Below are 81,614 nucleotides of genomic sequence, written 5' to 3'. Positions count from 1 at the left end.
CGTCCTGCGACGGCCCGCCCGGGACCGACCCTCCGTCCGACCAGAGGCCCGTCACCCACGGTGACGGGCCTCGCTCCTCGGAGGGGGAGACCGCGCGGCCCTGCCCCCTGCGGGTGAGGGCACCCGCGCAGCCCTCCCGGCGGCCCCGCCGGCCCGGCGATGCTGCTGGGCAGCCACGACGCCGCGCACCCGTGCCGGCGTCCCCCGACCGGTCCCGGTCGCAGAACCACGGAGGCCCCCGGGTGGACCACTCCAGCGCCGCACTCGTCGTCCCGCGCCCGGGACGGCCCGGCGGCGAGAGCCTGCGCGCGACGCTGCGCCGGCTGTCCTCCGCGCAGAAGGGGGCGGCCGGCGCGCCGGCCTACTCGCGCTTCGTCAACCGCCCGCTGGGCCGGGTGTTCGCCGCCCTGGCGTTCCACGCCGGGCTCACCCCGAACGCCGTCACCGCGGTCAGCGGGGCGACCACCGCCACCGGCATCGTCCTGCTCGCGCTCGCGCCGCCGTCGGTGCCGACGGCGCTGGCGGTCGCCGCCTGCCTCGTCCTCGGCTACGCGCTCGACGCCGCCGACGGGCAGCTCGCCCGCCTGCGCGGCGGCGGCTCGCCGGCGGGGGAGTGGCTCGACCACATGGTCGACGCCGCCAAGGCCTCCGGCCTCCACCTGGCCGTGCTGGTCGGGCTGTACCGGTCCACCGACGTCGACCCGGTGCTGCTCCTGGTCCCGCTCGGCTACTGCGTCGTCGACGCGGTCACCTACTTCGGCACGATGCTCAACGAGGCGCTGCGCGCGCAGCACGGCGTCGCCACCCGCGCCCAGCCCACCGCCCAGCGGGTGGGCGTCGGCCGCTCCCTGCTGACGCTGCCGACCGACTACGGCCTGCTGGCCTGCACCTTCGTGCTCTACGGGTGGACCGCGGTGTTCGTGCCGGTCTACACGGTCCTCTTCCTCGCCGCGGCCGGGTTCCTCGCGCTGGCCTCGGTGAAGTGGTTCCGGGAGATGGGCCGGCTGCCGCGATGAGCCGCCCGCGGCTGCTCGTGGCGCACCCCGGCGCGGAGCTCTACGGGGCCGACCGGATGCTGGTGGAGTCGGCGACCGCGCTGGCCACCCGCTTCGACGTCACCGTCGCCCTGCCCGGGCCCGGCCCGCTGGTCGCCGAGCTGGAGGCCCGCGGGCTGCGGGTCGAGCTGTGCCCGATGCCGGTGCTGCGCAACTCCGCGCTGCGCCCGCGCGGGTTCCTGCGGCTGGTCGCCGACGCCGTCCGGGGCGCGCTGCCCGCGCTGAGGCTGCTGCGCGCGCACCCCGCCGGCGTGTACGTCAGCACGCTGACCCTGCCGTCGTGGCCGCTGCTGGCGCGGCTGGCCGGCCGGCGCTCGGTGGACCACGTGCACGAGGCCGAGCGCTCGGCGCCGCGGCTGCTGCGGCGGGGGATGGCGCTGTGCCCGGCCCTGTCCGACCGCGTGGTCGCCAACAGCCGGTTCACCCTGGACACGCTGGCCGAGGTGTCCCCGCGGCCGGCCCGGCGCGGCGCGGTCGTGCACAACGCCGTCCGCGCGCCGGAGGAGGTCGTGCCCCCGCGGGTGGCCCTCGACGGCCCGGTGCGGCTGCTCTACGTCGGCCGGCTGTCGCCGCGCAAGGGCCCGCAGGTCGCCGTCGCCGCGCTGCGGGACCTGCTCGACCGCGGCGTCGACGCCTCCCTGACGCTGCTCGGTTCGGTGTTCCCCGGCTACGAGTGGTTCGAGGCGGAGCTGCGGACGACCGTGGCCGGGGCCGGGCTGGAGGAGCGGGTCACCTTCGCCGGCTTCCGCGCCGACGTGTGGCCGCACCTGGCCGACGCCGACGTCGTCCTCGTGCCGTCGGTGGGGGACGAGTCCTTCGGCAACACGGCCGTGGAGGCCGTGCTCGCCGCCCGCCCGCTCGTGGTGAGCGCGCACAGCGGGTTGCGGGAGGCGGTCGACGGCTACCCCGGCGTGCAGGCCGTCGTCCCCGGCCGGCCGGAGGCGTGGGCCGACGCCGTCGCCCGGGTGGCGGCCGACTGGCCCGCCGCCCGCGCGGCCGCGCTGGCCGGCGCCGCCGCGGCCCGCCGCCGGCACACCCCCGAGCGGTTCACCGCCGAGCTGCTGGCCGCGGTCGGCGTGCCCGCCGCGGCGGTCCCGGTGCCGGTGGCCGCCCCTCCCTTCGGGTGACGGGACCCGCACGGGTGATGACGGTCGGTCAGCCCGCGCTGTGCACTCGCCGGGCAGAGAACGTCACCAGGGGGATCTCGCCATGACAGTGATCGGCTACGCGCCGGGCGCCTACGACCTGTTCCATATCGGGCACCTGAACATCCTCAGGCACGCCGCGGCGCACTGTGACCGGCTGATCGCGGGCGTGGTGTCCGACGAGATGCTGTTGCTCACCAAGGGCCGGCTGCCGGTGGTGCCGCTGCCCGAGCGCCTGGAGATCGTGCGCAACCTGCGCTGTGTCGACGACGTGCACGCCGAGGTCGTCCCGGACAAGATCGACACCTGGCGCGAGGTCGGGTTCGACGTCATCTTCAAGGGCGACGACTGGCGCGGCACCCCCAAGGGCGACCGGCTCGAGCGCGACTTCTCCGCCGTCGGGGTGGAGGTCCGCTACTTCCCGTACACGATGCACACCTCGAGCACGGTGCTGCGGCGCGCGCTCGCGGCCCTCGACGCCCAGACGGCGGTCGACGGCGGCGTCCTCCGGTGACCGGCGGCCGCTCCCGGCTGCCGCTGCCGCCGGTCCTCATGTACCACTCGATCAGCCCGTCGGCCGAGCCCGACCCGCACGCCCTGCGCGTCCACCCCGCGCGGCTGGACCGGCACCTGGGCCTCCTGCGGCGGCTGGGCCTGCGCGGCGTCCCGCTCACCGAGCTGGTGCGGGCCGCCGAGCGGGGCGCGGCCGCCGGCCTGGTCGGCCTCACCTTCGACGACGGCTACACCGACTTCCTCGACCACGCCGTCCCGGTGCTGCGGCGGCACGGCATGGCCGGCACCGTCTACGCGGTCGCGGGGCTGCTGGGCGGCACCAACGACTGGGACACCGGCCCGCGGTTCCGGATCATGGACGCCGGGCAGCTCCGCGCGGTGGCCGCGGCCGGCCAGGAGGTCGGCAGCCACACCCTCACCCACGCCCGGCTCGCCGGGGCCGACCCCGCGGTGCTCGCCGCCGAGGTGGGGGAGAGCCGGCGGGTGCTCGAGGACGTCCTGCAGGCCGAGGTGCCGGGGTTCTGCTACCCCTACGGCTCCTACGACGACGCCGCGGCCGACGCCGTCCGGGCCGCGGGCTACGACAACGCCTGCGTCACCGGCGACTACGAGCCCGGCGACCGCGTCACCCTGCCGCGCTGCTACGTGTCCCCGCGGGACACCCGGGCGCACCTCGTCGCCCGCCTGGTCCGGCACTCGGTGCGGCTGCGCCGCGCCGTCGCCCGCGACGCCGCGCGCCCGGCCGCCCCGGTCGCGGGGGCCGGCCGGTGACCCTCACCGCCGAGCGGCCCACCGGGCAGCAGCCGCGGGAGGAGCGCCCGGCGGCGTCGCCGCACCGCTTCCGCGCCGACGTCGAGGGCCTGCGCGCCGTCGCCGTCGGCCTGGTGCTGCTCGACCACGTCCTCGGCCGGCCCTCCGGCGGGTTCATCGGGGTCGACGTCTTCTTCGTCATCTCCGGCTTCCTCATCACCGGGCTGCTGGTCCGGGAGCGCGAGCGGACCGGGCGGATCTCCTTCCGCGCCTTCTACGTGCGGCGCGCCCGCCGGCTGCTGCCGGCCGCGGTGGCGACCCTCGCGGCGACGTCGCTGGCGGCCTGGCTGCTGTTCCTCGGCGGCCGCCTCCAGGAGACCCTGACCGACGCGGCCTGGGCGCTGGCGTTCGGCGCCAACGTGCACTTCGCGCAGCAGGGCACCGACTACTTCCAGCAGACGGCGGCCCCCTCGCCGGTCCAGCACTTCTGGTCGCTGGCGGTCGAGGAGCAGTTCTACCTGGTCTGGCCGCTGCTGATCCTGCTCGTGGTGGCCGTCGCCGGACGGGGGCGCTCCGCGCGGCCGCTGCTGGCCGTGGCCTTCCTCGCCGTCGTCGCCGCGTCGTTCCTGTGGTCGGTGCACGCCAGCGCCGTCTCGCCGACGACCGCGTACTTCTCCACGTTCACCCGCGCCTGGGAGCTCGGGGCCGGCGCCCTGGTCGCCGTCACGGCGACGCAGCTGCGCCGGCTGCCCGGCGTGCTCCGCGCCGCGCTGGCCTGGGCGGGGCTGCTCGGCGTCCTGGCGTCGGCGGCCGTGATCACCTCGGCCGACCCCTTCCCGGGCTCCGTCGCCGCCCTGCCGGTCCTCTCGGCCGTCCTGCTCGTGGCGTTCGGCGACGCCCCCGGCGGGCCGGGCACCCGCTGGGTGCTGGGCAGCGCGCCGGCCCGGTTCCTCGGCCGGATCTCGTACTCGCTCTACCTGTGGCACTGGCCGGTCGTGGTCCTCACCGCCGCCGTCCTCGGCGCCGGGACGCCGACCACCGCGGTCGTCGCGATCGTCGTGTCCCTGGTCCTCGCCACGGTCTCGTACGCGGCGATCGAGCAGCCGGTCCTGCACTCGGGCTGGCTGCTGCCCGGCGGGCGGCCGCCGGGGGCGCAGCACCGGGCCGCCGCCGTGCGCCGCCGGGGACGGCTCGTCGCCGCCGCGACGGCGACCGTGCTCGTCGTCGGCGGCGCCGGGCTGACCGTCGCCTTCCCGCCCGGCCGGCTGGACGCGCAGGCGGTGGCCGCGGCCGGCGCGGCGGCGCAGGCGGCCACCGAGGGCGACCCGCTGACCCGCGAGCTCCGGGCGTCGGCCGCCCTCGTGGCCTGGCCCGCGGACCTGCAGCCGGCCCTCGACGAGCTCCCCGGCTACCTCGAGGAGCAGTGGAGCGGCGGGTGCTTCGACGTCGGTGACTGGAACGCCGACCGGTGCGTGTTCGGCGACCCCGGCGCGCCGCACTCCGCGGTGCTGCTCGGCGACTCGGTCGCCGGCGCCTGGCTGCCCGCGCTCCGGGCGGCCGTGGAGCCGCAGGGCTGGTCGATCCGGACGCTGACCATGGGCCAGTGCCCGAACGTGGACGCGGTGACCCTCTACCAGGGCCGGCCGTTCACCGAGTGCGCCGAGCACCGCGAGTGGGCCCTGGACCTCATCGACCGCACGCGGCCCGAGCTCGTCGTCCTCAGCCACACCTACGACACCCGGCTCGCCGACCCGGACGCCGACAAGGCGGCCGTCTGGGAGCAGGGGATGACCTCGGTGGTGCAGCGGGTCCAGCGGTCCGGCGCGCGCGTCGTCGTGCTGACCGGCCCGCCCTCGGGCGCGAACCTGCAGACCTGCGCGACCACGGTCAGCACCCCGGCGGACTGCGTGCAGGAGCCGCCGCGGCGCTTCCTGCAGCAGGTGGCCGTCGAGGAGGACGTGGCGGAGGCGACCGGGGCCACGTTCGTCGACCCCGAGCGCTGGTTCTGCGTCGACGACCTGTGCCCGGCCGTCGTCGGGTCCACCCCGGTCTACGCCGACGGCCTGCACATGACCGCCGAGTACGCCGAGCGGATCGCCCCCGAGGTGGGGGCGGCCGTCCTCGGGACCGCGTAGGTGGCCGGCGTGGGACCGCGCGGCCGGGCCGCCGGGGCCCTCGTGGGACAGGGCACCCAGGCGCTGGCCGGCCTCGTCCTGCAGGTCGCGGCCGCCCGCGAGCTGGGTGCCGCGGGGCTGGCGGTCTTCTCGCTCGCCTACGGCGCGCTCGTCCTGGCCACCGCCGTGTCCAGCGGCCTGGTCGGCGACTCGCTCACCGTGCTGGACCGGCACGACCCCGGGATCCGCGCGGGCCTGCACGTGGGCGCGGTGCTCGTCGCGGGCGCCGCCGGCGCGGCCGGGTGCCTGCTCGCCGTCGTCAGCGGGGCCCTGCCGCTGTGGGCGGCGCTGCTCGCCGGGCCCGCCGTCGTCGCCTTCGTCGTCGAGGACGCGCTCCGCCGGCTGCTCATGGCCGCGGGCCGGTTCTGGTCGCTGCCGGCCGTCGACGTCACCGCCCTCGTCCTGTCGCTGGCCACCCTCGTGCTCGCCCGGTCCGCCGGGGAGCTCACCCTCGCGTCCTTCGTCGCCGCCCTGCTCGCCGGGCAGGCCGGCGCGGCGCTGCTCGCCTGGGCGCTGCTCCCGGCCGGGGAGCGGCCGCACGGTCCGTGGCGGCGCCCGGCGCTCGGGGCCGTCGCCGCCTTCGGCGTCTGGCGGGCGGCGGCGCAGACGATCCGCCCGGCGCAGCTCACGCTGCTCCGGCTGCTCGTCGTCGGGGTGGCCGGCGCCGCGGCCTACGGCCCGCTGGAGGCCGCGCGGGTCTACACCGCCCCGGCGATGGTCCTCGTCGCCGGGCTCGGGTCCTTCCTGCTGCCGCACTTCGTCGCGCTGCGCCCGCGGGGTGCGCGCGCCGGCCTGGACGCCGCCGACCGCGCCGCCGCCGGCCTCGCGGTCCTGGTCGGCCTGCTGGGCGTGCTCGCCGTCGTCGCGCTGCCGTGGGCGGGACCGCTGCTGACCGGCGGGGGGTACGACGTGCCGGTGGGCGCGGTGGCCGCCTGGAGCGTCCACGCCGCGGCCGCGGCCGCGCTGCTCCCGTACGCGAGCCTGGCGTCGGTCCACGGGCGGCAGCGGCGGGTGCTCGCGCTGCGCGCGGTCGAGCTCGGGTCGCTGGCCGCCGTCGCGCTGCTGGTGACGACCGCTGACGGCGCCGTGCCGTGGAGCCCCCTGGCCCTGGCGCTCGGGCCGGTGCTGGCCGCCGTCGCCGTGCGCCGGACGCTGCTCGTGCCGCAGGTCCGCGCGGAACGCGCCGCCTCTGCGGAGCCGCGGGCCGCAGCCGGGGCGGTCGCCCGGTGACCGCGGTCGTCCCCGCGCCGGTCCGGCCCGACCACCGGCCGCCCGCGGTCCCGCCGCGCACCCGGTCACGGTCCCTGGTGACCCTCGCCGCGCTGCTCGTGGTCGTCGGCAGCGTCGGGTGGCGCCGCGGCGAGTACTTCACCGGCTCGCTGGACCCCGTCGTCGTCGCGAAGGCGTGCGTCAGCGTCCTGGCCCTGGCCCTGGCCTTCCTCCTCGCCCAGGCAGGTCCGCGCCGGCGGGTGGGGACCGGGACGGTGTGGTGGCTGGGCCTGCTGCTGGCCTGCACGGTCCTGGGCGCGCTCACCGCGGGCCACCTGGTCGCCGGGGGAGTCGTGGCGGTCCGCGTCGCCCTGCTGGGCGCCACCGTCCTCCTCCTGCTGCGGGCGGTGTCCGCGGTGGCCGTGCTGACGGCGGTCGTGCGGGCGTGCGTGGCGGTGGCGCTGGTCGCCGCCGTCACCGGGCTGCCCTCGTACGCCGACGGGCGGCTGGCCGGCGGCGTGCCCGCCATCGACCCCAACGAGCTGGCGCTGCTGGCCTCGACCGGGGTCCTGTACGTCGCCTGGCGCACGGTCGTCTGCCGGGCGGGGGTGCGGGCCGCCCTCACCGCGGCGGTCCTGTCCGGCGTCGTGTGGGCGACCGGCTCGCGCACGGCCCTGCTCATGCTCGTGCTCGGGGTGGCCGCCATGGCGCTCCACATCCGGCGCCCCCGGGTCGGCCTCGTCGTCGGCGGCCTGGTGCTGGCCGGGGCCGCGGCCGTCACGGTGGTCTCCACCGGGGCCGTGGCCGGGTTCGTCTCCCGTGGCGGCGACGGCACCAGCACCCTCGGCTCGCGGTTCATCGCCTGGCGGGCCGCGCTGGACTGGGCCGACTCCCAGTGGCAGACCGCCGTCGGCGGCGGCCTCGCGGTCAAGATCATCCGCGTCCAGGGGCAGTACTGGGACACCCAGCCGCTGGACAGCAGCTGGGTCTCGCTGCTCGTGCAGGCCGGCTGGGTCGGCGTCCTCCTCGGCGGCGGCTGGGTGCTCTGGAGCCTGCGCGGGCTGCTCGAGGCGCCGCGCGCGCACCGCGTCCTGTTCCTCGGCCTGCTGGTCTTCCTGCTCGGCCGCAGCGTGCTGGAGAGCGGGCTGTTCGACGCGAGCGTGGCGTTCCTGCTGTTCACGGCGGTCTCGCTGCTGGCGGAGGGCGGCTCCCGGGATCGGCTGCGCGCCGAGGAGCCCGAGGTCACCGCGGACGTCCCGGCCCGCTGCTGACGCCCCTCCGCCGGTCCCCGGACCGCCTGCCCCATCCCCTCCGATGGGGTGAGCAGGGACCGCCGGCCGGGTCCCGTGGAGTCCGGTGCGCCCTAGCCTCGACCGGAGCCACTCCGGGGAGGCCGGGACGGCGCGCGGGGCCGAGGGCCCACGGGGTGCGTCGGTGGGGCTCCAGGGGGTGGGCGAGATGGAACTCCGGGACTACGGGACGGCCCTGCGCCGGTACTGGGCGACGTGGGCGGCGATCGCGCTCACCGGGCTGTTCGTCGCCCTCGTCGTCGTGCTCGCCGTCCGGCCGACGTACACGACCACCGCGCAGGTGTTCGTGGCCAGCTCGGGCGACGGGACGAGCGGTTCGCAGTTCGTCAGCCAGCGGGTGACGACCTACCCCGACGTCGCCCGCAGCCAGACCGTGCTCGGCCCGGTCGTCGAGGAGCTCTCGCTCGACGAGTCCGTCACCGACCTCCGGGCGCGGGTCGCCGCGGTGAACCCACCCGACACCTCGCAGGTCGACGTCTCGGTCACCGACGAGGACCCCGCCCGCGCCGCCGCGGTCGCCAACGCCGTCGCCGAGCGCTTCAGCACGGCGGTCGAGGACCTCGAGGAGCGGCAGGACGGCGTCTCGCCGGTGGACCTGACCGTGACCGACCCGGCCACCGTCCCCTCGTCGCCCGTCTTCCCCGTCCCCGGACTGGTGCTGGGCCTCGGCCTGTTCGTCGGCCTCACCCTGGGCGCCGCCGTCGCCGTGCTGCGCAGCCGCGCGGACACCCGGCTGCACACCGTGGACGACGTCCGCACCGCCTGGGGCGCCGGCGGGGACGAGCTGACCGTCCACGCCGTCGCCGCCCGGCGCAGCCGGCGCCGGCGCGGGACCGGCAGGCCCGTGGCGATGCTCGCCCGCCAGCTGGAGCCGGTGGACGACGACGGTCTCGTGCGGGCCGTCGTCCTCGCGGCCTCGCCCGACGAGTCGCAGGCCGCACACGACCTGGTCACCGCGCTGGCGACCGAGCTCGTCGACGCGGGCACCCCGGTGGTGGTGGCCGAGCCGGCCGAGGACCCGGCGCCCGTCCTGCCGGCCGGTGCCCGCCTGACCGTCGCGTCCGCCTCGGCCCCGGCCCGCGAGTGGCGGCGCCTGGCGCGGGAGAACGACGGCGCCGTGCTGGTCGTCACCGCCGGCCGGACGGAGGCCGCCGACCTGCGCGAGGCGCGGTCGCTGCTCGCCGCCGTGGGTGCGGGCCTCTTCTCGGTCGTCGTCCTCCCGTCCCGCCGGGCGGGACGGCCGGCCTCCGGCGACACCGTGCCGGCCCGGCCGGCCGTCCCGGCTGCGGGCGAGCGGGTCCCCGCCGGCTCCTGACCGGCCCGCCACGGCGGAGGCCCGGCCTCCGGGTCGCGGCCCGGACGCCTGCGGCCGTCCCCGGGGAGGACGGCGGGGTCGGTCGCGCGGGATTAACCTGGGAGTCGAGGCCCCCCGCGTATCCGGCGCGGTGTGTGCGGCCACCGGACCCCAGGAGTTGACCCTCGTGTCGTTGCGCGGCGTGCTCGACGTCGTCCTCACCGATCCCGGCGTCGCGCGCGTGGTGGCCGCGGCCGGGTCCGCCGAGCTCGCCGTGACCGCGCCGCCGCCGGTGCAGCCGCTCGTCGCCGCCGCCCTGGCCGCGCGGGAGCCGGGTGCCGGCGTCCCGGTGCTGCTGGTCACCGCCGGCGAGCGGGACGCCGACGCCGCCGCGGACGTGCTGCGCTGCTTCCTGCCCGACCGCCGCGTGGAGACCTTCCCGTCCTGGGAGACGCTGCCGCACGAGCGGCTGTCCCCGCGGGCGGACACCGTCGGCCGCCGGCTGGCCGTGCTGCGCGAGCTGACCCACCCCGGCGACTCGGGCATCGACGTGCTGGTCGCACCGGTGCGCAGCGTGCTGCAGCCGCTGGCCCCCGGCCTCGGCGACCTCGTGCCGGTCGAGCTGAAGGCCGGCGGCACCGCCGAGCTCGACGACGTCGCCCGCGCGCTGTCCGACGCCGCCTACACCCGCGTGGAGCTGGTCGAGAAGCGCGGCGAGTTCGCCGTCCGCGGCGGCCTGCTCGACGTCTTCCCGCCCACCGAGCCGCACCCGGTCCGCGTGGAGTTCTGGGGCGACGAGGTCGACGAGCTGCGCTACTTCTCCGCCGCCGACCAGCGCTCCCTCGACGAGCGGCCCGAGCGGCTGTGGGCGCCGCCGTGCCGCGAGCTGCTGCTCACCGACGCCGTCCGCGCCCGCGCCGCCGAGCTCGCCGCGCAGCACCCGGGCCTGGCCGAGCTGCTCGGCAAGCTCGCCGAGGGCATCGCCGTCGAGGGCATGGAGTCGCTGACCCCCGCGCTGGTCGAGGGGCAGCTGCAGCTGCTCACCGACCAGCTGCCCGCCGGCACCCACGTGCTCGTCGCCGACCCCGAGCGGGTCCGCAGCCGGGCCGCCGACCTGGTGCGCACCGCCGAGGAGTTCCTCGCCGCGTCCTGGGCCACCGCCGCCGAGGCCGGTGAGGCGCCGCTGGACCTGGGCGCGTCGTCGTTCCGCGAGCTGGCCGACGTCGAGGCCGCCGCCCGGGGCCGCGGCCTGCCGTGGTGGACCACCGGCGCGTTCACGCTGGACGTCGACGACGAGTCGTCGGTGACCCTGCAGGCGGGCACCGTCGAGCGCTTCTCCGGCGACCTCGACCGCGCCGTCGAGACGCTGCGCGGCTGGACCCGCGACGGCTGGCGGGTCGTCGTCACCTTCGCCGGCCCCGGCCCCGCGCAGCGCGCCGCCGACCAGTTCGGCGCCGCCGACCTCGGCGTGCGGCTGGTGCCCGGCATCGAGTCCGCGCCCGAGGCGAGCCTGACCTCGATCACCCAGGGCAGCCTGGAGTCCGGCTTCGCGCTGCCCGGCGTGGGGCTGGCGCTGGTCACCGAGCACGACCTCACCGGCCAGCGCGGCACCACCATGCGCGACGCGGTGAAGATGCCCGCGCGCCGCCGCAACGCCGTCGACCTGGTGCAGCTGCAGCCCGGCGACCTCGTCGTCCACGAGCAGCACGGCATCGGCCGCTACGTCGAGATGGTCAGCCGCACCGTGCACGGCGGCCAGCGCGACTACCTGATCGTCGAGTACGCGCCCGGCAAGCGGAACCAGCCGCCGGACCGGCTGTTCGTGCCCACCGACTCCCTCGACCAGCTCACCCGCTACGTCGGCGGCGAGCAGCCGGCGCTGTCCAAGCTCGGCGGCGCCGACTGGGCGAAGACCAAGGGCCAGGCCCGCCGGGCGGTCAAGCAGATCGCCGCCGAGCTCATCCGGCTCTACTCCGCCCGGATGGCGACCTCGGGGCACGCCTTCGGCCCCGACACGGTCTGGCAGCGCGAGCTCGAGGACGCCTTCCCGTTCCAGGAGACCCCCGACCAGCTCGCCGCGATCGACGAGGTCAAGGCGGACATGCAGAACCCGGTCCCGATGGACCGGATCATCTGCGGCGACGTCGGCTACGGGAAGACCGAGATCGCCGTCCGCGCCGCGTTCAAGGCGGTGCAGGACGGCAAGCAGGTCGCCGTCCTGGTGCCGACGACGCTGCTGGCCAACCAGCACTTCAAGACCTTCTCCGAGCGGTTCGCCCAGTTCCCGGTGACGGTGAAGGTGCTGTCCCGCTTCCAGTCCGACGCCGAGACCCGGCAGATCCTCGAGGAGCTGGCCCGCGGCGAGGTGGACGTGCTCGTCGGCACCCACCGGCTGCTGCAGCCGACCACCCGCTGGAAGGACCTCGGGCTGGTCGTCGTCGACGAGGAGCAGCGCTTCGGCGTCGAGCACAAGGAGTACCTGAAGACGATGCGGACGGCGGTCGACGTCCTGTCGATGTCGGCCACCCCGATCCCGCGCACGCTGGAGATGAGCCTGACCGGCATCCGCGAGATGTCGACGATCCTCACGCCCCCGGAGGAGCGGCACCCGGTGCTCACCTACGTGGGCGCGTGGGACGACAAGCAGATGGCCGCCGCGATCCGCCGCGAGCTGCTGCGCGACGGCCAGGTGTTCGTCATCCACAACCGGGTGCAGTCGATCGACAAGGCCGCGGCGAAGATCCGCCGGCTGGTGCCCGAGGCCCGCGTCGCCGTCGGCCACGGCCAGATGAAGGAGCACGAGCTCGAGCGGATCATGGTCGGCTTCTGGGAGAAGGAGTACGACGTCCTGGTCGCGACGACGATCGTCGAGTCCGGCCTGGACATCCCCAACGCCAACACCCTGATCGTCGACCGCGCCGACACCTTCGGCCTCTCCCAGCTGCACCAGATCCGCGGCCGGGTGGGGCGTGGCCGCGAGCGTGCGTACGCCTACTTCACCTACGACCCGTCGCGGCCGCTGACCGAGACCTCGGTCGACCGGCTGACCACCATCGCGCACAACACCGACCTCGGCGCCGGCATGGCCGTGGCGATGAAGGACCTGGAGATCCGCGGCGCGGGCAACCTGCTCGGCGGCGAGCAGTCCGGGCACATCGCCGGGGTCGGCTTCGACCTCTACGTGCGGCTGGTCGGCGAGGCGGTGGCCGACTACAAGGCGCAGGTCGGCGGCGAGGAGGCGCCGGCCGAGCCGCTCGAGGTGCGGGTGGACCTGCCGGTCGACGCCCACCTGCCGCACGACTACGTGCCCGGTGAGCGGCTGCGGATGGAGGCCTACCGCAAGGTCGCCTCGGTGCAGGACGACGACCAGGCGCAGGCGGTGCTCGACGAGCTCACCGACCGGTACGGCGCCCCCCCGGCGCCGGTGCTCAACCTGCTCGCGGTCGCCCGCTTCCGCGCGGCGATGCGGGCGCTGGGCATCACCGAGGTGTCGCTGCAGGGCCGCGCCATCCGGGTCTCGCCGGTGCCGCTGCGGGAGTCGCAGCAGATGCGGCTGGCCCGGCTGGCCGACGGCGCCACCTACAAGTCCGCCGTCCAGACGGTGTCGCTCAAGGTCCCGGTCGGCCCCGACCGGCGCACCCCGCTCCGCGACGTCGCGCTGCTCGAGCACCTGCACTCGCTGCTGAAGGCGGTCGTCGAGCAGCCGGTCGCCGCCTGAGGCGCCGCCTGCGACGACCGTCACACCCCATGTGGCAGCCTGCCCGGGTGCGCACCCGCCGTCCCGCCGCCGTCGTCCTCGGGCTCGTGGCCGCCGCCGTCACGGTGACCGGCTGCCGGACCTCGCCCAACGTCGCCGCCTACGTCGGGGACCAGCAGGTGACCGTGGCCGAGCTGCAGGCCGCCGTCGACGAGCGGCTGGCCGACCCCGCGATCGCCGAGGCCGTCGGGGGCGGCGGCACCGACTACACCCGCCAGGTGCTCACCCTGCTCGTGCGCCAGGAGCTCTACGCCGAGGCGGCCCGGCGCAGCGACGTCGAGGTCGGCGACGCCGAGGTCGGCGCGTTCATCGAGACCGCGCTGGCCGGCCGCGATGTGGAGGAGCTCTACGCGCAGGCCGCCTCGCAGGGCTACTCGCGCGAGGACATCCGGGAGAGCGCCCGCCAGCAGCTGCTGCGCCGGGAGCTCGGCGTCGCCGCCGGTGAGGACCCCGGGACCGACGAGGCCGCGCTGCGCGCCCGGTACGAGGAGGTCCGCGCCGGCCTGGAGCAGGTGGAGCTCGGCTACTTCGCCGTCCCCGACCAGGCCACCGCCGACGCCGTCGTCGCCGAGCTGGCCGCCGCGCCCGCCTCGTACCCGGCGGTCGCGGCGCGGTACCCGGGCGAGATCACCCTACCCGCGCTGCAGCCGACCGGCACCGCCGACGTCCCCGCGCCGCTGGCCGAGGGCGTGGCCGCCGCCCCGCCGAACACCGGCTTCAGCGTCACCGTCGGCGACGTGCCCGGCGTGGTGGTCGCCTTCGTCGGGCAGCGGACGACGCCGTCGTTCGAGGAGGTCCGCCCGCAGCTGGAGGACGAGGCCGCGCAGGGCGCCGAGGAGGCCGGGGCGGCGGTGGTCGACGAGGTCCGCGACGACGTCGGGGTCACCGTCAACCCGCGCTACGGCGAGTTCGGTGACCAGGACGTGGTGCAGGAGGCGGAGGGCGGCGTGGTCGACCTGCTCGACGACGCCGGTGCCGCGGCCCCCACCACCGGCGAGGGCTGACCCGGTGCCCCCGGCCGTCGTCGTCACGGTCAGCCCGCGGCTGCCCGGCCTGCTCGGCCCGGCCGGCTGGGCCGCGCTGGCCGGGCGCCGGATCGCCGCGCTGCCCGGTGCCGCGGCCACCGCGGACGTGCTGCGCGCCGCCGGGTGGCAGGTCGCCGACGCCGCCGACGCGGCCGGCCTGGACTGCGACGTCGCCTGCCTCGCGGCCTTGGGGGAGGACGTGGCCGGGCGGCCGGTCGTCGACGGCGCCCCCGAGCCGCCCGGCGCCCACCTGCTCGACGTCGTCGCGGTGATGGACCGGCTGCGCTCGCCCGGCGGCTGCCCCTGGGACGCCGAGCAGACCCACTCCTCACTGCGCGGCTACCTCCTCGAGGAGGCGCACGAGGCCTACGACGCCCTCGTCGACGACGACCCGGTCGCGATGCGCGAGGAGCTCGGCGACGTGCTGCTGCAGGTCGTCTTCCACGCCCGCGTCGCCGCCGAGGCCGGCCCGGAACGGCGCTTCGACGTCGACGACGTGGCCCGCGACCTGGTCGAGAAGCTGGTCCGCCGGCACCCGCACGTGTTCGGCGACGCCGGCCCCCGCGACGTGGCCGGCGTCGAGGCGGGCTGGGAGGAGATCAAGAAGGCGGAGAAGCAGCGGCGCTCGCCCACCGAGGGCGTCTCGCGCTCGCAGCCGGCCACCGCGTGGGGGACGGCGCTGGTGCGGCGGGCCGCCCGGGCCGGGTTCCCGACGCCGGAGCCGGCCGAGCTCGGCTCGACGTCGCCGGAGGAGCTCGGGGAACGGCTGCTGGCCGTGGTCGCCGCGGCCGCGCAGCGCGGCTGGGACGCCGAGGACGCGCTGCGCGAGGCGGTCCGCCGCTACGCCGGCGAGCTCGACGCCGAGGCCCGCCGCCGCGGCTAGCCGACGGGGAGGCGCTCGGCCGGCGCGGTGGTGACCCGTGGCGCGGTGAGCATGGCCTTCAGCGCGCCGAGCACGCCCAGCCCGGCGACCGCGGCGGCGCACCAGACGCCCGGCCCGAGCCGGTGGACGTCCCAGCCGGCGTCCACCAGGCGTGCGACGACCGCGGCGGCCACGGCCAGCGCGACCCCCAGCGCCAGCACCCCGGACACCCGGTGGCCGCGCGCGGGGCGGAGCAGCAGGAGCCCGAGGACGACGAGCACCGCACCGCCGAGCGCCACCGCCGCCGGCTGCCACAGGCCGGTGCGCCCGAGCTCGCCGACCCCCTCCCGGGCCGCGTCGACGGCACGCACCACCAGGTGCAGACCGGTGGTCTCCCCGCCCCGTTCCCACGGCAGCCACACGCTGGCCCCGTCGGCCACGCCGGCCAGCAGCAGGAGCACCCCGCCGACGACGTCGGGGCGCCGCACGTAGGCCAGCCGGCCGGGGCCGGCCGCCACCCCGGCCACCGTCGTGCCGTCCGGGACCGGCTCGACGTCCTCGTCGTCGTCCTCGGCGGGGTCCGGCGCGAACCCGAGGACGGAGGGAGCCGCCTCCGCGGCCACGTCCACGGGGGGTGGTGGCGGCGCGGCTCCGGCGCCGTACCCGGAGGGTCGCTGCTGCTGGCGCTCGGTCATCGGGTCCTCCGACGGCGCAGACGTGGGGAAGACGCCCGCCACGACGAGGTTATCGCCGGATCGGTTCCGTCGAGGCCGCACCGTGACCGCTCCGTTACCGGAGTCCCGGGACCACACGTCCCGGGTGCACCCCGCCCGCCTCGCTAGGCTGCTCACCGTGCCGAGCATCGATGCCGTAGGCGCGCGGGAGATCCTGGACTCGCGCGGTAACCCCACCGTGGAGGTCGAGGTCGCCCTCGACGACGGGACGATCGCGCGAGCCGCGGTCCCGAGCGGCGCCTCCACCGGCGCCTTCGAGGCGGTGGAGCTGCGCGACGGGGGCGACCGCTACGGCGGCAAGGGCGTCACCAAGGCCGTCGACGGCGTCCTCGACGTCATCGGCCCCGAGCTGGTCGGCTACGAGGCCACCGAGCAGCGGCTGGTCGACCAGCGCCTGCTCGACCTCGACGGCACCCCGGACAAGTCGCGGCTGGGCGCCAACGCGATCCTCGGCGTCAGCCTCGCCGTCGCCCGCGCCGCCGCCGAGTCCACCGGCCTGCCGCTGTTCCGCTACGTCGGCGGGCCGTCGTCGCACCTGCTGCCGGTGCCGATGATGAACATCCTCAACGGCGGCGCCCACGCCGACAGCAACGTCGACGTGCAGGAGTTCATGATCGCCCCGATCGGGGCGGCGACCTTCGCCGAGGCGCTGGCCGTGGGCACCGAGACCTACCACGCGCTCAAGTCGGTGCTGAAGGGCCGCGGGCTGTCCACCGGCCTCGGCGACGAGGGCGGCTTCGCGCCCGACCTGCCGACCAACCGGGCCGCGCTCGACCTCATCGCCGAGGCCGTCGAGAAGGCCGGCTACTCCCTGGGCACCGACATCGCCTTCGCCCTCGACGTCGCCGCCACCGAGTTCCACGGCGAGGGCGGCTACGACTTCGAGGGGCAGACCCGCTCGGCGGAGTACCTCGTCGACTACTACCGCGAGCTCGTCGACGCCTACCCGGTGGTCTCCATCGAGGACCCGCTGTCGGAGGAGGACTGGGACGGCTGGGTCGCCATGACCGCCGCCCTCGGTGACCGCGTGCAGATCGTCGGCGACGACCTGTTCGTCACCAACCCGGCCCGCCTCGCCGACGGGATCGAGCGCGGGGCCGCGAACGCGCTGCTGGTGAAGGTCAACCAGATCGGCACGCTGACCGAGACCCTCGACGCGGTGAACCTGGCGCACCGCAACGGCTACCGCTGCATGATGAGCCACCGCTCGGGCGAGACCGAGGACACCACGATCGCCGACCTCGCCGTCGCCACCGACTGCGGGCAGATCAAGACCGGTGCCCCGGCGCGCAGCGAGCGGGTGGCGAAGTACAACCAGCTGCTGCGCATCGAGGAGGAGCTCGACGACGCCGCGCGCTACGCCGGCGCGGCGGCCTTCCCGCGCCTGCGGACCTCCTGACCCGGTGAGCGCCGGTTCGGGGCGGCGGCGCTCGACCGGCCGCCCGCTGTCGCACGCGGCGTCCCGGCCGGTCCCGGCCGGGACGCGGTCGGGCGCCGGCAGCCGTCCCGAGGCCCGCCGCCCCGGCCGGCGCACGCCGCCACGGACGCCCGCGCGTCCCGCGGCGGCGCGCCGGCCGCTGTTCACCGGCCGCACCGTGGTGTTCGTCGGGCTGCTCCTGCTGCTGTCGCTCACGCTGGCCGGGCCGGTGCGGCAGTGGCTGGACGGCCGTGCCGAGATCGCCCGGCTGGCCGCGGAGAGCACCGCCTACGACGAGCGCATCGCCGACCTGCAGGCCGAGCTCGAGCGGCAGGCCGACCCGGCGTGGACCGCCCGCGAGGCCCGCGAGCGGCTGGCCTACGTGCTGCCCGGCGACCGGCTCGTCGTCGTGGTCGACGGCGAGGCGGCCGAGGGCGACGCCGGCACGCTGCCCGACGCCGTCGACGCCGCGCCGCGGCCCTGGTACGAGGAGCTGCTCGGCTCGGTGGCCGACGCCGACGGCTGAGGGGCGCTGTCGGGCCCGTCGAGCCGCTGCCGCAGACTTCCCTGGTGACCACCCCGACCACCCCGGGACGCCGGGTGCACGAGCCGATCACGCCGGAGGAGCGCGAGGTCGTCGCCCGGCAGCTGGGCCGGCCGCCGCGCGCCGTGCGGGCGGTCGCGCACCGCTGCCCGTGCGGCCAGCCCGACGTCGTCCAGACCTCGCCGCGGCTGGAGGACGGCACGCCGTTCCCCACGCTGTACTACCTGACCTGCCCGCGGGCGTCGGCGGCCGCCAGCCGGCTGGAGTCCACCGGGCGCATGCGCGAGTGGCAGGCCGACCTCGGCACCGACGCCGACCTCGCCGCGGCCTACCGGGCGGCGCACGAGGCCTACCTGGCCGAGCGCGACGCCCTCGGCGAGCTGCCCACCCGCAACACCGCCGGCGGCATGCCCGACCGGGTCAAGTGCCTGCACGCCCTGGCCGGCCACGCGCTGGCCGCGGGGCCCGGCGTCAACCCGATCGGCGACCGCGCGGTGGCCGGGATGGGGGAGTGGTGGGCCGCCGGCCCCTGCGCGCAGCCGGAGGAGCGGCCGTGACCCGGGTGGCCGCGATCGACTGCGGCACCAACTCCATCCGCCTGCTCGTCGCCGACGTGCCGCCCGAGGGCGCGCACACCGACCTGCTGCGCCGCATGGAGGTCGTGCGGCTGGGTCAGGGCGTGGACGCCACCGGCCGGCTCGCCCCCGAGGCGATCGAGCGCACCCGGGTGGTGCTCGCCGAGTACGCCGCGCAGGCCCGCGACCTCGGCGCCACCGCGGTGCGGATGGTGGCCACCAGCGCCACCCGCGACGCCGCCAACCGCGCGGACTTCGAGGCGATGGTGCTGGCCACGCTCGGCCGTCCGCCGGACGTCGTCCCGGGCGACGAGGAGGCGCGGCTGTCCTTCCTCGGCGCCACCGCCTCCCTCGCCGCCGCGGCCGCCGCGCACGGCGGCCCGCCGCCGCGCCCGCCCTACCTGGTGGTCGACATCGGCGGCGGGTCGACCGAGTTCGTCCTCGGCGACGCCTCCGGGGTGCGCGCCGCCCGCTCCGTCGACGTCGGCTGCGTGCGGCTGACCGAGCGGCACCTGCACGGCGACCCGCCGACGGCGGACGAGATCGGCGCCAGCGAGGCCGACATCCGCGCGGCGCTGGCCGAGGTGGCCGCGGCGGTGCCGGTGGAGGAGGCGGTCACGCTGGTCGGCCTGGCCGGCTCGGTGACCACGGTGGCCGCCCTCGCGCTGCGGCTGCCCGCCTACGACGCCGAGGCCATCCACGGCTCGCGCGTCCCGGTCTCGGCGGTCCGCTCGGTCACCGCCGGGCTGCTGACCGCCACCCGCGAACGCCGGGCCGCGTACCCGGTCATGCACCCCGGGCGGGTCGACGTCATCGGCGCCGGCGCGCTGGTGCTGCGGGTGGTCATGGACGCGTTCTCGCTCGACGAGGTCGTCGTCAGCGAGCACGACATCCTCGACGGCATCGCGCTGCGGCTCGCCCGGGGGTGAGCGTCAGCCGGCCTCGTTGAGGCCGGGCGGCAGCTTGCCGGTCAGCTGCTGGTAGGCCGTGGCCGCGCCGCGGGCGGCCAGCAGCCGGCCGGCCGCGACCGCCAGCCCGGAGAACGCGGCCCAGGCGAGCGCGTCCGGCCAGGAGACACCGGGCGCGGCCGGGTTCTTCGGCGGGGTCGTGCCGCGGGCCGCGTACCAGGCGGCGTCGGTGAGCTTGCGGACGGCGATGCCCGACACGGTGGCCGTCCCCGTGCCGAGGAGCTTCCAGGTCAGCGGCGCCTTCTGCTTGCGGGCCATGGGGTGATCATGCCTGGCGCCCCCGCGCTCCGCGCGCCCCCGGGCGGGTGGTCCACTGGGCGGGTGGCGGTCGACGCGCAGGGGTTCCCGGTCACGCGGACGCCGGCGGGGGTGGCCCGGTCGGCGCGCGCGGCCCGCGACCTCGCCGTCCTGGACGCCCGGATCTCGGGCTGCCGGGCCTGCCCGCGCCTGGTGACCTGGCGCGAGGAGGTCGCCCGGGTCAAGCGCGCGTCCTTCCGCGGCCAGGACTACTGGGGCCGCCCGGTGCCCGGCCTGGGCCCGGCCGACGCGCGGATCGCCGTCGTCGGGCTGGCGCCGGCCGCGCACGGCGGCAACCGCACCGGGCGGGTCTTCACCGGCGACCGCAGCGGCGACTGGATCTTCGCCGCGCTGTGGCGGGCGGGCCTGGCCAGCCAGCCGACGTCGACGCACGTCGGGGACGGCCTCGAGCTCACCGGCGTGCGGGTGGCCGCCGCGGTCCGCTGCGCGCCCCCGGACAACGCGCCGGCGCCGGCCGAACGCGACACCTGCTCGCCGTGGCTGGCCCGCGAGCTGGCGCTGCTGCCCGACCTGCGGGTGGTCGTCGTCCTCGGCGGGTTCGGCTGGACGGCCCTGTGGCCGGTCCTCGCCGGGGCGGGGTACGCCCTGCCCCGCCCGCGGCCGGCGTTCGGCCACGGCGTGGAGGTGGCGCTGGAGGGGCCGCGCGGGCCGCTGACCCTGCTCGGCAGCTACCACGTCAGCCAGCAGAACACGTTCACCGGCCGGCTGACCGAGCCGATGCTGGACGCCGTCCTGTCCCGGGCCACGGAGCTCGCTGGGACCGGTTGAGCCGGAGCGCGGCCGGAGGGCCGCCCTAGGCTGGGCGGCACCGGGCAGCCGTCCGCAGCGCGCCCGCCCCCGTGGCCCAATCGGCAGAGGCAGGCCCCTTAAAAGGGTCGCAGTGTGGGTTCGAGTCCCACCGGGGGCACCGGTCCGCACCCGCAGTTCTTCCGGCCCATAGCGCATGCAGGTGAGGAAATCCAGGGGTTGACGTCCCCCGTGACCGTCTTGACAAGGTGACCCTGAGCAACGGAGCTCACACCCTACGTTCGAGGGGACGTCGTCCATGACCCAGGTCCACCCGTCCCGCCGGTCGCGGCTCACCGTGATCGGCAGTGCCGGCGCCATCGCGCTGGCCGGGAGCGTGGTCGCCGCGCTGCCCGCCGGTGCCGCCGGCGGCTGCGAGACCCGCACCAACAACACCGTCGCCAAGCTGACCGAGTGCGTCACGCTCGAGGGCGTCACGGAGCACCTCGAGGCGTTCCAGGCGATCGCCGACGATAACGGCGGCAACCGCGCCTCGGGCACCGCGGGCTACGACGCCTCGGTCGACTACGTGGAGGAGCGGCTGGAGGCGGTCGGCTACACCGTCCACGTCCAGGGGTTCGAGTTCCCGTTCTTCCGGCTGGGTGAGAGCTCGTTCAGCCGCGTCGCGCCCACGGCGACGACGTACACGGTGGGCACCGACTACGCGCCGATGACCTACACCGGCCCGGGCACGGTCGACGACGGCGTCGTCGCCCCGGTCGACCTCGCCGGCGCGGGTCTGGGCAGCGGCTGCGAGGCCGCTGACTTCGCCGGCCTCGCAGCCGAGTCGGTGGCCCTCGTCCAGCGGGGCGGCTGCGCCTTCGCCGTCAAGGCGCAGAACGCCGAGGCCGCCGGGGCTTCCGCGGTCATCGTCTTCAACAACACGGCCGGCCCGCTCAACGGCACCCTGGGCGCTCCCGGGATCACCATCCCGGTCATCGGCGTCCCCACGGCCCTGGGCCAGGAGCTCGCCGCCGCGGGCACGACCGTCGACCTGGCCGTCGACGCGGAGAGCGAGATCCGCGACACCTACAACGTCGTCGCCGAACTGCCCGGCCGCACCTCGGACAACGTGGTCATGGCCGGTGCGCACCTCGACTCCGTGCTCGCGGGCCCGGGCATCAACGACAACGGCTCCGGCAGCGCGGCGATCCTCGAGGTCGCCGAGAACATCACCAAGCTCAAGCCGGAGAACACCATCCGGTTCGCCTGGTGGGGCGCCGAGGAGCTCGGCCTGCTCGGCTCCGAGCACTACGTCTCGCAGCTGAGCGACCAGCAGAAGGCCGACATCGGGCTGTACCTGAACTTCGACATGGTCGGCTCGCCGAACTTCGCCCGGTTCGTCTACGACGGCGACCAGTCGGACTTCCGGGCGCCGGTGACGGTCCCCGAGGGCTCGGCCCAGATCGAGTACGTCCTCGAGGACTACTTCGAGGCGCAGGGCCTGTGGTACGAGGGCAGCGAGTTCAGCGGCCGCAGCGACTACCAGGCGTTCATCGAGAACGGCATCCCCTCCGGGGGCCTGTTCACCGGCGCCGAGGTCCTCAAGCAGGCGTACCAGGTGCCGCTGTACGGCGGTACCGCCGGGGTCGCCTACGACCCGAACTACCACCAGGCCGGGGACACGATCGACAACGTCGACCCGAAGGCACTCGAAACGAACTCCGACGCCATCGCCTACTCGGTGCTGACCCTGGGCTACGACACGTCCCGGGTGAACGGCGTGGCCGGCCGGCCGGTGCCGGGTGGCACGTTCGAGGAGGACCCGACCGACCGCCAGTTCCGGGTGACCCCGGAGCAGAAGGCCGGCGGTGGCGGCCTCTCGCCGGACCACGACCACGACCACGACCACGGCGGGGTCGAGGCCTGACCTCCACCTCCCCGCACGACCCGGGGGCGCGGCACCGCACGGTGTCGCGCCCCCGGCGCGTCTTCCCACCCGGTCGGGGGTACTGGCAGGGTCAGGAACGCGCAGGCCACCTGCGGCGTTGTAGGAACCGAGTGGGGTGCGAGGTAGCAGCCCACCGACCGACCAGTCACCTCGAGGAGATGACGATGCCCAGCTCCAACCCGGTCTTCGGCCGGGGCTTCGCCAACGCCGCGTCCGGCGGTGGCCAGCCGTACGGCCAGGGCTACGGCGCTCCCGGCTACGGCCAGCAGTACGGCCAGCAGGGCTACGCCGCTCCCGGTCAGCAGCAGTACGGCCAGCCCCACGGCCAGCAGTACGGCGCGCCCCAGGGCTACGGCGCCCCGCAGGGCTACGGCGCGCCCCAGGGCTACGGCGCCCCGGCCCCCGCCGGGCCGTACGGGCCGCCGGCCACCCGCTACATGACGATGGACGACGTCGTCCAGAAGACGGGTCTGTCGTTCCTCGTCACCGTCCTGGCCGCCGCCGCCGTCTGGGCGCTGCCCGGCCAGGCCGCGTGGGGCCTGGCGCTGCCCGCGGTGCTCGTGGCCTTCGTCCTGGGCCTGGTGATCAGCTTCAAGCAGATCGCCAACCCGGCGGCGACGCTGGCCTACGGCGCGCTCTACGGTGTCGCGCTCGGCGCCATCAGCGAGGCCTTCAACACGGTCTACCCCGGGATCGTGATCCAGGCGGTGATCGGCACCTTCGGTGTCTTCGCCGGCATGCTCGTCGTCTACAAGACCGGCGCCATCCGGGTCACCCCCAAGCTGACCCGCTGGATCGTCGGCGCCCTGTTCGGCGTCCTGGCCCTGGTCCTGGTCAACCTGCTCGTGTCGTTCTTCGTCCCGGGCGGCCTGGGCCTGCGTGACGGCGGCCCGCTGGCCATCGTCTTCAGCCTCGTCGTGATCGGTGTGGCGGCCTTCTCGCTGCTGCTCGACTTCGACATGGCCGACCAGGCGATCCGCCGCGGCGCCCCGGCCAAGTTCGCCTGGTACATCGCCTTCGGCCTGCTCGTCACGGTCGTCTGGCTGTACCTGGAGATCCTGCGGCTGCTGTCCTACTTCCAGGACAACTGACCCGCAGCACGTCCCGGTGGCCCGGTTCCCCTCGGGGGCCGGGCCACCGGCGTCTGCCGGGCCGGACGACGCCGGATCGTCCGCCACGGACGATGCGGGGGCGGCCGGACGGTGCTGGGGTGGGGAGGGCCCGCGAGCGGGTCCACCCCCAGCCCGCGCCAGGAGGCCCGGATGTCCGCTCCCACCGACCCGACCACCGTCTCCGTCCCCGGGGCCGTGCCCCCGCCGCGGACCGCCGCCGGAGCCGACCCCACCGCCATCCGCCCGTTCCGGATCGCCGTCCCCGAGGCGGACCTGCTCGACCTGCGCCGGCGCGTCGCCGCGACGCGGTGGCCCTCCGCGGAGCTGGTCGCGGACCGGTCGCAGGGCGTGCAGCTGGCGACGGTGCAGGCCCTCGTGCGCCACTGGCTCACCGACTACGACTGGCGCGCGTGCGAGGCGCGGATCAACGCGCTGCCGCAGGCCACCACCGAGATCGACGGGGTGGAGGTCCACTTCCTGCACGTGCGCTCGCGGCACGAGGACGCGCTGCCGCTAGTCATGACGCACGGCTGGCCGGGCTCGGTCGTCGAGCTGCTCGAGACCGTCGGCCCGCTCACCGACCCGACCGCGCACGGCGGCCGCGCCGAGGACGCCTTCCACCTCGTGCTGCCGTCCCTGCCCGGCTACGGCTTCTCCGCCGAGCCGCGGGAGCTGGGCTGGGACGTCGCCCGCGTCGGGCGCGCCTGGGCCGAGCTGATGCGCCGCCTCGGCTACACCCGCTACGTGGCCCAGGGCGGCGACGTGGGCGCCGGAGTCACCGACGCGATGGGCCGGCAGGCGCCCGAGGGGCTGCTCGGCATCCACCTCAACCTGCTCGTGACCGCCCTGGGCGGTCCTCTGCCGGGCGACACCGAGCAGGAGCAGGCGGCTCTCGCCGCGATCGCCACCTTCCGGTCGAGCGGCTTCGCCTACTTCCTCGAGCAGGCCACCCGGCCGCAGACCATCGGTTACGGGCTGCTCGACTCACCCGTCGCCCTGGCCGCCTGGATGCTCGACCACGACACCGACTCCTACTACAAGATGGCCCGCGCCTTCACCGACGGGCAGCCCACCGGCAACCTCACCCGGGACCACGTGCTGGACAACATCACGACGTACTGGCTGACCGGCACCGGCACCTCGGCCGCCCGGTCCTACTGGGAGAGCTACGGCCCCGACGCCCCCGCCGCGGCCGCGGTCGGTCAGGCGCCCCCGGAGGTCTCGGTCCCGGTCGGCTTCACCACGTTCCCGGGCGAGATCTGGCGGACCCCGCGCAGCTGGGCCGAGCGGTCCTACCCCACCCTCACCTACTTCAACGAGGTCGAGCGCGGCGGGCACTTCGCCGCCTGGGAGGAGCCCGAGCTGTTCGCGACCGAGGTCCGCGCGGCCTTCCGGCCGCTGCGCGGCTGATCCCGCACCCGGGACGACGGCGGCCCGGCCCCCGAGGGGACCGGGCCGCCGTGGCGTGCCGGGAGCGGCTCAGGAGAGGCGCTCCAGCACCATCGCCATGCCCATGCCGCCGCCGACGCACATGGTCTCCAGGCCGAAGGTGCCGTCCGTGGTCTGCAGGCCGTTGAGCAGCGTGCCGGTGATGCGGGCGCCGGTCATGCCGAAGGGGTGACCGACGGCGATCGCGCCGCCGTGCACGTTCAGCTTGTCGATGTCGATGCCCAGGTCCCGGTAGCTCGGGATGACCTGCGCGGCGAAGGCCTCGTTGATCTCGACGAGGTCCATGTCGTCGATGGTCATGCCCGCCCGCTGCAGCGCGAGCCTCGAGGCGTCGACCGGGCCGTAGCCCATGATCTCCGGCGACAGGCCGGTCACCGCGGTGGAGACGATGCGGGCCAGCGGGGTGAGGCCGAGGTCGCGGGCCTTGGTGTCGCTCATGACCACGACCGCGGCGGCGCCGTCGTTGAGCGGGCAGGCGTTGCCGGCGGTGACCCGGCCGTCGGGGCGGAAGACCGGCTTGAGGCCGGAGATGCCCTCGAGGGTGGTGCCGGGACGCGGGCCGTCGTCCTTGCTGACGACGGTGCCGTCGGGGGTGGTGACCGGGGTGATCTCCCGCTCCCAGAAGCCCTCGGCGATGGCCTTCTCGGCCAGGTTCTGGCTGCGGACGGCGAACTCGTCCATCTCCTGGCGGGAGACGTCCTTGAGCAGCGCCAGGTTCTCGGCGGTCTGCCCCATGGCGATGTAGATGTCGGGGATCTCGCCGTTCTCCCGCGGGTCGGTCCACGAGTCGGCGCCGCTCTCGGCGGTCTTGGCCACGCGCGCCTCGGCGTCGGTGAAGACCGGGTTGTGGGTGTCGGGCAGCGAGTCGCTGTTGCCCTTCACGAAGCGGGAGACCATCTCGACGCCCGCGGAGATGAAGACGTCGCCCTCACCGGCCTTGATCGCGTGCATGGCCATGCGGGTCGTCTGCAGCGACGACGAGCAGTAGCGGGTGATCGTGGTGCCCGGCAGGTGGTCCATGCCGAGGAGCACGCTGACGACGCGGCCCATGTTGTGGCCCTGCTCGCCGCCGGGCAGGCCGCAGCCGAGGATCAGGTCGTCGATGTCGGTCGGGTCCAGGGCGGGGACCTTGTCCAGCGCCGCGCGGACGATGGTGGCGGTCAGGTCGTCGGGGCGCAGGTCCTTGAGCGACCCCTTGAACGCGCGCCCGATGGGGGAGCGCGCGGTCGCGACGATGACGGCTTCGGGCATGGGGTCCTCCACGGTGAGGGGCTCCCGGCCGGGGGTGCCGGGTGTCGGGTCACCCCGGAAACTACCCCCGGGTGCGCGACCGGTCGCGGGTGTACCGGGAACAGAGCGTCGCTGTGTTGCAGGTCACGCGGCGCTCACCCGACCGACGCCTCCCTGGCCTGGCCGGCCTCCTCGGGCGTGGGCAGCTCGGTGGGCCGGCGGCGCAGCAGCCGCGCCCAGGGGCCCAGCGGTCCGGTGCCCGAGCCGCGGACCTCGGTGGCCCGCACCTCGGTGCCCGGGCGCCCGGCGGCCCGCGCCGCCGCCTGGGCCACCGGGCGCACCGAGGTGCGGCGCAGCCGGCCGCGCTCGGCCCGGGCGGGCCAGACGCCGATGGCGTCGGCGAGCGCGGGGAGGATGACCGCGGCGGCCTGCGCGTAGCCGGCCGCGCTGGGGTGGAACTCGTCGACGCTGAATAGCGAGCGGTCCTGGGCGAAGCTCGGCCCGAGCACCGAGCCGAGCGAGACCGTCCGCCCGCCGGCCTCCACGACGGCGATCGTCTGCGCCGCGGCCAGCTGGCGGCTCCACCGCCGGGCCAGCAGCCGCAGCGGCTGCCCGATCGGCCGGATCGTCCCGAGGTCGGGGCAGGTGCCGACGACGACCTGCGCGCCCGCCTCGCGCAGCCGCCGCACCGCGTCGGCCAGGTGGCGCACCGACACCGACGGCCGGGTGCGGGTGGTGACGTCGTTGGCGCCGATCATGATCAGCGCGACGTCGGGCCGCTGGGCCAGCGCGGCCTCGACCTGCGGGTCCAGCTCGCAGGACTCGGCGCCGGAGACGGCCAGCCGGACCAGCCGCACGGGGCGCTCGGCGAGCTCGGTCAGCGCGGCGGCGAGCAGCACGCCGGGCGTCTCCGTGGCGCGCGTGACGCCCAGGCCGACGGCGCTGGAGTCGCCGAGCACGGTGAACACGATCGGCTTGCCGCGGCCCCGGCCGTAGACGCCGTCGCCGGAGGGCGGGTCCTGCTTCGACGTCCGCGCCTCCACCCGACGGCGGGCCGCGAGGGCCTGGAGGCGGAGCAGCCCGAGCAGCCCGGCCCCGGCCAGGCCCAGCCCGGTGCCGCCGTAGGCGGCGCCGGCCGCCAGCCGTCGCGCCCTGCTCGCCCTCGTCACCGCCACCCCGCCCGTCGCGCCGCGCAACCGTCTGTCCTGCAGGCTAGTCGGCCCCTACGGTGCGCCCCGTGTCCGAATCCCCCCGACGGGTGGCCCCCGATCGAACTCCCGGTGACCGCTCGCAGCTGATCGTCGACGTCCTGGTCGAGGCCTTCTCCGAGCTGATGGCCGTCGACGCCGACGCCTTCCGCACCAAGTTCCGCAAGATGGCCGCCGACCCCTTCGCGTTCTACCGAGGCAGCGCCTGCCTCTTCTACGCCGACATGGACCGCCTCGAGGACCCCTGGTGCGACGAGCGGACCAGCCGGGTGTGGATCCAGGGCGACCTGCACGCGGAGAACTTCGGCACCTACATGGACGGCGCCGGGCGGATCGTGTTCGACGTCAACGACTTCGACGAGGCCTACGTCGGCTCGGTCACCTGGGACCTGCGCCGGTTCGCCGCCAGCTTCGCGCTGCTGGCGTGGCGCAAGGCCCTGGGCGACGACGTGATCGGGGAGCTGGTCGGCACCTACCTCGGCGCCTACCTGGACCAGGTGGAGGCGTTCCGCCGCTCCGACGACGACCGCTCGTTCGCGCTGACCGCCGCGAACACCGAGGGGGCCGTCCGCGAGGCGATCCTCGAGACGACCACCCGCACGCGGGCCGCGCTGCTCGACCGCACGACCGTCGTCGAGACCTACCAGCGGCGGTTCGCCGACGGCGGCCGCACCCGCCGGCTCGAGGACGCCGAGCGCGACCGGGTGCTCGCCGCGCTGGACCGCTGGCGGGAAACCGTCGTCCCGCCGGTGCGCCGCCGCGACGTCGCCTACGACGTCAAGGACGTCATCGGCACGGGCGGGTTCGGCATCGGCAGCGCCGGCCTGCCCGCCTACAACGTGCTGCTCGAGGGCTACGACCAGGCGCTGGAGAACGACGTCGTCCTGTCGCTCAAGCAGGGCAACGTGGCCGCGCCCAGCCGGATCGTCCGCGACGAGCGGATCCGCTCCTACTTCGAGCACCACGGGCACCGCACCGCGGTCAGCCAGCGGGCGCTGCAGGCCAACGCCTCGCAGTTCCTCGGCCACACCGAGATCGACGGCGTCGGGTTCGTCGTCCAGGAGCTCTCGCCCTACGAGGTGGACCTGGACTGGGAGGACCTCACCGAGCCCGAGGAGATCGCCCCGGTCGTGGCCCAGCTGGGCCGGGCGACGGCGAAGATGCACTGCGTCGGGGACGTCGACAGCGACCACACGCTGGTCGACTTCCAGACCGAGGACGCTGTGTCGGCGATGGTCGGCGGCCGGCGCGAGGAGTTCGTCGCCGACCTGGTCGACTTCGCGCACTCCTACGCGCGGCAGACGCAGGAGGACCACCGGCTGTTCGTCGACGCCTTCCGCGCCGGACGCATCCCCGGGATCAGCTCGAGCGGCGCCCACCCGCTCCGAGTGGGGTGAGCATGCCGACGTGCGGGCCGATGCCCGCGACGTCGAACGGCGCGGTCACCACGCGGAAGCCCATCCGCTCGTAGAAGCCGGCCGCGGGGACGCGGGCGTCGCACCACAGCAGGTCCGCGTCCCGCGCGGCGAGCAGCTCCCGGCCGGCCGCGACCAGCGCGCGGCCGGCCCCGGTGCCCCGCACGGCGGGGTCGGTGGCCATGCCGCGCAGCTGCCACGGCGCCCGGGCCGGCTGCCACGGGCAGGGAGCGGGCGACAGCCGGACGACGCCGACCACCCGCCCGTCGGCGGTCCGGGCCGCGAGGTGCACGGTCGCGGGGTCGTCGTCGCCGGGCATCGCGGCCGGCCCGCCGTCGCGCAGGACGGCGCTGCGCAGCGGCAGGACGACGTCGACGCCGACCTCCTCGACCGTGACGGTCACCTCGTGGGCGCGGCCCCGGAGCCGCAGTTCCGGTCGTGGTGGGCCCCGACGCGCGACAGCGCCGGTCCGGCCGCCGAGCCCTCGACGGCGGTGACGGCGCCGTCCACCCGCCCGTCGGCGCCCGGGCTGTCCGGGTCGATGGCGCCGACCTGGGCGCGCAGCCGCGCGAGCCCGTCGCGGACCGCCTGCCGGTCGGCGGCGACCTCCCCGGGGGCGGTCACGCCGTCGAACGCGGTGACGGCCTGGTCGAGCAGGGGCGGCAGGGCCGCGACGCCCCGGGTCTCGGTCGCCTCGAGGGCGGCGCTCAGCTGCGTCACGACCGGGGTGGCCTCGACGCCGCGGAGGAGTCGTCCCCGCCGCCTCCGCAGCCGGCGATCAGCAGGGCGCCGGCCGCGGTGAGCAGGCCGGCGCGGAGGAGCCGGGTCGATCGGGACACGGCGCCACGCTATCGGGCGAGCACCGAGCGTGGACCGCGGCCGGGAGGGGCCGGCGCCCGGTCACCGGCTGCCCGGCGCAACGCGGCGCCCCGGACCCACGCACGTGCGCCGCCGACGAGCAGCCGACCGACCGCGGCCGCCCCCGGCGCCCAGCGGCCCAGCCCCGTCCGGGCCAGGACCGATGAGTTCCTCCGCCGCGGGGCGTCCACCCCTGGGCGCCCGTGACCCGGCACCCTGACCAGCCGGACGAGAGAAGGGGACGAGATGGCGGAGAGCCTGCACGAGGTGGACGCGCACGACCTCCGGTCCTGGGTGGGGCAGACGTACGACGGCCTGGCGGACCTGCTGGCCTCCGGGCCGGCCGGCACCTGGGACGCCCCCTCGCTGTGCGCGGGCTGGCAGGTCCGGCACGTGGTGGCGCACGTGACGATGCCCGCGCGGCTGTCGGCCGAGCAGTTCGGGGCCGAGATGGCGGCCGCGGGCGGGGACTTCGCCCGGCTCTCCGACACCGTGGCGGACCGCGACGCCTCCCTGCCGGCAGCCGAGCTGCTGGACGCCCTGCGCTCGCCGGTCCTGCACGGGTGGCAGCCGCCGGGCGGTGGCGCGGCCGGGGCCCTGAGCCACGCCGTCATCCACTCCCTGGACGTGACCGTCGCGCTCGGGCGGCCGCCGGTCGCACCGGCCGGGGCCGTGGTCGCCGTCCTCGACCGGCTCGCCGCCGCGGACGGCGCCGTCTTCGGGCTCGACCTGACCGGTGTCCGCCTCGAGGCCGCCGACACCGCGTGGAGCCGGGGCGACGGTGAGGTCGTCCGCGCGGACAGCGGCCCGCTGGTCGCGCTCCTGAGCGGTCGCACCCTCCCCGACGGCCGGGTGCTGCGCCGCCGCTGAGGGCCGGTGGCCGCCCGCCGGTCCGGGTAGGGCCGCCGCGGGCCCGGGGCTCGCGGCGACCCCTCCCCTCAGCGGGCCCGGCGTCCCCGACGGGTGCGCAGGTAGTCCGCGACGACGTACTCGCCGAGCCGCTCGCTGTCGGGCGTGAAGACCCGGCCGCCGGCGCGCGCGGTGATGTCGTGGACGAAGTGCACCAGCCCCGGCTCGGGGTCGAGCGCGAACACGTTGAGCGTCGCGCCGGACCGGGCCACCCGCTCCACCTCGGCGACGGTCCGGGCGATCGTCTCGGGCATCGGCGGCCAGCAGAAGTACGGCGTGCCGTCCTCCTCCAGGTGCGCCGTCGGCTCGCCGTCGGTGACCACGAGGACCACCGGCTCCGCGTCCCGGTGCCGGGCCAGGAACCGGCGGGCGAGGATCAGCCCGTGCTGCAGGTTGGTGCCCTGCAGCGTGTCGACGCTCAGCTCGGCCAGCGTCTCGGGCTTGAGCACCTGCGCGGTCGACGAGAACCCGATGATCTGGATCGCGTCCTGCGGGAAGCGGGTGGTCACCAGCGAGTGCAGCGCCATCGCCGTCGACTTGGCCGCCCCCCACGTGCCGCGCAGCGCCATCGAGTAGGACAGGTCGACCAGCAGCGCGACCGCGGCGCCGGTGCGCCGCTCGGTCTCCACGACCTCGAAGTCCTCGACGGCGATGCGGACCCGGCGGTCGCCGTCCCCGTGCGGGTCGCCGGCGGTGCGCAGCACGGCGTTGCGGACCGTGCGGACGACGTCGAGCGGCTGCTCGTCGCCGAACTGCCACTCCCGCGAGCTGCCGGTGAGCTCCCCGGCGGCGCCGGCGTCGGCGACGTCGTGCTCGCCGCGGCCGGTGGCGTCGAGCTTGGCGAACACCCGCCGCAGCGCGGTGGCGCCCAGCCGGCGCACCGCCTTCGGCGAGAGCTCCAGCTTGCCGTCGGAGCGGTTGAGGTAGCCCTGCCGCTCCAGCTCGCGCTCCATCTGCCGCAGCGCCGCGAGGTCGTCGACGGCCTCGCGGCCCAGCGCCTGCTCCAGCAGCTCCTCGTCGACGTCGGCCAGCGAGGCGCCGGCGTAGCCCTGCGAGAGCTGGTTGGACAGCGCCTCGAGGTCGGCCAGCTCCGCGACGGCGCTGGTGGCGTCGCCGAGGCCCAGGCCCTGCTCGCCGTCGGGCACCTGGCCGCGCTGGCCCCAGGGCAGGTCGGGACGGGCCTGGCGCAGCGCGTCCTGCAGGTGGGCCATCTCGCTGGCCAGCCCCAGGTCGGACATGGTCTGCGCCATCAGGTCGGCCAGCTCCGCCCGCTGCTCGGGCGACAGGCCGGCCATCATCCGCTCCTGCGCGGCGGCCCGGCGGGCGAGGGAGTCGATCAGCTCGTCCACCGACTGGGGGTCGTCGGGGAAGAACTGCCCGTGCTTCTCCATGAACTCGCGGAAGCGCTCCTCGGTGTCCTCACCGCGGTTGTGCGCGTCCACCAGCTGCGACAGGTCGGCGACCATGTCCTTGACCGCCTGCACGTCCTGCTCGGTGGCGTTCTGCAGCGCCTGCTTCATGTTGGCGAAGGAGCTGTCGAGCACCTCCCGCCGCAGCAGGTCCTGGATCTGGTCGTAGGTCTGCCGGGCCTCGGCCGAGGCCCAGTCGTACTCCTTGAGCGCCCGGACCGCGCCCGCGGTGTCCTGCGGCAGCGCGTCGAGCTCGGCCTCCTTGAGCCGGGCCAGGTCGTCGGGGTCGGGGAACAGCTCCCGGCGCTCGGCCGCGAGCGCCCGGTCGAGCAGCTCGCGGACCTCCTGCAGCGTGCCGTCCATCCGGCCCGCGGTGCGGGCCTGCCGCAGCCGCTCCCGCACCGAGCGGCGCAGCTCGTCGAGCCCGCGCCGGCCGTCCATGCCGCGGCGCAGCAGCTCCCGCAGCGCCTCGCGGACGCCGCTCCCGCCGAGCACCGAGTCGCCGATCTCGTCGACGGCGCTGCCCAGGTCGTAGGGCGGGGCCAGCGGGTCGGGCCCGCCCCGCCAGCGGCCGTACCGGTACCCCCTGCCGGGGCGTGGGCGCGCCACCGTCAGGCCCCGTACACCGTGCGGGTGCCGTCGGTGTCCTTGGCCAGCCGGCGGGTGAGGTAGAGCCCCTCGAGGGCGAACTCGACCGCGGCGGCCGCCTGCTCGGCGGACTCCTCGCCCTCCGGGACGCCGAGGCGGCCCAGCAGCTCGGCCAGCCGCGGGATGGTGCCCAGCTGGCCCAGCAGCGCCGCGCCCGGCACCAGCTCGCCGGACTCGACGGTCTCGCCGCCGGTGAAGTGCTCCTGCAGGCCGGTCAGGTCCAGCCCGCCGCACCGGGCCCGGAAGGTCTGCGCGGTCGCCTGCCGCAGCAGGTGCTCCAGCACCTCCACCTCCCGGTCGTCGTCGGGGTCGCTGCCGGCGTCGGCGAACTCGACCTTGCCGCGGCTGGCCGGGACGACCCCCGGCAGGTCGACCACCCGGGCCACCGGCCGGGTCTCCCCGGCGATCGCGGCACGGCGGACGGCGGAGGCGGCCACCGTCTCCAGCCCGGCGATCGCGAACCGGGCGCTGACGCCGGATCGCTGGTCGACGTGGCTGGACTCGCGGACCAGCCGGGTGAACCGGGCGACGATCTCGACCAGGTGCTGGGGGACGACGGGGGCGTCGAACGCGTCATGCCCGCTGGGGGCGCCGAGGCCGCTGGTCCGTGCCTCCTGGTCCAGCAGGCGGATCTCGTCGGCGAGCTCGAGCGGGTAGTGGGTGCGCACCTCGGCGCCGAAGCGGTCCTTGAGCGGGGTGATGATCCGCCCGCGGTTGGTGTAGTCCTCCGGGTTGGCGCTGGCCACGAGCAGCAGGTCCAGCGGCAGCCGCACGCGGTAGCCGCGGATCTGGATGTCGCGCTCCTCGAGCACGTTGAGCAGCGCGACCTGGATCCGCTCGGCGAGGTCGGGCAGCTCGTTGACGCTGAAGATGCCGCGGTTGGTGCGCGGGACCAGGCCGTAGTGGACCGTCTCGGGGTCGCCCAGCGTGCGGCCCTCGGCCACCTTGATCGGGTCGACGTCGCCGATGAGGTCGCCCACGCTGGTGTCGGGGGTGGCCAGCTTCTCGCCGAAGCGCTCACTGCGGTGCAGCCAGCCGACCGGGGTGTCGTCGCCGTGCTCGGCGATCTGACGGTGCGCCCACACGCTGATCGGCTGCAGCGGGTGCTCGTTGAGCTCGCTGCCGGCGAGGACCGGCGTCCACTCGTCGAGCAGGCCGACGAGGGTGCGGATGAGGCGGGTCTTGCCCTGGCCGCGCTCGCCCAGCAGGACGAGGTCGTGGCCGGCGATGAGGGCCCGCTCGACCTCGGGGACGACGGTGTCCTCGAAGCCGACGATGCCCGGGAGGGTGGGCTCGCCGGCGCCCAGGCGGGCGAGCAGGTTGGCGCGGATCTCGGCCTTGACCGGCCGGGCGACGGCTCCGCTGGCACGGAGCTCGCCGAGGGTCGTGGGTGCGGGTGGGGTCTGCGCTGGGGCGACGTCCGTCACCTCAGCCACGGTACGACGACCAGGCACGATGCGGGAGCCGCTGCGTCGGCCGGGTCGGGATCGCGCTCCCTGCGAGGATCGGGGCATGGGAGCGGAGCTGGTCACCGGAGCCGACGTCGTCGCCGCCGCCGGGCTGCTCGACGGGGTCGCCCGGCGCACGCCGCTGGAGCACTCGCGGGCGCTGGCCGAGCGGGTCGGCGGTCCGGTGCACCTCAAGTGCGAGAACCTGCAGCACACCGGCTCGTTCAAGTTCCGCGGCGCCTACGTGCGGCTGTCCCGGCTGACCGCGGAGGAGCGGGCCCGCGGGGTCGTCGCGGCCAGCGCCGGCAACCACGCGCAGGGGGTGGCGCTGGCCGCCCGGATGCTCGGTGTCCGCGCCACGGTGTTCATGCCCGAGTCCGCGCCGCTGCCGAAGGTCGCCGCCACCCGTGGCTACGGCGCCGACGCGCGCCTGGTCGGGGTCGACCTGACCGCGGCGCTGGCGGCCGCCGTCGAGCACGCCGGGGCGACCGGGGCGGTGTTCATCCACCCCTTCGACCACCCCGACGTCATCGCCGGGCAGGGGACGGTCGGGCTGGAGCTGCTCGAGCAGTGCCCCGACGTCGCCACCGTCGTCGTCTGCACCGGCGGCGGCGGGCTGGTGTCCGGGGTGGCCGCCGCGGTGCGGGCACGGCGGCCCGAGGCGCGGGTCGTGGCGGTGCAGGCGGCCGGGGCCGCCGCCTTCCCCGGGTCGCTGGCCGCCGGGCGGCCGGTGGCGCTGACCGGGGTGTCCACGATGGCCGACGGGATCGCCGTCGGCGCGCCCAGCGACCTCACCCTCGCGCACGTCCGCGACCTGGTCGACGACGTGCGCACGGTGGGGGAGGAGGACCTCTCCCGCGCGCTGCTGTTCTGCCTGGAGCGGGCCAAGCTCGTCGTCGAGCCGGCCGGGGTGGCCGCGGTCGCGGCCGTGATGGCCGAGCCGGAGGTGTTCCGGCCGCCGGTGGTCGCCGTGGTGTCCGGCGGCAACGTCGACCCGGTGCTGATGATGAAGGTGGTCCAGCACGGCATGGCCGCCGCCGGCCGGTACCTGCGGCTGCGCCTGGCCGTCCCCGACCGGCCGGGGTCGCTGGCCGCGGTGCTCGCCGTCCTGGCCGAGGCCGGCGCGAACGTCCTCGAGGTCGAGCACGAGCGGACGGCGACGCGCCTGGACCTCGGGCAGGTCGAGGTGTTCGTCGTCCTCGAGACCCGCGGCCCGGACCACGCGCGGACCGTCGCCGGCGCGCTCGAGCAGGCCGGCTTCGCCGTCTCGGAGGCCTAGCGCTCACTTCTCCCGCGTCCGTCGGTCTGCCCTCCGGGACCGTCGGACAGGGAGAGGTGTCGTGGGGGAGAACAGCAGGCGTCGGGTCGTTCGCGGGTCGCGAAAAGGACTCGGGAAGTGTCGGTGCTCACACCTAGTTTCCCTGTCATGAACGACGCGATCCTCGTCGAGGGACTGCAGAAGCGCTTCGGGTCGAACACGGCGCTGGCGGGGGTGGACCTCGCCGTTCCCGAGGGCACGGTGCTCGGCCTGCTCGGGCCCAACGGCGCGGGCAAGACGACCGTCGTCCGCATCCTGACCACGCTGCTGCAGCCCGACGGCGGGCGCGCGCAGGTGGCCGGCGTCGACGTCGTCCGGGAGCCGGACCGGGTGCGCTCGGTCATCGGGCTGACCGGGCAGTACGCCGCGGTCGACGAGTACCTGACCGGCTTCGAGAACCTGGAGATGGTGGGCCGGCTGTACCGGCTGGGGAAGCGGGAGTCGCGGGCCCGGGCGGGGGAGCTGCTCGAGCGGTTCGACCTCACCGACGCCGCGAACCGGCCGGCGAAGACCTACTCCGGCGGCATGCGCCGGCGGCTGGACATCGCCGCCTCGCTCATCGCCCGGCCGCGGGTGCTCTTCCTCGACGAGCCCACCACCGGGCTGGACCCGCGCAGCCGGCTGGCGATGTGGGAGTTCATCGCCGACCTCGCCGACGGCGGGACGACGATCCTGCTCACCACCCAGTACCTGGAGGAGGCCGACCGGCTGGCCGACGGGATGGTGGTCATCGACCGCGGCCGGGCGATCGCGCGCGGCACGGCCGACGAGCTCAAGGCGCAGGTCGGCGGGCAGCGGCTGGAGTTCGCGGTCACCGACGCCGGCGCCCTGCCGGAGATGGTCGCGCGGCTGCGGCCGCTGGCGGTGGACGAGCCGCACGTCGACGAGCAGGCGCGCCGGCTGAGCATCCCGGTCAGCGGCGGCGCGGAGGTCCTGGCCGACGCGCTGCGCCGGCTCGACGGCCACACCGCCGACATCTTCGACGTCGGGCTGCGCCGCCCCGACCTCGACGACGTGTTCCTGGCGCTGACCGGCCACGCCGCCGAGGGCGGGGACGCCGGCGCCACCGACGAGACCCCGGCCGAGCCGGTCCCCACGGGAGGCGTGCGATGACCTCGCTGGCCGCGACGCTGTCCGACAGCGTCGTCATCACCAAGCGCAACCTGATCAAGGTCAAGCGGGTGCCCGACCTGATCGTGTTCGCGACGCTGTCGCCGATCATGTTCGTGGTGCTGTTCCGCTACGTGTTCGGCGGCGCCATCGGCGGGCTGCCGCCGGGCATCAGCTACGCGGAGTTCCTGCTGCCGGGCATCTTCGCGCAGACCGTCGTCTTCGGGTCGACCGTCACCGGCGCGAGCATCGCCGAGGACCTGCAGAAGGGGCTGATCGACCGGTTCCGGTCGCTGCCGATGTCCCGGTCGGCGGTGCTGGTCGGGCGCACGATCGCCGACTCCGGGCTCAACGTCATCTCGATCACGGTGATGGCGCTGACCGGCCTGGTGGTCGGGTGGCGGATCAACTCCTCGATCGGCGAGGCGGTGGGCGGGTTCCTCGTGCTGCTCGTGTTCGCCTACGCGATCTCGTGGCTGATGGCGGTGGTGGGGCTGCTGGTCCGCACGCCGGAGGTGGTGAACAACGCCAGCTTCATCGTGATCTTCCCGCTGACGTTCATCGCCAACACCTTCGTGCCGCTGGAGACCTTCCCGGCGGTGCTGCGCACCTTCGCCGAGTGGAACCCCGTCTCCTCGGTGACGCTGGCCGCGCGGGAGCTGTTCGGCAACGTGCCCGCCGGCTACCCGGTGCCCGACGCGTGGCCGCTGCAGAACCCGGTGCTGTACACGCTGATCTGGACGGCGGTCATCCTCGCGGTGTTCGTGCCGCTGTCGGTCCGCCTCTACCAGCGCACCGCCAGCCGCTGATCCGCGCGCTCGTCCCGGCGGCGGAGCCGCCGTCGCCGGGACGCGTGGGGGCCGGAGGCCTCCGCGAGGAGCGGCGGGTCCGGCTCGGCGGCAGCCGGGACGGCACGTGGTCGCGGTGCGGTCCGGGAGGACCGCGGTGTCATGCCTGGACACGGGTGACCCGGGACCTCGCCGGTTCCGGGCCACCCGTGTCCGACGCTCCGGGGCGGCGCAGGATGGACGGCGATGAGCGCCGAGTCCGCCCCCGCCGTGTCCGCTGACAACCCGCTGTTCGCCGAGTCGCCGCTGCCGTACGGGCTGCCGCCGTTCGCCGACATCACCCTCGAGCACTGCCGCGAGGCGGTCCTGGCCGGGATGGCCGAGCAGCGCGCGGAGATCGCCGCGATCACCGGCTCGGCCGAGCCGCCGACCTTCGCGAACACGATCGAGGCCCTCGAGCGCTCCGGCGCGCTGCTGCGCCGGGCCGAGGCGGTGTTCGGCAACCTGTCCTCGTCGCTGTCCTCGCCGCGGCTGCGGGAGATCGAGCGCGAGCTCGCGCCGCTGGAGGCCGCGCACGTCGACGCGCTGCGGCTGGACCCTGCGCTGTTCGCCCGCGTCGACGCCGTCCACGCCGACCGGCACTCCGCGGACCTGGACCCCGAGGCGGTCCGGCTGGTGGAGCGGCACCACCTCGACCGGGTGCTGGCCGGCGCCCGGCTAGACGAGGCCGGCCGCGCCCGGCTGTCGGGGCTGAACCGGGAGCTGTCGGAGCTGTCCACGCAGTTCGGGCAGAACCTGCAGCTGGCCACCGAGGCCGCCGCCGTCCGGGTCGCGGATGCCGCCGAGCTCGACGGGCTGTCCGAGGAGGAGGTCGCCGCCGCCGCCCGCGCCGCCGCCGACCGCGGCCTGGACGGGTACGTGCTGCCGCTGCTGCTGCCCACCGGACAGCCGGTGCTGGCCAAGCTGCGGGACCGGGAGCTGCGCCGCCGCGTGTTCGAGGCGTCGGTGACCCGCGCGTCGTCCGGAGAGCACGACAACGGGCCGGTGGCCGTCCGGATCGCCCGGGTGCGGGCCGAGCGCGCCCGGCTGCTCGGCTTCGCCACCCACGCCGACCTGGTCCTCGCCGACCAGACCGCCGGCAGCACCGCCGCCGTCGACGCGATGCTCACCCCGATGGTCGGCCCGTCGACGGCGAACGCGCGGGCGGAGGCCGCGGTGCTGGCCGAGGTCGCCGCCCGCGACGGCGTCGCGGAGCTCGCGCCCTGGGACTGGGCCTTCTACAGCGAGCGGGTGCGCGCGGAGCGGTACTCGGTCGACACCGCCGCGCTGCGGTCGTGGTTCGAGCTGGACCGGGTGCTCGTCGACGGCGTCTTCCGCGCCGCGGAGCTGCTCTACGGCTTCCGGTTCACCCCCCGCCCGGACCTCGCCGGCTACCACCCCGACGTCCGCGTGTGGGAGGTCAGCGGTCCCGACGGCGAGGCGGTCGGCCTCTACCTCGGCGACTTCACCGCGCGCGAGGGCAAGCGCGGCGGCGCGTGGATGAGCTCGTTCGTCCCCCAGTCGCGGCTGCTGGGCACCCGGCCGGTCGTCGTCAACAACCTCAACGTGGCCCGCGCGCCCGAGGGGCGGCCGACGCTGCTGACCCTCGACGAGGTCGACACGCTGTTCCACGAGTTCGGCCACGCGCTGCACGGGCTGAGCTCCGCCGTGACCTACCCGCGCTTCGCCGGGACCGCGGTGCCGCGGGACTTCGTCGAGTTCCCGAGCCAGGTCAACGAGGTGTGGGCGCTGTGGCCGGAGGTGCTCGCGCACTACGCGCGGCACGTCGAGACGGGGGAGCCGCTGCCGTCGTCCGCCGTCGAGGCGCTCGACGCCGCCCGGCTGTGGGGCGAGGGGTTCGCGACGCTGGAGTACCTCGCCGCGACGCTGCTGGACCAGGCCTGGCACCGGATCACCCCGGAGACCGAGATCGGCGACCCGGCGGAGTTCGAGCGGCGGGCGCTCGAGGCGGCCGGCGTCGCCTCCGACCTGGTGCCGCCGCGCTACCGGACGACGTACTTCCAGCACGTCTTCGCCGGCGGCTACGCGGCGGGTTACTACTCCTACATCTGGTCGGAGGTGCTCGACGCCGACACCGTCGAGTGGTTCCGGGAGAACGGGGGCCTGCGGCGGGAGAACGGCGACGTCTTCCGCGAGCGGCTGCTGTCCCGCGGCGGGTCGGTGGATCCGCTGGAGGCCTTCCGCGCCGTCCGCGGACGCGACGCCGACCCGGCACCCCTGCTCCGCCGCCGCGGGCTGGCGCCCGCCTGAGCGCGTCCGCTCCCGGGGCGTTCCTCGTCCTCCGGGGGTCCTGCAGCACCGCCGGACCGCGAGGAACGCCCCGGGAGCGGCGGCCTACAACCAGGGGAGCGAGAGGACCAGGTCCAGGTCGTCGGGGGCGTCGCCGTCGCGGACGAGCCGGTTGGGCTGGCGGTGACCGCACGCCGTGCAGCGGTGCACCACCTGCCAGCCCTTGCCGGACTTCTCCACCAGGCCGATCGGCTGCATCGGCTGCCGGCAGTCGCTGGCGCGGTCGCCGGGCAGGTCGTCGACGTGCAGCGACCACAGGCACACCGGGCAGTGGTTGCGGTAGTGCCCGTCGGTGTTCGCGGGGACGTCGGCGGCGCAGTGCACGCAGACGAAGCCGGTGTTCTCCGCCCGCCGGGAGCGGGCCACGACGCGGGGCCGGGTCAGGGGACGAACGGCTCGACGGCGACGACCTCGACGGTGATGTCGCGGCCGTTGGGCGCCTGGTAGGTGACCGAGGTGCCCGGCTTCGCGCCGAGGATCGCCGAGCCCATCGCCGACTCCGGCGAGTAGACGGCGAGGTCCGTGGTGCCCGCGATCTCGCGGGAGCCGAGCAGGAACTTCTCGGTCTCGTCGTCGCCCTGGAAGCGGATGGTGATGACGGTGCCGAGCTCGGCGGTGGTGGCCGTCGTCGGCGGCTCGCCCACGCGCGCCTTGCGGAGCAGGTCGGTCAGCTGCCGGATCCGGCCCTCCTGCTTGCCCTGCTCCTCCTTGGCGGCGTGGTAGCCACCGTTCTCCTTGAGGTCGCCCTCCTCGCGGCGGGCGTTGATCTCGGCGGCCATGGCGGGCCGGCCGGCCACCAACTGGTCGAGCTCGGCCTTCAGCCGGTCGTGGGCCTCCTGGGTCAGCCAGATGCCCTGCTCGTTCTCAGTGGGGGTGGTCACGCGGGGTACTCCTGCACAGCTCGGGAGCCGCGTCCCGGTCGGGAGGCGGCGACGTCGATCCGGCCAAGCTAACACCGGCCGGGCGGCCCGTGCAGGGACGCGATCCGCTCCCTGCCGGGGAGCGGACGGTACCGGAGCATCCCGTGACAGGCGCCACATCCAGCCCTCCGGGGGACCCGTCGGCGGCGTTCCGTCGGCGCGTCGGGGGACACTGGGGAGGTGACCGACGCCGACCAGTTGCGCCTGCTCGCCGTGCACGCCCACCCCGACGACGAGTCGAGCAAGGGCGCGGCGACGATGGCGAAGTACGTCGCCGAGGGCGTCGAGGTGATGGTGGCGACCTGCACCGGCGGTGAGCGCGGCTCGGTGCTGAACCCCTCGCTGGACCGCCCGGAGATCTGGGAGCGCCTGCCGCAGCTGCGCGTCGAGGAGATGGCCCGGGCCCGGGAGATCCTCGGCGTCCAGCAGGAGTTCCTCGGGTTCGTCGACTCCGGCCTGCCCGAGGGCGACCCGCTGCCGCCGCTGCCCGAGGGCTGCTTCGCGCTGGTCCCCACCGAGGAGGCGGCCGCGCCGCTGGTGGCGCTGATCCGCCGGTTCCGCCCGCAGGTCGTGCTCACCTACGACGAGCGCGGTGGCTACCCGCACCCCGACCACATCAAGACCCACGAGGTCTCGGTGCACGCCTTCGAGGCGGCCGGTGACCCGGAGCGCTACCCCGAGCTGGGCGAGCCCTGGCAGCCGAGCAAGCTCTACTACCACATGGGCTTCACGCTGACCCGGACGCGGGCGCTGCACGAGGCGATGCTCGAGACCGGAGCCGAGTCGCCCTACGCCGAGTGGCTGGCGAACTGGGACCCGGAGCGCGACATGAGCCACCGCGTCACCACCCGCGTCCCGTGCGCCGAGTACTTCCCGGTGCGGGACGCCGCGCTGATCGCGCACGCCACCCAGATCGACCCGAACGGCCGCTGGTTCGCCTGCCCGATGGACCTGCAGCAGCGGGTGTGGCCGACCGAGGACTACGAGCTGGCCCGCTCGCTGGTGGACTCGACGCTGCCGGAGGACGACCTGTTCGCCGGCATCCGCAGCGAGGTGCCGGTCCCGTGACCACCGGGCTGGTGAGCGGCGCGCTGGCCGGGGCGGTCCTGGCCGCCGAGGAGCAGCTGCCCGAGGACGTCGGCAAGTCCGGCCCGTTCGGGCTGTTCCTCACCCTGGTCCTGCTGCTCGCCGTGTTCGTGCTGGTCCGGTCGATGAACCGGCACCTCAAGCGGATCCCGCGCAGCTTCGAGCCGGAGGACGACCACCCGCAGGTCGTCGTCCCCGACACCCCGGCGGAGCTGGTCGACCCGCCGCGCCGGCCCGGTCAGGACCTGCTCGACGACCTGCGCCGCGCGCCCCGCGCCATCGAGGGACCGAAGCGGAGCGCCCCCGGGCGCGACGACCGGACGGACCCGCCGGCGCGCTGACGCCGGCGGGCCGACCGGGCCGGGGGTGGTCCCGGCCCGGTCGTGGTGCTCACCAGGTGTGCGCGACGTCGACGACGAGGCGCGAGCCGTCGCCGGGACCGTCGAGGACCAGCACGCGGAACGGCAGGCGGGCGCGGACGCCGAGTCCGACGGTGCTGCTGCCCTCGAACGAGCCGGCGTAGGCGACCTGCCGGAAGGTGCGGTAGCCGCCGACGGCGACGGCCTCGGCGTCGGTGCGCGGGTCGTAGGTCGCCGCCCCGGCGTCGGTGTGCCCGGGGGTGTGCACGACGACCTGCAGGTCGGCCGCCCCGCGCAGGGGCACGGGCCGGCCCGAGCCGTCCTGCACGACCTGGGGCACGTACCGGACGTCGTAGCCCACGTCGGCGGCGTCGATCCCGTCGAGGTCCAGGACCAGCCGGTCGTAGCAGTCGTGGCGGCCGGCGCGGACGTCGTCGAGGGTGCCGCCGCCGCCGTCGGAGACGGCCTCCGGCTGGGAGCCCCACGCCGTGCTGCACGAGGCGGCGGAGGCGGAGGGCAGGGCGAGGCCGAGGGCGGCCGTGGCGGCGGCCAGGACGACGGCGGTGCGGGTGCGGGTGGTGCTCATGGTGGGCTCCCGGGGTCAGGGGGATGCGGACGCGGGGAGGATGCGCCGACGGCGGCGCAGATGCCATGGCTCTGATCGCCCACGGGCGTCGATCCGGGACACCGTCCGATGTGGAGAAGTGACAGGAAACGGCGTCCCGGGCGCGACACGACGTGGCACATCGCCTTCCCGTTGCCGCCGGGTGACGATGGGTATCCCCGGACCGTGCCGAACCGCCTCGCCGCCGCGACCAGCCCCTACCTGCTGCAGCACGCGGACAACCCGGTCGACTGGCGCGAGTGGGGCGAGGAGGCCTTCGCCGAGGCGCGCGAGCGGGACGTCCCGGTGCTGGTGAGCGTCGGGTACGCCGCCTGCCACTGGTGCCACGTGATGGCGCACGAGTCGTTCGAGGACGAGGCGACCGCGGCGCAGATGAACGCCGGGTTCGTGTGCGTCAAGGTCGACCGGGAGGAGCGGCCCGACGTCGACAGCGTCTACATGACCGCCACCCAGGCGCTCACCGGCTCCGGCGGCTGGCCGATGACGGTCTTCACCACCCCCGACGGGCGGCCGTTCTACTGCGGCACCTACTACCCGCCGCGCCCCGCCGGCGGCGTGCCGGCGTTCCGGCAGGTGCTCACCGCCGTCTCCGAGGCCTGGACGCAGCGCCGCGACCAGCTCGAGGAGGCCGGCACCCGGATCGCGGAGGGCATCTCCCGCCGCCTGGACCTCGGGCCGCCCACGCCGCTGTCGGCCGCCGACCTCGACGGCGCCGCGGCCGCGGTCGCCGCCGACCACGACGACCGGCATGGCGGGTTCGGCGGCGCCCCGAAGTTCCCGCCGTCGATGCTGCTGGAGTTCCTGCTGCGGCACGCCGCCCGCAGCGGGGACGCGCGCTCGCTGGAGGTGGCCCGCCGCACGCTGGAGGCGATGGCCCGCGGCGGCATCCACGACCAGCTGGCCGGCGGCTTCGCCCGCTACTCGGTCGACGAGCGCTGGGTGGTGCCGCACTTCGAGAAGATGCTCTACGACAACGCCCTGCTCCTGCGCGTCTACCTGCACCTGTGGCGGGCCACCGGCGAGGAGTGGGCGCGGCGCGTGGCCGACGCGACCGCCGCCTTCCTCGTCCGCGACCTCGGCACGCCCGAGGGCGGCTTCGCCAGCGCGCTGGACGCCGACACCGACGGCGTCGAGGGCCTGACCTACGTGTGGACGCCGGCCCAGCTCACCGAGGTGCTCGGCGACGACGACGGCCGCTGGGCCGCAGAGCTGTTCGCGGTGACCGGGCGCGGCACGTTCGAGCACGGCACCTCCACGCTGCAGCTGCCTCGTGATCCCGATGACCCCGCCCGCTTCGCCTCCGTGCGCGAGCGGCTGCTCGCCGCCCGCGCCCGGCGCCCGCAGCCCGCCCGCGACGACAAGGTGGTCACCGCCTGGAACGGGCTGGCCGTCGCCGCGCTGGCCGAGCACGGCGTCCTCACCGGCACCCCCGCGTCGGTGGACGCCGCCCGCCGCCCGGCGGAGCTCCTCGCGGACGTCCACTGGGTGGGCGGGCGGCTGCGGCGGGCCTCGCGGGACGGCGTCGCCGGGACGCCGGCCGGGGTGCTCGAGGACCACGGCGACCTCGCCGAGGGGTTGCTCGCGCTGCACCAGGCGACCGGGGAGGGCCGGTGGCTGGACTGGGCCGGTGACCTGCTCGACGTCGTCGCGGAGCAGTTCCTCGACGCCGACGGGTGGCACGACACCGCCGCCGACGCCGAGGCGCTGGTGCACCGCCCGTTCGACCCTGCCGACGGGCCGACGCCGGCCGGGGTCGCCGCGGCCGCCGGTGCGTTCGTCACCTACGCGGCGCTGGCCGGGTCGCCGCGGCACCGCGAGCTCGGCGAGGCCGCGACCGGGCAGCTCGGCGTGCTGGTGCGCCGGGCGCCGCGGGCGGCGGGCTGGGCCGCGGCGGTGGGGGAGGCACTGCTGGCCGGGCCGCTCGAGGTCGCCGTCAGCGGCCCGGCCGGGCCCGAGCGGGACGCGCTCGCCGCGGCCGCGCGGGGCTCGGCCAGCCCGGGCGCCGTCGTCGTGGTGGGGGAGCCGGACACCCCCGGGGTGCCGCTGCTGGCCGACCGGCCGCCCGTCGGCGGGCGCCCCGCCGCATACGTGTGCCGGGGCTTCGTCTGCTCCGCGCCGGTCACGGACGTGTCCGCTCTCAGCGCAGCGATGGCCCCTTCCTGACCCCGCCCGGCGGTCTTACCGTGTAATCACGTAAGCACCTCACTGGAGGAGGCCGTCGTGCACGGACACCACCACCGCTTCGCCGACTCACCCTTCGCCCGCATGGGCGCCCCCGGCTGGCGCCGCCGCGGCCCGGGCGGCCGCGGGGGCGACACCCCGCCGGTCGACCGCGCCGAGGTCGCCGGCTGGTTCGCCGGGCGGCTGCCCGACGGCTGGTTCACCGGGCCGGCCGAGATCACCGTCGACCGGGACGAGATCACCGTCGTCGGCCCGCTCGCCGAGCCCGACGCCGGCGAGGGCGACCCCACCGCCGCCCGCGCCGGCCGCATCGCCCGCTTCCGCGAGGACACCCGCGGCCAGCGGATGGCCATCGCCGACGCCGCCCAGGAGCGCTACGGCCGCTCGGTGGCCTGGGGCGCCTCGTGCGGCGACGTCCGCGAGGTGTTCACCAACGCCTCGGTGCCGGTGATGACCCGGCTCCGCCAGCCCGAGCGGCTGGTGCTCGACACGCTCGTCGACGCCGGCGTCGCCCGCTCCCGCTCGGAGGCGCTGGTCTGGGCCGTGCGCCTGGTCGGGCAGCACGCCGACGCCTGGCTGACCGAGCTGCGCGACGCCATGGCCTCGGTGGAGGAGGTCCGGGCGCGCGGCCCGGAGCTGTGAGCCCTGCCAGGCTGGTGGGGCGAGCCCGCGGGAGCTGCTGCACACGGCGTACGAGGACCTCACCCGGGTGCTGCTCACGCTCACCCGTGCCGAGCGGTGGGCGCCGACCGGCTGCACCGGCCGGGCGGTGGTCGACTGACCCACCACCTGCCGCAGGACGCCCGCCGGGCGCGGGTCGCGCGGGCGACCCCGGGGGCCGGCCCGCCGGGGTCGACCGCGGTGGACCACTGGCGCTCGTGGCGCCCGCCGGCGCCCGACGACGAGGACGGCCCGTGGGCCACCCGCGCGGCGGCCGGCCTGCACGGCGGCTCCGCGGCGGTGCAGCGCGGCCACGCCGAGGCCGCCGCGGCGGTGCTCGTGGCCGCCGGCCGGGGGCCGCTGTCCGACGCCGACCGCGCCGCGCTGGGGACCGCCGCCGCCCGGGTTCCCCCTGTTCGGTTGGAGGGCCTCCCTGCCCCCCGCCCCTCGCGAGCTCGCGGCGGGACCCGGCAGGGAGGCCGGCGCGGAGCAGGGACACTGGAGGGCGTGCCAGCAGCTGCCGCCGTCCCCGCCGCGACCGACGTCCTCGTGGTGGGGGCCGGGCCGGCGGGCTCGGCGGCGGCCGCGTGGGCCGCGCGCGCCGGTCACGACGTGCTGCTCGCCGACGCCGCCGTCTTCCCGCGCGACAAGACCTGCGGCGACGGGCTGACCCCCCGCGCCATCGCCGAGCTCGACCACCTCGGCCTCGGCGACTGGGTGCGCGGACACGCCCGCAACCGCGGCCTGCGCGCCGCCGGGTTCGGGCAGGTGTGGGAGCTGCCCTGGCCGGGTGGCGCCTTCCCCGACCACGGCGGCGCGGTGCCGCGCACCGAGCTCGACGCCCGGATCCGGGAGGTGGCGCTCGGCTCGGGGGCGGTCCCGGTCGACGGTGCGCGGGCGGTCGACGTGGAGCGCGAGGGCGACCGGGTCCGCGCGGTGGTGTTCGAGCTCGCCGACGACAGCCGGGTGAGCGTCGCCTGCCGCCGGCTGGTCGTCGCCGACGGCGTGCGCTCGCCGCTGGGCCGGGTGCTCGGCCGGGAGTGGCACCGCGACACCGCCTACGGCGTCGCCGCACGCAGCTACGTCCGCTCCGGCCGCAGCGACGACGAGTGGATCTCCTCCCACCTCGAGCTGCGCGGCGAGGAGGGCGAGCTGCTGTCCGGGTACGGCTGGGTCTTCCCGCTGGGTGCCGCCGCCGGTGAGGTCAACCTCGGCGTCGGGACCCTGGCGACGGCGCGGCGGCCCGCCGGGGTGCAGCTGAAGTCGCTGCTGGAGTTCTACGCCGGGTCACGGCGCGAGGAGTGGCAGCTCGACGGGCCGGTCCGCGACGTCGCGTCCGCGCTGCTGCCCATGGGCGGCGCCGTCTCCGGTGTCGCCGGCCGGAACTGGGCGCTGGTCGGTGACGCCGCCGGCTGCGTGAACCCGCTCAACGGCGAGGGCATCGACTACGGCCTCGAGACCGGGCGCGCCGTCGTCGACCTGCTGGCCGAGGACGACTGGTCGTGCGCCTGGCCGGCGACGCTGCGCCGTCACTACGGCGAGGCCTTCTCGATCGCCCGGCGGCTCGCCGGGCTGCTCACGGTGCCCCGCTTCCTGCCCTCGGCGGGCCCGGTCGGGATGCGGTCCCGGTCGCTGATGACCGTGGCGCTGCGGGTGATGGGCAACCTGGTCACCGAGGCCGACCGCGACGTCGTCGCCCGCGCCTGGCGCGCGGCGGGCCGGGCCTCGACCCGGTGGGACGGGCGGCCGCCGTTCAGCTGACCGGCGCTCAGACGAAGGGGCTGTTGTACATCGCGAAGTAGACGGCGATGTAGTGGCAGATCGCGGCCACGACGGTCATCGCGTGGAAGACCTCGTGGTAGCCGAAGACGCCCGGCCACGGGTTCGGCTTCTTGATCGCGTAGGCGACGCCGCCGACGGTGTAGAGCACGCCGCCGGCCGCCAGCAGCACCAGCGAGGTCACGCCCGCGATGTGCAGGATGTCGGTGAGGATGAAGACGGCGACCCAGCCCAGGCCCACGTAGAGCGGCACGCCCACCCAGCGCGGTGCCGTCGGCCAGGTGAGCTTGAGGCAGACGCCGGCCAGCGCGCCGGCCCAGACGCCGCCGAGGACCCAGTAGCCCAGCGGCTGGTCGACGGCGAGCAGCGAGAACGGCGTGTACGTGCCCGCGATGAACAGGAAGATCATCGAGTGGTCGAGCCGCTTCATGACCTTCCAGCCGCGCGGTGACCAGCGCCGGCGGTGGTAGAGCGCGCTGATGCCGAACAGGCCGCAGATGGTCAGGCAGTAGACGGCGACCGAGAAGCCGGCGCGGGCGCCGAGCACCGAGCCCAGCGGCACGAGGACGGCGCCGGCGACGATCGCGCCGAAGAAGGCGAACAGGTGCAGCCACCCGCGCATCCGCGGTCGCGTGTCGGGGTGCTCCCAGTCGCCGTCGGCGAAGTCCGCGGCGGTCCAGGTCCGCTCGACCCGCTCGTCCTCCTCGAGGACGGTGGCGAGGGCGGGGCCGCGCGGGGCCTCGATCTCGGCCCCGTCGGCCACCACCCGGACCGGCTCGAGTTCGTCGGGAGCAGAGGTCACACACCCGAGGTTACGGAGGCGTAGGTGGGGCCGCAGCGCCAGCGACCTGTGAGTTCCCCGGCAGCGCCCCGGAGGGGCGGCGCGCGGGCGGGAGGCAGCGGAACGGCGGCGTCCCCGGGCGCCTAGGGTGTGGCCCCGTGGGGGCGCGTCAGTGGGTCCGCGACGTCCTGACGCAGATGTACGAGCGTCGCCTGGCCCGGCAGCTGGTGGGCGCCGACGTCCCCCGGCACGTGGGCGCGATCATCGACGGCAACCGCCGCTGGGCGCGCGCCACCGGGCTGCTCGACCCGAACGCCGGCCACCGCCGCGGCGCCGACCGCATCGCCTCGTTCCTCGCCTGGTGCGACGAGGCCGGCGTGGAGGTGGTCACCCTCTTCCTGCTCTCCACCGACAACCTGTCCCGGCCCGAGCCCGAGCTCACGCCGCTGCTGCGGATCATCGAGGGCGTCGTCGAGGACCTGTCGGCGCCCGACCGCCGGTGGCAGCTGCACCCGGTCGGCGCGCTGGGACTGTTGCCGCCGGAGACGGTCACCGTCCTCAAGGAGGCCGAGGAGACCACCCGCGACCGGCCGGGCGCGACGGTGAACCTCGCCGTCGGCTACGGCGGCCGCCGGGAGATCGCCGACGCCGTCCGCTCGCTGCTGGCCGAGCACGCGAGCCGGGGGACGTCGCTGGACGAGCTGGTCGAGGTGCTCGACGTCGAGCACATCGCCGAGCACCTCTACACCCGCGGTCAGCCCGACCCGGACCTGGTCATCCGCACCAGCGGCGAGCAGCGGCTGTCGGGCTTCCTGCTCTGGCAGACGGCGCACTCGGAGTTCTACTTCACCGACGTCTACTGGCCCGACTTCCGGCGGGTGGACTTCCTGCGGGCGCTGCGGGCCTACGCGGCGCGGCACCGCCGTTTCGGTGGGTGACAGACTCGGGCCCATGGCACTCGGCGCGGTCGACGTCCCCCTCGAGTACGTGCGGCTGGGGCTGCGGTTCGACCGGTTGGAGTCCGGGTTCGTCGACGCCTACACCGGCGAGAAGCGGATCCGCGCCGAGGTCGAGAGCGAGCCGGCCCCGACGCCGCAGGGGCTGCGCGCCCAGGCCCGGGCGCTGCTGCAGGAGCTGGACTCGACCGTGCTCCCGGCCGACCGCGCCGCGTTCCTGCGCGGCCAGCTCACCGGCCTGGAGTGCAGCGCCCGGAAGATGAGCGGGGAGCCGGTGGGCTTCCTCGACGAGGTCCGCGGCTACTTCCAGGTCGACCTCACCCTCGGCGACCCGGCCGCCTACGCCGCCGCGCACGCCGAGCTGGACGCGCTGCTGCCCGGCGAGGGGTCGCTGGCCGAGCGCTACGCCGCGCACCGCCGTCGCGAGGAGTGCCCGCCGCAGCGGCTGGAGGCCGCGGTGCACGCGCTGTCCAGCGCGCTGCGCGACCGGGTGCGCGGCCGCTACGGGCTGCCCGAGGCCGAGACGGTGCGCTACGAGGTGGTCACCGACAAGCCGTGGTCGGGCTTCAACTACTACGAGGGCGACTACCGCTCCCGGGTGGCGATCAACGCCGACCTGCCGCACCGGCTCAGCCAGCTGGTGCACCTGGTGGCGCACGAGTCCTACCCCGGCCACCACACCGAGCACTGCCGCAAGGAGCGCGGGCTGGTCGAGCGGGCCGGCCACCTCGAGCACACGGTGTTCCTCGTCAACACCCCCGAGTGCCTGATGGCCGAGGGGCTGGCCGACCTGGGCGTCGACGCCGCCGTCGGCGACGGCTGGGGGCCGTGGTCGGCCGAGGTGCTCGGCGACCTGGGGCTGCGCTTCGACGGGCACCTCGCCGAGCGGATCGCCGCGGCCGCCGCGCCGCTGAACCGGGTGCGCCAGGACGCCGCCGTGCTCCTGCACGACCGCGGGGCCGACGCCGACGAGGTCGCCGCCTACATCCAGCGCTGGTCGCTGGTCAGCCCCGACCGGGCCCGCCAGCAGCTGCGGTTCCTCACCCACCCGCTGTGGCGGGCGTACATCACCACCTACGTCGAGGGCTACGACCTGCTGCACCGCTGGCTCGGCGCCCGCCCGGCCGGCCAGGACGTCGCCGACCGCTTCGTGCGCCTGCTCGACGAGCCGCTGACCCCCACCGTCGTCACCGCCGAGCTCTCGGACGCCTGACCGGTGTCCCGCCGCGACCCCCGGGAGGCCCGCGCCCTCGGCCTGTGGACGGCGGGATGGCTGTTCGCGCTCCTGCTCGCGGGCCTGCTGTGGATCGGCGACCTCGCCGTCCAGTGGCCGGTCCTGCTGGTGCCGGCGCTGTGGGCGGCAGCGGCTGCGCGGCCGCGGCGGGGACGGCGGCCGGAGACCTGGGAGGCGCCGGAGCGCGGCGGGCCGCCGCCCACGTGGGAGCTCCCGGCGTCGCGCCCGCTGCCCCGGCCGCCGGACGCGCGGGGACGCGAGCAGTACTGAGCCGTGCGCGCCCGGCCGTCGCCGGGACGGGCGGTACGGGTGGGACCCCATCGGGTGAACAGTGCGTTTCGGCGCGCTGTGACCGCGCGCTCCTGTCGGTCCGTGCCTCTAGCGTCCGGGGTGGACGACGGGCCCGCCCCGCCGTCCACGGGAGGCCCGGTTGGTGCTGACGTTCTCGTCGACCAGGGGGGCCGGTGCCCGGCCCCTGCGCCGGGGCCCGGCCACCTTCGAGGCGGGGCGCGGTCTCGCGCCCCAGGGGAGACGACCCGTGACCACTCGCCGCACGTACGTCCTCGACACCTCCGTCCTGCTGTCCGACCCCCGCGCGCTGCTGCGCTTCGGCGACGCCGACGTGGTGCTCCCGCTGGTCGTCATCGGGGAGCTCGAGGACAAGCGGCACCACCCGGAGCTCGGCTGGTTCGCCCGCCAGGCGCTGCGGCTGCTCGACGACCTGCGGGTCACCCACGGCCGGCTCGACGCGCCGGTGCCGGTGGGGGAGGACGGCGGCACGCTGCACGTCGAGCTCAACCACAGCGACGCCGCGGTGCTCCCCGCCGGCTTCCGCAACGACAGCAACGACAGCCGGATCATGGTGGTCGCGCTGAACCTGCGGGCCGAGGGCCGCGACGTCTGCCTGGTCACCAAGGACGTGCCGCTGCGGGTCAAGGCGGCCGCCGTCGGCCTGGAGACCGACGAGTACCGCGCGCTGGACTCCGTCGACGAGGGCTGGACCGGCATGGCCGAGCTGTCGCTGGACGACGCCGAGCTGTCGGGCCTCTACGACACCGGCGAGGTGTACGTGCCGGCGGCCGCGGAGCTGCCCGCGCACACCGGGCTGGTGCTGCTGAGCTCGCGCGGGTCGGCGCTGGGACGGGTGACCCCGGACAAGCAGGTGCGGCTGGTGCGCGGTGACCGCGAGGCGTTCGGGCTGCACGGGCGCTCGGCCGAGCAGCGGGTGGCACTGGACCTGCTGCTGGACCCCGAGATCGGCATCGTCTCGCTCGGCGGGCGGGCGGGCACCGGCAAGTCGGCGCTGGCGCTGTGCGCGGGGCTGGAGTCGGTGATGGAGCGGCGGGCGCACAGGAAGGTCGTGATCTTCCGGCCGCTGTACGCCGTCGGCGGGCAGGAGCTCGGGTACCTGCCCGGCAGCGAGGGCGAGAAGATGTCGCCCTGGGCGCAGGCGGTCTACGACACCCTCGGCGCGCTGGTGTCCACGGACGTCCTCGACGAGATCGCCGCGCGCGACCTCATCGAGGTGCTGCCGCTGACCCACATCCGCGGCCGCTCACTGCACGACTCGTTCGTGATCGTCGACGAGGCGCAGTCGCTCGAGCGCGGCGTGCTGCTCACCGTGCTGTCGCGGCTGGGCAGCGGGTCGCGGGTGGTGCTCACCCACGACGTCGCGCAGCGGGACAACCTGCGGGTCGGCCGGCACGACGGCGTCGCCGCGGTGGTCGAGCAGCTGAAGGGGCACCCGCTGTTCGCCCACGTGACGCTGACCCGGTCCGAGCGCTCGCCGATCGCCGCCCTGGTCACCGAGATGCTGGAGGACCTCGAGCTCTGACCGCGCGGCCCTCCTGGGGCGTTCCTCGTCCTCCTGGGGTCCTGCAGCACCCCTCGAGCGCGAAGAACACCCCAGGAGGGCTCACCTTCCGCCGCGGACTAGTGCTCGCCGGACCCGTGCCCCCAGGAGGATCCGGTCCTGCACGTCGTCCCAGGTCCAGCGGACCACTCCCCAGCCCTCGCCGCGGATGGCGTCCTCCCGGCGCTTCTCCTCGAACACGGCGTCGCCCGGGTGCTGGCCCGGCCGGAGCAGCCGCCCGTACTTGACCTGCCCGTCGAACTCGCCGACCACGCGGCGGTCCTCCCACACGAAGTCGGTGCGGCCGAGCAGGACGTCCTCCGCCGTCCGCACCGGGAACTGCAGGCCGCTGGGGTCCAGACCCAGTGCGTGCAGGACCACCCGGCTGCGGCTCTCCCCGACGCTCTCGCTGCGGCCGTCGGCGAACCGGACGGCGCGGCCGGCCGACCGGGCGCCCGGCCGCCCGCGGCACCGTCCCAGGGCGTCGGTCAGTGTGGCCTCGGTGCAGAGTCCGGCGTGCAGTGCTGCGTCGAGCACGACGACGGCCGGCTCGAACGGCACCGCACGAGCGAGGTCGACGGCGGTCCGGGCCGGCGAGGTGACGGCAACGCCGCCGACCTCCACGACCTCGTCGTCGTCCAGGCCTCCGACGTGGACGAACAGGACGCGGCCGGCGTCGTTCCACGCGGGCGGTCGCCGGGTGACGTGCACCCGGCCCAGCGGTACACCCCAGAGCGGCATGCCGAGCAGGACCGCCGCCGACTGGTGGCTGACGACGGCCGGCCGCCGGAGCTGGCCGAGTGTCGCCGTCACCAGGAGGCGGTGGCGGGCGGCCGCGGCGTCCGGTGCGGCGCCGTCGAGGTAGGCGCCTCGGCGCAGGCGGGTCCACTCCCGGCGCCGGGCCAGGCGGCCCAGCTCGTCGTCGGTGAAGCCCTCGTCGAGCGCGTCGCGGCGGAGGAGGAGGCGGGGCGGTACGTCGGTCACCGGGCGACCGTGGCGTCCTCACTCGTCCGGCAGGGCTCACCGGACCCGGTCGTGGACGACGCCCTACCTGTGGACGGCCGCTCCTGGGGTGGTCCTCGCGGTACCGGGGTGCTGCAGGGCCCCAGTGGTCCGGACAACGTCCCAGGAGCGGGGTCAGGCGGCGGGGGTGGGGTCCTCGTCCGGGAGTGCCGGCGTCCGGGACGCGCGCTGCGGGGCCGGGCGGGTCCGCGGCGTCGCGGCGTAGCGCAGCAGCGCGACGGCGCCCCAGCCGGCGAGCAGGCACCAGGGCAGCCGGGTGGCGACGTCGTCGAGCGTGAAGTCGCCGCGCAGGTACAGCGCGAGCACCGGCAGGGCCAGCACGAACCCCGCCGTGAGGACGTCCCAGCGCAGCGGGCTCATGCCTCAGCGGTCTCCAGCCGCTCGCACAGCAGCGACGCCCAGCGGTGCGCGGTCGCCCGCACGCCGTCGAGGAGGGCCACCGGCACCGTCGTCCGGCCCAGCACGGCGGCGGGGTCGGCGGTCAGGTCGGAGTCCTGGACGACGAGCGCGTCGACGCGGGGCAGGGCGTCCAGCCACGGGCCGACGTCCTCGGGCTTGCGGGTCGCCTCGACGACGGCCCAGACGGCGACCGGCGAGAAGATCGCCATGACCTGCTCGAGCCACGTCCGGCCCCCGGCGCGCATCGGGGCGTCCACCGCGACGACGGTCGGCGTCCCCGCGGCGGCGGCCTCCTGCTTGCGCGCGATCGCGGTGTCGACCGAGGTGATCCGGCTGGACTCGGGCGCGAGCGCGGCGAGGTCGCCGCGGGTGGCCCACTGCAGCCGGTCGCCGTCGAGCCGCATGCCGGCGGCCAGCGAGCGCGCGGCGGCGAGGGTCTCGACGCCGGGGCCGACGACCAGCAGCACCTCCCCGGCACCGGCCGGGGCCGACGGCGCCGCGGGCAGCGCCGCGCCGAGCGCCCGGGTCAGCGCCGCGTAGGTGCCGGACCGCGCGACCTCGGCGGGGAAGCCCCCGCCGAGCAGATCCACCGGCACGCCGAGCGCGCGCAGGCGGGCGACCGTGCCGGCGGCCTCGACCATCCGCGGGTCGACCCAGCCGCGGCCCGGCGCCACCGCACCGGCCTCGCGCACCGACGGCACGACGACGCGGGCCGGCGTCCACCCGCGGGCGGCGCGGGCGTCGACGGGCAGGCGGGTCACGGTCGCCAGGCCCAGCGCCGGGGCGGCGACGCGGGCGACGGCCTGACCGGGCACCGGCGGCAGGCGGCGCGCCGGCGGCACCGGCGGGCGCCCGAGCAGCCGCGGCACGGCCAGCTCGGCACCGGGGGTGGGCGGCGGCAGCAGCGACAGCGGGGGCAGGACGGCGGTGGAGTCGAGCGGCAGCGGGGCGGGGTCGCTGGCGGTCGGCGCGAGCACCGCCTCGTCGGCCTCCCACTCGTCGGACTCGGCCGAGGCGTCGACCCAGCCCGGCTCCTGGTCCACGCGCTGCGAGGGCGCGGGGACCGGCGGGCGGCCGCGGTGCGCGCCGCCCTGGGTGGAGGCGCTGGCGAGCACGCCGCGGAGGATGTCGGTGAGCGCGTCGTCCGGGGTGTCGTGGGCCAGGGCCGCGCGGAGCACCTCGGCGATGGCCTCCTCGCGCCCGGTGACCGGGCCGGTGAGGTCCGGGTCGGCCCAGGCGGCCACCGGCTGGGGCGCCGGCACCTCGATCGGCTCCGCGACGACGGCCGGCAGCACGTCGGTGACCGGCTCGTCCTCCGGCACCGGCGCGACGGCGGTCGGCGCCTCGGCGGCGGTGTCCTCGGTGGCCGTGTCCTCGGTGGCCGTGTCCTCGACGGCGGACTCGACGGCGACGGGGTCCTCGGCGGCGGTCTCGTCCGCCTCCGGGCCGAGCAGCTCGGTGAGCAGGGACTCCTCGGCGTCCTCGGGGTCCTCGTCGGCCGGAGGCCCCTCGACGTCGGGCTCCTCGACGACCGGCTCCTCGACGACGGGCTCCTCGACGACGGGCTCGGCGACGGCGACGGGGCGGGACACGGGCACGGGGTCGGCCCACATGTCCACACCGGGTCCGGACTCCTCGGCGGACCCGGGGACCGCGGGAGCGTCCAGGGTCTCGGGCAGCGGCTCCTCGGCGACGGGCTCCTCGACGACGGGCTCCTCGACGACGGGGGCCTCGACGACGGGCTCGGCGACGACGGGGACCTCGACGACGGGCGCGACCGGCTCCGGCACCGGCGCGGGAGCCGGAGCTGCCGGGGCAGGGGCGGCGGCGCGGGCGGGCGCGGCCATGGCGGCGGCGAGGGCGGCGGCCAGCGGCATCGCGGGCGCGGCCGGAGCGGGCTCCGGGGTCCGCAGCACCGACGGGGGCGCGAGCTCCTCGTCCGTGGCCTCGGCGGTCGCGGCGGCGACCGCCTGGACCGCCCGCAGCGCCTCGGCGGCGGACACCGCGGCGGCCGAGCGCACGGCGTCGTCGACCGCCTCGCGGACCTCGCGGTCACCGGCGACGACCTGCGCCAGCGCGGCGGTGAACGGCGAGGGACCGGCGGGCCCGGCCGGCGGGCGGACCGCCGCCCGGGCGGGCCGGCGGGCAGCCGAGGGCGCGGCGGCGGACGGGCCGGCGGCCGCGCGGGGGGCAGCGGTGCGGACGGCGGCGGCCGGGCGGAAGGCGGCGGTCCCGGCGGCGGGCCGGCGGGTGGCGCCCACGGACGCCCGGGAGTACAGGTCGACGCCGGGGTCGCCGTCGCCGGACCCGAGCAGGCCGGCCAGCTCGGACACCGGGTCCGGCAGCTCGGTCGGGATGGTCGGGCGCTCGGTGGGGACGGTCGGGCGCGCGGTGGGCCGGGCCGCCGCGGGCCGGCTGCGGTGCAGCTCGGTGGCGCGCAGGAACGCGCCGGTGTCGGCGAGCGGGCCGGGGTCGCGGCTGAGCGCGGCCTCGATCCGGCGGGCCGACTCGGACTTCGGCGCGGGGCCGCGCCGGGCCGGCTCGACGTCCTCCACCTCGGCGACGAACCGCTCGGTGGCGAAGAAGCCCAGCACGCCGCCGGACCGGATGCGGCGCACGCCGGTGATCCGCACCGCGTTGCCGTACCGCTCGCGGGCCGCGGCGACGGCGGCCTCGGGCGTGGGCGCCTCAACGGATGGCAACGGCACCGTTCACCACTCCCAGTGACTCGATCTGGGCCGTCCGGGAGACCTCCGAGTAGGAGATCACCGGCAGGCGGGGGAGGACCTGACGCACCAGGCGGGACAGCGCGGCCCGCACCTGGGGGGAGCAGACGAGGACGGGGGACAGGCCGTGCTGCTCGGCGTCCTCGAGCAGCCCGCTGCACCCGGTGACCAGCGCGTCGACCGAGCCGGCGTCCAGGGCCAGCACCTGGCCGCCGTCGCCCTGCCGCACCGCCTCCAGCAGCCGCTGCTCGAAGGCGGGGTCGAGGGTGAGCACGTGCAGCCGCTCGTCGGGGGTGACGTAGGGGTGGCTGATCGCCGCGCCGAGCGCCGCGCGCACCGCCTCGACCAGCCCGTCCAGGTCGGTGGAGGTCTTCGCGCGCAGCGACAGCGCCTCGAAGATGCGCACCAGGTCGCGGATGGAGACGTTCTCGGCCAGCAGCGCGTGCAGCACCCGCTGGATCTCGCCGAGGGTGAGCAGCCCCGGGGTGAGCTCCTCGACGACGACCGGGTGGGTCCGCTTGACCATCTCGACCAGCAGCCGCACGTCCTCGCGGCCGAGCAGCTCGGCGGCGTTCTGGCGGACGACCTCGGCCAGGTGGGTGGTGATGACCGAGGAGCGGTCGACGACGGTCGCGCCGGCCATCTCGGCCTGCCGCTGCAGCTCCACCGGCACCCACTTGGCGGGCAGGCCGAACACCGGCTCGCGGGTGGGCCGGCCGGGCAGGCCGTCGAGGGCGTCCCCGATGGCCAGCACGGTGCCGGCGGGGGAGGTGCCCTTGGCCGCCGGGACGCCGTTGAGCCAGATGACGTACTGCGACGAGGGCAGGTCGAGGTTGTCGCGGGTGCGGACCAGCGGGATGACCAGGCCGGTCTCCATCGCGACCTTCCGGCGCAGCGCCTTGACCCGGTCGAGCAGGTCGCCGCCGCGGGAGGAGTCGACGAGGTCGACCAGGTCGAAGGCCACCTCGAGCTCCAGCGGGTCGACCCGCATGCGCTCGGCGATCGCCTCGGGGGAGTCCGGCGCGGGCTCCTCGGCGGCGGTGAGCGCGGGCGTGCCGTCGTCCTCGGCCGGGGCCTCCGTCATCCGCGCGGCCATGACCAGGAACAGCCCGCCGATGAGGAGGAACGGCAGCTTCGGCAGACCGGGGATCAGGCACAGCGCCAGCGCCCCGCCGCCGGCGATGCGCACCGGCTGGCGGAAGCGGCCGAGCTGGGCGAGCAGGTCGCTGCCCATGTCGCCGTCGCTCGCCGAGCGGGTGACGATGATGCCGGTCGCGGTCGACAGCAGCAGCGCGGGGATCTGCGAGACCAGGCCGTCGCCGACGGTCAGCAGCGAGAAGGTGGAGACGGCGTCGCCGGGCGCCATGCCGCGCTGCATGACGCCGACGGCGAACCCGCCGACGAGGTTGATCAGCGTGATGATGATGGCGGCGATGGCGTCGCCCTTGACGAACTTCGAGGCGCCGTCCATCGAGCCGTAGAAGTCGGCCTCGGCGGTGACCTCGGTGCGCCGCTTGCGCGCCTGCTGCTCGTTGATCAGGCCGGCGTTGAGGTCGGCGTCGATGGCCATCTGCTTGCCGGGCATCGCGTCGAGGGTGAAGCGGGCGCCCACCTCGGCCACGCGGCCGGCGCCGTTGGTGATGACGACGAACTGGATGATCGTGAGGATCACGAAGATCACCAGGCCGACGACGAGCGAGCCGCCGATCACGAAGTGCCCGAAGGCCTCGATGACCTTGCCGGCGTAGCCGTCGGTGAGCACCAGCCGCGTCGAGGAGACGTTGAGGGCGAGCCGGAACAGCGTCGCGACGAGGATCAGCGACGGGAAGACCGCGAAGTCCAGCGGCCGCCTGATCTGCATCGCGACGAGCAGGATCAGCAGCGACGCGGTGATGTTCAGGCCCAGCAGCAGGTCCAGCACCGCGGCGGGCAGCGGCACGACCAGCATGAGGACGATGGCCACCACGCCGATCGGCACGGCGGCCTTGGTCATCCCTCGCACGGGCACTCCATCGGCAGCCGGGGGTGCCCGGCCGACCGCTGACGGCGCACGAGTCACAGCCGTCCCAGGGTCAGGAGGCGACCGGGGTCCTCCGGCGGCCGGCCCGCGGCAGGCCGGCGACGTCGGGCGCCTCGAACCCGGGCCGGTGGAAGCCGCCGCGCACGCCGCGGGCGCCGAGCTGCATGACGAAGGCCAGCACTCGGGCGACGGCGGTGAACAGCTGCGGCGGCACCTCCTGGCCGAGCTCGCAGGAGGCGTGCAGCGCCCGGGCCAGCGGCACGTCCTGCACCATCGGCACCCGCGCCTCGGCGGCCCGCTCGCGCAGCCTCGCGGCGATCTCGTCGGCGCCCTTGGCCACCACCCGCGGCGCGCCCTTCTCCGGCTCGTACCGCAGCGCGACGGCGACGTGCGTCGGGTTGACCAGCAGCACGTCGGCGGTGGCGACCTCGGCCATCATCCGGTTGCGCGACAGGGCCAGCTGCATCGACCGGCGCTGGCCCTTCACGTGGGGATCGCCCTCGGACTGCTTGTGCTCCTGCTGGATCTCGTACTTGGTCATCTTCAGCCTGGTCATCGTCTGCTTGCGCACCACGACGTAGTCGGCGATCGCGATGACCAGGCCGGTGATCGCCACGACGCGGAACATGAGCACGGCGGAGGAGGCGAACGTCGCCACCACCGCCGACAGCGGCAGCGCTCCTGACGCCGCCACCAGCGCCTGCGCCCTTCCGCTGGTCACGACGACGACGGTCCCGAGCGCCGCCGTCTTGACGACCGCCTTGACCGCCTCCCACAGGCCGTGGGTGCCGAACATCCGCTTCATCCCGGGGAACGGGTTGAGCTTCTTGAGCGTCGGCTTCATGCCCTTGGTGGCCAGCGCGACCCCGCCCTGCGCGGCCGAGGCGAGCACCCCGACGAGCATGAGCGCGAGCGCCATCGGCAGCACCGTCTCGAGGAAGGTCGTCAGCGCCTCCCCGAGCAGCGCGCCGACGGCGTCGGGCTCCGGGTGCTCGACCACCGACCCGAACCGCACGAACAACCGGCCCACGGCGTCGAAGGCGTTCGCGACGAGCACCGGCAGGAACACGCTCGCCGCCGCCACGCCCGCCCAGGTGCCGAGCTCCTGGGTCCGCGGGATCTGCCCCTCCTTGCGCGCCTCCTTGAGGCGCTTGGGAGTGGGCTTCTCGGTCTTCTCACCGCCCGGTCCGTCCTTGGCCACCCGGCCTCACCCGCTCCGGAAGCCGACGATCGCGCGGGTGGCCTGCTCCACCAGCGCGTCCAGCGCCGGCGGCAGCAGCGGGAAGGTCAGCCCGAGCAGCGCGAGGGTCAGCATGATCTTGACGGGGAAGCCGATGGCGAAGATGTTCAGCGCCGGGGCGGCCCGGGACAGCAGGGCGAGGGCGACGTCGGCCAGCAGCAGCACGGCCACCATCGGGCCGGCGATCTGCAGCGCGGCGAGGAACATCATCGAGAACGCCGTCAGCACGACCTGGCCGACGTCCCCGGCCGGGAACCCGCCGCTGACCGGCAGCCCCTCGTAGGAGGTGGCGAACCCGCGCACGATCACCAGGTGCCCGCCGCTGGTGAACAGCAGCGTCGTCGCGAGCAGGTAGTGCAGCTTGCCGATGACCGAGTTGGTGGTCATCGCCAGCGGGTCGTAGGCCGGCTGCAGGGAGAAGCCGCCGGTGAGGTCGATGAGCTCGCCGGCGAACTGCACCGCGGTGAAGAACAGCTGGACGACGAAGCCCAGCGCCGCGCCGATGGCCACCTCGCTGACGGCGGTGACGACGAGGAACCCGGTGGTCGGCTCGGGCAGGCCCGGCGCCACGCGGTCGACCAGGGCGACCGCCAGCGCCAGGGCCAGCGCCCCCTTGACCGGCGCCGGGATGGTGCGGGTGGTGAACGGCGGGGCGAGCAGGACGAAGCCGGCCGCCCGGGCGGTGGCCAGCAGCAGGGCCGCGAGGGTGACCGCCGGGACCTCGAGGTCCATGACGGTCAGGTCCGCCCGAGCAGGCGCGGCAGCTGGTCGAAGAGGGTGTGGGTGAAGTCGACCAGCTCGGAGAGCACCCAGTTGCCGGTGACCAGCAGGGCGATGCTCACCGCGATCATCTTGGGGACGAACGACAGCGTCGGTTCCTGGATCTGGGTCGCCGCCTGGAACAGCGAGATGAGGAAACCGACCAGCAGGGCCGTGAGCAGGACCGGGGCGGCGACCTTCGCGGCCACCATCATGGTCTGGACGGCGATGTCGGTGACGTCTGCGTCGGTCATCCGTACGACCCCACGAGGGACGTGGTGATCATCGCCCAGCCGTCGACGACCACGAAGAACAGCAGCTTGAACGGCAGCGACACGATCGACGGCGGCACCATCATCATGCCCATCGACATGAGCGCGGCGCTGACCAGCATGTCCATCACCAGGAACGGGATGAACACGACCAGCCCGATGATGAAGGCGCTCTTGAGCTCGGAGAGGACGAACGCCGGGACCAGCGTCGTCATGCTCACCGCGGCGCGGTCCTCGGGCTGCTCCTCCCCGGACAGGCCGACCATGAGCTGCAGCTCGTCGTCGCGGGTGTTGTCGAGCAGGAACTCCTTGAGCGGCACGACGCCGGCGTCGTAGGCCTGGGAGACCGTCATCGCGCCGTCCACGTACGGCTGCACGGCGACGTCGTTGACGTCGGACAGCACCGGCCCCATGACGAACAGCGTCAGGAACAGCGCGATGCCGGTGAGCACGGAGTTCGGCGGCGAGGACTGCAGGCCCAGCGCGTTCCGGGTCAGCGACAGGACGACGACGATCTTGGTGAACGACGTGCACAGCAGCAGCACCGCCGGCGCCACCGACAGCACGGTGACCGCGAGGATCAGCGTGATCGAGGTGCTCGGGCTGCCGTTGCCGACCGAGATGTCGACCCCGCCGTCGACCGCCGGCACGGTCGGTGCCGTGGGGGCGGTCGGCGCGGTGGGCGCCGCCGCGGCCGGACCCGCGAGCAGCACGCCGGCGAGCGCGCAGCCGAGCAGGGTCAGCAGCAGGGTGGCGGCCCGGCGCGCGAGGGCGCGCGCGGGGGCGGTGGCGGTCATCAGCGGCGGACCGTCCGCTCGCGCAGCTGGGTGACGAAGCCCTGCCAGCCCGACCGGTCGAAGACCGAGCCGGCCAGCGCGCCGCCGACGCGGGGCGCCGGGACGGCCGGGCCGCCCGCGGCCGTCGGCGCGGCGGCGGCGCGCTCCGCGAGCGTGGCCTCCACGGCGTCGCCGTCGAGCTCGGCGAGCAGGGTGACCTGCTCCTCGGTGGCGCCGACGACGAGCACCCGGTCGGCGATGCGCAACACGTTGACCGTGCTGGCGCGGCCCATGCGCTGGCGTGCCACGACCTCGACGAGGCCGCCGCTGGAGCCCAGCCCGCGCTTCTTCGCCAGGCGCGCGGCGAACCACAGCACCCCGCCGACGAAGGCCAGCGACAGCACCAGCCGGATCAGCATCCACGTCATGCCTGCGCGGCCCCCAGCTCGGCGGCGGCGTCGCTGACGATCTCGCTGATCCGCAGGCCGAAGTCCTCGTCGACGACGACGACTTCGCCGCGCGCGATGAGGGTGCCGTTGACCAGCAGGTCGGCGGGGGCGCTGGCGGCGCGGTCGAGCTCGACCACCTCGCCCGGGTGCAGCGAGAGCAGCTCGCCCACGGTCATCCGGGTGCGGCCGATCTCGACGGTGACCTCCATGGCCACGTGCCGCAGCAGGTCCAGGCTGTTGCGCGGGGTGCGCGGCGCCGTCGGCAGGGTGACCTGCAGCGCGAGCGTCGCGATGTGGTCAGCGGAGGGGTGCCCCGCGCCGGCGACCAGCGGCACGGCGACGAACATGCCCTTGTCGCGCAGCCCGTCGAGCGCGGTCACCGGGTCCTCGGTGCGCTCGGCGTCGACCCGGACCCGGCCCAGGGTGGCCGCGGCGGCCTCGAGCGCGGGGCGCAGCGCGGTCGCGACGTCCATCGGGCCGACGGGGGAGTTGTCGAGCGCCTCGACCACCTCCGCCGACAGCACCAGGACGACGTCGCCGGTGATCTCGCCGGAGAGCCGGGCGCCGACCGCGGCGGCCGCGGCCGGCGGGACCGGGACGGCGTCGGGGTCGGTGACCGCGGGCCCCGGGACCAGCTCGGCGCCGGAGGGGACGAGCGCGGCCGCGGCGCGGGCGGCGGCCACCACGACGGCGGTGATGGTCTCTGCAGCGGCGTGAGTGGCGGCCTGGGTGGTGTCGAGCGTGGCGGTCATGCGGGGTCCTTCACGGCGGACGGGGCGGGGACGATGGCGGCGGCCAGCCGGCGCCGGTGGTTGCTGGCGATCGCGTGGGCGAAGACGGCGTCGTTGGTGGTGACCTCGAGCGGCGCGTCCCGCGGGTGGCGCAGCAGCAGCACGTCGCCGACGGTGAGGGAGAGCAGGTCCTCCGAGGACACCTCGAGCGGGCTGAACCGGACGCTGACGTCGACCGGCACCAGCTCCAGGCGGGCGGCGAGCAGCTCGGCGGCGCGCTGCCGGGTGCGCTGGGCCGACTCCGACAGCTGCGGGGAGGCGGCGCTGTCGAGGGCCTGCTGGAAGGAGCTGAAGGGCAGCACGAGCGACGCGGCGCCCTCGCGGCTGCCGATCGACATCGTGTAGCGGGCCACCATCACGGTGTCCGAGCCGGCCGCGGCCTGGGCGAGGGCGGGGTTGTACTCGATGCCGTCGATGGCCGGCTGCAGCTCGGTGACGTGCGCGAAGGAGGCGGCGAACTCCTGCAGCAGCCGGGTGAGCAGCGACGTGGTGATGGTGGTCTCCATCGCCGTCATCGGCCGCTCGGGCTGGTGGGCGGCGCCGGAGCCGCCGAGCATGTGGTCGACGCCGGCCATCGCCATGTCCAGCGGGTAGGCCAGCAGGCCCTTGCCGCCGAGCGGCTCGATGGTGAACGTCGTCAGGAAGCAGGGGTCGGGCAGCGTGGCGAGGAAGTCGTCGTAGGAGTGCTGCTCGATGCCGTGCAGCTCCATCCGGGCGCCGGTGCGCAGCATCGTGGTGAGGACCGTCGTCGCCTGGCGGGCGAAGGCCTCCTGGGCGATCTGCAGCACGCGGACGTGCTCGCGGGAGAGCTTGGTGGGGCGGCGGAAGTCGTAGGTGCGGGGCGCACCGCGCCGGCTGCGGCCGCCACCGGCCGGCGCCTGCGGCCCGGGCCCTGCGGGCGCGGTCGCGGTGTCGGGGCGGGTCACGGTCCCCTCATCGGCGGGGCCCGGACGCGAACTGACCGGCGGCGCGGGGCGCCGCCGGTCAGCCGGGGAGTGTGGGACGAGTGGGACTGGTGCGTCACTGGGTGACGTACTCCGTGAGGTAGACGTGCATGACCATCGGGACGCCGTCCTCGGTGTAGGCCTCGACGATCTGGTGCTCCAGGGACTCCTTGAGGGCCTCGCGGGCGCCGGTCACGTCGGCCGGCTGGGCCTGGGAGTAGGTGGAGATGAGGATGTCGAGGGCCTTGGAGCCGTCGACGCCGCCGCTGCCGTGCCCGCCGGAGGCGGCGGCCGCGGTGTACTCCAGGGTGATGCCGATCTTGAGGTAGCCGCCGCCGGCCAGGTTGACCGCGATGGGCTCCAGCGCGGTGTAGCCGCCGTGCTCGGGTTCCTCGGCCTCGGCCTCGCCGCCGGCGAACAGGAAGAGGTACGCCGCGGCGCCGAGGACGACCAGCAGGACGGCGGCGACGACGAGCAGCTTCTTCCTGCCGCCGCCCTTCGCCTCCTCGCCCTCGGCCGGGGCGTCCTTCTCCTTCTCCTTGGCCTTGCTCTTGGTGCTCACTCGTGGGTGCCTTCCTGGGCAGGGGCGGCGGCCGGTGCAGGCGCGGCCTGTGCGGGGGCGTCGAGGCCGGGCAGGAGCTGCCGGGCCTCGGCGGAGGCGTCGGACAGCACGACGACGTCGACGCGGCGGTTGAGGGACAGGGCGTCCGGGTCGCTCGCCGGCACCACCGGGCGGGTGTCGGAGTAGCCGGTCCCGGACATCCGGTCCTGCGGGACGCCGGCGGCGGCCAGGTGTCGCACCACCGTGGTGGCCCGGTAGGCCGACAGCTCCCAGTTGGAGGGCCACGGCCCGCCCGGGGTCACCGGCAGCGAGTTGGCGTGCCCCTCGATCGCGAGGTCGTTGGGCAGCGCGGCCAGGGTCGGGGCGACGGCGTCGAGGATGGTGCGGCCCTGGGGCTGCAGCGTGGCCTCCTCGGGGCCGAACAGCACCGGGTCGGACACGATGTGCACGGTCAGGCCGCGCTCGTCGATCTCGTACCGCGCCGTCCCGGCGTGACCGGCCGCCGCGAGGGCGGCGTCGATGGCGTCGCGCGCGGCGGCGAGCTGGTCGTACTCGGCCCGCGCCTCGGCCGCGACGTTCGCGGCCTCCTGGGCGGCGGCCTGCGCGGCGGCGGCGTCGACGTCGGACTCCGCGGCGGGGGCCGGCGGGATCTGCACGTCGACGGCGGCGTCGAGGGAGTCGAGGACCGAGGCGTCGGAGTTCGTGCCCGCGCTGCTCAGCGCGCTCACCGGGGCGCCGAACGCCTCCGACAGGCCGCTGGCCAGCGCGGCGAACTTCTCCTTGTCCACCTGGCTCATCGCGAAGAGGACCACGAAGAGCACCAGGAGCAGCGTCATCATGTCCGCGTAGGACACCAGCCACCGCTCGTGGTTCTCGTGCTCCTCGTGCTCGGGGTGCTTCCTGCCGCGGCGCTTGCCGCCGCCGTGGCCGCCGGCGCTCACGCGCCGCCCCCGGGGGTGGTCACGCCGCCTCCTTGGCGGCCTCGCTCGGCGGGATCAGGGCGCTGAGCTTGAGCCGGACGGCGCGCGGGCTGGTGCCGGCCTGGATTTCGGCGATGCCCTCGACGAGCAGCTCCATCTGAGCGGCCTGCAGCTCGCTGACCCGCAGGATCTTCGCGCCCATGGGCAGGAACCAGAAGTTGGCCGCCATGACGCCCCACAGGGTCGCGACGAACGCCGAGGCGATCATCGGGCCGAGGGCCTCGGGGTTGCTGAGGCTCCCCATGACGTTCATCAGGCCGACGATGCAGCCGACGATGCCGATGGTCGGGGCGTAGCCGCCCATCGTCGTCATGAACTTGGCGGCGACCTTGTCCTCGGCCTTCTTGGCGGCGATCTCGCTCTCGAGGACGGCGCGCAACTCCTCGGGGTCGGTGCCGTCGATGCCCATCTGCAGACCGCGCTTGAGGAACGGGTCCTCGATCTGCTTGACCTGCGCCTCCAGCGCGAGCAGGCCCTCCTTGCGGGCCTTCTCGGCGAGGGTGACCAGGGTCTGGATCTGCTCGGAGGCCGCCGGGACCTTGGCCGGCATCAGGCCGGCCTTGAACCAGCCGCCCATCTTCTTGAGGTCGCCCATCGTCTGGCCGGACATCGCCGCGCCGAAGGTGGCGACGATGACCAGCACGATGGCCGGGAGGAAGATCAGCGACGTCGGGTCGGCGCCCTCCATGACCATGAAGACCAGGAGCGCGACGAGCGAGATGACGAAGCCGATCAGGGTCGACGGGTCCACGGGTCAGCGCTCCTCACGGGCCGGGAAGGGGACGACCGACGCGCGGCGGGTGTCGCCGGCCGGGTCGGTCGCCGGGGCGCCCGGGCCGGCGGTCGTGCTGGAGCGGTAGGTGCCGCGGTCCATGGCGTAGGCGGTCGCGAGGATGCTGGCCCGGTACTCGCGGATCTCGTCGAGCACCTCGTCGACGTCCTCGCTGACGACGTACTTGGTGCCGTCGACGAGGAAGACGACCGTGTCGGGGTGGCCCTCGACCCGCTCGATCAGGTCGGGGTTGAGCGCGAAGTGCTCCCCGTTCAGGCGCGTCACTCGGATCACGGGTGGGTCCTCTGGCTCGTTCGGGAAGGGGGAGGGCCGCGACGGCGCGGCGCCGGCTACAGGGACCATCGGTCCCGCGCGGGGACTGCTTGAGCCGAACCCGGCCCGCCGCACCACCCCCGGGGGTGAGCCCGGCACCGCGTTCCCGCACGTCACACGCGCACCGGGGCACGACGCGGCGCGGCCCGGCACCCCGGGGAACGGGTGCCGGGCCGCGGCCTGGTGGGGGAGGTCCTCGCTCAGCGCTTGAGGTTGACCAGGTCCTGCAGGATCTCGTCGGAGCTGGTGATCACGCGGCTGTTCGCCTGGAAGCCGCGCTGGGCGACGATCAGGCCGGTGAACTCCTCGGCGAGGTCGACGTTGGACATCTCCAGCGCGCCGGCGGTCAGCGAGCCTCGCCCGCCGGTGCCGGCCTCGCCGATGACGGCCTGGCCGGAGTTGTCGCCCACCCGGTAGCTGGAGTTGCCGGCCTTGGACAGGCCGCCGGGGTTGGCGAAGGTGGCCAGCGCCAGCTTGCCGATCGGCTCGCGCAGGCTGTTCGAGTAGACGCCCATGATCGTGCCGTCGTTGCTCAGCGAGATCGACTGCAGCGTGCCCATGGCGTTGCCGTTCACGCCGCTGGGGGTGAGCGAGGTCTTCCCGCCGTACTCGGTCAGCCCCCCGAGGCGGATGCCCACGCTCTGACCCGCGACCGTGAAGGAGAACGTCGTGTCCGGGGGGAGCTCGCCCGTCGCCGGGTCGAAGGACAGGACCTGCGAGGCGAGGGGAGCCGACTCGCCCTCCTGCGCGGACACGGTCCACCGGTTGGCGGCGTCCTTCGTGAAGGTGAGGGCGATCTCGTGCGCCGTCCCGACCGAGTCGTAGACGGTGACCTGCGTCTCGACCTCGCCGTCGACCGCGGTCGACGTCGACAGGTTGCCGGCGAGCGTCCCGCCGGTCGTCGCCGTCGGTGCCATGACCTGGCCGAAGGGGATGCGCAGCGGGCCGATGGGGCCGTTGGCGTCGACGGTGCCGTCCGCGCCGACCGTCCAGCCCTGCAGCTGGGCGCCGTCGGGGGTGACCAGGTTGCCGGCGCCGTCGTAGTCAAAGGACCCGGCGCGGGTGAACAGGTTCTCGTTGCCGGCGCGGGTCACGAAGAAGCCGTCGCCGCTGATCATGAAGTCGGTGGCGCGGCCGGTGTTCTGGGTGGAGCCCTGCCCGAAGTTGGTGGTGACGCCGGCGACCCGGACGCCGAGGCCGACCTGCGCCGGGTTCGTGCCGCCGGTCTCGGCGGTCGGCGCGGAGCCGTTGCGGATCACCTGGGACAGGGTGTCCTCGAAGACGGTCTGGCTGCTCTTGAAGCCGACCGTGTTGACGTTGGCGATGTTGTTGCCGGTCACGTCGAGCTTGGTCTGGTGCGCGCGCAGGCCGGAGATGGCCGAGAACATCGAGCGGAGCACGGGGAGGTCCTCTCAGGAGGGGGGGAGCGTGGGCTAGGCGGGGAGGGAGATCTCGCTGAGGCGGCCGAGGGGCACCTCGGTGCCCCCGACGACGGCGGTCGGCCCGTCGCCGCCGAAGCGGACCGACGACACCGTCCCGGTCCGCGTGGTGCCGTCCTCGGCGGTCCAGCTGACGCTGTGGCCGACCAGCGCGCCGGCCGAGAGCGAGCGCTGCAGGGCCAGCAGCTCGGCGTTCTGCGCGGCGATCTCCTCGAGCTTCTCGACCTGGGTGAACGTCGCCGTCTGCGACATGAACTCGGTCGTGCTCGTCGGGCTGTTCGGGTCCTGGTACCGCATCTGCGCGACCAGCAGCTGCAGGAACGTGTCCTTGCCCATCTGGTCGCTGCGGTCCACCGCGGTGGTGGCCGTGTACGTGGCCGGGCTGCCGCCCACGCCGCCCACGGGCTCGGTCATCGTCGGCTCCTCTCAGGCCCGGACGTCGAGGACGCTCGACGTGGGGTGGTCGGCGGCGGCAGCCGGGCGGCTCCCGTCGGTGTCGGGGGTGCGCAGCCACGGCCGGCCGCGGTCGTCGGCGGCGCCACGACCCTGGGCACCGCCCTGCGCGGACCCGCGGCCGTGCTCGCCGGCCTGCTGCTGGGCCTGCTGCCAGCCGGCCTGCGCCTGCGACGAGCCGGAGCCGGCCGCGTCGCGGTCCACCTGCAGCCGCGAGCAGGTCAGGCCCGAGGCCTCCAGGTCGCGGCGCAGGTCGGGCAGGGCGTCGAGGAGGGCGGCGCGGCCGGCGTCGGAGGCGCCGCGCAGGCTGAGCTCGACCGTGCCGGAGTGGACGGTCACCCGGACCTCGACCGGGCCGAGCGTCTCGGGGGTGAGCACCAGCGTCATGGTGTGGGTGCCGTCGGGGCCCGCGGCCAGCGTGGCGACGGTGGGGGCGACCTGGGCGGCCACCGGCGGCTGGGGCACGTCGGGCCGGGCCGGGGCCGCGGCCGGGGTCGCCGATGCGGGAGCCGGTACCGGGGCGGGCGCCGGGACCGCCGACAGCGGGGTCCCACCGGAGGTGCCGGGGTCGCGCTCCTGCGCGCCCGGGTCCGCGGCCGCAGGGACCGGTGCGGCGGCCGGTGCGGCCGGCGCCTCGGCGGGGACGGGCAGGGCGGCCGCCGGGACCGGCGCCGGCTGCGGGTCGGCCGCGACGACGACGAGCCCCGCGGGCAGCGCCGCCGCGGCGGGAGCCGCGGGCGGAGGGGTCGCGGGGGCCGGGACGGCGGTGCCGGGCAGCGCGGCGGGCGCGGTCGGCACGCCGGCGCCCGCGGGGACCGGCGCCGGGGCGGGCCGGGGGAGGCCGGCGGCGACGCCCGGCACCGCGACGGCCCCGGCGGGGACGGCGCCGTGCGCGGCGGCCGCACCGGGGGCCGCGGCGTCGGTGCCGCCGGGGGTGCCGCCAGGGGTGGTCGTGCCGGTGCCGGGGACGGCGGTGCCGAGGGCGAGGGCCAGCGCCCAGCCGACCGGCAGCGCGCCGGGCGGCACGGGGGTGTCGCCCGCGGGGCGGGCGTCGGCCGGGGCTGCGTCGTCGGCGCTGCCGGCCGGGGTGTCGGCGGTGGCCCCTGGGCGGCCGGGGTCGCCGTCGCGGCCCACGGCGCGGCCGGGACGGTCGCCGTCGCGGCCGACGCCGCGGTCGGCGCGCGGACGCCCGGCGGCGGCGTCGTCGAGGACGTCGTCGAGGGCGGACGCGAAGCCGGCGGCCGAGCCCGGGTCGGAGCCGCCGGCCGGGGAGGCAGGGGCGGGCGCGGCCGCGGCGGCGGTCAGGACGGGAGCTGTCACGAGTAGGCCTCCGCGGCGCTGGTGACCTTGCGGACGTAGGACCGGGTCTCGGCGTACGGCGGGATGCCGCCGTGGCGGGCGACCGTGCCGGGACCGGCGTTGTAGGCGGCCAGCGCGAGGTCGGTCGAGCCGAACCGGTCGGTGAGCTGGCGCAGGTAGCGGGCGGCGCCGTCGATCGACGACGCCGGGTCGCCGGCGTCGACGCCGAGGCCCTGGGCGGTGGCCGGCATGAACTGCATGAGGCCGGTGGCGCCCGCGGGCGAGACGGCGGAGGAGTCGAAGCCGGACTCGACCTTCGCCACCGCGGCGAGCAGCGCCGGGTCGACGCCGTGCCTGGCGCCGGCGGCGGTGAACAGGTCGGCGTAGGGGACGCCCGCCAGGCCGGCGCCGGGGGCGGCCACCGCCGTGGAGGCGGGGGCGGAGGCGGGCAGCGCCCGGCGGATGACGGTCGGGGTGCCGACGTCCTGCACCCGGACGACGTCGCCCTCCTGCGGCGCGGCGATCATCTTCCCGTCGCCGACGTAGATGCCGACGTGGTCGATGCCCGGGCGCGACGGGGAGTTGTCGAAGAACACGAGGTCGCCGGGGCGGGCCTCGGCCAGGCTCGCGACCGGGGTGCCCGCGGTGGCCTGCTGGGAGCTGGTGCGGGGCAGGTCGATGCCCAGGTCGGCGAACACCCGCTGCACCAGGCCGGAGCAGTCCAGGCCCACGGACGGGTCGGTGCCGCCCCAGGCGTAGGGCACGCCGAGGTAGCGCCGCGCCGCGGCGACCGCCTGGTCCTCCAGGCCGCTGCCGGCGGTCGCCGCCGCGCCGGTCGCCGTCGCGCCGGTCGCCGTCGTGGCCGCGGTGCCGGTGAGCCCGGCGGCGGACGCGGCGCTGGCCCAGGCAGCCGACGTCGAGGCGGCCGACGTCGAGGTGGCCGACGTCGAGGCGAAGGTGAGGATCCGGTTCTGGATCTCGGCGATGCGGCTGTGCACCGCGGTCAGTCCCTCCACGGGTCCTCCTCTCCCTCGGGTCCGGTCCCGGCGTGCCGGGCGGTGACCAGGTCGTCGACCGCGCGCTCCTCGGCGCTGAGCTCGGCGGTCCGCAGCGCGAGGAGGTGCCGCTCGCGCAGCTTCTCCAGCGCCCTGGTCCGCTGGGCGGCGGCGGTCCACCGCGCGCGCAGCAGCCCGGCCTGCTCGGCCGAGGCCTGCGCCGTCGCCCGTGCAGCTGTCACATCGGCAGCCGCGGCGGCCGATGCGACCATCGCGGCGACGAAGACCTGCGCCGGCGCGGACGCGGGCGGGACCCGCGCGGCCAGCGCGGCGGCCTGCGCCTCGGCGCGGCGCTCCGCCTCGCGGGCCGCGGCGGCCGCCTCGGCGGCGGCCCGCTCGGCGGCCTGCTCGGCGGCGCGGCGGACCCGCAGCACCGGCTCGAGGCGGAAGGCGGCCGGCTTCGCCACCTCAGCCGGCCGTCACGAGCCGGTGCAGCATCGCCCAGGCGTCGTCGGGGGAGGTGCTGTCCTCCAGCGGCTGGCGCAGGAAGGCGTCGATGGCGGGGGACAGTGCGCGGGCGCGGTCGACCAGCGGGTCGCTGCCGGCCTGGTAGGCGCCGATCTCCACGAGCTCCTTGACGTCGCGCAGCGCGCCCATCAGCCGCCGCATCTCGCGGGCGTCGGCCATCCGCGCGGGCGCGGTGACCGCGCCGGCGACCCGGGAGATCGACTCCAGGACGTCGACGGCGGGGAAGTGGCCGGTGGTGGCCAGCCTCCGGGTGAGCACGACGTGCCCGTCGAGGATCGAGCGGGCGGTGTCGGCGATCGGCTCGTTGTGGTCGTCGCCCTCGACGAGCACGGTGTAGAGGCCGGTGATCGACCCGGTCGCGCCGGGCCCGGCCTTCTCCAGCAGGCGCGGCATCATCGCGAAGACGCTCGGCGGGTAGCCGCGGGTGGCCGGGGGCTCGCCGGCGGACAGGCCGACCTCGCGCTGGGCCATCGCGGTGCGGGTGATGGAGTCCATGAGCAGCAGCACGTCGCGGCCCTGGTCGCGGAAGCCCTCGGCGATGCGGGTGGCCACGAACGCCGCCTTGAGCCGCACCAGCGGCGGCTCGTCGGAGGTGGCGACGACGACGACCGTGCGCGCCATGCCCTCGGCCCCGAGGTTCTCCTCGAGGAACTCCTTCACCTCGCGGCCGCGCTCGCCGATCAGCCCGATGACCCGGACGTCGGCCTCGGTGCCGCGGGTGATCTGCGCCAGCAGCGTGGACTTGCCGACACCGGACCCGGCGAAGATGCCCAGCCGCTGGCCCTTGCCGACCGGCACGAGGGTGTCCAGCGCGCGGACGCCGACCGGCAGCGGCTCCTCCACCCGGCGGCGGGACAGCGCGTGCGGGGTCTCGCTGGCGAGGTCCACCCAGTCGATGCCCCCGCCGCTGCCGGGACCGAGCGGGCCGTGCCCGTCGACCGGGCGGCCCAGGCCGTCCAGCACCCGGCCGAGCAGCGCCTCGCCGACCGGCACCTGCAGCGGCATGCCGGTGTTCCGGACCGGCGCGCCGGCGCGCACGCCGCCGAGCTCGCCGAGCGGCATGCAGGTGAGCCGGTCCCGGGAGACGGCGACCACCTCGGCCACGAGCCCGCGCGGGCCGGGGTCGACCTCGACGAGGTCCCCGACGGCGGCGGCGACGCCCTCGACGGTGAGGGTGAGCCCCATGGCGCCGACGACCGAGCCGGTCAGCTGCGGGCGGGCGGCCAGGCGGGCGCGCTGCAGCAGCGCGGTGGTGCTCACGCCGACAGCACCGCCCGCACCCGCGCGAGCGCCGTCGACAGCTGCGCGTCGACCCGGCGGGGGCCGCACTCGGCGACCGCGCCGGCCCGCTCGACGGCGTCGTCGCCGACGACGGTCACCGACCGCGGCAGCGCGGCGAGGGCGGCCGGCGGGACCTCGGCGAGGTCGTCGGGGTGCAGCCGGACGACGGCGGGGGCGTCGGCGGGGACGAGGGTCAGCGCGCGGCGGATCGCGTCCACGCCGGCGGTGGTCGAGGCCGACAGCTCGCGGCCGAGCAGGTCCTCGACCAGCGTCAGGACGCCCTCGACGATCGTGTCGCGGACGTCCTCGGCGGTGGGCACCACGGCGGCGTCGAGGGCGGCGACGGCGGCGCCGAGCGCGGCGGTGGCCGAGGCCATCCGCCGCTCCCAGCGGGCCTGCGCGTCGGCCAGCCGCGCGGCCGCCTCGGCCTCGGCCTCGGCGACGACCCGGCCGGCCTCGGCCAGGCCCTCGGCGTAGCCGGCGCCGTGCCCCTCGGCGCGGGCGAACTCGCGCAGCCGGGCGAGCTCCTCGGCGTAGACGTCGCCGAGCCGCAGCACGCCGCGGCCGTTGGGCACCGGGACGTCGGCGGCGCGCCGGACGGAGGACCGCCGCTCGACGACCACCTCGGGCGCGCCGTCCACGACGGGCAGCGTCAGGGGCCGGGTCAGCTGCTCGGTCGGCTGGTGGGTCGCCGCCTGCGGTGCCGGGCGCGGCTCGGGCACCGTCGTCCCCGGCACCGAGCGGTACGGCGCCGCCGCGCTGGCCGAGGCCCCGCGCAGCAGCACCGACTCCCGGGCCGTCGGACGGGGCCCGTCAGGAGACGAACTCATCGTCCCCACCGCGCGAGATGGTCAGGACGCCCTGCTCCTCGAGCGTGCGGATGACCGCGACGATCTTGCCCTGCGCCTCCTCGACCGTGCGGGCGCGGACGGGGCCGAGCAGCTCGATCTCCTCGGCGAGGTTTTCGGCGGCCCGCTCGGAGAGGTTCCGGACCACCTTGTCGCGGACGTCGGGGCGCACGCCCTTGAGCGCGGTGGCCAGGTCGTTGGCCTCGACCTCGCGCAGCACCAGCTGCATCGAGCGGTCGTCGATGGTGGTGATGTCCTCGAAGACGAACATCTGCGCGCGCACCTGCTCGGCCAGCTCCGGGTCGGAGGTGTCCAGCCACTCGAGGATCGAGCGCTCGGTCGGCCGCGGCGAGCGGTTGATGATCTCCACGAGGGTCTCGACGCCGCCCACGGTGGACATGTCCTGGTGGGCGAGCAGCGACCCCATGCGGCGGCCGAGCTCCTCCTCCACCAGCCGGACCATCTCCGGGGAGGTGCGGTCCATCGTGGCGATCCGGTGGGCCACCTCGGCCTGCTGCTCGGGGGAGAAGCCCGAGAGCACCTCGGCCGACTGCCCGGCCGACAGGTGGGCCAGCACCAGGGCGATGACCTGCGGGTGCTCGTCCTTGAGGAAGGTGACCAGCTGGCGGACGTCGGCGTTGCGCAGCGAGGCGAACGGCACCTCGGTGTAGACGACGTTGAGCCGGGCGAGGATGCCCTCGGCCTTGTCCTCACCGAGGCCGGCGGCCAGGATCTCGCGGGCGAACTCGACGCCGCCGCGGCCCACGTACCGCTGTGCGGCCATCATCTGCGAGAACTCGGTGAGGACGCCGTCGACGTCCTCCGGCTCGACCGAGCCGAGCTTCATGATCTCGCGGGTGAGGGCCTCGACCTCGCGCGGGCGCAGCTTGGACAGCAGCAGCCCGGCCTCCTCCCTGCTCATCTGGGCGAGGAAGACGGCGGCCTTGCGCAGGCCCGGCATCTCGGGACGCGGAGGAGCCGGCGGCAGCGCGGGCAGGTTGGTCCCGCCCGCGCCCACCAGCTGCTCGACGCTGGCGAGCGTCACTTGACGTCACTCAGCCAGCCGCGCAGCATCTGCGCCACCTCGTCCGGACGTTCGCTGACCATCGTCGCGATCTCCCCCCGCACCCGCTGCCGCTCCGCGGCCTCCAGTTCCAGCGCCCGGTTGTCCAGGACCGCCGTGTCGTCCCGCGAGCTGGACACCCGCAGCCGCTCGAGCTCGGCGATCAGGCCCTCGTCGAGCTCCAGGGGCTCGTCGTCCTCGTCCTCCTCCTCGTCGTCGCCGCGGCGGCGCGAGCGCAGCCACACGACGAGGACCAGCAGCGCGATGCCGAGCGCGATGCCGCCGTTCTTGACCAGGGACCACATCTGCGCCTGCTGCTCGGCCTCGCGGGCCGCGGTCATCTCCGCGGCGGCGGCGTCGGCGGCGGTGGTGTCGAAGGCGAGGGAGGCGACGCTGATGTCGTCGCCGCGCGCGGTGTCCAGGCCGACGGCGTTGCCGATGAGGTCCTGCACCTGCGTCTGGTTGAGGTTGCCGGCCACCGTGTCGTTCAGGACCACCGCGACGGTGAGCCGGTTGACCTCCCCGGGCGCGGTGACGGTGTTGGTGACCGTCTGGTCCACGGAGTTGTTCGCCGTCGTCGACTCGGTCGAGTAGGTGGAGGTGCCGCCGCCGGCGCCGTTCGCGGCGTCGGCGGTGTTCTCCGGGCCGAGCACGCCGCCGACGGCGGTGCCGTCGCCGGTGTACTGCTCGGTCGAGGTCTGCTCGGAGACCGGCGGCGTGCCCTGGGTGTAGCCGTAGGTCGTCGCGGTGCTGTCGCTCTGCGACATGTCCAGGTCGGCGCGCACGGCGACGCGGGCGTTGCCCGGGCCGAGGACGGTGTCGAGGATGGCCTGGGCGTTGGCGGCCAGGCGGCTCTCGTAGTCGGTCTCCATCTGCGAGCGGGCGTCGCCGGAGGCGGCGCTCACGCCCTGGCCGGCGGCCGAGAGCAGCTGACCGGTCGAGTCGGAGACGGTCACCTGCTCGGGGTCCATGCCCTCCACGCTGGAGGAGACCAGGTTGGTGATCGACTGGATCTGCTCGCCGGCGAGCTCGGTGCCCGGCTCCAGGTCCAGGAGCACCGAGGCGGTCGGCTCGCGCTCGTCGGAGGCGAAGACCTCGTCCTCGGGCAGCGCGACGTGGACCACGGCGGTCTGCACGCCGTCGAGCGCCTCGAGGGTGTTGGCCAGCTCGCCCTCGATGGCGCGCTGGTACTGCACCTGCTGCTGGAACTCGCTGGTGGTGATGCCCTGCTCGTCGAGCAGCGCGTACCCGGTCTCCGAGCCGGCCGGCAGGCCCTTGCCGCTCATCTGCAGCCGCAGGTCGTAGACCTGCTCGTTGGCCACGAGGATGGTGCCGCCGCCGTCGGCGAGCTCGTAGGAGACGCCGGCGGCGTTGAGCTCGTCGACGATCGCCGAGGCGTCGGTCGAGGCCAGGTTGGAGAACAGCGGCGCCATGGTCGGCGTCGTGATCCAGCGGTAGAAGAAGAAGCCGCCCAGAGCCAGCCCGGCCACCAGCAGGCCGATCACGACCTTCTGGCCGAGGCTGATGGTGGCGAGCGTGCTCCGCAGCTTCGCCAGCGGCCCAGCGAGTGCGGCAGGCATCAGACGGGCATCCTCATGATCTCGGTGAAGGCCTCGACCGCCTTGTTCTTGAGGGTCACGACCACCTCGGTGGCCACGGAGGACTCCTGGGCGGCGATCATGTAGTCGTGCACGTCACGCAGGTCGCCGGTGGCGCCCTGCACGGCGAGGGCGTCCTTGGCCGACTGCAGGCTGCCGAGCTGGTCGAGCGCGCCGGTCAGCGCGGCGGCGAAGCCCTCGCCCGACGTCGAGGTCGCCGGGGCCGCGGCCGTCGTGCCGGTGATCCCGCCGAGGGCGCCGATCGTCGGGACGCCGGGCAGCGAGATGCCGTCGATGGGGGAGCTCACGGTCAGCCCTTCCCGAGCTGGAGGGCGGCCTGGTAGGCGGTGGTCGCCCGCTCCAGGGACGCCAGGTTCGCCTGGTAGCCGCGCTGGGCCATGATCAGCTGGGTCATCTGGTCGCCGAGGTCGATGTCCGGGTACCGGACGTAGCCCTCGGCGTCGGCCAGCGGGTGGTCGGGCTCGTGCACGAGCCGGCCCTCGCCGCTGCCGAACTCGGCCCGGGCGATGCGGACGCCGCCCTCGCCGGAGCCGTAGTCCACGGCCTGCGCGACGACCATGCGCTCCCTGAACGCCTCGCCGTCGGTCGAGCTGACCGTGTTGATGTTGGAGATGTTGTCCGAGACGGCGTCCATCCAGCGGCGGTGGACGGAGAGCCCGGACCCGGAGACGTCGAGGCTGTCGAACACGTCAGGACGTCCTCAGGGCCGTGCGCAGACCGCTGTACTTGCCGTCGAGCGCGGTGAGCGCGAACTGGTAGCGCAGGCCGGTCTCGGTGGCGATGACCGTCTCGCTGTCGAGGTTGACGTTGTTGCCGTCCTCGCGGGTCGGCTCGAACGAGCGCGCGATCGAGCCGCCGGAGACCGTCGGCGTCCTGCCCTGGCGCAGCTCGGCGCGCAGCGAGGACTCGAAGTCCGTGCGGCCGGCGAGGAAGCCCGGGGTCTGGACGTTGGCGATGTTGTCCGCGGTGACGCGCTGGCGCTGGGCCAGGCCGCTGAGCGCCGCGTGCAGCGTCGTCATCGTGACGTCGCTGATCATCGGGTGGACCGCCGGCGGGCAGGACGGCAGGACACGACTGGCCTCCGGGTACGTCGGGTTGCCCCGGCGCGCGAGCGCAGGGGAGGGGCCGCCGATCCGTGGCGAGAGTGGTGCTGTCCGTGCAGGGCCGACATCGGCAGCGTTCCGTCACACCTTGACCACGTTCCGTGGCTCAGGTGACGGGTGTGACGGATGGCGGGGACGAGCCCGGTGGGCACTGCGGGGCCCGTGTCGCCTCCCGAGCCGCCTCCCGCGCCCGGAGGGCGGTACCGGCCCGGGGACGACGACGGCCGGGCCCGCCGCGAGGCGGACCCGGCCGGGCCGGTTCGTCGTGGAGTGTCGCCAGTCGGGCTCAGAGGGCCCTGTCGATGAAGGCGGGCACCGGGCGGGGCCGGTAGGCCATCCGTGCGGCGACGTCGCGCTGGCGCTGGGACTGGGTGATCCGCTCGACGAGCTCCTCGGCGACGGCGAGCTGGTGCTGCAGCAGCCGGGCGGCCCGCTCGCGCAGGTCCGCCGGCACCGGGCCCAGCACGCTGGGCGGGGTCCAGTCCTCCATGCGCCGGCCCCAGGCGGCGATCTCCTCGGCGCGGTTGCCGCGGATGGCCCGCTCGGCGTCGAGGACCTCGACCTCCATCTCCTCGAGGACGCTGGCCCACTCCGCGCGGCGCTGCCCGTCCGCGGAGTGCGCCGCGGTCATGCGGTGCCCGCCAGGCTGGCGGCGGCCTGCCGCCAGGCGTCGCGCAGCGGCTCGACGACCCTCAGGCACGACTCGACGCGGTTGCGGTCGCCCTTGACGTTGGCCTGCACGAGCTCGGTGATCAGCCACGAGTACAGCGCGGCGAGCCGGGGTCCTCCCTCCCACGCGTCGACGCGGAGGCTCGCACGCAGCTCGAAGACGACGTCCTGCGCGTGGGTCAGCTGCGTGCCGGCGGTCCGGCGGTCGCCGGTGGCCAGCGCGGACGCGGCCCGCTCGAGGTCGAGGGCCAGCCGGTCGTAGAGCATGACCAGGAGTTGCTGGGGGGACGCGGTGGCGACGGAGTCGCCCACGTATCGGGCGCGCAGCGCGGCGGCAGTGCTCATCAGGTCTCTCCTCGGACTCGCGCGGGCGTCAGGTGGTCAGGGGGTCACGACGACGACAGGGACGACAGCTGCGAGGACAGCCAGGACGCCTGGTTCCTCAGCGTCCCGAGGGCGGTCTCCATCGCGGTGAACTGGCGGGTGAGGGTCGTACGGCGCAGCTCGAGTCGCAGGTCCCACGCCTCCACGCGCTCGTCCAGGTCCTTGGCCCTCTCCTCGGTGCTCTTCACGAGGAGGGTCAGGGTCCCGTCCGTGGTGTTCGACGCCGTCCGTGCGATGTCGGCCAGCTTGGCGGCGATGCCCGTCGGCAGGGACTGGTTGTCCGAGGTGGTGGCGGCGTCCCCGTCAGGCCCGGGCAGCGTGGTGACCTGACGGAACATCCGCTGCACGACGGCGGGGTCGGCGGCCAGCTTGTCGAGGAAGGCGGTCTCGTCGAAGGTGTAGCGCCCGTTCTGGGTGAGCTCGAGGCCGACCGCTGAGGACGAGCCGTCCTCGCCGACGGCGAACGACAGCACGTCGAGGACCCGCGAGGTGAGCTGGCGCAGGGCGCTGTCCCCCTTCAGCACGGCCGTGCTGCTCGTGCTGTCGGTGCGCGTGGAGATCGCGTCCAGCAGGGCGTTGGCCGAGGTCACCAGGGCCTGCACGTGGTCGGCGATGGCCTCCGGGTCGGTGGCCACCTGCACGGTCACCGAACTGGCCGGCTCGGTGACCGTCAGCGTGACGCCGTCGAGCAGGCCGGTGAAGGTGTTGGTCGCGGAGGTGACCTTGTAGCCGGTGCCCTCGCCGACGGTGAGCTGTGCGTTGGCGCCCTGCGTCACGGTCGTGAAGGTGTCCGGTGCGCCGACGTCGAAGCGGGATGCCTCGCCGGTCTTCGTGGAGGTCACCTGCAGCTGGTACTGGGTGGGGGAGGTCCGGACGGCGGTCGCCGAGAGCCCCAGGTCGCTGCGGGCCGTGATCGCCGCAGCCGCTTCCGCGAGCGTGCTGCGGCCGTCGCCGTTGCGGTCGACGGTGATGGTGTGCGTGGTGCCGCCCACCTCCACGTCGATGGTGGCGGCGCCGAAGTCGAGGTCGGCCGCCGTCTGCTGATCGGTGGCGGTCCACTTCTGTGTGCTGATGACCGAGTGGGCCTTGGCGACCCAGTCGACACGGAAGGAGAGGGAGCCCGGCGCCGCTCCGGTGGTCGCGGAGGCGCTCACCGCCGTGGAGGAGCTGGTCGCCTTGACCGACTGCCAGGCGGAGTCGCCGGCCAGCTTCTCCGCGGCGGTCCTGAGTGCGTCGACGCGGCTGTTCACGTCGCGGTAGGCCGTCACCTGCTGCTGGGTCCTCGAGAGCCGCTGCGCGAGGAGGGTCTGCGGATTGGCCTCGACCGCCATCAGCTGGTCGATGATCGTGGCGGTGTCCATGTTGGACACCAGACCGCTGATGCTCAGACCGGCCATCGGGACTCCTCGACTCGTGAGCGGGGGGAGGACGAGCGCAGTGAGGGGGGAGGCCAGGGCCTCCCCCCTCACCGGGTGGTGCTAGGTGGTGCTCAGGCGCTGCGCCGAGGTCAGCGGAGCAGCTGCAGGATGTTCTGCGACGCCTGGTTGGCCTGGGCCAGCATGGCCGTGCCGGCCTGGCTCAGGATCTGCGTCCGGGAGAAGTTGGTCATCTCCTGGGCCATGTCGGTGTCCCGGATCCGGGACTCCGACGCGGTCAGGTTCTCCATGGTCGCGTTCAGGTTGTTGACCGTGTGCTCGAACCGGTTCTGGTAGGCACCCAGCTCCGCGCGGGCGGTGGAGATGCTCTCGATCTGGGCGTTGATCGCGGTGATGGCCGACTGGGCGCCCGACGCGCTCGACAGGGAGACGGCGCTCAGCGCGGTGGCGACGGCGTCGACGTCGGCACCCGACAGGTTGATGGTGATCTGGCTGTTGGTGTCGCCGTCGGCACCGACCTGGAACTTCAGCGACGAGGCGGAGCCGTCGAGCAGCTTCGTGCCGTTGAAGTTGGTCGCACCCGCGATCCGGTTCAGCTCCTCGGTCAGCTTGGTGACCTCGGTGCCGATGGCCGCGCGGGCCTTCTCGTTGTTCGAGTCGTTGCCGGCCTGGACGGCCAGGTCACGCATGCGCTGCAGGATGGAGTGGACCTCGGTGAGCGCGCCCTCCGCGGTCTGCACGACGGAGATGCCGTCCTGCGTGTTGCGGACGGCCACCTTGAGGCCGCCGATCTGCGACCGGAGCCCCTCCGAGATGGCCAGACCCGCGGCGTCGTCGGCGGCGCGGTTGATGCGGTAGCCGGAGGACAGCTTCTCCAGCGACTTGCCCATCTGGCCGTCGGTGACGGTGAGGTTGCGGTAGGCGTTGATCGCCGCGATGTTGGTGTTGACGCTGAGACCCATGGTGTTCCTCCTTGGACGTGGGCCGTTTCCTGATCCCGCTGGCATCCGTGCTGGCGGGCCTTGCTCCATGGGTTACGGCGGCAGGGCCCGGGACCTTTAACCGAACCGGGCAGCTTTCTCGCGGATCCTCCGGACGGGTCGGTCCGTGCAGGCTGCCCGCGGTGCGGGCGGCGTCCCAGGCGGCACGGGAGGCTCGGCGCTGCACTGGGGCCCCAGTCCGGCGCGTCGGACGGCCGGGGAGCGGCCCGCCCGGCCATACCGTCGCGGGACCCCGCCTCGGCTCTCGCCGCGGGGAACCCCACCAGTCGTCCTCCCAGGGGGAGCACCCATGCGCGTCCTGCTCTCGACGACCCGCTTCGCCGGGTCGCTGTACTACCGCACGGCGGAGCCGGCCGAGGCCGTCCAGGCGGCCGGGGTCGGCGTCGAGTGCTCGACCACCTACGGCCTGAAGACCGTCATGGCGCAGCGGCCGGGCGAGGACGTCCTGTCGGTCCGCGAGGTCGATGCCGAGGGTGCCGACGTGGTGGTCCTCCAGCTGCCGAAGACCAGGGAGAGCCTGGACATCCTGAGGCTCCTCCAGGCCCAGGGCGTCGCCGTGGTCGTCGAGCTGGACGACCTGTTCCGGGCCGTGCCGTACGGGCACATGGCCTTCCGCACCCTGAAGACCTCCTCGATCAACGAGTACGTGCTGGCGTGCGCTCGCGAGGCCGATCTCGTCACCGTCTCCTCGGCCGCGCTCCTCGAGGAGTACGCCGGACACGGACGAGGTGCGTACATCCCCAACGCGGTCCCGCGTCGGATCGCCGAGCTGCCGCCGGCGTACGAGCGGGACCCGGAGGTCGTCACCGTCGGTTGGACCGGTTCCGTGCCGACCCACCCCTACGACCTGCAGGTGATGGAGTCCGGGCTGCAGCAGGGCCTGGACCGCACCGCCGGCCGGAGTCGTTTCGTCATCCTCGGGCAGGCCGCGGACGCCCGGACGCGCCTCCACCTCCCCGAGGACCCCGTCGAGGTCCCCTGGAAGCAGGACGTCGACCAGTACCTGACGACCATGGGGGAACTCTTCGACGTCGGGATCGCTCCGCTGCGACTCGACCGCTTCAACGAGTGCAAGAGCTGGCTCAAGGTGATGGAGTACGCCGCGCGCGGCGTCTTCGCCCTCCGGTCACCCAGCGCGGAGTACGAGCGCCTCGGTCTCGGACGACGCGCCAAGCGTCCCCGCGACTGGGCTGCCGGTGTCGCTGCCGCCGTGGACGCTCCGGACGCCCGGCGGGAGAAGGCGGCCCAGGACCGGGCCGTCGTGCTGGAGCGGCACCTGACGGAGCACACCGCCGAGCGCTGGGTGGCGGCGTGGCGCCAGGCGCGGGACAACCGGACGCGCGCCCAGAAGGGCCTGGGCCCACGGTCGTCCCTCGCCGGGGTCGGGTGACGGGCCCCCGAGCCTCCCCGGGTCCACGCGACGGCCCCCGGGCCCCCAATTTTGTTAAACTTGCCTTTTAAAATTAATTTTTTTTTTATTATATTTGAATAAAACTAAA

At 75.5% G+C, this 81,614-nt stretch carries 79 protein-coding genes and 1 tRNA gene; 36 read left to right on the top strand and 44 right to left on the bottom strand.

All coding sequences use genetic code 11. The features are described from left to right. Positions 1 to 242 precede the first annotated feature (242 nt). The 11 genes from ACI79Z_RS17380 (at position 243) to ACI79Z_RS17330 (ending at position 15,115) form a co-directional block, all read left to right on the top strand. Positions 243 to 1,016 carry a CDP-alcohol phosphatidyltransferase family protein gene (locus tag ACI79Z_RS17380; protein WP_387987916.1) on the top strand — a complete coding sequence of 258 codons (774 nt, stop codon included), beginning with the start codon at positions 243 to 245 and terminating at the stop codon, positions 1,014 to 1,016. Continuing rightward, the gene (locus ACI79Z_RS17375; protein WP_456903351.1) at positions 1,013 to 2,182 is read left to right on the top strand and encodes a glycosyltransferase family protein; all 1,170 of its coding nucleotides are present in this window, start codon (positions 1,013 to 1,015) and stop codon (positions 2,180 to 2,182) included. Before ACI79Z_RS17380 ends, ACI79Z_RS17375 begins: the two co-directional genes overlap by 4 nt. An 82-nt stretch (positions 2,183 to 2,264) precedes the next feature. Beyond that, positions 2,265 to 2,714, top strand: a complete 450-nt coding sequence (locus tag ACI79Z_RS17370; protein WP_387987914.1) for an adenylyltransferase/cytidyltransferase family protein — start codon at positions 2,265 to 2,267, stop codon at positions 2,712 to 2,714. Continuing rightward, entirely contained in the window at positions 2,711 to 3,484 is a 774-nt protein-coding gene (locus ACI79Z_RS17365) for a polysaccharide deacetylase family protein (RefSeq protein ID WP_387987913.1), read from the top strand. The genes ACI79Z_RS17370 and ACI79Z_RS17365 overlap by 4 nt, the downstream gene beginning before the upstream one ends. Next, positions 3,481 to 5,598 carry an acyltransferase family protein gene (locus ACI79Z_RS17360; protein WP_456903350.1) on the top strand — a complete coding sequence of 706 codons (2,118 nt, stop codon included), beginning with the start codon at positions 3,481 to 3,483 and terminating at the stop codon, positions 5,596 to 5,598. Before ACI79Z_RS17365 ends, ACI79Z_RS17360 begins: the two co-directional genes overlap by 4 nt. A gap of 9 nt (positions 5,599 to 5,607) precedes the next feature. Continuing rightward, positions 5,608 to 6,867 (top strand): hypothetical protein, encoded by a 1,260-nt coding sequence (locus ACI79Z_RS17355; protein WP_456903349.1) that lies wholly within the window; start codon positions 5,608 to 5,610, stop codon positions 6,865 to 6,867. A gap of 77 nt (positions 6,868 to 6,944) precedes the next feature. Beyond that, entirely contained in the window at positions 6,945 to 8,117 is a 1,173-nt protein-coding gene (locus ACI79Z_RS17350) for an O-antigen ligase family protein (RefSeq protein ID WP_456903348.1), read from the top strand. Positions 8,118 to 8,304: 187 nt separating this feature from the next. After that, positions 8,305 to 9,471 (top strand): YveK family protein, encoded by a 1,167-nt coding sequence (locus tag ACI79Z_RS17345; protein ID WP_456903347.1) that lies wholly within the window; start codon positions 8,305 to 8,307, stop codon positions 9,469 to 9,471. 166 nt (positions 9,472 to 9,637) lie between these two features. Then, positions 9,638 to 13,168 (top strand): transcription-repair coupling factor, encoded by a 3,531-nt coding sequence (gene mfd / locus ACI79Z_RS17340; protein ID WP_456903346.1) that lies wholly within the window; start codon positions 9,638 to 9,640, stop codon positions 13,166 to 13,168. Positions 13,169 to 13,197: 29 nt separating this feature from the next. Then, complete coding sequence (locus ACI79Z_RS17335) at positions 13,198 to 14,211, top strand: SurA N-terminal domain-containing protein (RefSeq protein WP_387987906.1); 1,014 nt, start codon at positions 13,198 to 13,200, stop codon at positions 14,209 to 14,211. A gap of 4 nt (positions 14,212 to 14,215) precedes the next feature. Continuing rightward, on the top strand, positions 14,216 to 15,115 hold the full coding sequence (locus ACI79Z_RS17330) for a MazG family protein (RefSeq protein WP_456903345.1): 900 nt from the start codon (positions 14,216 to 14,218) through the stop codon (positions 15,113 to 15,115). Here ACI79Z_RS17330 and ACI79Z_RS17325 read toward each other — a convergent pair. After that, the gene (locus ACI79Z_RS17325; RefSeq protein WP_456903344.1) at positions 15,112 to 15,789 is read right to left on the bottom strand and encodes a hypothetical protein; all 678 of its coding nucleotides are present in this window, start codon (positions 15,787 to 15,789) and stop codon (positions 15,112 to 15,114) included. The genes ACI79Z_RS17330 and ACI79Z_RS17325 overlap by 4 nt on opposite strands. Positions 15,790 to 15,946: 157 nt before the next feature. On the opposite strand from ACI79Z_RS17325, the gene eno reads away from it, so the two are divergent. From eno to ACI79Z_RS17305, 4 genes are read left to right on the top strand one after another with little or no spacing between them, the layout of a single operon-like run. Then, complete coding sequence (gene eno, locus ACI79Z_RS17320; protein WP_456903343.1) at positions 15,947 to 17,227, top strand: phosphopyruvate hydratase; 1,281 nt, start codon at positions 15,947 to 15,949, stop codon at positions 17,225 to 17,227. Between the two features lie 4 nt (positions 17,228 to 17,231). Continuing rightward, complete coding sequence (locus ACI79Z_RS17315) at positions 17,232 to 17,771, top strand: FtsB family cell division protein (RefSeq protein ID WP_456903342.1); 540 nt, start codon at positions 17,232 to 17,234, stop codon at positions 17,769 to 17,771. 44 nt (positions 17,772 to 17,815) lie between these two features. After that, on the top strand, positions 17,816 to 18,346 hold the full coding sequence (locus tag ACI79Z_RS17310; protein WP_387987901.1) for a DUF501 domain-containing protein: 531 nt from the start codon (positions 17,816 to 17,818) through the stop codon (positions 18,344 to 18,346). Beyond that, positions 18,343 to 19,293, top strand: coding sequence for a Ppx/GppA phosphatase family protein (locus tag ACI79Z_RS17305; RefSeq protein ID WP_456903341.1), 951 nt, complete (start codon positions 18,343 to 18,345; stop codon positions 19,291 to 19,293). The genes ACI79Z_RS17310 and ACI79Z_RS17305 overlap by 4 nt, the downstream gene beginning before the upstream one ends. A 3-nt stretch (positions 19,294 to 19,296) precedes the next feature. Here ACI79Z_RS17305 and ACI79Z_RS17300 read toward each other — a convergent pair whose 3' ends face one another. After that, positions 19,297 to 19,590 (bottom strand): DUF4235 domain-containing protein, encoded by a 294-nt coding sequence (locus ACI79Z_RS17300; protein ID WP_387987899.1) that lies wholly within the window; start codon positions 19,588 to 19,590, stop codon positions 19,297 to 19,299. A gap of 63 nt (positions 19,591 to 19,653) precedes the next feature. Between ACI79Z_RS17300 and ACI79Z_RS17295 the strand changes: the two genes are divergently transcribed. The 5 genes from ACI79Z_RS17295 to ACI79Z_RS17275 all read left to right on the top strand — a co-directional run bounded on the left by ACI79Z_RS17295 (position 19,654) and on the right by ACI79Z_RS17275 (position 24,849). Further along, the gene (locus ACI79Z_RS17295; RefSeq protein WP_456903340.1) at positions 19,654 to 20,418 is read left to right on the top strand and encodes a uracil-DNA glycosylase; all 765 of its coding nucleotides are present in this window, start codon (positions 19,654 to 19,656) and stop codon (positions 20,416 to 20,418) included. A 65-nt stretch (positions 20,419 to 20,483) separates the two neighbouring features. After that, positions 20,484 to 20,557 (top strand) — tRNA-Leu (locus ACI79Z_RS17290). Positions 20,558 to 20,695: 138 nt separating this feature from the next. Beyond that, positions 20,696 to 22,306, top strand: a complete 1,611-nt coding sequence (locus ACI79Z_RS17285; RefSeq protein WP_456903339.1) for a M28 family metallopeptidase — start codon at positions 20,696 to 20,698, stop codon at positions 22,304 to 22,306. Positions 22,307 to 22,491: 185 nt separating this feature from the next. Beyond that, a complete protein-coding gene (locus ACI79Z_RS17280) occupies positions 22,492 to 23,418 on the top strand; it encodes a Bax inhibitor-1/YccA family protein (RefSeq protein ID WP_456903338.1) in 927 nt (308 codons plus the stop codon). Positions 23,419 to 23,589: 171 nt separating this feature from the next. Beyond that, on the top strand, positions 23,590 to 24,849 hold the full coding sequence (locus ACI79Z_RS17275; RefSeq protein WP_456903337.1) for an epoxide hydrolase family protein: 1,260 nt from the start codon (positions 23,590 to 23,592) through the stop codon (positions 24,847 to 24,849). A gap of 69 nt (positions 24,850 to 24,918) precedes the next feature. On the opposite strand, the gene ACI79Z_RS17270 is transcribed toward ACI79Z_RS17275, so the two are convergent. Continuing rightward, entirely contained in the window at positions 24,919 to 26,139 is a 1,221-nt protein-coding gene (locus ACI79Z_RS17270) for an acetyl-CoA C-acetyltransferase (protein ID WP_456903336.1), read from the bottom strand. Positions 26,140 to 26,273: 134 nt separating this feature from the next. Continuing rightward, positions 26,274 to 27,314: an SGNH/GDSL hydrolase family protein gene (locus tag ACI79Z_RS17265; protein ID WP_456903335.1), complete on the bottom strand. Its 1,041-nt coding sequence runs from the start codon at positions 27,312 to 27,314 to the stop codon at positions 26,274 to 26,276. Positions 27,315 to 27,355: 41 nt separating this feature from the next. Here ACI79Z_RS17265 and ACI79Z_RS17260 point away from each other — a divergent pair, with 41 nt between their 5' ends. After that, positions 27,356 to 28,723, top strand: a complete 1,368-nt coding sequence (locus tag ACI79Z_RS17260; RefSeq protein WP_387987892.1) for a DUF2252 domain-containing protein — start codon at positions 27,356 to 27,358, stop codon at positions 28,721 to 28,723. On the opposite strand, the gene ACI79Z_RS17255 is transcribed toward ACI79Z_RS17260, so the two are convergent. From ACI79Z_RS17255 to ACI79Z_RS17245, 3 genes are read right to left on the bottom strand one after another with little or no spacing between them, the layout of a single operon-like run. After that, positions 28,686 to 29,144, bottom strand: a complete 459-nt coding sequence (locus ACI79Z_RS17255; protein ID WP_387987891.1) for a GNAT family N-acetyltransferase — start codon at positions 29,142 to 29,144, stop codon at positions 28,686 to 28,688. The genes ACI79Z_RS17260 and ACI79Z_RS17255 overlap by 38 nt on opposite strands. Continuing rightward, a complete protein-coding gene (locus ACI79Z_RS17250; protein ID WP_456903334.1) occupies positions 29,141 to 29,461 on the bottom strand; it encodes a hypothetical protein in 321 nt (106 codons plus the stop codon). Before ACI79Z_RS17250 ends, ACI79Z_RS17255 begins: the two co-directional genes overlap by 4 nt. Further along, on the bottom strand, positions 29,458 to 29,580 hold the full coding sequence (locus ACI79Z_RS17245) for a hypothetical protein (protein ID WP_387987889.1): 123 nt from the start codon (positions 29,578 to 29,580) through the stop codon (positions 29,458 to 29,460). Before ACI79Z_RS17245 ends, ACI79Z_RS17250 begins: the two co-directional genes overlap by 4 nt. A gap of 265 nt (positions 29,581 to 29,845) precedes the next feature. On the opposite strand from ACI79Z_RS17245, the gene ACI79Z_RS17240 reads away from it, so the two are divergent. Beyond that, positions 29,846 to 30,469 carry a maleylpyruvate isomerase family mycothiol-dependent enzyme gene (locus ACI79Z_RS17240; protein WP_456903333.1) on the top strand — a complete coding sequence of 208 codons (624 nt, stop codon included), beginning with the start codon at positions 29,846 to 29,848 and terminating at the stop codon, positions 30,467 to 30,469. 68 nt (positions 30,470 to 30,537) lie between these two features. On the opposite strand, the gene ACI79Z_RS17235 is transcribed toward ACI79Z_RS17240, so the two are convergent. Both ACI79Z_RS17235 and ACI79Z_RS17230 read right to left on the bottom strand, forming a co-directional pair. Continuing rightward, entirely contained in the window at positions 30,538 to 32,526 is a 1,989-nt protein-coding gene (locus tag ACI79Z_RS17235; RefSeq protein ID WP_387987887.1) for a VWA domain-containing protein, read from the bottom strand. Positions 32,527 to 32,528: 2 nt separating this feature from the next. Next, positions 32,529 to 33,992 carry a sigma 54-interacting transcriptional regulator gene (locus ACI79Z_RS17230; RefSeq protein WP_387987886.1) on the bottom strand — a complete coding sequence of 488 codons (1,464 nt, stop codon included), beginning with the start codon at positions 33,990 to 33,992 and terminating at the stop codon, positions 32,529 to 32,531. 85 nt (positions 33,993 to 34,077) lie between these two features. Between ACI79Z_RS17230 and ilvA the strand changes: the two genes are divergently transcribed. The 4 genes from ilvA (at position 34,078) to ACI79Z_RS17210 (ending at position 39,539) form a co-directional block, all read left to right on the top strand. Beyond that, positions 34,078 to 35,292 carry a threonine ammonia-lyase gene (ilvA, locus tag ACI79Z_RS17225; RefSeq protein ID WP_456903332.1) on the top strand — a complete coding sequence of 405 codons (1,215 nt, stop codon included), beginning with the start codon at positions 34,078 to 34,080 and terminating at the stop codon, positions 35,290 to 35,292. Positions 35,293 to 35,439: 147 nt separating this feature from the next. Further along, on the top strand, positions 35,440 to 36,444 hold the full coding sequence (locus ACI79Z_RS17220) for an ATP-binding cassette domain-containing protein (RefSeq protein ID WP_387987884.1): 1,005 nt from the start codon (positions 35,440 to 35,442) through the stop codon (positions 36,442 to 36,444). Continuing rightward, positions 36,441 to 37,250, top strand: a complete 810-nt coding sequence (locus tag ACI79Z_RS17215) for an ABC transporter permease (RefSeq protein WP_387987883.1) — start codon at positions 36,441 to 36,443, stop codon at positions 37,248 to 37,250. The genes ACI79Z_RS17220 and ACI79Z_RS17215 overlap by 4 nt, the downstream gene beginning before the upstream one ends. Before the next feature lie 225 nt (positions 37,251 to 37,475). Then, the gene (locus ACI79Z_RS17210; RefSeq protein WP_456903331.1) at positions 37,476 to 39,539 is read left to right on the top strand and encodes a M3 family metallopeptidase; all 2,064 of its coding nucleotides are present in this window, start codon (positions 37,476 to 37,478) and stop codon (positions 39,537 to 39,539) included. Positions 39,540 to 39,623: 84 nt separating this feature from the next. Here the strand turns inward: ACI79Z_RS17210 and ACI79Z_RS17205 are convergent, their stop codons facing one another. Continuing rightward, positions 39,624 to 39,944: an RNHCP domain-containing protein gene (locus tag ACI79Z_RS17205; protein ID WP_387987881.1), complete on the bottom strand. Its 321-nt coding sequence runs from the start codon at positions 39,942 to 39,944 to the stop codon at positions 39,624 to 39,626. A 14-nt stretch (positions 39,945 to 39,958) separates the two neighbouring features. Beyond that, entirely contained in the window at positions 39,959 to 40,459 is a 501-nt protein-coding gene (greA, locus tag ACI79Z_RS17200) for a transcription elongation factor GreA (RefSeq protein ID WP_110907602.1), read from the bottom strand. 219 nt (positions 40,460 to 40,678) lie between these two features. Between greA and mca the strand changes: the two genes are divergently transcribed. Continuing rightward, complete coding sequence (gene mca, locus ACI79Z_RS17195; protein WP_387987880.1) at positions 40,679 to 41,566, top strand: mycothiol conjugate amidase Mca; 888 nt, start codon at positions 40,679 to 40,681, stop codon at positions 41,564 to 41,566. Then, complete coding sequence (locus ACI79Z_RS17190; RefSeq protein ID WP_456903330.1) at positions 41,563 to 41,925, top strand: hypothetical protein; 363 nt, start codon at positions 41,563 to 41,565, stop codon at positions 41,923 to 41,925. Before mca ends, ACI79Z_RS17190 begins: the two co-directional genes overlap by 4 nt. A gap of 49 nt (positions 41,926 to 41,974) precedes the next feature. Here the strand turns inward: ACI79Z_RS17190 and ACI79Z_RS17185 are convergent, their stop codons facing one another. Next, positions 41,975 to 42,529, bottom strand: a complete 555-nt coding sequence (locus tag ACI79Z_RS17185; RefSeq protein WP_456903329.1) for an AMIN-like domain-containing (lipo)protein — start codon at positions 42,527 to 42,529, stop codon at positions 41,975 to 41,977. Positions 42,530 to 42,733: 204 nt separating this feature from the next. Here ACI79Z_RS17185 and ACI79Z_RS17180 point away from each other — a divergent pair, with 204 nt between their 5' ends. From ACI79Z_RS17180 to ACI79Z_RS17170, 3 genes are all read left to right on the top strand, one after another. Continuing rightward, positions 42,734 to 44,731: a thioredoxin domain-containing protein gene (locus ACI79Z_RS17180; RefSeq protein WP_456903328.1), complete on the top strand. Its 1,998-nt coding sequence runs from the start codon at positions 42,734 to 42,736 to the stop codon at positions 44,729 to 44,731. A gap of 57 nt (positions 44,732 to 44,788) precedes the next feature. Continuing rightward, positions 44,789 to 45,391 carry a hypothetical protein gene (locus ACI79Z_RS17175; protein ID WP_387987876.1) on the top strand — a complete coding sequence of 201 codons (603 nt, stop codon included), beginning with the start codon at positions 44,789 to 44,791 and terminating at the stop codon, positions 45,389 to 45,391. A gap of 96 nt (positions 45,392 to 45,487) precedes the next feature. Continuing rightward, positions 45,488 to 47,170 carry a geranylgeranyl reductase family protein gene (locus tag ACI79Z_RS17170; RefSeq protein WP_456903327.1) on the top strand — a complete coding sequence of 561 codons (1,683 nt, stop codon included), beginning with the start codon at positions 45,488 to 45,490 and terminating at the stop codon, positions 47,168 to 47,170. A gap of 7 nt (positions 47,171 to 47,177) precedes the next feature. Here ACI79Z_RS17170 and trhA read toward each other — a convergent pair whose 3' ends face one another. After that, the gene (gene trhA, locus ACI79Z_RS17165) at positions 47,178 to 47,990 is read right to left on the bottom strand and encodes a PAQR family membrane homeostasis protein TrhA (protein ID WP_387987874.1); all 813 of its coding nucleotides are present in this window, start codon (positions 47,988 to 47,990) and stop codon (positions 47,178 to 47,180) included. A gap of 137 nt (positions 47,991 to 48,127) precedes the next feature. Here trhA and ACI79Z_RS17160 point away from each other — a divergent pair, with 137 nt between their 5' ends. The 4 genes from ACI79Z_RS17160 to ACI79Z_RS17145 all read left to right on the top strand — a co-directional run bounded on the left by ACI79Z_RS17160 (position 48,128) and on the right by ACI79Z_RS17145 (position 51,993). Then, positions 48,128 to 48,907, top strand: a complete 780-nt coding sequence (locus tag ACI79Z_RS17160) for an isoprenyl transferase (protein WP_387987873.1) — start codon at positions 48,128 to 48,130, stop codon at positions 48,905 to 48,907. A 13-nt stretch (positions 48,908 to 48,920) separates the two neighbouring features. Next, positions 48,921 to 50,138, top strand: coding sequence for a DUF885 domain-containing protein (locus ACI79Z_RS17155; RefSeq protein ID WP_456903326.1), 1,218 nt, complete (start codon positions 48,921 to 48,923; stop codon positions 50,136 to 50,138). 3 nt (positions 50,139 to 50,141) lie between these two features. Then, positions 50,142 to 50,429, top strand: a complete 288-nt coding sequence (locus ACI79Z_RS17150) for a hypothetical protein (RefSeq protein ID WP_456903325.1) — start codon at positions 50,142 to 50,144, stop codon at positions 50,427 to 50,429. A 268-nt stretch (positions 50,430 to 50,697) separates the two neighbouring features. Continuing rightward, a complete protein-coding gene (locus tag ACI79Z_RS17145) occupies positions 50,698 to 51,993 on the top strand; it encodes a PhoH family protein (RefSeq protein WP_387987870.1) in 1,296 nt (431 codons plus the stop codon). Positions 51,994 to 52,074: 81 nt separating this feature from the next. Here ACI79Z_RS17145 and ACI79Z_RS17140 read toward each other — a convergent pair whose 3' ends face one another. From ACI79Z_RS17140 to ACI79Z_RS16990, 31 genes are all read right to left on the bottom strand, one after another. Next, positions 52,075 to 52,995 (bottom strand): hypothetical protein, encoded by a 921-nt coding sequence (locus ACI79Z_RS17140; RefSeq protein WP_387987869.1) that lies wholly within the window; start codon positions 52,993 to 52,995, stop codon positions 52,075 to 52,077. Positions 52,996 to 53,148: 153 nt separating this feature from the next. Further along, positions 53,149 to 53,394, bottom strand: coding sequence for a hypothetical protein (locus tag ACI79Z_RS17135; RefSeq protein ID WP_387987868.1), 246 nt, complete (start codon positions 53,392 to 53,394; stop codon positions 53,149 to 53,151). Then, positions 53,391 to 56,135 carry a hypothetical protein gene (locus tag ACI79Z_RS17130; protein ID WP_456903324.1) on the bottom strand — a complete coding sequence of 915 codons (2,745 nt, stop codon included), beginning with the start codon at positions 56,133 to 56,135 and terminating at the stop codon, positions 53,391 to 53,393. The genes ACI79Z_RS17135 and ACI79Z_RS17130 overlap by 4 nt, the downstream gene beginning before the upstream one ends. Beyond that, the gene (gene flhA, locus ACI79Z_RS17125; RefSeq protein WP_456903323.1) at positions 56,122 to 58,152 is read right to left on the bottom strand and encodes a flagellar biosynthesis protein FlhA; all 2,031 of its coding nucleotides are present in this window, start codon (positions 58,150 to 58,152) and stop codon (positions 56,122 to 56,124) included. Before flhA ends, ACI79Z_RS17130 begins: the two co-directional genes overlap by 14 nt. 79 nt (positions 58,153 to 58,231) lie before the next feature. After that, positions 58,232 to 59,380, bottom strand: a complete 1,149-nt coding sequence (locus tag ACI79Z_RS17120; protein ID WP_456903322.1) for an EscU/YscU/HrcU family type III secretion system export apparatus switch protein — start codon at positions 59,378 to 59,380, stop codon at positions 58,232 to 58,234. A 6-nt stretch (positions 59,381 to 59,386) separates the two neighbouring features. Next, positions 59,387 to 60,151, bottom strand: a complete 765-nt coding sequence (gene fliR, locus ACI79Z_RS17115; RefSeq protein WP_387987864.1) for a flagellar biosynthetic protein FliR — start codon at positions 60,149 to 60,151, stop codon at positions 59,387 to 59,389. Between the two features lie 5 nt (positions 60,152 to 60,156). Continuing rightward, entirely contained in the window at positions 60,157 to 60,432 is a 276-nt protein-coding gene (gene fliQ, locus ACI79Z_RS17110; RefSeq protein ID WP_387987863.1) for a flagellar biosynthesis protein FliQ, read from the bottom strand. Beyond that, entirely contained in the window at positions 60,429 to 61,247 is an 819-nt protein-coding gene (gene fliP, locus ACI79Z_RS17105) for a flagellar type III secretion system pore protein FliP (protein ID WP_387987862.1), read from the bottom strand. Before fliP ends, fliQ begins: the two co-directional genes overlap by 4 nt. After that, positions 61,247 to 61,654: a FliO/MopB family protein gene (locus ACI79Z_RS17100; RefSeq protein WP_456903321.1), complete on the bottom strand. Its 408-nt coding sequence runs from the start codon at positions 61,652 to 61,654 to the stop codon at positions 61,247 to 61,249. The genes fliP and ACI79Z_RS17100 overlap by 1 nt, the downstream gene beginning before the upstream one ends. Next, complete coding sequence (gene fliN / locus ACI79Z_RS17095) at positions 61,651 to 62,427, bottom strand: flagellar motor switch protein FliN (RefSeq protein WP_387987860.1); 777 nt, start codon at positions 62,425 to 62,427, stop codon at positions 61,651 to 61,653. Before fliN ends, ACI79Z_RS17100 begins: the two co-directional genes overlap by 4 nt. Next, positions 62,424 to 63,392, bottom strand: a complete 969-nt coding sequence (locus ACI79Z_RS17090; RefSeq protein ID WP_387987859.1) for a flagellar motor switch protein FliM — start codon at positions 63,390 to 63,392, stop codon at positions 62,424 to 62,426. Before ACI79Z_RS17090 ends, fliN begins: the two co-directional genes overlap by 4 nt. A gap of 94 nt (positions 63,393 to 63,486) precedes the next feature. Then, positions 63,487 to 63,972, bottom strand: coding sequence for a flagellar basal body-associated FliL family protein (locus ACI79Z_RS17085; RefSeq protein WP_456903320.1), 486 nt, complete (start codon positions 63,970 to 63,972; stop codon positions 63,487 to 63,489). Next, positions 63,969 to 64,913, bottom strand: coding sequence for a flagellar motor protein MotB (locus tag ACI79Z_RS17080; protein WP_387987857.1), 945 nt, complete (start codon positions 64,911 to 64,913; stop codon positions 63,969 to 63,971). Before ACI79Z_RS17080 ends, ACI79Z_RS17085 begins: the two co-directional genes overlap by 4 nt. A 19-nt stretch (positions 64,914 to 64,932) precedes the next feature. Then, entirely contained in the window at positions 64,933 to 65,703 is a 771-nt protein-coding gene (locus ACI79Z_RS17075; protein WP_387987856.1) for a motility protein A, read from the bottom strand. 3 nt (positions 65,704 to 65,706) lie between these two features. Continuing rightward, the gene (locus tag ACI79Z_RS17070) at positions 65,707 to 66,018 is read right to left on the bottom strand and encodes a flagellar FlbD family protein (protein ID WP_387987855.1); all 312 of its coding nucleotides are present in this window, start codon (positions 66,016 to 66,018) and stop codon (positions 65,707 to 65,709) included. Positions 66,019 to 66,257: 239 nt separating this feature from the next. Further along, on the bottom strand, positions 66,258 to 67,457 hold the full coding sequence (locus ACI79Z_RS17065; protein WP_456903319.1) for a flagellar hook protein FlgE: 1,200 nt from the start codon (positions 67,455 to 67,457) through the stop codon (positions 66,258 to 66,260). 33 nt (positions 67,458 to 67,490) lie between these two features. Continuing rightward, on the bottom strand, positions 67,491 to 67,910 hold the full coding sequence (locus ACI79Z_RS17060) for a flagellar hook capping FlgD N-terminal domain-containing protein (protein ID WP_387987853.1): 420 nt from the start codon (positions 67,908 to 67,910) through the stop codon (positions 67,491 to 67,493). 12 nt (positions 67,911 to 67,922) lie between these two features. Then, complete coding sequence (locus ACI79Z_RS17055; protein WP_456903318.1) at positions 67,923 to 69,269, bottom strand: flagellar hook-length control protein FliK; 1,347 nt, start codon at positions 69,267 to 69,269, stop codon at positions 67,923 to 67,925. After that, entirely contained in the window at positions 69,266 to 70,264 is a 999-nt protein-coding gene (locus ACI79Z_RS17050; RefSeq protein WP_456903317.1) for a lytic transglycosylase domain-containing protein, read from the bottom strand. The genes ACI79Z_RS17055 and ACI79Z_RS17050 overlap by 4 nt, the downstream gene beginning before the upstream one ends. After that, complete coding sequence (locus ACI79Z_RS17045; RefSeq protein WP_456903316.1) at positions 70,252 to 70,710, bottom strand: flagellar export protein FliJ; 459 nt, start codon at positions 70,708 to 70,710, stop codon at positions 70,252 to 70,254. The genes ACI79Z_RS17050 and ACI79Z_RS17045 overlap by 13 nt, the downstream gene beginning before the upstream one ends. Position 70,711: 1 nt before the next feature. Beyond that, a complete protein-coding gene (locus ACI79Z_RS17040; RefSeq protein ID WP_456903315.1) occupies positions 70,712 to 72,031 on the bottom strand; it encodes a FliI/YscN family ATPase in 1,320 nt (439 codons plus the stop codon). Next, positions 72,028 to 72,882, bottom strand: coding sequence for a FliH/SctL family protein (locus ACI79Z_RS17035; protein WP_456903314.1), 855 nt, complete (start codon positions 72,880 to 72,882; stop codon positions 72,028 to 72,030). The genes ACI79Z_RS17040 and ACI79Z_RS17035 overlap by 4 nt, the downstream gene beginning before the upstream one ends. Then, entirely contained in the window at positions 72,866 to 73,945 is a 1,080-nt protein-coding gene (fliG, locus tag ACI79Z_RS17030; RefSeq protein ID WP_387993858.1) for a flagellar motor switch protein FliG, read from the bottom strand. Before fliG ends, ACI79Z_RS17035 begins: the two co-directional genes overlap by 17 nt. Beyond that, complete coding sequence (gene fliF, locus ACI79Z_RS17025; RefSeq protein WP_387993860.1) at positions 73,942 to 75,543, bottom strand: flagellar basal-body MS-ring/collar protein FliF; 1,602 nt, start codon at positions 75,541 to 75,543, stop codon at positions 73,942 to 73,944. The genes fliG and fliF overlap by 4 nt, the downstream gene beginning before the upstream one ends. Next, a complete protein-coding gene (locus ACI79Z_RS17020) occupies positions 75,543 to 75,869 on the bottom strand; it encodes a flagellar hook-basal body complex protein FliE (RefSeq protein ID WP_456903313.1) in 327 nt (108 codons plus the stop codon). The genes fliF and ACI79Z_RS17020 overlap by 1 nt, the downstream gene beginning before the upstream one ends. 2 nt (positions 75,870 to 75,871) lie before the next feature. After that, positions 75,872 to 76,270, bottom strand: coding sequence for a flagellar basal body rod protein FlgC (locus tag ACI79Z_RS17015; protein ID WP_387993866.1), 399 nt, complete (start codon positions 76,268 to 76,270; stop codon positions 75,872 to 75,874). Position 76,271: 1 nt separating this feature from the next. After that, positions 76,272 to 76,619, bottom strand: coding sequence for a flagellar basal body rod protein FlgB (locus ACI79Z_RS17010; protein WP_387993869.1), 348 nt, complete (start codon positions 76,617 to 76,619; stop codon positions 76,272 to 76,274). Positions 76,620 to 76,971: 352 nt separating this feature from the next. Then, the gene (locus tag ACI79Z_RS17005) at positions 76,972 to 77,316 is read right to left on the bottom strand and encodes a hypothetical protein (protein WP_387993871.1); all 345 of its coding nucleotides are present in this window, start codon (positions 77,314 to 77,316) and stop codon (positions 76,972 to 76,974) included. Further along, entirely contained in the window at positions 77,313 to 77,699 is a 387-nt protein-coding gene (gene fliS, locus ACI79Z_RS17000) for a flagellar export chaperone FliS (protein ID WP_387993874.1), read from the bottom strand. The genes ACI79Z_RS17005 and fliS overlap by 4 nt, the downstream gene beginning before the upstream one ends. A 44-nt stretch (positions 77,700 to 77,743) precedes the next feature. After that, positions 77,744 to 79,135, bottom strand: a complete 1,392-nt coding sequence (gene fliD, locus ACI79Z_RS16995) for a flagellar filament capping protein FliD (protein ID WP_387993877.1) — start codon at positions 79,133 to 79,135, stop codon at positions 77,744 to 77,746. Positions 79,136 to 79,245: 110 nt separating this feature from the next. Beyond that, complete coding sequence (locus ACI79Z_RS16990; RefSeq protein WP_387993880.1) at positions 79,246 to 80,076, bottom strand: flagellin N-terminal helical domain-containing protein; 831 nt, start codon at positions 80,074 to 80,076, stop codon at positions 79,246 to 79,248. Between the two features lie 328 nt (positions 80,077 to 80,404). On the opposite strand from ACI79Z_RS16990, the gene ACI79Z_RS16985 reads away from it, so the two are divergent. Then, positions 80,405 to 81,505 carry a glycosyltransferase family protein gene (locus ACI79Z_RS16985; RefSeq protein ID WP_387993883.1) on the top strand — a complete coding sequence of 367 codons (1,101 nt, stop codon included), beginning with the start codon at positions 80,405 to 80,407 and terminating at the stop codon, positions 81,503 to 81,505. The last annotated feature ends 109 nt before the right edge of the window (positions 81,506 to 81,614 follow it).

This window comes from Geodermatophilus sp. SYSU D00663, from assembly GCF_054050655.1.
Note: the sequence above shows the minus strand (reverse complement) of the source record. Positions and strands in the feature narration are given on the sequence as shown.

Bases quoted from the DNA above. Each gene is read 5' to 3' on its own strand.
- fliN (WP_387987860.1), bottom strand. From the start codon at position 62,427: ATGACCGCCACGCTCGACACCACCCAGGCCGCCACTCACGCCGCTGCA.
- ACI79Z_RS17325 (WP_456903344.1), bottom strand. From the start codon at position 15,789: ATGACCGAGCGCCAGCAGCAGCGACCCTCCGGGTACGGCGCCGGAGCC.
- ACI79Z_RS17370 (WP_387987914.1), top strand. From the start codon at position 2,265: ATGACAGTGATCGGCTACGCGCCGGGCGCCTACGACCTGTTCCATATC.
- ACI79Z_RS17010 (WP_387993869.1), bottom strand. From the start codon at position 76,619: ATGATCAGCGACGTCACGATGACGACGCTGCACGCGGCGCTCAGCGGC.
- fliR (WP_387987864.1), bottom strand. From the start codon at position 60,151: ATGGACCTCGAGGTCCCGGCGGTCACCCTCGCGGCCCTGCTGCTGGCC.
- ACI79Z_RS17375 (WP_456903351.1), top strand. From the start codon at position 1,013: ATGAGCCGCCCGCGGCTGCTCGTGGCGCACCCCGGCGCGGAGCTCTAC.
- ACI79Z_RS17185 (WP_456903329.1), bottom strand. From the start codon at position 42,529: ATGAGCACCACCCGCACCCGCACCGCCGTCGTCCTGGCCGCCGCCACG.
- ACI79Z_RS17220 (WP_387987884.1), top strand. From the start codon at position 35,440: ATGAACGACGCGATCCTCGTCGAGGGACTGCAGAAGCGCTTCGGGTCG.
- ACI79Z_RS17215 (WP_387987883.1), top strand. From the start codon at position 36,441: ATGACCTCGCTGGCCGCGACGCTGTCCGACAGCGTCGTCATCACCAAG.
- ACI79Z_RS17210 (WP_456903331.1), top strand. From the start codon at position 37,476: ATGAGCGCCGAGTCCGCCCCCGCCGTGTCCGCTGACAACCCGCTGTTC.
- ACI79Z_RS17270 (WP_456903336.1), bottom strand. From the start codon at position 26,139: ATGCCCGAAGCCGTCATCGTCGCGACCGCGCGCTCCCCCATCGGGCGC.
- fliF (WP_387993860.1), bottom strand. From the start codon at position 75,543: ATGCCTGCCGCACTCGCTGGGCCGCTGGCGAAGCTGCGGAGCACGCTC.
- ACI79Z_RS17100 (WP_456903321.1), bottom strand. From the start codon at position 61,654: ATGACGTGGATGCTGATCCGGCTGGTGCTGTCGCTGGCCTTCGTCGGC.
- ACI79Z_RS17155 (WP_456903326.1), top strand. From the start codon at position 48,921: ATGGCACTCGGCGCGGTCGACGTCCCCCTCGAGTACGTGCGGCTGGGG.
- fliQ (WP_387987863.1), bottom strand. From the start codon at position 60,432: ATGACCGACGCAGACGTCACCGACATCGCCGTCCAGACCATGATGGTG.
- ACI79Z_RS17035 (WP_456903314.1), bottom strand. From the start codon at position 72,882: ATGAGTTCGTCTCCTGACGGGCCCCGTCCGACGGCCCGGGAGTCGGTG.
- ACI79Z_RS16985 (WP_387993883.1), top strand. From the start codon at position 80,405: ATGCGCGTCCTGCTCTCGACGACCCGCTTCGCCGGGTCGCTGTACTAC.
- ACI79Z_RS17345 (WP_456903347.1), top strand. From the start codon at position 8,305: ATGGAACTCCGGGACTACGGGACGGCCCTGCGCCGGTACTGGGCGACG.
- fliP (WP_387987862.1), bottom strand. From the start codon at position 61,247: ATGACCGCCACCGCCCCCGCGCGCGCCCTCGCGCGCCGGGCCGCCACC.
- ACI79Z_RS17285 (WP_456903339.1), top strand. From the start codon at position 20,696: ATGACCCAGGTCCACCCGTCCCGCCGGTCGCGGCTCACCGTGATCGGC.
- ACI79Z_RS17335 (WP_387987906.1), top strand. From the start codon at position 13,198: ATGTGGCAGCCTGCCCGGGTGCGCACCCGCCGTCCCGCCGCCGTCGTC.
- ACI79Z_RS17135 (WP_387987868.1), bottom strand. From the start codon at position 53,394: ATGAGCCCGCTGCGCTGGGACGTCCTCACGGCGGGGTTCGTGCTGGCC.
- ACI79Z_RS17005 (WP_387993871.1), bottom strand. From the start codon at position 77,316: ATGACCGCGGCGCACTCCGCGGACGGGCAGCGCCGCGCGGAGTGGGCC.
- flhA (WP_456903323.1), bottom strand. From the start codon at position 58,152: ATGACCAAGGCCGCCGTGCCGATCGGCGTGGTGGCCATCGTCCTCATG.
- ACI79Z_RS17240 (WP_456903333.1), top strand. From the start codon at position 29,846: ATGGCGGAGAGCCTGCACGAGGTGGACGCGCACGACCTCCGGTCCTGG.
- fliD (WP_387993877.1), bottom strand. From the start codon at position 79,135: ATGGCCGGTCTGAGCATCAGCGGTCTGGTGTCCAACATGGACACCGCC.
- fliS (WP_387993874.1), bottom strand. From the start codon at position 77,699: ATGAGCACTGCCGCCGCGCTGCGCGCCCGATACGTGGGCGACTCCGTC.
- ACI79Z_RS17275 (WP_456903337.1), top strand. From the start codon at position 23,590: ATGTCCGCTCCCACCGACCCGACCACCGTCTCCGTCCCCGGGGCCGTG.
- ACI79Z_RS17060 (WP_387987853.1), bottom strand. From the start codon at position 67,910: ATGACCGAGCCCGTGGGCGGCGTGGGCGGCAGCCCGGCCACGTACACG.
- ilvA (WP_456903332.1), top strand. From the start codon at position 34,078: ATGGGAGCGGAGCTGGTCACCGGAGCCGACGTCGTCGCCGCCGCCGGG.
- ACI79Z_RS17300 (WP_387987899.1), bottom strand. From the start codon at position 19,590: ATGGCCCGCAAGCAGAAGGCGCCGCTGACCTGGAAGCTCCTCGGCACG.
- ACI79Z_RS16990 (WP_387993880.1), bottom strand. From the start codon at position 80,076: ATGGGTCTCAGCGTCAACACCAACATCGCGGCGATCAACGCCTACCGC.
- ACI79Z_RS17280 (WP_456903338.1), top strand. From the start codon at position 22,492: ATGCCCAGCTCCAACCCGGTCTTCGGCCGGGGCTTCGCCAACGCCGCG.